At 56.1% G+C, this 113128-nt stretch carries 112 protein-coding genes, 2 tRNA genes and 1 other RNA gene (1 of these 115 cut by a window edge); 73 read left to right on the top strand and 42 right to left on the bottom strand.

What is annotated here, in order from left to right; all coding sequences use genetic code 11:
- Window positions 1-424 carry the 3' portion of a DUF1850 domain-containing protein gene (locus AAC632_RS10740; RefSeq protein WP_340298877.1) on the top strand. It extends 74 nt beyond the left edge of the window, so only the last 424 of its 498 coding nucleotides appear in the window; its start codon lies off the left edge, out of view; the stop codon is at window positions 422-424.
- Between the two features lie 19 nt (window positions 425-443).
- Complete coding sequence (locus AAC632_RS10735; RefSeq protein WP_340298876.1) at window positions 444-2432, top strand: TRAP transporter permease; 1989 nt, start codon at window positions 444-446, stop codon at window positions 2430-2432.
- An 82-nt stretch (window positions 2433-2514) separates the two neighbouring features.
- Here the strand turns inward: AAC632_RS10735 and AAC632_RS10730 are convergent.
- The 4 genes from AAC632_RS10730 to AAC632_RS10715 all read right to left on the bottom strand — a co-directional run bounded on the left by AAC632_RS10730 (window position 2515) and on the right by AAC632_RS10715 (window position 8008).
- Window positions 2515-2589, bottom strand: a tRNA-Gly gene (locus AAC632_RS10730).
- Between the two features lie 192 nt (window positions 2590-2781).
- Window positions 2782-6225, bottom strand: coding sequence for a pyruvate carboxylase (locus AAC632_RS10725; RefSeq protein WP_340298875.1), 3444 nt, complete (start codon window positions 6223-6225; stop codon window positions 2782-2784).
- Window positions 6226-6408: 183 nt separating this feature from the next.
- Complete coding sequence (locus AAC632_RS10720; RefSeq protein WP_340298874.1) at window positions 6409-6801, bottom strand: hypothetical protein; 393 nt, start codon at window positions 6799-6801, stop codon at window positions 6409-6411.
- A 55-nt stretch (window positions 6802-6856) separates the two neighbouring features.
- Window positions 6857-8008 (bottom strand): alpha-hydroxy acid oxidase, encoded by a 1152-nt coding sequence (locus AAC632_RS10715; protein ID WP_340298873.1) that lies wholly within the window; start codon window positions 8006-8008, stop codon window positions 6857-6859.
- A 112-nt stretch (window positions 8009-8120) separates the two neighbouring features.
- Here AAC632_RS10715 and AAC632_RS10710 point away from each other — a divergent pair, with 112 nt between their 5' ends.
- Window positions 8121-10553 carry an ATP-dependent helicase gene (locus AAC632_RS10710; protein WP_340298872.1) on the top strand — a complete coding sequence of 811 codons (2433 nt, stop codon included), beginning with the start codon at window positions 8121-8123 and terminating at the stop codon, window positions 10551-10553.
- Window positions 10554-10856: 303 nt separating this feature from the next.
- On the opposite strand, the gene AAC632_RS10705 is transcribed toward AAC632_RS10710, so the two are convergent.
- Complete coding sequence (locus tag AAC632_RS10705; RefSeq protein ID WP_340298871.1) at window positions 10857-11078, bottom strand: DUF1127 domain-containing protein; 222 nt, start codon at window positions 11076-11078, stop codon at window positions 10857-10859.
- A 294-nt stretch (window positions 11079-11372) separates the two neighbouring features.
- Between AAC632_RS10705 and AAC632_RS10700 the strand changes: the two genes are divergently transcribed.
- The 21 genes from AAC632_RS10700 to recN all read left to right on the top strand — a co-directional run bounded on the left by AAC632_RS10700 (window position 11373) and on the right by recN (window position 36398).
- The gene (locus AAC632_RS10700; protein ID WP_340298870.1) at window positions 11373-12500 is read left to right on the top strand and encodes an Mrp/NBP35 family ATP-binding protein; all 1128 of its coding nucleotides are present in this window, start codon (window positions 11373-11375) and stop codon (window positions 12498-12500) included.
- A gap of 75 nt (window positions 12501-12575) precedes the next feature.
- Complete coding sequence (locus tag AAC632_RS10695) at window positions 12576-12848, top strand: hypothetical protein (RefSeq protein ID WP_340298869.1); 273 nt, start codon at window positions 12576-12578, stop codon at window positions 12846-12848.
- A gap of 217 nt (window positions 12849-13065) precedes the next feature.
- Complete coding sequence (locus AAC632_RS10690) at window positions 13066-13596, top strand: division/cell wall cluster transcriptional repressor MraZ (RefSeq protein ID WP_317655233.1); 531 nt, start codon at window positions 13066-13068, stop codon at window positions 13594-13596.
- 2 nt (window positions 13597-13598) lie between these two features.
- Window positions 13599-14615 carry a 16S rRNA (cytosine(1402)-N(4))-methyltransferase RsmH gene (rsmH, locus tag AAC632_RS10685; RefSeq protein ID WP_340298868.1) on the top strand — a complete coding sequence of 339 codons (1017 nt, stop codon included), beginning with the start codon at window positions 13599-13601 and terminating at the stop codon, window positions 14613-14615.
- Between the two features lie 11 nt (window positions 14616-14626).
- Entirely contained in the window at window positions 14627-14965 is a 339-nt protein-coding gene (ftsL, locus tag AAC632_RS10680) for a cell division protein FtsL (RefSeq protein WP_340298867.1), read from the top strand.
- Window positions 14962-16767 (top strand): peptidoglycan D,D-transpeptidase FtsI family protein, encoded by a 1806-nt coding sequence (locus AAC632_RS10675; protein ID WP_340298866.1) that lies wholly within the window; start codon window positions 14962-14964, stop codon window positions 16765-16767. The genes ftsL and AAC632_RS10675 overlap by 4 nt, the downstream gene beginning before the upstream one ends.
- A gap of 29 nt (window positions 16768-16796) precedes the next feature.
- Entirely contained in the window at window positions 16797-18293 is a 1497-nt protein-coding gene (locus tag AAC632_RS10670; RefSeq protein ID WP_340298865.1) for a UDP-N-acetylmuramoyl-L-alanyl-D-glutamate--2,6-diaminopimelate ligase, read from the top strand.
- Window positions 18290-19702 (top strand): UDP-N-acetylmuramoyl-tripeptide--D-alanyl-D-alanine ligase, encoded by a 1413-nt coding sequence (locus tag AAC632_RS10665; protein WP_340298864.1) that lies wholly within the window; start codon window positions 18290-18292, stop codon window positions 19700-19702. The genes AAC632_RS10670 and AAC632_RS10665 overlap by 4 nt, the downstream gene beginning before the upstream one ends.
- A 15-nt stretch (window positions 19703-19717) precedes the next feature.
- Window positions 19718-20803, top strand: coding sequence for a phospho-N-acetylmuramoyl-pentapeptide-transferase (gene mraY / locus AAC632_RS10660; RefSeq protein ID WP_340298863.1), 1086 nt, complete (start codon window positions 19718-19720; stop codon window positions 20801-20803).
- A 19-nt stretch (window positions 20804-20822) separates the two neighbouring features.
- Complete coding sequence (gene murD / locus AAC632_RS10655) at window positions 20823-22229, top strand: UDP-N-acetylmuramoyl-L-alanine--D-glutamate ligase (RefSeq protein WP_340298862.1); 1407 nt, start codon at window positions 20823-20825, stop codon at window positions 22227-22229.
- Window positions 22230-22330: 101 nt separating this feature from the next.
- Window positions 22331-23497: a peptidoglycan glycosyltransferase FtsW gene (locus tag AAC632_RS10650; RefSeq protein ID WP_340298861.1), complete on the top strand. Its 1167-nt coding sequence runs from the start codon at window positions 22331-22333 to the stop codon at window positions 23495-23497.
- Between the two features lie 4 nt (window positions 23498-23501).
- The gene (locus AAC632_RS10645) at window positions 23502-24608 is read left to right on the top strand and encodes a UDP-N-acetylglucosamine--N-acetylmuramyl-(pentapeptide) pyrophosphoryl-undecaprenol N-acetylglucosamine transferase (RefSeq protein WP_340298860.1); all 1107 of its coding nucleotides are present in this window, start codon (window positions 23502-23504) and stop codon (window positions 24606-24608) included.
- Entirely contained in the window at window positions 24605-26005 is a 1401-nt protein-coding gene (murC, locus tag AAC632_RS10640) for a UDP-N-acetylmuramate--L-alanine ligase (protein ID WP_340298859.1), read from the top strand. Before AAC632_RS10645 ends, murC begins: the two co-directional genes overlap by 4 nt.
- 514 nt (window positions 26006-26519) lie before the next feature.
- Window positions 26520-27440, top strand: a complete 921-nt coding sequence (gene murB, locus AAC632_RS10635; protein ID WP_340298939.1) for a UDP-N-acetylmuramate dehydrogenase — start codon at window positions 26520-26522, stop codon at window positions 27438-27440.
- Between the two features lie 148 nt (window positions 27441-27588).
- A complete protein-coding gene (locus tag AAC632_RS10630; protein ID WP_445322613.1) occupies window positions 27589-28467 on the top strand; it encodes a D-alanine--D-alanine ligase in 879 nt (292 codons plus the stop codon).
- Window positions 28455-29390: a cell division protein FtsQ/DivIB gene (locus tag AAC632_RS10625; RefSeq protein ID WP_340298858.1), complete on the top strand. Its 936-nt coding sequence runs from the start codon at window positions 28455-28457 to the stop codon at window positions 29388-29390. The genes AAC632_RS10630 and AAC632_RS10625 overlap by 13 nt, the downstream gene beginning before the upstream one ends.
- Window positions 29390-30724 carry a cell division protein FtsA gene (gene ftsA, locus AAC632_RS10620; protein WP_340298937.1) on the top strand — a complete coding sequence of 445 codons (1335 nt, stop codon included), beginning with the start codon at window positions 29390-29392 and terminating at the stop codon, window positions 30722-30724. Before AAC632_RS10625 ends, ftsA begins: the two co-directional genes overlap by 1 nt.
- Window positions 30725-30974: 250 nt before the next feature.
- Window positions 30975-32555, top strand: coding sequence for a cell division protein FtsZ (ftsZ, locus tag AAC632_RS10615; protein ID WP_340298857.1), 1581 nt, complete (start codon window positions 30975-30977; stop codon window positions 32553-32555).
- Between the two features lie 249 nt (window positions 32556-32804).
- Entirely contained in the window at window positions 32805-33725 is a 921-nt protein-coding gene (lpxC, locus tag AAC632_RS10610; RefSeq protein WP_340298936.1) for a UDP-3-O-acyl-N-acetylglucosamine deacetylase, read from the top strand.
- 97 nt (window positions 33726-33822) lie between these two features.
- Complete coding sequence (locus AAC632_RS10605) at window positions 33823-34716, top strand: outer membrane protein assembly factor BamD (RefSeq protein ID WP_340298856.1); 894 nt, start codon at window positions 33823-33825, stop codon at window positions 34714-34716.
- A 23-nt stretch (window positions 34717-34739) separates the two neighbouring features.
- Entirely contained in the window at window positions 34740-36398 is a 1659-nt protein-coding gene (gene recN, locus AAC632_RS10600) for a DNA repair protein RecN (protein WP_340298855.1), read from the top strand.
- Here the strand turns inward: recN and AAC632_RS10595 are convergent.
- The 3 genes from AAC632_RS10595 to AAC632_RS10585 are packed head-to-tail and all read right to left on the bottom strand — an operon-like array spanning window position 36395 to window position 38668.
- A complete protein-coding gene (locus AAC632_RS10595) occupies window positions 36395-37606 on the bottom strand; it encodes a UbiH/UbiF family hydroxylase (RefSeq protein ID WP_445322675.1) in 1212 nt (403 codons plus the stop codon). The two genes, recN and AAC632_RS10595, sit on opposite strands and share 4 nt — an antisense overlap.
- A gap of 40 nt (window positions 37607-37646) precedes the next feature.
- Window positions 37647-38456: an alkane 1-monooxygenase gene (locus tag AAC632_RS10590; RefSeq protein ID WP_340298854.1), complete on the bottom strand. Its 810-nt coding sequence runs from the start codon at window positions 38454-38456 to the stop codon at window positions 37647-37649.
- Window positions 38378-38668 (bottom strand): hypothetical protein, encoded by a 291-nt coding sequence (locus AAC632_RS10585; RefSeq protein WP_340298853.1) that lies wholly within the window; start codon window positions 38666-38668, stop codon window positions 38378-38380. Before AAC632_RS10585 ends, AAC632_RS10590 begins: the two co-directional genes overlap by 79 nt.
- Before the next feature lie 141 nt (window positions 38669-38809).
- Between AAC632_RS10585 and ftsY the strand changes: the two genes are divergently transcribed.
- Genes ftsY through AAC632_RS10570 form a run of 3 tightly spaced genes read left to right on the top strand, consistent with a single transcriptional unit; the run spans window position 38810 to window position 41611 of the window.
- A complete protein-coding gene (gene ftsY / locus AAC632_RS10580; RefSeq protein WP_340298852.1) occupies window positions 38810-40069 on the top strand; it encodes a signal recognition particle-docking protein FtsY in 1260 nt (419 codons plus the stop codon).
- Window positions 40070-40087: 18 nt separating this feature from the next.
- Window positions 40088-40990, top strand: coding sequence for an EamA family transporter (locus AAC632_RS10575; protein ID WP_340298851.1), 903 nt, complete (start codon window positions 40088-40090; stop codon window positions 40988-40990).
- Between the two features lie 15 nt (window positions 40991-41005).
- Window positions 41006-41611, top strand: coding sequence for an inner membrane-spanning protein YciB (locus tag AAC632_RS10570; protein ID WP_340298850.1), 606 nt, complete (start codon window positions 41006-41008; stop codon window positions 41609-41611).
- On the opposite strand, the gene AAC632_RS10565 is transcribed toward AAC632_RS10570, so the two are convergent.
- Window positions 41586-42461, bottom strand: coding sequence for a pseudouridine synthase (locus tag AAC632_RS10565; RefSeq protein ID WP_340298849.1), 876 nt, complete (start codon window positions 42459-42461; stop codon window positions 41586-41588). The two genes, AAC632_RS10570 and AAC632_RS10565, sit on opposite strands and share 26 nt — an antisense overlap.
- A 63-nt stretch (window positions 42462-42524) precedes the next feature.
- On the opposite strand from AAC632_RS10565, the gene AAC632_RS10560 reads away from it, so the two are divergent.
- Window positions 42525-42980: a nucleoside deaminase gene (locus AAC632_RS10560; RefSeq protein WP_340298848.1), complete on the top strand. Its 456-nt coding sequence runs from the start codon at window positions 42525-42527 to the stop codon at window positions 42978-42980.
- A gap of 13 nt (window positions 42981-42993) precedes the next feature.
- Here AAC632_RS10560 and rnpB read toward each other — a convergent pair.
- The 5 genes from rnpB to gatC form a co-directional block, all read right to left on the bottom strand.
- Window positions 42994-43375: RNase P RNA component class A (rnpB, locus tag AAC632_RS10555), an RNA gene on the bottom strand.
- Window positions 43376-43387: 12 nt separating this feature from the next.
- On the bottom strand, window positions 43388-44080 hold the full coding sequence (locus tag AAC632_RS10550; RefSeq protein WP_340298847.1) for an N-acetylmuramoyl-L-alanine amidase: 693 nt from the start codon (window positions 44078-44080) through the stop codon (window positions 43388-43390).
- The gene (locus AAC632_RS10545) at window positions 44077-44931 is read right to left on the bottom strand and encodes a hypothetical protein (RefSeq protein ID WP_340299919.1); all 855 of its coding nucleotides are present in this window, start codon (window positions 44929-44931) and stop codon (window positions 44077-44079) included. Before AAC632_RS10545 ends, AAC632_RS10550 begins: the two co-directional genes overlap by 4 nt.
- Window positions 44932-44971: 40 nt before the next feature.
- Complete coding sequence (gene gatA / locus AAC632_RS10540) at window positions 44972-46456, bottom strand: Asp-tRNA(Asn)/Glu-tRNA(Gln) amidotransferase subunit GatA (RefSeq protein WP_340298845.1); 1485 nt, start codon at window positions 46454-46456, stop codon at window positions 44972-44974.
- Complete coding sequence (gene gatC, locus AAC632_RS10535; RefSeq protein WP_317655207.1) at window positions 46456-46743, bottom strand: Asp-tRNA(Asn)/Glu-tRNA(Gln) amidotransferase subunit GatC; 288 nt, start codon at window positions 46741-46743, stop codon at window positions 46456-46458. Before gatC ends, gatA begins: the two co-directional genes overlap by 1 nt.
- Window positions 46744-46910: 167 nt before the next feature.
- Here gatC and chrA point away from each other — a divergent pair, with 167 nt between their 5' ends.
- Together chrA and rpmG are read left to right on the top strand one after the other, a co-directional pair.
- A complete protein-coding gene (gene chrA / locus AAC632_RS10530; protein WP_340298844.1) occupies window positions 46911-48176 on the top strand; it encodes a chromate efflux transporter in 1266 nt (421 codons plus the stop codon).
- Window positions 48177-48266: 90 nt separating this feature from the next.
- Entirely contained in the window at window positions 48267-48434 is a 168-nt protein-coding gene (rpmG, locus tag AAC632_RS10525; RefSeq protein ID WP_111731977.1) for a 50S ribosomal protein L33, read from the top strand.
- Between the two features lie 132 nt (window positions 48435-48566).
- Here rpmG and AAC632_RS10520 read toward each other — a convergent pair whose 3' ends face one another.
- The gene (locus AAC632_RS10520) at window positions 48567-49307 is read right to left on the bottom strand and encodes a Bax inhibitor-1/YccA family protein (RefSeq protein WP_340298843.1); all 741 of its coding nucleotides are present in this window, start codon (window positions 49305-49307) and stop codon (window positions 48567-48569) included.
- Window positions 49308-49501: 194 nt separating this feature from the next.
- Window positions 49502-50473 carry an NADPH:quinone oxidoreductase family protein gene (locus AAC632_RS10515; RefSeq protein ID WP_340298842.1) on the bottom strand — a complete coding sequence of 324 codons (972 nt, stop codon included), beginning with the start codon at window positions 50471-50473 and terminating at the stop codon, window positions 49502-49504.
- A 313-nt stretch (window positions 50474-50786) separates the two neighbouring features.
- Here AAC632_RS10515 and AAC632_RS10510 point away from each other — a divergent pair, with 313 nt between their 5' ends.
- The 3 genes from AAC632_RS10510 (at window position 50787) to AAC632_RS10500 (ending at window position 52526) form a co-directional block, all read left to right on the top strand.
- Entirely contained in the window at window positions 50787-51152 is a 366-nt protein-coding gene (locus tag AAC632_RS10510; RefSeq protein ID WP_340298841.1) for a helix-turn-helix domain-containing protein, read from the top strand.
- A gap of 72 nt (window positions 51153-51224) precedes the next feature.
- Window positions 51225-52049, top strand: coding sequence for a histidinol-phosphatase (hisN, locus tag AAC632_RS10505; RefSeq protein ID WP_340298840.1), 825 nt, complete (start codon window positions 51225-51227; stop codon window positions 52047-52049).
- Between the two features lie 18 nt (window positions 52050-52067).
- Complete coding sequence (locus AAC632_RS10500; RefSeq protein WP_340298839.1) at window positions 52068-52526, top strand: CAP domain-containing protein; 459 nt, start codon at window positions 52068-52070, stop codon at window positions 52524-52526.
- A gap of 5 nt (window positions 52527-52531) precedes the next feature.
- Here AAC632_RS10500 and AAC632_RS10495 read toward each other — a convergent pair whose 3' ends face one another.
- Together AAC632_RS10495 and ilvC are read right to left on the bottom strand one after the other, a co-directional pair.
- Window positions 52532-53446 carry a DMT family transporter gene (locus AAC632_RS10495; protein WP_340298934.1) on the bottom strand — a complete coding sequence of 305 codons (915 nt, stop codon included), beginning with the start codon at window positions 53444-53446 and terminating at the stop codon, window positions 52532-52534.
- Window positions 53447-53579: 133 nt separating this feature from the next.
- Window positions 53580-54602 (bottom strand): ketol-acid reductoisomerase, encoded by a 1023-nt coding sequence (gene ilvC / locus AAC632_RS10490; protein ID WP_340298838.1) that lies wholly within the window; start codon window positions 54600-54602, stop codon window positions 53580-53582.
- Between the two features lie 138 nt (window positions 54603-54740).
- On the opposite strand from ilvC, the gene AAC632_RS10485 reads away from it, so the two are divergent.
- The 8 genes from AAC632_RS10485 (at window position 54741) to AAC632_RS10450 (ending at window position 60303) form a co-directional block, all read left to right on the top strand.
- A complete protein-coding gene (locus tag AAC632_RS10485) occupies window positions 54741-55196 on the top strand; it encodes an Lrp/AsnC family transcriptional regulator (protein ID WP_340298837.1) in 456 nt (151 codons plus the stop codon).
- Window positions 55193-55651: an Lrp/AsnC family transcriptional regulator gene (locus AAC632_RS10480; protein WP_317655199.1), complete on the top strand. Its 459-nt coding sequence runs from the start codon at window positions 55193-55195 to the stop codon at window positions 55649-55651. Before AAC632_RS10485 ends, AAC632_RS10480 begins: the two co-directional genes overlap by 4 nt.
- Window positions 55652-55669: 18 nt before the next feature.
- Window positions 55670-55825: a DUF2256 domain-containing protein gene (locus tag AAC632_RS10475; RefSeq protein WP_340242254.1), complete on the top strand. Its 156-nt coding sequence runs from the start codon at window positions 55670-55672 to the stop codon at window positions 55823-55825.
- A gap of 127 nt (window positions 55826-55952) precedes the next feature.
- The gene (locus AAC632_RS10470; RefSeq protein WP_340298836.1) at window positions 55953-58097 is read left to right on the top strand and encodes a malate synthase G; all 2145 of its coding nucleotides are present in this window, start codon (window positions 55953-55955) and stop codon (window positions 58095-58097) included.
- Window positions 58098-58357: 260 nt separating this feature from the next.
- Complete coding sequence (locus AAC632_RS10465; protein ID WP_340255481.1) at window positions 58358-58519, top strand: hypothetical protein; 162 nt, start codon at window positions 58358-58360, stop codon at window positions 58517-58519.
- A gap of 63 nt (window positions 58520-58582) precedes the next feature.
- Complete coding sequence (locus tag AAC632_RS10460) at window positions 58583-59002, top strand: GlcG/HbpS family heme-binding protein (RefSeq protein WP_340242257.1); 420 nt, start codon at window positions 58583-58585, stop codon at window positions 59000-59002.
- Window positions 59003-59068: 66 nt separating this feature from the next.
- Window positions 59069-59404, top strand: a complete 336-nt coding sequence (locus tag AAC632_RS10455; RefSeq protein ID WP_340298835.1) for a Rid family hydrolase — start codon at window positions 59069-59071, stop codon at window positions 59402-59404.
- A gap of 119 nt (window positions 59405-59523) precedes the next feature.
- Window positions 59524-60303 carry a gamma-glutamyl-gamma-aminobutyrate hydrolase family protein gene (locus tag AAC632_RS10450; RefSeq protein WP_340242259.1) on the top strand — a complete coding sequence of 260 codons (780 nt, stop codon included), beginning with the start codon at window positions 59524-59526 and terminating at the stop codon, window positions 60301-60303.
- Here the strand turns inward: AAC632_RS10450 and AAC632_RS10445 are convergent.
- On the bottom strand, window positions 60300-60965 hold the full coding sequence (locus AAC632_RS10445) for a pyrimidine 5'-nucleotidase (protein ID WP_340260234.1): 666 nt from the start codon (window positions 60963-60965) through the stop codon (window positions 60300-60302). The genes AAC632_RS10450 and AAC632_RS10445 overlap by 4 nt on opposite strands.
- A gap of 92 nt (window positions 60966-61057) precedes the next feature.
- Here AAC632_RS10445 and AAC632_RS10440 point away from each other — a divergent pair, with 92 nt between their 5' ends.
- The gene (locus AAC632_RS10440) at window positions 61058-61699 is read left to right on the top strand and encodes a GntR family transcriptional regulator (protein ID WP_340260235.1); all 642 of its coding nucleotides are present in this window, start codon (window positions 61058-61060) and stop codon (window positions 61697-61699) included.
- 228 nt (window positions 61700-61927) lie between these two features.
- On the opposite strand, the gene carA is transcribed toward AAC632_RS10440, so the two are convergent.
- Window positions 61928-63067 (bottom strand): glutamine-hydrolyzing carbamoyl-phosphate synthase small subunit, encoded by a 1140-nt coding sequence (gene carA, locus AAC632_RS10435; protein ID WP_340298834.1) that lies wholly within the window; start codon window positions 63065-63067, stop codon window positions 61928-61930.
- Between the two features lie 196 nt (window positions 63068-63263).
- Between carA and AAC632_RS10430 the strand changes: the two genes are divergently transcribed.
- The gene (locus AAC632_RS10430; protein ID WP_340298833.1) at window positions 63264-63722 is read left to right on the top strand and encodes a GatB/YqeY domain-containing protein; all 459 of its coding nucleotides are present in this window, start codon (window positions 63264-63266) and stop codon (window positions 63720-63722) included.
- A 14-nt stretch (window positions 63723-63736) separates the two neighbouring features.
- Here AAC632_RS10430 and AAC632_RS10425 read toward each other — a convergent pair whose 3' ends face one another.
- The 3 genes from AAC632_RS10425 to lipB form a co-directional block, all read right to left on the bottom strand.
- Window positions 63737-64282 carry a DUF2244 domain-containing protein gene (locus AAC632_RS10425; RefSeq protein WP_317655187.1) on the bottom strand — a complete coding sequence of 182 codons (546 nt, stop codon included), beginning with the start codon at window positions 64280-64282 and terminating at the stop codon, window positions 63737-63739.
- Window positions 64283-64314: 32 nt separating this feature from the next.
- Window positions 64315-65979, bottom strand: coding sequence for a cytochrome c oxidase subunit I (gene ctaD, locus AAC632_RS10420; protein WP_340255502.1), 1665 nt, complete (start codon window positions 65977-65979; stop codon window positions 64315-64317).
- Between the two features lie 204 nt (window positions 65980-66183).
- Complete coding sequence (lipB, locus tag AAC632_RS10415; RefSeq protein WP_340298832.1) at window positions 66184-66936, bottom strand: lipoyl(octanoyl) transferase LipB; 753 nt, start codon at window positions 66934-66936, stop codon at window positions 66184-66186.
- A gap of 144 nt (window positions 66937-67080) precedes the next feature.
- Here lipB and AAC632_RS10410 point away from each other — a divergent pair.
- Window positions 67081-67167 (top strand) — tRNA-Leu (locus AAC632_RS10410).
- 366 nt (window positions 67168-67533) lie between these two features.
- Here the strand turns inward: AAC632_RS10410 and AAC632_RS10405 are convergent.
- Complete coding sequence (locus tag AAC632_RS10405; protein ID WP_340298831.1) at window positions 67534-68772, bottom strand: aspartate kinase; 1239 nt, start codon at window positions 68770-68772, stop codon at window positions 67534-67536.
- A gap of 241 nt (window positions 68773-69013) precedes the next feature.
- Between AAC632_RS10405 and AAC632_RS10400 the strand changes: the two genes are divergently transcribed.
- Window positions 69014-69466, top strand: a complete 453-nt coding sequence (locus AAC632_RS10400; RefSeq protein WP_340298830.1) for a GNAT family N-acetyltransferase — start codon at window positions 69014-69016, stop codon at window positions 69464-69466.
- A 33-nt stretch (window positions 69467-69499) separates the two neighbouring features.
- Here the strand turns inward: AAC632_RS10400 and AAC632_RS12235 are convergent, their stop codons facing one another.
- From AAC632_RS12235 to glmU, 3 genes are all read right to left on the bottom strand, one after another.
- A complete protein-coding gene (locus AAC632_RS12235) occupies window positions 69500-69706 on the bottom strand; it encodes a recombinase family protein (RefSeq protein ID WP_445322419.1) in 207 nt (68 codons plus the stop codon).
- Window positions 69707-69828: 122 nt separating this feature from the next.
- On the bottom strand, window positions 69829-71637 hold the full coding sequence (gene glmS, locus AAC632_RS10395) for a glutamine--fructose-6-phosphate transaminase (isomerizing) (RefSeq protein WP_340298829.1): 1809 nt from the start codon (window positions 71635-71637) through the stop codon (window positions 69829-69831).
- A gap of 5 nt (window positions 71638-71642) precedes the next feature.
- The gene (gene glmU / locus AAC632_RS10390; protein ID WP_340298828.1) at window positions 71643-72995 is read right to left on the bottom strand and encodes a bifunctional UDP-N-acetylglucosamine diphosphorylase/glucosamine-1-phosphate N-acetyltransferase GlmU; all 1353 of its coding nucleotides are present in this window, start codon (window positions 72993-72995) and stop codon (window positions 71643-71645) included.
- A 174-nt stretch (window positions 72996-73169) separates the two neighbouring features.
- Here glmU and AAC632_RS10385 point away from each other — a divergent pair, with 174 nt between their 5' ends.
- The 5 genes from AAC632_RS10385 (at window position 73170) to AAC632_RS10365 (ending at window position 78071) form a co-directional block, all read left to right on the top strand.
- The gene (locus AAC632_RS10385) at window positions 73170-73898 is read left to right on the top strand and encodes an HAD hydrolase-like protein (RefSeq protein WP_340298827.1); all 729 of its coding nucleotides are present in this window, start codon (window positions 73170-73172) and stop codon (window positions 73896-73898) included.
- A 41-nt stretch (window positions 73899-73939) separates the two neighbouring features.
- Complete coding sequence (locus AAC632_RS10380; RefSeq protein ID WP_340298826.1) at window positions 73940-75139, top strand: DegT/DnrJ/EryC1/StrS family aminotransferase; 1200 nt, start codon at window positions 73940-73942, stop codon at window positions 75137-75139.
- Window positions 75140-75337: 198 nt separating this feature from the next.
- Complete coding sequence (locus AAC632_RS10375) at window positions 75338-75652, top strand: DUF3572 family protein (RefSeq protein WP_340255520.1); 315 nt, start codon at window positions 75338-75340, stop codon at window positions 75650-75652.
- Between the two features lie 31 nt (window positions 75653-75683).
- Window positions 75684-76385 (top strand): HAD family hydrolase, encoded by a 702-nt coding sequence (locus AAC632_RS10370; protein ID WP_340260248.1) that lies wholly within the window; start codon window positions 75684-75686, stop codon window positions 76383-76385.
- A 123-nt stretch (window positions 76386-76508) separates the two neighbouring features.
- Window positions 76509-78071, top strand: coding sequence for a trimethylamine methyltransferase family protein (locus AAC632_RS10365; RefSeq protein ID WP_340298825.1), 1563 nt, complete (start codon window positions 76509-76511; stop codon window positions 78069-78071).
- A 206-nt stretch (window positions 78072-78277) separates the two neighbouring features.
- On the opposite strand, the gene AAC632_RS10360 is transcribed toward AAC632_RS10365, so the two are convergent.
- On the bottom strand, window positions 78278-78640 hold the full coding sequence (locus tag AAC632_RS10360; protein ID WP_340298824.1) for an OB-fold nucleic acid binding domain-containing protein: 363 nt from the start codon (window positions 78638-78640) through the stop codon (window positions 78278-78280).
- 147 nt (window positions 78641-78787) lie between these two features.
- Between AAC632_RS10360 and AAC632_RS10355 the strand changes: the two genes are divergently transcribed.
- The 3 genes from AAC632_RS10355 to AAC632_RS10345 all read left to right on the top strand — a co-directional run bounded on the left by AAC632_RS10355 (window position 78788) and on the right by AAC632_RS10345 (window position 81816).
- Window positions 78788-79111, top strand: coding sequence for a 2Fe-2S iron-sulfur cluster-binding protein (locus AAC632_RS10355; RefSeq protein ID WP_340255532.1), 324 nt, complete (start codon window positions 78788-78790; stop codon window positions 79109-79111).
- A gap of 149 nt (window positions 79112-79260) precedes the next feature.
- A complete protein-coding gene (gene aspS / locus AAC632_RS10350; RefSeq protein WP_340298933.1) occupies window positions 79261-81039 on the top strand; it encodes an aspartate--tRNA ligase in 1779 nt (592 codons plus the stop codon).
- A gap of 78 nt (window positions 81040-81117) precedes the next feature.
- Window positions 81118-81816, top strand: coding sequence for a GNAT family N-acetyltransferase (locus AAC632_RS10345; protein WP_340298823.1), 699 nt, complete (start codon window positions 81118-81120; stop codon window positions 81814-81816).
- Here the strand turns inward: AAC632_RS10345 and AAC632_RS10340 are convergent.
- Window positions 81811-82506, bottom strand: coding sequence for a response regulator (locus AAC632_RS10340; RefSeq protein ID WP_340298822.1), 696 nt, complete (start codon window positions 82504-82506; stop codon window positions 81811-81813). The two genes, AAC632_RS10345 and AAC632_RS10340, sit on opposite strands and share 6 nt — an antisense overlap.
- Window positions 82507-82650: 144 nt before the next feature.
- On the opposite strand from AAC632_RS10340, the gene mce reads away from it, so the two are divergent.
- A complete protein-coding gene (gene mce, locus AAC632_RS10335; RefSeq protein ID WP_340255541.1) occupies window positions 82651-83055 on the top strand; it encodes a methylmalonyl-CoA epimerase in 405 nt (134 codons plus the stop codon).
- Window positions 83055-83342, top strand: coding sequence for a DUF1467 family protein (locus tag AAC632_RS10330; RefSeq protein WP_340260255.1), 288 nt, complete (start codon window positions 83055-83057; stop codon window positions 83340-83342). The genes mce and AAC632_RS10330 overlap by 1 nt, the downstream gene beginning before the upstream one ends.
- On the opposite strand, the gene AAC632_RS10325 is transcribed toward AAC632_RS10330, so the two are convergent.
- From AAC632_RS10325 to tldD, 5 genes are all read right to left on the bottom strand, one after another.
- Complete coding sequence (locus AAC632_RS10325) at window positions 83336-84037, bottom strand: EI24 domain-containing protein (protein WP_340298821.1); 702 nt, start codon at window positions 84035-84037, stop codon at window positions 83336-83338. The two genes, AAC632_RS10330 and AAC632_RS10325, sit on opposite strands and share 7 nt — an antisense overlap.
- Window positions 84038-84115: 78 nt before the next feature.
- Window positions 84116-84709 (bottom strand): nitroreductase family protein, encoded by a 594-nt coding sequence (locus tag AAC632_RS10320; protein ID WP_340298820.1) that lies wholly within the window; start codon window positions 84707-84709, stop codon window positions 84116-84118.
- Window positions 84706-87327: a type I DNA topoisomerase gene (gene topA, locus AAC632_RS10315; protein ID WP_340298819.1), complete on the bottom strand. Its 2622-nt coding sequence runs from the start codon at window positions 87325-87327 to the stop codon at window positions 84706-84708. The genes AAC632_RS10320 and topA overlap by 4 nt, the downstream gene beginning before the upstream one ends.
- Before the next feature lie 114 nt (window positions 87328-87441).
- Complete coding sequence (locus tag AAC632_RS10310; protein WP_340298818.1) at window positions 87442-88506, bottom strand: DNA-processing protein DprA; 1065 nt, start codon at window positions 88504-88506, stop codon at window positions 87442-87444.
- Window positions 88507-88552: 46 nt separating this feature from the next.
- Complete coding sequence (gene tldD, locus AAC632_RS10305; RefSeq protein ID WP_340298817.1) at window positions 88553-89977, bottom strand: metalloprotease TldD; 1425 nt, start codon at window positions 89975-89977, stop codon at window positions 88553-88555.
- A gap of 227 nt (window positions 89978-90204) precedes the next feature.
- Between tldD and coxB the strand changes: the two genes are divergently transcribed.
- The 11 genes from coxB (at window position 90205) to AAC632_RS10250 (ending at window position 100402) form a co-directional block, all read left to right on the top strand.
- Entirely contained in the window at window positions 90205-91089 is an 885-nt protein-coding gene (gene coxB / locus AAC632_RS10300) for a cytochrome c oxidase subunit II (protein WP_340298816.1), read from the top strand.
- 85 nt (window positions 91090-91174) lie between these two features.
- Window positions 91175-92143: a heme o synthase gene (gene cyoE / locus AAC632_RS10295; RefSeq protein ID WP_340298815.1), complete on the top strand. Its 969-nt coding sequence runs from the start codon at window positions 91175-91177 to the stop codon at window positions 92141-92143.
- 3 nt (window positions 92144-92146) lie between these two features.
- Complete coding sequence (locus AAC632_RS10290; RefSeq protein WP_340298814.1) at window positions 92147-92356, top strand: hypothetical protein; 210 nt, start codon at window positions 92147-92149, stop codon at window positions 92354-92356.
- Entirely contained in the window at window positions 92353-92910 is a 558-nt protein-coding gene (locus tag AAC632_RS10285) for a cytochrome c oxidase assembly protein (protein ID WP_340298813.1), read from the top strand. Before AAC632_RS10290 ends, AAC632_RS10285 begins: the two co-directional genes overlap by 4 nt.
- A gap of 23 nt (window positions 92911-92933) precedes the next feature.
- Window positions 92934-93743 (top strand): cytochrome c oxidase subunit 3, encoded by an 810-nt coding sequence (locus tag AAC632_RS10280; RefSeq protein WP_340255574.1) that lies wholly within the window; start codon window positions 92934-92936, stop codon window positions 93741-93743.
- Window positions 93744-93834: 91 nt separating this feature from the next.
- Window positions 93835-94533, top strand: a complete 699-nt coding sequence (locus tag AAC632_RS10275) for an SURF1 family protein (protein WP_340298812.1) — start codon at window positions 93835-93837, stop codon at window positions 94531-94533.
- 13 nt (window positions 94534-94546) lie between these two features.
- On the top strand, window positions 94547-95935 hold the full coding sequence (gene thrC, locus AAC632_RS10270; RefSeq protein WP_340298811.1) for a threonine synthase: 1389 nt from the start codon (window positions 94547-94549) through the stop codon (window positions 95933-95935).
- Window positions 95932-97194 (top strand): M16 family metallopeptidase, encoded by a 1263-nt coding sequence (locus tag AAC632_RS10265; RefSeq protein WP_340298810.1) that lies wholly within the window; start codon window positions 95932-95934, stop codon window positions 97192-97194. The genes thrC and AAC632_RS10265 overlap by 4 nt, the downstream gene beginning before the upstream one ends.
- Window positions 97194-97778, top strand: a complete 585-nt coding sequence (locus tag AAC632_RS10260; RefSeq protein ID WP_340298809.1) for a GNAT family N-acetyltransferase — start codon at window positions 97194-97196, stop codon at window positions 97776-97778. The genes AAC632_RS10265 and AAC632_RS10260 overlap by 1 nt, the downstream gene beginning before the upstream one ends.
- A 27-nt stretch (window positions 97779-97805) precedes the next feature.
- The gene (locus AAC632_RS10255) at window positions 97806-99212 is read left to right on the top strand and encodes an FAD-binding oxidoreductase (protein ID WP_340298808.1); all 1407 of its coding nucleotides are present in this window, start codon (window positions 97806-97808) and stop codon (window positions 99210-99212) included.
- Between the two features lie 89 nt (window positions 99213-99301).
- A complete protein-coding gene (locus tag AAC632_RS10250; protein WP_340298807.1) occupies window positions 99302-100402 on the top strand; it encodes a mandelate racemase/muconate lactonizing enzyme family protein in 1101 nt (366 codons plus the stop codon).
- 10 nt (window positions 100403-100412) lie between these two features.
- Here AAC632_RS10250 and AAC632_RS10245 read toward each other — a convergent pair whose 3' ends face one another.
- The gene (locus AAC632_RS10245) at window positions 100413-101408 is read right to left on the bottom strand and encodes a hypothetical protein (RefSeq protein ID WP_340298806.1); all 996 of its coding nucleotides are present in this window, start codon (window positions 101406-101408) and stop codon (window positions 100413-100415) included.
- 62 nt (window positions 101409-101470) lie between these two features.
- Here AAC632_RS10245 and AAC632_RS10240 point away from each other — a divergent pair, with 62 nt between their 5' ends.
- A complete protein-coding gene (locus AAC632_RS10240) occupies window positions 101471-102268 on the top strand; it encodes an SDR family NAD(P)-dependent oxidoreductase (RefSeq protein ID WP_340298805.1) in 798 nt (265 codons plus the stop codon).
- A gap of 273 nt (window positions 102269-102541) precedes the next feature.
- Here the strand turns inward: AAC632_RS10240 and AAC632_RS10235 are convergent, their stop codons facing one another.
- Together AAC632_RS10235 and AAC632_RS10230 are read right to left on the bottom strand one after the other, a co-directional pair.
- Window positions 102542-103231, bottom strand: a complete 690-nt coding sequence (locus AAC632_RS10235; RefSeq protein ID WP_340255604.1) for an RraA family protein — start codon at window positions 103229-103231, stop codon at window positions 102542-102544.
- A 15-nt stretch (window positions 103232-103246) separates the two neighbouring features.
- Window positions 103247-104275, bottom strand: a complete 1029-nt coding sequence (locus AAC632_RS10230) for a C-terminal binding protein (RefSeq protein WP_340298804.1) — start codon at window positions 104273-104275, stop codon at window positions 103247-103249.
- A 102-nt stretch (window positions 104276-104377) separates the two neighbouring features.
- Here AAC632_RS10230 and AAC632_RS10225 point away from each other — a divergent pair, with 102 nt between their 5' ends.
- Together AAC632_RS10225 and AAC632_RS10220 are read left to right on the top strand one after the other, a co-directional pair.
- Entirely contained in the window at window positions 104378-105049 is a 672-nt protein-coding gene (locus AAC632_RS10225; protein WP_340260276.1) for a GntR family transcriptional regulator, read from the top strand.
- 90 nt (window positions 105050-105139) lie between these two features.
- On the top strand, window positions 105140-105430 hold the full coding sequence (locus AAC632_RS10220; RefSeq protein ID WP_340255613.1) for a DUF1330 domain-containing protein: 291 nt from the start codon (window positions 105140-105142) through the stop codon (window positions 105428-105430).
- Between the two features lie 151 nt (window positions 105431-105581).
- Here the strand turns inward: AAC632_RS10220 and AAC632_RS10215 are convergent, their stop codons facing one another.
- The 3 genes from AAC632_RS10215 to purB all read right to left on the bottom strand — a co-directional run bounded on the left by AAC632_RS10215 (window position 105582) and on the right by purB (window position 109093).
- A complete protein-coding gene (locus AAC632_RS10215; protein WP_340298803.1) occupies window positions 105582-106697 on the bottom strand; it encodes a serine/threonine protein kinase in 1116 nt (371 codons plus the stop codon).
- A 120-nt stretch (window positions 106698-106817) separates the two neighbouring features.
- A complete protein-coding gene (locus tag AAC632_RS10210; RefSeq protein WP_340255619.1) occupies window positions 106818-107591 on the bottom strand; it encodes a short-chain dehydrogenase/reductase in 774 nt (257 codons plus the stop codon).
- A 200-nt stretch (window positions 107592-107791) separates the two neighbouring features.
- On the bottom strand, window positions 107792-109093 hold the full coding sequence (gene purB / locus AAC632_RS10205) for an adenylosuccinate lyase (protein ID WP_340260278.1): 1302 nt from the start codon (window positions 109091-109093) through the stop codon (window positions 107792-107794).
- 108 nt (window positions 109094-109201) lie between these two features.
- Between purB and AAC632_RS10200 the strand changes: the two genes are divergently transcribed.
- Entirely contained in the window at window positions 109202-109633 is a 432-nt protein-coding gene (locus AAC632_RS10200; protein WP_340298802.1) for a DUF6314 family protein, read from the top strand.
- A 170-nt stretch (window positions 109634-109803) separates the two neighbouring features.
- Here AAC632_RS10200 and AAC632_RS10195 read toward each other — a convergent pair whose 3' ends face one another.
- On the bottom strand, window positions 109804-111006 hold the full coding sequence (locus AAC632_RS10195; RefSeq protein ID WP_340298801.1) for a pyridoxal phosphate-dependent aminotransferase: 1203 nt from the start codon (window positions 111004-111006) through the stop codon (window positions 109804-109806).
- Between the two features lie 235 nt (window positions 111007-111241).
- On the opposite strand from AAC632_RS10195, the gene AAC632_RS10190 reads away from it, so the two are divergent.
- From AAC632_RS10190 to AAC632_RS10180, 3 genes are read left to right on the top strand one after another with little or no spacing between them, the layout of a single operon-like run.
- Window positions 111242-111670, top strand: a complete 429-nt coding sequence (locus AAC632_RS10190) for a helix-turn-helix domain-containing protein (RefSeq protein WP_340298800.1) — start codon at window positions 111242-111244, stop codon at window positions 111668-111670.
- A gap of 36 nt (window positions 111671-111706) precedes the next feature.
- Window positions 111707-112000, top strand: coding sequence for an FAD assembly factor SdhE (locus AAC632_RS10185; protein ID WP_340298799.1), 294 nt, complete (start codon window positions 111707-111709; stop codon window positions 111998-112000).
- Window positions 112001-112054: 54 nt separating this feature from the next.
- On the top strand, window positions 112055-112840 hold the full coding sequence (locus tag AAC632_RS10180) for a 2-keto-4-pentenoate hydratase (protein ID WP_340298798.1): 786 nt from the start codon (window positions 112055-112057) through the stop codon (window positions 112838-112840).
- An 85-nt stretch (window positions 112841-112925) separates the two neighbouring features.
- On the opposite strand, the gene AAC632_RS10175 is transcribed toward AAC632_RS10180, so the two are convergent.
- Window positions 112926-113128: alpha-hydroxy-acid oxidizing protein (locus tag AAC632_RS10175; protein WP_340298797.1), on the bottom strand; the 203-nt coding region annotated here is incomplete at its 5' end.

Below are 113128 nucleotides of genomic sequence, written 5' to 3'. Positions count from 1 at the left end.
GTTCCTATTGCCGCAGACCAGTCGCGCTACATCGCTTGAGGTGAGTTTGGCCGACACTGGCACTTTATTGGTCGAAATTGTCCTGCCTGACCCCGCAGAATGGTGCGTGTTGTGGCGGCATTCCGTCAAAGGGTTTGAAGTGCAAGATTGCTACGCGATGCAGAACGGGCAAATGGTGCTTGTTTGGTCGCATCTGCCAGATTTTGCCGCGGGTCTTGACCATATCATTGGCCGGGGTCGACAAATCTCTGACGGGCAGGGCGGTTATATCATTAAAGACATTAACGAGCCTGTAGCAGGCAATGCCTATATCTTGAGGCCGGGTTCGATGACGGTGGATCACCGTATCCACGCGGGCGCGACTGAAATCTCGCTCTCGCGCATGGCAGAACATCAGCGGGTGCGCATTGCGCTGATCCCGTAACGAAAAAAGGATTTGGGGTATGGCAGATCAGATCGACATCACGGATATTGGCCCAAAAGACGCGGATGAACCAAAATTGATCCTGCGCTTAATCGCAGTGGTGGGCATCGCGTTGTCGCTGTTTCAGCTTTACGCCGCGGGTGTTCAACCTTTGGGGCTGTTCTATCAAAGGCCCATCCATTTGGGTTTTATCCTTGTTCTGTGTTTCTTGATCTATCCGCCCCGTGGCCGCGCCAAAGGGCGCAGTCCCTCAGAATATGCGATAGACGGCCTTCTCATTCTCGCCTCCATAGCGGTTGGGGCTTGGGTGCCTGTGAACATTGACACAATCGCAAATCAAATCTTTCCCCGCGACATCGATGTTGCAATGGGGGTTTTGACCGTTCTTTTGGTGCTTGAGGCTGCGCGCCGCGCGGTGGGTTGGGTGATGATGGTGATCGCGGGCGTGTTCTTGCTCTATGCCTTTGCGGGATCGCGCGGAGAATTGCCGTTTTTGGCAGATTTCATGCCCGGTATCCTTAACCATCGTGGCTATTCCTTGGATCGCTTGGCCAGCCAGATGACTTTGGGGGCTGAAGGAATTTATGGCATCCCCTTAGGTGTGGCCGCGACATTTATTTTCGTATTCGTTCTCTTTGGCGCTTTCCTTGAGGTGACGGGCGCAGGCAAATTTTTTATTGATCTGGCCTATGCGACAACAGGCCGTCAGCGCGGCGGGCCTGCCAAGGCGGCGGTTGTCGCCTCTGCGGGGATGGGGTCTATCTCGGGATCGGCCATCGCCAATGTGGTCACAACTGGGGCCTTCACAATCCCCCTCATGAAAAAACTGGGCTATCGCCCTGCCCAAGCAGGCGGGGTAGAGGCCGCTGCCTCAACGGGCGGGCAGATCATGCCGCCCTTGATGGGGGCAGGCGCCTTTTTGATGAGCGAATTTACCCAATTGCCCTATGTTCACATCGTGTTGGTGTCGATTTTCCCGGCCTTTCTCTATTTTGGGGCCGTCTACCTGCTTGTGCATATTGCGGCTGTCAAACAGGGGATGCGAGGCTTGACTGCTGCAGAACTCTCCAGCGTGCGCCAAGTGATGCGCGAAGGGTGGCATTTCATCTTCCCGCTTGTGGCGCTCATCTTTTTATTGGTGGCAGGATATTCACCGATGCGGGTGGGGTTCTACGCGATTGTGGCGGTAATGGCGGCGGCAGCGGCACGCGCGCTTTGGACATTTTCAAGGGACGCGCCCAGTGTCGAAGGCTTTTTCGCCCTGTGCAAACGTGGCGGGGCCTTGACCCTTGAGGCGCTTGAACTTGGGGCGCGCAACGCGGTTGCCGTTTCAGTCGCCTGCGCCGTGGCGGGGGTGATTGTGGGGGTTGTCGGGCTCACAGGGTTGGGTCTGAAATTCTCGGCCATGATGTTGGCCTTCTCAGGCGGTAATCTGTTCTTGGCGTTGATCCTCGTGATCTTGGCCTCCTTGATCCTTGGCATGGGCCTGCCTGTCACCGCGGCCTATATCGTTTTGATTATCTTGGTCGGCCCTGCCTTGACCACGGAATTTGGCGTGCCGCTGTTGATCGCGCATTTAGTTGTGTTTTGGTATAGCCAAGACAGCAACGTCACCCCGCCTGTCGCATTGGCAGGGTTTGCAGGCGCGGCCATTGCAGGATCAAAACCGATGGAGACCAGTTTTCAGGCGTGGAAATACGCAAAGGGCCTCTATTTGATCCCGCTCTTCATGGTCTATAATGATGAGATCATCCTTGGTGGCCCGCTGCATATGGTTGTTTTTGCAGGCATCTTGGCGCTCGCGGGGATCGTGGCCTTTGCCGCCGTCCTTGAAGGGTTCCTCTTCACCACCATGGCGCTTTGGCACCGTGCGGCGCTAATCCCTCCGATTGTTGCGGTCTTTTGGTCATCGGCCATGGTTGAGGCACTGGGTCTTGTTGCGATCCTTGCGCTTTTGGGGCTCAACTGGTGGCAGGCCGAGCAGCACCCATATCAGGCAAAAACCTAAGTGGTTGTGTCTAATCATGACACAAGAAAAAACTCTCTCGAAATCGAGAGAAATTTTTTCTGAAATCTTCGATTTTGAAGATTGGAGCGGGCGATGAGATTCGAACTCACGACCCTTACCTTGGCAAGGTAATGCTCTACCCCTGAGCTACGCCCGCTCTTTGAAGAGGGGTTCTATGACCATGGATCGGGGTTTGCAAGGGGGAAAGTCCACAATGCGCGCGTTTTTTTTTACGTCATTTGACATGCGCATTTTTGACCTGATTTTAGGCTAGGAAAATCCCCGCCACAAGGCTGTGGCCACAGGGCGGGGGATGTTGCGGCACTATCCACAGCGCCGCAACAATCTCTTAGGCCTCGAACTCGATAAGAAGGTCTTTTGCGTCAATTTGTGCGCCGGGGGTGACATGCACAGATTTGATTCGACCATTGCGTTCCGCGTGCAGGCCTGTCTCCATTTTCATCGCCTCGATGGTCAGCAAAAGATCGCCTGCCTTGACCTCGGCCCCGTTTGACACGGCGATTGAGGCCACAACCCCCGGCATAGGCGCGCCGATATGGGCAGGGTTGCCGCCTTCGGCCTTGGCGCGTTTGGTGCTGCTTGCGGCGGCTTTACGATTTGGCACCCGGATGGTGCGGGGTTGGCCATTCAATTCAAAGAAGACTTTGGCCTCACCTTCTTCGTTTGTGTCCCCAACTGCTTGCAATTGCACAACCAGCGTCACACCTGGATCAATTTCGACTTCGATTTGCTCGCCAACATCCATCCCATAGAAAAAGGTTTTTGTAGGCAAGGTGCGCACAGGGCCGTAATCAGCGTGACGCATGGCGTAATCGGTAAAGACCTTGGGATACATCAAATACCCGTTAAGGTCTTCATCATCGACCGCCTCATCAAGTGTAGCTTCCAATTCCTTGCGCTTGGCCTCTAGATCAACGGGGGGCAGATGCTTGCCGGGCCGCTCGAAATTTGGTGCCTCGCCTTTGAGAACCTTCGCCACAATTGCAGGGGGGAAGCCACCATGGGGTTGGCCCAAATTCCCGCGCATCATGTCGATCACGCTATCAGGGAAAGAGACGTCTTTCTGCGGGTCTTCCACATCGGCGCGGCTCAGACCTTGGGACACCATCATCAGGGCCATATCCCCGACCACTTTGGAGGATGGCGTCACTTTGACAATGTCGCCGAACATTTGGTTCACATCCGCATACATCTGCGCAACTTCGTGCCAGCGTTCTTCAAGGCCCATGGAGCGCGCCTGTGCCTTGAGATTGGTGAATTGGCCACCTGGCATTTCGTGCAAATAGACCTCGGATGCAGGGGCCTGTAGCCCTGATTCAAAGGCCAAATAATGAGCGCGCACCGCCTCCCAGTAGTCTGAAATCTCGCGGATTGCCGCGATGTCCAGACCTGTGTCGCGTTCGGTATAGCGCAAGGATTCCACAATCGTGCCAAGGGTCGCTTGGCTGGTATTGCCCGATAGGGCATCCATGGCACAATCGACCGCATCAACACCTGCCGCACTGGCCGCCAGAATGGTGCCAGAGGCAACACCTGCCGTGTCATGGGTGTGGAAGTGGATGGGCAGATCAACCGCATCCTTCAAGGCGGGGATCAGCACCGATGCCGCGGCTGGCGTCAACAATCCCGCCATATCCTTAAGGCCCAAAACATGCGCCCCTGCGGCCTCAAGCGCGCGGGCCATATCGACATAATATGTGACGTCATATTTCGCGCGATTGGGGTCAAGGATGTTGCCCGTGTAGCAAATCGTGCCTTCACAGATTTTGCCTGTTTCACCGACCGCATCCATTGCCACGCGCATATTTTCAACCCAGTTGAGGCTGTCAAAGACGCGAAAGACATCGACACCCGACAGCGCCGCCTGTTTGACGAAACTTTGCACCACATTGTCAGGGTAATTCGTGTAGCCCACACCATTCGAGGCGCGCAAAAGCATCTGCGTCATGATGTTGGGCATTTTCGCACGAATATCGCGCAGGCGCTGCCATGGGCATTCCTGCAAGAAACGATAGGCCACATCGAATGTCGCCCCGCCCCAACATTCTACGCTGAACAGCTGCGGCAGTTTCTCGGCATAGGCAGGGGCCACTTGAATCATATCATGCGAGCGCATCCGTGTCGCAAGCAGCGATTGGTGGCCATCGCGCATGGTTGTGTCGGTGATCAAAAGCCGTGTTTGATCTTTCATCCATTTGGCAACCGCAAGCGGGCCTTCACGCTCAAGCAGCTGCCTTGTGCCATCGGTTACAGGGTCGGTTCCCACACGCGGCGCGCGCGGTGGTTTAAGATCAGCCGCAGGGCGGGGGCGGCCAACCGTTTCAGGATGCCCGTTCACCGTAATATCCGCAATATAGCGCAAGATTTTGGTTGCGCGGTCGCGGCGCGGCGCAAAGTCAAACAGTTCCGGCGTGGTGTCGATGAATTTCGTTGTATATTCGTAATTCAAAAATGTTGGGTGTTTGAGCAGGTTTTCGACAAAGGCGATATTGGTCGAAACCCCGCGAATACGAAATTCGCGTAAGGCCCGATCCATGCGCGCAATCGCGGCCTCGGGAGTGGGGGCCCATGCCGTCACTTTTTCCAAGAGGCTATCATAATAGCGCGTAATGACCGCGCCCGAATAGGCCGTTCCGCCATCAAGGCGGATGCCCATCCCTGTTGCCCCGCGATAGGCGGTGATGCGGCCATAATCGGGAATGAAATTGTTGGTTGGGTCTTCGGTTGTCACGCGGCACTGAATGGCATGGCCCGAAAGCGTGACCTCATCTTGGGCCGCTACGCCTGTGGCCTCAAGCAGGGTTTTGCCTTCGGCAATCAAAATCTGGGCGCGCACGATATCAATGCCTGTGACCTCCTCGGTCACAGTATGCTCCACCTGCACGCGCGGGTTTACTTCGATGAAGTAGAAATTCCCGCTGTCTATATCCATTAGGAATTCAACAGTGCCCGCGCATTCATAGCCCACATGGGCCGCAATCTTGCGACCAAGCTCGCAAATCTCGCTGCGCTGCGCCTCGGTCAGATAGGGGGCAGGGGCACGTTCAACCACCTTTTGGTTGCGCCGCTGCACCGAACAATCGCGTTCAAAGAGGTGATAGATATTGCCATGGCTGTCGCCCAAGATCTGCACCTCAACATGGCGCGCGCGGGTGATCATCTTTTCAAGATAGCCCTCGCCATTGCCAAAGGCGGCTTCTGCCTCGCGGCGGCCTTCGCGGATTTTTGTTTCAAGCTCGTCTTCGCCAAGGATTGGGCGCATACCGCGCCCGCCGCCGCCCCATGAGGCCTTCAGCATCAACGGATATCCAATTTCGCGCGCGGCTTCGCGGGCGCGGGCCATGTCATCGCTTAAAACCTCGGAGGCGGGGATCACGGGCACCCCTGCGGCAATCGCCACCTGCCGCGCGCTGGCCTTGTCACCCAAGGCACGCATCGTGTCGGCCTTGGGGCCAATAAAGGTGATACCCGCCGCGGCGCAAGCCTCGACAAAATCGGGGTTCTCGGACAAAAGCCCGTAGCCGGGGTGGATGGCATCAGCCCCCGCCATTTTGGCCACGCGAATAATTTCAGGGATCGACAGATAGGCCGCAACAGGCCCCAAACCTTCGCCCACCTTATAAGCCTCGTCTGCCTTAAAGCGGTGCAGCGACAGCTTATCTTCTTCAGCATAGATCGCTACGGTGCGTTTTCCCAACTCATTGGCCGCGCGCATGATGCGGATGGCAATCTCACCGCGGTTGGCGATCAGGATTTTCTTGAATTCGGGCATATCATGTCCTTGAGCTGTCAAAACGGAAGGGAGGGGCAAGGAAACTCAGGTCGCGCGGTTCGGCCACCTGTCACAAAACTTTTTATGATCTGTTCTATCGTCATTGCTGCAAAGCAGCATTAACTGTAACGCGGCAAGAGTCAATCAGCCGTGAAAATGTGGTTTTGCCCTTTTGAAATACAATTATTGCGTCAGATCAGTGTTGATGCGGCGGTTGCGAAATGGCGCGGTCATTTGCAGACGGATCAGGAAATCCACATCAATCACGCGGTATGACACGCCCATGGCCCGCGCTGCGGTTTCAACCTGAAATTCGGTTGGGTCTTCCCGCCCGTCCGTGTCGATCAAGATCACCATGGGCGCGCGATCCAAGAGCGCGCCGTAAAACAAGGCCTGTTGCAAACTGTCGAGGGACGAGCGGCGATCATCCAGCCCGATTTCGATGGCATGGGTGTCTGTGACGCAATCCACCCGCACATAATGGGCACTGTCGTTCAAGCTATAGGGCAGGCGCAATTCGGCCTCGCCGCCAAGCAGCATCGCGCAAATAATAGGGATCAGGTCAGCCTCGGTCATGGAGGCCATGTTAACATTTGTTAACAGGCACGGCGAGGGCAATTGCCCGCTTTGGTTAAAGGGTTACCAGCCGCGCGGGCAGGTCGGCAAAGCGGCGCGCGCCAATCTGCGCCATGTTTGAAATCATGTCTTTGCACAAGAGGTCAACCAAATGGTCAGGGCCATCCGCGCCAAGCGCACCTAGCGCGTAATGCCACGCACGGCCCATCATGACGAAATCTGCGCCAAGGGCCAAGGCGCGCAAAATATCCAATCCCCCTTCAATCCCGCTGTCAAAAATGAGGGGTAGGGTGGTGGCGGGGCGAATGGCGCGCAGGGCGTCAAGCGCCGCAGGCGCACCATCAAACTGACGCCCCGCATGGTTCGATACCCAAATCGCGTCAGCCAGATCATCGGTTTGGGCTTGGGCCGCGACCTCAGACTCCATCACGCCTTTCAGGATCAACGCGCCCTGCCATTCCTCGCGCAAAATGCGCAGATAGTCCCAATCTGGGGCGGCGCGTAGAAGGTAACCGATATGCGCGGTTGAGGGCAGGGTGCCGCCCGTCATTTCTTTAGGCGCATAACCATCCATCAGCCGCATTCGTGGCATCCCGTGTTTTAGGGTGCCAAATGCCCAAGACGGGCAGCGCGCCACCTGTACCGCAAGGCGTGGGGTGAGGCGCGGGGGCTGTGTCAGCCCGCCCCGCGTCTGCCTTTCTCGGCGGCTTGCTGCAGGCACATCCACAGTCAACACCAGCGTGTGAAACCCTGCCCCTTTTGCGCGCGCAAGCATATCGCGCCGAATGCCTGCATCGCGCGGCGGATACATCTGAAACCACCCTTGATTGCCAATGTGATCTGCCACCTCTTCGGGGGTGCGGGTGGCCACAGTCGAAAGGCAGTAGGGCATCTGCGCCCGCGCGGCGGATGCTGCCAAAATCCGCTCTGCATCGGGCCAGACAAGGCCTGACATCCCCACGGGCGAGATGCCAAAGGGCTGGGGATAGTCCCGCCCCAAGAGGCGGCAGGACAGGTCAGGTGTAATTTCCCCGCCCAAGGCTGCGGGCTGCATCAAGACGGCATCAAGCGCGGCACGATTGCGCCGCAGCACGGTCTCGCTGCCAGTGGCGCTGTCGAGATATTCCCACACGAAATGCGGGATCCGCGCACGGGCACGCGATTTGAGATCGCTTAGGGCGGGATAGCGGCTGTGAAACTGCGTCATGGCGGCGATCCTGTGCGCAAAATTTAACCCTTGTAAACCCTGACATAAGGTTTTGCGAACAATTACAGAACATATCTTTTCGAGCCGCGCGAATATCGCTATGGTTCCGCTCATGAGCAGTTCTGAAAATAACACCCTTGCCGCCACCGTTCCCCTGTCGCAGAGGGCCGCTGCCCTGCGGCCCATGCCCTATTTGGAGGGGTTGAACCCAGAGCAGTGCAAGGCCGTAGAAACCTTGGACGGCCCCGTGTTGATGTTGGCGGGCGCAGGCACGGGGAAAACCCGCGCCTTGACCGCGCGGATTGCACATTTGATTTCCACCGGCCGCGCCACGCCGCGCAGTATTCTGGCCGTGACCTTCACCAATAAAGCCGCGCGCGAGATGCGCGAACGCGTCAGCGCGGCCCTTGGTCATCCAACCGAAGGCATGGCGTGGCTTGGAACGTTCCATTCGATCTGCGTTAAACTGTTGCGCCGCCATGCCGAATTGGTTGGGCTGAAATCCAATTTCACGATTTTGGACACGGATGATCAAATCCGCCTGCTGAAACAATTGATCGAGGCCGAGGGCATTGACGCGAAGCGCTGGCCGCCACGGATGTTGGCGGGGATCATCGATCATTGGAAAAACCGCGCCTGGCGTCCCGATACGCTGCCCGCCGCCGAAAGTGGGGCCTTCAACGGCAAGGGGCCAAAGCTATATGCGCTTTATCAACAGCGGCTTGCGGCACTGAATGCCTGCGATTTTGGCGATTTGCTGTTGCATGTGGTAACCATCTTTCAGGCGCATGACGATGTGTTGCAGCAATATCAGCGCCAATTCGCCTTTATTTTGGTTGATGAATATCAAGACACCAATGTGGCCCAGTATTTATGGCTGCGTCTTTTGGCGCAGGGGCATTCCAATCTTTGCGTGGTGGGGGATGATGACCAATCCATCTACGGATGGCGTGGGGCCGAGGTGGGTAATATTCTGCGCTTTGAGGCAGATTTCAAAGGGGCCGCCGTGATCCGCCTTGAGCAGAATTACCGCTCGACTGGCCATATCCTAAAAGCCGCCTCTGCGGTGATCGCGGGCAATTCGCAGCGTCTTGGCAAGGAGTTGTGGACAGAAGGCGAGGATGGCGCGCCTGTGCGTCTGATCGGCCACTGGGATGGCGAGGAGGAGGCCCGCTGGATCGGCGAGGAGATTGAGGCGCTTGGCATTGGCACGCGCGGATTGCGTGCAATCGGCCCCGAGGAAATTGCCATTCTCCTGCGCGCTTCGCATCAGATGCGCGCCTTTGAAGATCGTTTCCTCACCATTGGCCTGCCCTATCGCGTCATCGGTGGCCCGCGCTTTTACGAGCGGTTGGAAATTCGTGATGCCATGGCTTATTTCCGCCTCGTGATCAGCCCTGAAGATGATCTGGCCTTTGAGCGGATTGTGAACACCCCCAAACGCGGGCTTGGCGACAAGGCACAGGCCACCATCCATGAGATCGCCCGCCAAAATGGTGTCAGCCTTTTGCAAGGGGCGGCAATGGCGGTGGAAAGTGGCGCGATTGGCGGCAAGGGGGGCAAGAAATTGGCCCGTTTCGTGCTGCAGATCGCCCATTGGCGCAATCTATTGCGCGAGGGTGTGGTTGTAGGCCCCGCCCCCGATGATCTGATCGAGCGCGAAAACCCCGAAGGGCTGAGCCATATCGAATTGGCCGAAACGATTTTGGAGGAGTCGGGCTACACTGCCATGTGGCAAAACGATAAAACCCCCGAGGCCCCAGGGCGGCTTGAGAACCTCAAGGAATTGGTCAAGGCGCTTGAGCAATTCGAAAACCTGCAAGGCTTTCTCGAACATGTCAGCCTGATCATGGATAATGAGCAAGATGATGGTCAGGCCAAGGTCACTTTGATGACTTTGCACGCGGCCAAGGGTCTGGAATATCCCGCAGTCTTTTTGCCAGGTTGGGAAGACGGCCTGTTCCCAAGCCAGCGTGCGATGGATGAAGAAGGGATCAAAGGATTAGAGGAGGAGCGCCGCTTGGCCTATGTGGGTATCACACGGGCCGAGGAGCTATGCACCATTTCCTTTGCTGGCAATCGTCGTGTTTATGGCCAATGGCAAAGCCAGATGCCCTCGCGCTTTATCGATGAATTGCCCGAAGCCCATGTCGAGATTTTGACCCCGCCGGGCCTTTATGGTCATCAAAGCCACGGAATGGAGCAGTCTGCGTCACCTGTTTCTCAAATGCAGATCGCATCGAACCTGCCAGACCGCGCAGCGCAGGCAGATGCCTATAATTCACCTGGGTGGCGGCGCTTACAGGCGCGACAGGGGGAATATGGCCTCAGCCAACCCCGCGAAAGCAAGCGCGCGGGTTTTGACGAGGCGGCAACGGTTCCTTTTGATCTGGGCGAGCGCGTCTTTCACCAAAAATTTGGCTATGGGGCAATTACCGCGATTGAGGGTGACAAGCTTGATGTGGCTTTTGACAAGGCAGGCGTGAAAAAAGTGGTGGCGCGCTTTGTTGTTGCGGCGGACAGCGCGGGCGATCAGCCCTTTTAAACGCAGCTGATCTTAGCATTTCGAAAATAAAAAAGCGGTGATGCCAAAGGAGGAGGAGGCATCACCGCTTCTTTTTTTCAACCACACCCCCAAGGGAGGAGGAAGAGGGCGCAGTTGTGGCGGCGCGGATTCTAAGGGAGGAGCGGATCCTTGCCGTGATACGGCCCCAAGGGAGGGGGAGGGGCGCGTCCTTGCGGGTCTTTTGACCCTTGTTCTTGCGAGAACCACTAAGGGAGGAGGAAGTGGTTCCCGCTAAATCCCGCGCTTCAAGGGAGGAGGAGAAGCGAGAGATGTTCCCGTGTTTCAGGCGTAACGCCCGTAAGCAGCCTCAAGGGCGATGTTGCGCAGGTTGCTGCGCGCGATGCCCAAATCGGCCAGCTCGCGGTCGCTCAGGCTATTCAGCTCATCAAATGTGCGCTGATAGACGCGGCGGGCTTTGATCGCTGCGGTCAGGTGGGATTTTATTTCCCCCAGACGTTCGGCGAAGCTCAAGCTCGGTGCGTGGCGTGTGGCAAGATAGGCCATTTCAGTATTCCTTAGTTCATATTCATAACCGCTCGCGCTTTTGGGTTATCCGAGGCGCTTTGGTTCCAAGCCATGTTGGCCTGACACGGATGAATGTAGGCAATTGCTGCGATTGCACAATAGGCCTTCTTATCAATTCTGCTATGCAGCAAATGCATAGCAAATGCTGACCTATTTCATAATTTTGTCACTTTCGTGATTTTTGTTTATTTTATGAGCAAAAGAGGGGGTTGCAGCCGCGCATGCGCCGCGCGACATAAGGATGAGTGAGCCAAAACGTGGAGTTGCCACCCAATGTCGGACGGAAAGTCGCAGATCACCCGCGCAGAAGTTGATGCATTTTTGGCACAGTTTGCCCTTCCAGACGGCGGAAATCTGATTTCGCGGGATATGGTTCGGGCGTTGCGAGTCCAAGATGGCCGCATCACATTCATCATCGAAGCAGAAACGCCGCAGGCGGCGCGGGCTCTCGAGGGGTTTCGGGCGGCGTTGCAACAGGCCCTTGAAGCGCAGGCGGGGGTGAGCGCCGTTTCAATAGCCCTGACCGCTCCGACACAAGCCCCGCAACAAGCCCCCCAGCAAGCCCCGCACTCTGCGAAACCTGCGCCCGATGGCCCCCCAAGTCTGAAAATCGGGGGCCATGCCAAGCCGCAATCGGAGCCGATGAACCCCAAGGGCGTTGCGCGGATCATCGCGATTGGATCGGGCAAAGGGGGTGTTGGGAAATCGACATTATCTTCTAACCTCGCCGTGGCCCTTGCGCGGCAGGGGCGCAAAGTGGGTCTGTTGGATGCAGATATCTATGGGCCCTCACAGCCGCGCATGATGGGTTTGACCAAGCGCCCCGCTTCGCCTGATGGCAAAACCATCGTGCCTTTGCACAATCATGGCGTCACATTCATGTCGATTGGTCTGATGCTGCCCGAAGAAAAGGCGGTTGTTTGGCGCGGGCCGATGTTGATGGGCGCGTTGCAGCAAATGATGACCCAAGTTGAGTGGGGCGAATTGGATATTCTTTTGGTCGACCTGCCGCCTGGAACGGGGGATGTGGCGATGACGCTGTGCCAGCGTTCAAAGCTGACAGGTGCGATTGTTGTCTCCACCCCGCAGGATGTGGCCCTTCTGGATGCGCGCAAGGCGCTTGATATGTTTGCCACTCTCCAGACCCCCGTTTTGGGTCTGGTGGAGAATATGTCGGGCTTTGTTTGCCCCGAATGTGGGCATGAGGCGCATATCTTCGGGCAGGGCGGCGTGGCGGCTGAGGCCGAAAAGATGGGCGTGCCGTTCTTGGGTGCTTTGCCGATCTCCCTTGAGACACGCTTGGCGGGGGATGCAGGCACGCCGATTGCAGCCAGCGAGGGCGCAGCCGCCGAGGCCTATGCACAATTGGCCGCCCGTCTTGTGGCCGGTGGCATGGCATAATCACCTAAAATCCAAAGGTGATTCGTGTAATTGGGCGCGAAAATGCGCTGATTTTGCGAGATCTGGCGCGGTTGGGTGGAAATTTCCCCCATTTCGCCCCAAATCGAATGCCGCCCCGAAAATCAAGATATTGTGGTTGAGATTTTTCAAACCACCCCATGCAGGGGTGGTTTTTCCATTTTGGCACAAGATGCTGCAATTTTCAGACCTTTAAAGGCACATCTTGGGGAAAATTCCCAAAAAAAGGGATTGATTGGGAAATATTTCCATGAGACAAAGATGACACAGCAAAAGAGACGCGCCCAGAACCTGAAACAGGCGGGCGCATATAACAAAAAAGAACTCTAGGCAGGTGTTCATACAGGCATCTCAATTGCTGAAGCGCCGTTGCGTAAGCGAGCAGACCATCCCCCCAGATGTGCTGCGCAATCGGCCCCCGATGACGGGATGAGGGCGGCGGATCGGGCATAAAACTGTCTCGGTCCGCCGTTGTCGTTTCACGGGTCGGGAAAGTTTGAAGATGTGACGGGGAAACGGCCATTGGGGCCATAACGAGGGCAGGGCAGTGGAGCGCAGGTTTCAGGGCGAGAGCCTGAACAAGGTGGACGGAAAGGGCCGAATTTCGATTCCGGTCAAGTTTCGCCGTGTGCTTGCCAATTCCGATGCCAAGGCCACGGCGGGCGCGTCTCCGCGCCTTTATATTGCCTATGGCGACAAATCGAAGAATTACCTTGAATGTTTGTCTGGCGACGCCTTCGACCAAATTGACGCGATGATCCGCCGCGCGCCCTTGGGCACGCCTGTGCGCCGCGCCTTGGAATTTCTCTATTATCAAAAATGTGATGAAACTACCGTGGATGACACGGGCCGTTTGGTTTTGCCTCAGGCCGCGCGCGACAAGATCGCGCTTGCCGACGAGGCGCTGTTCCAAGGCATGGGGGACAAGTTTCACATCCTCAACCCAAGCGATGCAAAAGACGCTGAGGCGCAAATTGATGCGCTGATTGACAGCCTTGCCCAAGGTGACGAGTTCTTTGATCCGCTGTCCCTCGTGGCTGGTGGTGTTGGAGCGATGGATCATGACGGGGGCGTATGATCATGGCGGCGGCCAAGCTCAACGAACCCGCGAGGGCAGAGGGGCCGCATATCCCTGTTCTATTGGATCGGATCTTGGCCGAGATCGCACCCGTGTCTGGGGACTGGCTCGATGGAACTTTCGGCGCTGGTGGCTACGCCCGTGGCTTGCTTGATCGGGGGGCGGCATCGGTGATTGGTGTCGACCGCGATCCTCTGGCGCTTGAGATGGCCGAAGCGTGGCGCGCTCAATATGGTGACCGTTTGAAATTGGTTGCGGGCGAGTTTGGCGCTCTTGATGATCATGCCCGTTCTGTGGGCTATGATGCGCTTGACGGCGTCGTGCTGGATCTGGGCGTTTCGTCTATGCAGCTTGATTTGGCTGAACGTGGCTTTTCATTCATGCGTGACGGCCCGCTTGATATGCGCATGAGCCAATCAGGGATGTCCGCCCAAGATCTGGTGAACGAGGCGCCCGAGGCGCATTTGGCCGATATTTTGTATCATTACGGCGAAGAACGCGCCGCACGGCGCATTGCCCGCGCGATTGTCGCCGCCCGCAAAGGCGCGCGCATCACCACCACTGTCGCCCTTGCCAAAATCGTTGAGGGCTGCCTACCGCGCCCCAAACCCAATCAAAGCCACCCCGCAACGCGCAGCTTTCAGGCCTTGCGCATCGCGGTGAATGATGAATTGGGCCAATTGGTTAAGGGCCTTTTGGCCGCAGAGCGTATCTTGCGCGAAGGCGGCATTTTGGCGGTGGTCACCTTTCATTCATTGGAGGATCGGGTGGTCAAACGCTTTATGCAATTGCGCAGTGATACGGGCGGCGGCGGGTCGCGCCACGCCCCAGAGCGCGCGCGCCAAACCCCCAGTTTCCTGCAAAATACCCGCAAAGCCATCGCACCAAGCCCCGAGGAAGCCGCGCAGAACCCCCGCGCGCGCTCGGCCAAATTGCGGTTGGCTGTGCGCGGTGGGGAAGCCGCTCCCGCCCCCCTTGATTTTAGTGCTTTGGGCCTGCCCCCGTTAGAGGTGACATAATGCGCGCTTTGATGTCCTTATTCACAGCAATTGCCGTTATTGGCCTTGGATTTTGGGCCTATCAGCAAAATATCCTAACCCAGCAAGCCGAACGCGAAGTGGCGCGCCTAGAGGCCGAGATTGCCGCCCATTATGAACGGCTTGCCATTTTGCGGTCGGAATGGGCCTTTCTCAATCGTCCTGATCGCTTGCGCGCATTGGTCGATATGAATTTTGATCGCTTGGGGCTGTTGCCGATGCAGCCAGATCAGTTTGCCACCATTCATGAAGTGTCTTTCCCTGATCCTCTGGCCGCGCTGACGGAGGCAAGCCTTGTGTCGGATGAGGCCGTGCTGGAGGATCAACCATGAGCGGTCAACGCATCCCCTTGCGCCCGTTGTCACGGGTGATTGAAGCGCGCCAAAAGGGTGAAAACCCCGATTACATCGAGCGCGAAAACCTGCGCCAACGCCACGAAGCCGAGCGGGACAAATTGCGCCTGCGGGCCGAGGGGCGGATTTTGGTCGTGGCTTTGTGCTTTTTGCTTGGCTTTGGCGCGGTTGGCGTGCGCATGGGCGCCTTGGCCGCCTCCGAACCGCAAGAGCCTGGTGTGACCTCTGTTGCAAGCGCAATTCAGACCGCCCGCGCGGATATTGTCGATCGGCAGGGGCGCATTTTGGCCACCAATCTTTTGACCAATGCGCTTTACGCCCACCCCCACGAGATGGTCGACCCGCTTGCTGCGGCTGAAGGTTTGGTCAAAATCTTCCCTGAGATGGATTATGACCGCTTGGTCGCGCAACTGACCTCTGAGCGCCGCTTCCTTTGGTTGCGCCGCTCCATCAGCCCAGAGCAGGAACAAGCTGTGCATGATCTGGGCGAGCCTGGCTTGCTCTTTGGCCCGCGCGAAATTCGGCTTTACCCTAATGGCGCGATTGCGGCGCATGTTTTGGGTGGCGCAGGGTTCGGGCAAGAGGCCGTGAATGCCGCAGAAATCGTAGGTGTTGCGGGGCTTGAGGCGCAGTTTGACGCCGAATTGCGCGATCCTGCCCGCGCACATACTCCGCTGCGCTTGTCGATGGATTTGGCCATCCAATCCGCCACCGAGGAAGTTCTCGCGTCTGGCATGGGATTGATGAATGCGCGCGGCGCTTCGGCGGTGTTGATGGATGCCCATACGGGCGAGGTGATCTCCCTTGCAAACCTACCTGATTTTGACCCCAATGCGCGGCCCCGTCCGCTGACATCGGGCAATGATCCGAGCCAAAGCCCGCTCTTTAACCGCGCGGTGCAGGGCGTGTATGAGCTTGGGTCTGTGTTCAAAATCTTCACCATGGCGCAGGCCTTGGAATTGGACATGGTGACACCTGAGACATCAATCGACACAACAAGCCCGTTGCGGATTGCAGGGTTTAACATCCGCGACTTCCACAATTACGGGCCACGCCAAACCGCGACCGAAGTGATTGTGCATTCGTCAAATATCGGCACGGCGCGTATTGCTGATGAGATCGGGCCAGATCGCCAACGCCTGTTCCTCGAAGATTTGGGTTTGCTTGAACCAACCCCCCTTGAGATTGTCGAGGCCCCAACGGGCCGCCCGATGATCCCCGCGAGATGGGAACGCCTTTCAACTATGACTGTGTCCTACGGCCATGGTCTGTCGACATCGCCTTTGCATTTGGCGGCGGGATTTGCCGCGATGGTCAATGGTGGCACGCGGGTTGCGCCGACTTTGATCGCACAGCGGGGCGCGCCGCAGACGGGGGCGCGCATCATTTCCGAAGATACCTCTGCACAAATCCGTGCCATGATGCGTGCCGTAGTCGATGGTGGCACAGCCAGCCTTGCCGAGGTCGAAGGCTATGAAATGGGCGGGAAAACGGGCACGGCCGATAAGCCCAACCCATCGGGCGGCTATTATGAGGATCGCGTGATTGCGACCTTCGCAGGGGCCTTTCCAATGAGTGACCCGCAATATGTGATTATCGTAACTTTGGACGAACCTGAAATTGTCGCCCTCGGCGAGACGCGCCGCACCGCGGGATGGACGGCTGCGCCAGTGGCCGCAGAAATACTACGCCGCGTAGGCCCTTTGCTGAATCTGCAGCCGCGTGGTGCAGCAGAGATTGCGCAAAGTGGGGTTTCTCAGCTATCGAGCCATATCGAGTGATTTTGCCAAACCGACCAAAGGATTAACCCATGCCTGCGTCCCATCGCGATGAGACAATCCGCCTTTCATCGCTTGGGTTGACCCCAACGCGGGGTGGGGATGTGGCGGTGACGGGTTTGTGTCTTGATAGCCGCAAGATCAAACAGGGCGAGGTCTTCGCGGCCCTTGCAGGCAGCCATGCCCATGGGGCCAATTTTGCGCAAGCGGTGCTTGCCGCGGGGGCTTCGGCGATTTTAACCGACCCTGAGGGCGCAAAGATCATTGGTGATTTCGCCGCTGATCACAATGCCAGCCTGATTGTCGTGGCGGAGCCGCGCGCAGCATTGGCGCAGGCCGCTGCCCTGTGGTTTGGCGCGCAGCCCGATACCATGGTCGCAGTGACAGGCACCAATGGCAAAACTAGTGTCGCAAGCTTTACCCGTCAGATTTGGAACGCCTTGGGTTTTGATGCGGTGAATATCGGCACCACGGGCGTGGAGGGCAGTTTTGCTGCCGCAGGCACCCACACAACGCCCGATCCTTTGACCTTACACGCCTTGTTGCGCGATATGGCCGAGGCGGGCGTCACCCATGCCGCGATGGAGGCCTCGTCACACGGGCTTGATCAATATCGCCTTGACGGTGTGCGCTTGGCTGCGGCGGGTTTTACCAATTTCACCCAAGATCACCTCGACTATCACGGCACGATGGAGGCCTATTTCGAGGCCAAAGCCCGCCTCTTTCGCCAAGTTTTGGATGAAAATGGCACTGTCGTGGTCAATCTCGATGATCCCAAAGGGGCGGCCATTGCCGCCATCGCCGAGGCGCGAGAGATTGAAGTGATCACCGTGGGTGAGGATGCGCCAAATGCACGCCTGCGTATTACGGCGCGGCGCTTGGATGAATGGGGTCAGGATTTACTCTTTACATGGCAAGATGACCCCTATCGCGCGCGGCTGTCCCTCATTGGTGGGTTTCAGGCCATGAATGTCTTGGTCGCGGCGGGTTTGGTGATTGCGGCAGGGGCCGCCCCTGACGCGGTTTTTGCTACGCTGCCGCGCCTACAAGGCGTGCGCGGGCGAATGCAGCTTGCAGCAACCCGTGCCAATGGCGCGCCTGTTTTTGTCGATTATGCGCATACGCCCGATGCGTTGCGCACGGCGCTTTTGGCGCTCAGGCCGCATGTTATGGGGCGGCTTCATCTCGTCTTTGGTGCAGGCGGGGATCGCGACCGCGCCAAGCGCCCTTTGATGGGGGGCGAGGCCGCCGCCAATGCAGATTGCATCACTGTCACCGATGATAACCCCCGCAGCGAAGACCCCGCCGCCATTCGGGCCGCGATTCTTGAGGCCTGCCCGCAAGCCCGCGAGGTCGGCGATCGCGCCGAAGCGATTTTGCGCGCCGTGGCTGATTTGGCGCCAGGCGATGCGCTTTTGATTGCGGGCAAAGGGCATGAAACAGGGCAGATTGTCGATGACGTTACCTATCCGTTCGATGATCTCGAACAGGCAAGCCTTGCCGTGAGCGCATTGGAGGGTCAGCAATGAGCGCGCTTTGGACATCAGCCGAGATTGCCGCGGCCACCCATGGCCGCACGCATGGGCCAGATTTTGAGGTCACAGGCATCTCGATTGACACCCGCAGCCTTATGGCAGGGGATTTCTTTGTGGCCTTGTCTGCCGCGCGCGATGGCCATGATTTTGTGGCGGATGCCTTGGCCAAAGGTGCCGCAGGCGCGTTGGTCAGCCGCATTCCTAACGGCGTTGCACAAGATGCGCCCCTGATCCTTGTGGAGGATGTGCAAACCGCGCTTGAAGATTTGGGGCGCGCAGGGCGCGCGCGTATGACGGGGCAGGTGGTCGCCATTACAGGGTCGGTTGGCAAAACCACCAGTAAAGAAATGATGCGCGCAGCCCTCGCACCCTTGGGGCGGGTGCATGCTTCGGTTGCCTCCTATAACAATCACTGGGGCGTGCCTTTGACCTTGGCGCGGATGCCGCGCGAGACAGATTTCGCGGTGATTGAAATCGGCATGAATGCGCCTGGCGAAATCGCCCCCTTGGCGCGCATGGCGCGGCCCCATTTGGCCATTGTGACCACTGTGGCTGCCGCCCATCTAGAGGCATTTGGCAGTCTTGAGGGGATCGCCCATGAAAAGGCGAGCATCTATGAGGGGCTTGAGACAGGTGGGATCGCCCTTGTTAATGCCGATGTTGAGACGAGCGCCATTTTGCAAGACAAAGCAACTGCCTGTGCCGCCCGCGTCCTTCGTTTTGGCGAGGCCGAAACCGCCGCGGCGTGCTTGGCTTCGGTTGAGATTATCGAGGATCGCACGATTGTCTCGATGGTCTTTGACGGTGACACGCATCTGTTCAAGCTGAACACCGCAGGGCGGCATTTGGCGCTGAATGCGGTGGCCGTTATGGCCAGTGTTGCTGCTTTGGGCGGGGATGTGGCGCTGGCGGCCCTTGGTCTGTCGGATTGGCAAGCCGTAACAGGGCGCGGCACCCGCGAGCGTTTGACCCTGTCAAATCGTCATGCCCATGCAGGCGAGATTGAAATGATAGATGATGCCTATAACGCCAATCCTGCCTCTATCGCAGCCGCGCTTGATGTTCTGGCTTCTGCAGAGGCACGCCGCCGTGTGGCGGTTTTGGGCGATATGTTGGAATTGGGAGCACAAGGCCCCTCGATGCACGCAGAATTGGCTGATCTTGCAAGCATCGCCAAGATCGAGCGCATTCACACAGTGGGCGGCTTGATGGAACATTTGCACGAAGCCCTGCCAAGCGATAAGCGCGGGCTGCATTGCGAAACCGCCGATGAGATGGCGCGCGCCCTGCCCAAAACCCTAGAGGAGGGCGATATAGTCCTTCTGAAAGGTTCAAACAGCGTAAAACTTGCGCGCGTGGTTGACGCATTGCGCAATCTCGGGCAATCCGTTCAGGAACGCTAAGGGGAGAACCGCCATATGTTGTATTGGCTCAGCGAATTGTCAGATGGCGGCGACCTCTTTAATCTGTTCCGCTATATCACCTTCCGTGCAGGTGCCGCGTTTTTTACGGCGCTGATCTTTGGTTTTATCTTTGGCCGCCCTCTGATCAACGCGCTGCGCCGCCGCTATGCCAAGGGACAACCCATTCGTGAAGATGGGCCTGCGCATCACATTGCAACCAAGGCAGGCACGCCCACAATGGGGGGCTTGCTGATCCTTGCGGCGCTGACGCTGTCCACGTTGCTTTGGGCGCGGCTTGATAATGGCTTTGTCTGGATTGTCTTGGGGGTGACTGTGGCCTTTGGCCTGATCGGTCTGGCGGATGATTGGGCCAAGGTCAGCCGCCAAACCACGGCGGGGCTTTCGGGCAAATTGCGCTTGGCGCTTGGCTTTGTGATCGCGGCTGTGGCAAGCATTTCAGCCTCAGCTTTGCACCCTGATGACCTGACGCTGCAACTGGCCGTGCCTGTGTTCAAAGATGTGCTGATCAATCTGGGCTATGTCTTTATCCCCTTTGCCATGATTGTGATTGTGGGCAGCGCCAATGCCGTCAACCTGACCGATGGTTTGGATGGCTTGGCCATCATGCCCGTGATGATCGCCGCAGCCACGCTTGGCGTGATTGCCTATGCGGTGGGGCGGGTCGATTTCACGGAATATCTTGATGTGCATTACGTGCCGGGAACGGGCGAATTGCTGGTGTTTTGCGCGGGTCTGATCGGCGGCGGTCTTGGGTTCCTGTGGTATAATGCCCCGCCCGCAGCCGTGTTTATGGGGGATACAGGCTCGCTCGCCTTGGGCGGGGCTTTGGGCGCCATCGCCGTTGCCACAAAGCACGAAATTGTTTTGGCCATCGTGGGCGGCTTGTTCGTGGCCGAAGCGATGAGCGTGATTATCCAAGTTCTCTATTTCAAACGCACAGGCAAACGCGTGTTCTTGATGGCCCCCATCCATCACCATTTTGAGAAAAAAGGCTGGGCTGAGCCGCAAGTGGTGATCCGCTTCTGGATCATTTCCCTTATCCTTGCGCTGATTGGCCTTGCGACATTGAAACTGCGCTAACAAAGCAAGGAGCGGTCAGATGATCCCCGTCACTGGGTTTTCAGGTCAAAAAATCGCTGTTTTGGGCTTGGGCCGTTCGGGTCTTGCCACAGCGCGGGCGCTGCAAGCAGGTGGGGCCATTGCGCTTGTTTGGGATGATGGGCAAGAGGCGCGCACGCGCGCCGAGGCGGATGGGTTTGTGGTCACTGATCTAACAAAGGCAGGCGCTTTTGAGGGCGTGTCGCGCCTGATCACCTCGCCCGGTATCCCCAATCTCTACCCTGCGCCGCATCCCGCAATTTTGGCCGCCTATCGCGCCAATGTGCCTGTTGATAATGATGTAGGCCTGTTTTTCGCGGCGCTTGGTCAGGCGGATTGGGCGCAATTTGACCGCCCCCCACGCGTGGTTGCGGTGACAGGGTCAAACGGAAAATCGACCACCTCGGCGCTAATCGCCCATATTTTGGATGTTGCGGGCGTATCTGTGCAGCTTGCGGGCAATATTGGACGCGGTGTTTTGGATATTGATCCGCCCGAAGATGGGGGGGTGGTCGTGTTGGAATTATCCTCCTACCAAACCGAGCTTGCCCGCGCCCTGACGCCCGATATTGCGGTCTTTACCAACCTGTCAGCGGATCATTTGGATCGTCATGGTGGGATGGGGGGCTATTATGCGGCCAAGCGCAAGCTCTTTGCCGAAGGTGGCCCAGATCGCGCCGTGATCGGGATTGATGAGGTTGAAGGACTGTCCTTGTCCAATCAACTGACCCAAGGGGCAGGGGATGATCGGGTGATCCGCATCTCCTCTGCGCAGAAATTAGACGGCACGAATTGGGATGTCTTTGCACGTAAAGGCTGGCTGTCGGAATGGCGCAAGGGGCGTCAGGTGGCCTCTATTGATTTGCGCGATATCGCGGGGCTTGCAGGCGCGCATAACCATCAAAACGCCTGTGCGGCCTATGCGGTGGCGCGCGCGCTTGGCCTTGCGCCGCGCGTGATCGAGGACGCGTTGCATTCCTTCAAGGGCCTGCCGCATCGCAGTCAGGTTTTGGGCGAACTGCGCGGTGTGCGTTTCGTCAATGACAGCAAGGCCACCAATGCTGATGCCGCCGCCAAGGCGCTTGCCGCTTATCCTGCCATCCGTTGGATTTGTGGCGGGCTTGAGAAAGAGGGCGGGCTTGATGTGGCACGGCCACATTTCGGCTCGGTCAAAAAGGCCTATGTCATCGGGCGCGAAGCTGCAAAATTTGCCTTGAATTTGGGGGATCTTCCCAAAGAGATTTGCACCGATATGGCCGCCGCCGTGGCCCGCGCTGTCGCCGAGGCCGAGCCGGGCGATGTAGTTCTATTGGCCCCTGCCGCCGCTAGTTTTGATCAATACGACAATTTTGAGAAGCGGGGCGATGATTTTGCCGCCCAAGTTGCGCAAGTTCTTGCGCAATCGTAGGGCTGATGCGGCTTTCTCTGGCTTTCGGGGATAAATTTCGCTAATTTGCCAATGAGACCCGAAAAATCGGGCGGTTGAGGTAGTATCGGGCGGTATACCCCATGACAGAAATGGCGCATGGCACAGTTCTTGTGCAATCAGGCGAAGCGGTTTTGCCCCGTTGGTGGCGCACCGTTGATCGCGGCACAATAGGCTGCATTTTGGCACTTTTTGCGATTGGCCTGTTATTGGGCTTTGCCGCATCGCCACCTTTGGCCGAACGCAATGGTCACCCGCCCTTTCACTATGTAACACGCCAAGCCATCTTTGGCGGTGCGGCGTTGATCGGGATGCTGTTAGTGTCGATGCTGCCGCCGCTCATGCTACGCCGCTTTGCGGTGGTGGGGTTTGGTGGCGCGTTTCTATCCCTTGCGGCGCTGCCGATTTTTGGCACTGATTTTGGGCAAGGCGCTGTGCGGTGGTATTCGCTTGGGTTTGCTTCGGTGCAGCCATCTGAATTTCTAAAACCCCTCTACATTGTCACAGTCGCTTGGATGGTCGCCGCAAGCCAAGAATTGGCAGGCCCGCCAGGCAAGCGCCTGTCCTTTGGATTGACCATTCTCATTGTTGGCATTTTGGTGATGCAGCCTGATTTCGGTCAGGCGGCCCTGATCTTGATGGGGTGGTGCGTGATCTATTTCGTTGCAGGTGCGCCCATTATTCTCATGGTCAGCGTTGTGGCGCTTGCAGGGGTCGGGGGCATCTTTGCCTATCATGCCTCCGAGCATTTTGCGCGCCGTATTGATGGGTTCCTAAGCGCCGAAGTGGCGCCAAACACCCAGCTTGCTTATGCGGCCAATGCAATCCGTGAAGGTGGGTTTTTTGGCGCAGGCTTGGGCGAGGGTGCCGTGAAATGGACATTGCCTGACGCGCATACCGATTTCATTATTGCGGTCGCTGCCGAAGAATATGGTGTGATCCTTGTGTTGATCATCATCGCCCTCTTCGCGGCAATCGCCTTTCGCAGTTTCCTGCGTTTGCTCAAAGAACGCGATCCGTTCATCCGCCTTGCAGGCACGGGTCTTGTGACCATGTTCGCGCTACAGGCCTTTATCAATATGGGCGTGGCGGTGCGGCTTTTGCCTGCAAAGGGCATGACGTTGCCCTTTGTGTCCTATGGCGGCTCTTCTATCCTTGCAACAGGTCTTGCGATGGGGATGATTTTGGCCTTTACCCGTGCGCGGCCACAGGGTGATTTGGCCGATATCTTTAGCAAACGGGGGCGTTGATCCGATGGGGACTGGAGGCGCGCGTCACGCTATCATCGCGGCAGGGGGAACGGGGGGGCATATGTTCCCCGCCCAAGCTTTGGCCGAGGCCTTGGTGCGGCAGGGGTGGCAGGTGACGCTTTCGACAGATGCGCGCGGCGCGCGCTATGCGGGGGGATTTCCCCATGTGGTGTCTATGCAAACAGTGACGGCGGCCACATTCGCCCAAGGGGGGCTGGCCGATAAACTTAAGGCGCCCTTTAAAATCTTGGGGGGTATTCTATCGGCCTTGCTGCTGCAGCGCCGCCTTCAGCCCGATATTGTTATAGGCTTTGGTGGTTATCCGACCATTCCCGCATTGGCCGCGGCGTGGATTGCGCGGCGTCCGCGGGCCTTGCATGAGCAAAATGGCGTCCTTGGTCGCGTCAATCATCTGTTTGCGCGGCGCGTGGATCGGGTGGCCTGTGGCACATGGCCCACGCGCCTGCCTGAGGGCACACAGGCGGATCATATCGGCAACCCTGTGCGGACTGCGGTGATGGCGCGCGCAGGCGCCGTTTATACACCGCCCGGCGATTGGCCCCTGTCACTTGTGATCATCGGTGGCAGCCAAGGCGCGCGTATCCTGTCTGAAATTGTGCCAAATGCGGTGGCGAAACTGCCCAAAGGAATTTTGGCGCGCTTGCGCGTGGCCCAACAGGCCCGCCCCGAGGATATTGATCGCGTCATCCGTGCCTATGATTTTTTGGGTGTCACCGCCGAGGTGCAGCCGTTTTTCGATGATATCCCTCGCCGGATCGCGGAGGCGCAATTGGTAATCAGCCGCGCAGGCGCGTCCTCGGTTGCGGATATTTCGGTCATTGGGCGGCCTGCGATTTTCATCCCCTTTGCTGCCGCCACCGCAGATCATCAAACCGCCAATGCCGGCCCTATGGTCGCCGCAGGGGCAAGCCTTGCGATTGCGGAACATGAGCTGAACGCCGACAGCCTATCAGAAGCCATGCTTGAGGTTTTGGCCGACCCCGCACAGGCCCAAGCCATGGCAAATGCCGCGCTTGCGCAATCCGTGCCAGATGCCACCATTCGTCTTGTTGCGATGGTCGAGGAAATTGCAGCGAAAGGAAGATCATGAACGCCGCCGCCACAAAACTGCCCACACAGCTTGGGCCGATCCATTTCACAGGCATTGGCGGCATTGGCATGTCGGGTATTGCTGAGGTGCTGTTGAACCACGGCTATGCGGTGCAAGGATCTGACCTGAAGGAAAGCAAGATCACCGAACGTCTTGCGGCATTGGGTGCGCGGATCTTTATCGGGCAGGCGGCAGAAAATTTGGACGGGGCCGAGGTGGTTGTGATCTCCTCCGCCATCAAACCGGGCAATCCTGAATTTGACGCAGCGCGCGCGCGGGGCTTGCCGATGGTGCGCCGTGCCGAGATGTTGGCCGAATTGATGCGCCTGCGCTCGAATGTGGCGATTGCAGGCACGCATGGCAAAACCACCACCACCACCCTTGTGGCGACCCTGCTCGATGCGGGCGGCATTGACCCCACTGTGATCAATGGCGGCATCATCCACGCTTATGGCTCAAACGCCCGCGTGGGCCAAGGCGAATGGATGGTGGTCGAGGCCGATGAATCGGATGGCACCTTCAACCGCCTGCCCGCCACCATCGCCATCGTCACCAATATCGACCCCGAACATATGGAACATTGGGGCGCGATCGAAAATCTGCGCAAAGGCTTTTACGATTTCGTCTCGAATATCCCCTTTTACGGGCTCGCGGTCTGCTGCACCGACCATGCCGAGGTGCAGGCACTGGTTGGGCGCGTCACGGATCGCCGCGTGGTGACATATGGGTTCAACGCGCAGGCCGATGTGCGCGCGGTGGGCTTGCATTACGTCAAGGGTGTCGCGCATTTTGACATCGCACTGCGCGGCGAGGATCGGGTGATTGCAGGCTGCACCCTGCCTATGCCCGGCGATCACAATGTGTCAAACGCGCTGGCCGCCGTTGCCGTGGCGCGCCATTTGGGCATGAAATCGGATGAAATCCGCGCGGCCCTTGCGGGCTTCAAGGGGGTTAACCGCCGCTTCACCAAATTGGGCGAGGTGGATGGCATCACCATCATTGATGATTACGGCCACCACCCCGTGGAAATCGCGGCCGTTTTGCGCGCCGCAAGGCAGGCCAGCGAGGGGCGCGTGATCGCGGTGCATCAACCCCATCGCTATACGCGCCTCTCCTCCCTGTTCGAGGATTTTTGCAGCTGCTTTAACGATGCTGATGTGGTGGGCATTGCCGAGGTTTACGCCGCAGGCGAGGCGCCCATTGCGGGCGCATCCCGCGATGATCTGGTCGCGGGCCTCACTCGCCACGGCCACCGCAACGCGCATGTAGTCGACAGCGAAGACGCGCTCGAGGCGCTTGTGCGCGCCGAGGCCAAATCAGGCGATATCGTGGTCTGCCTCGGCGCAGGCACGATCAGCGCATGGGCGCATGGCCTTGTGGGGCGGTTGCAGAAATAGGTTTTCTATTTAGGTCTGAATTAGGCTACTCTTGACTCGGGTAACGGTGCCAGGGGTTTGGCTGCATGAAAGCGAAAGATATTCAATCGGCAGATGATCTGAGGGCTTGGTTGAAGGGCCTGCCTGAGGAGCAGGCATTGCGGGTAGCGCCGCTGATTGCTTGCCGCGCGGCCATGCGAGTTTTGCCTTTTTGGGCGCGGTCAAAACAAGATGATCTGGCTGCTTTACCTGTTTTTTGGTGCAGTCTATCAGGCGTTGCTTCACATGAGAATCGCGCCACGATTATAAAGTTTGGGCGTAGAGCCTCCCAACCCACCGCCGCCGACTCCTCCTCCGTTGCCTTGGTCGCCTACGCCGCTCCCACCCCTCGGGCCGTGCGCCACAAAACCCTTGACGGGGAAACGAGATGGCCCACCCCTCGGGCTGTGCGCAACAAAACCCTAAAGGGCGCGCAAACTCCTACCTCTCTGCCAAAACCCTTGCGCGGGGGAATCGCAACCGCTACTTCCCCTATATGACCCAAAGCCTTCCAATCCCGCGCGGCACTTTGACCCCAGATCGCCCTTTGGCGGATCTGACTTGGCTGCGCGTGGGTGGGCCTGCGGAGTATCTGTTTCAGCCTGCGGATCCTGACGATCTGCAATCCTTCCTTGCCGCGCTTGATCCCGCCATTCCTGTTTTTCCCATCGGTGTCGGCTCCAACCTCATCATCCGCGATGGTGGGATGCGCGGTGTGGTGATCCGTTTGGGGCGCGGGTTTAACGATATTCGCATCGAAGGGGATCAGGTCATTGCAGGGGCGGCGGCGCTTGATGCCCGTGTCGCGCGGCGCGCGGGCGAGGCGGGGTTAGACCTGACCTTTCTGCGCACCATTCCTGGCACCATCGGCGGGGCCTGCCGCATGAATGCGGGCTGCTATGGGGCCTATGTGGCGGATCATTTGACCACGGCCCGCGCGGTGACGCGGGCGGGCAGGGTGGTCACGCTTGCCCCTGATGATTTCCAATTCGCCTATCGCCAGACGGGGCTTGACCCCGATCTGATCTTGATCGAGGCGCGGTTCACCGCGCCGCGCGCCAAACCCGATGAACTGGCCGCCAAGATGGACGACCAACTGGCGCGCCGCGATGCCAGCCAACCGACCAAAGACCGCACGGCAGGCTCGACCTTTCGCAACCCTGCGGGGTTTTCCTCGACTGGGCGCGCCGATGACAGCCACGAGATGAAAGCGTGGAAGCTGATCGAGGATGCAGGTCTGCGCGGGCATCGTCTGGGCGGCGCGGTGATGAATGAGAAACATCCCAACTTCCTGACCAATGCAGGCGGGGCCACCGCCAAGGAATTGGAAGATTTGGGCGAATATGTGCGAAAAAAGGTTTTCCAAAACAGCGGATTGCAGCTAGAGTGGGAAATTATGCGCGTGGGTGGTCCGTAACAGATCGTGAGCGCGCCAATAACAGCCCGCCGCATAGATGCGGGCAACGCGGTGGCCAAGGGGCGCAAAGACCCTGAAGGCCGATTGAGGCAAGAGGCAAGATTTGGGCGGTTCTGCTGCAAAAGCATCCCCCCGTATTGCGTTATTGATGGGTGGCCCCTCGGCAGAGCGCGAGGTGTCTCTTTCATCGGGGCGCGAATGTGCCAAGGCACTGGCGGGCGAAGGCTATGAGGTGATCGAGGTCGATGCAGGCCCCGATTTGGCTATGCGTCTGTCTGAAATTTCCCCTGATGTTGTGTTCAACGCGCTTCATGGCCGCTTTGGCGAAGATGGCGTGGTGCAAGGCATGTTGGAGTGGATGCGTCTGCCCTACACCCATTCGGGCGTTTTGGCCTCTGCGCTTGCCATGGATAAACAGCGCACCAAAGATGTGTTGCGCGCCGCGAACCTGCCCGTCATGGACAGCCAGATCGTGGCGCGGGACGATGTCGCGCGCGCCCATGTGATGCCACCGCCATATGTGGTAAAGCCCAATAACGAGGGCAGTTCGGTCGGGGTGTATCTGGTGATGGACGGGGCCAATAGCCCCCCCGTGCTTGGCCCTGAGATGCCAGATCAGGTGATGGTGGAAACCTATGCGCCCGGTCGTGAATTGACCACCACAGTGATGGGGGATCGCGCCCTTGGCGTGACCGAGATTATCACGACAGGGTGGTATGATTACGATGCGAAATACAAGCCCGGCGGGTCGCGTCATGTGATCCCTGCTGATATTCCCGCTGAGATTACGCAAGCCTGCCTTGATATGGCCATTGCCGCGCATCGCGCGCTGGGTCTGCGGGGGGTCTCGCGCAGCGATTTCCGTTGGGACGATACGCGCGGCTTGGCTGGTTTGGTGATGCTTGAGGTCAATACGCAACCCGGCATGACCCCAACCTCACTGGCACCCGAACAGGCGCAGGCCGCAGGGATCAGTTTCGGCGCTCTGTGTCGTTGGATGGTGGAGGATGCCTCATGCGACCGCTAGGCCCCGCGCAGCGCCCAAGCGCGCCGCAACATAGCGCAAGCGCCTCAAGCCCGCGCCAAAAGCGCGACCCCGCCCCATCGGTGATGGCCTATCGTTTTCAGCGCCTTTGGCTGACGCCCGTCTTTCGCGTTTTTATGCGCTATGGTCTGCCTTTGATCATCATCGTTGGGGGCAGCGCCGCCTATCTGTCGAACCCGCGCAATATGGATCAGCTGACCGCGCAGGTGGAAGATCTGCGCCGCACCATTGAGGCGCGCCCAGAATTTCGAGTGACGCTGTTGTCAGTGAATGGTGCAAGTCCCGCTTTGGCGGATGAAATCCGCGGGCGTTTGTCGCTTGATTTCCCGCTCTCCTCCTTCGATCTCGATTTGCCCCAAATAAAGGCGCAGATCGAAGAAATGCCCGCAGTGCGCAACGCCCAACTGCGCATCGCAGCAGATGGGGTCTTGCAATTGGATATTGAGGAGCGGCTGCCTGAATTGATCTGGCAAACGCGCGAGGCGTTCTTGTTGATTGATGGCGATGGCGTGGTCATTGATGATTTGATCAGCCGACCCATTTCGCAGGCCTTACCGTTGATCGGCGGGGAAGGGGCGGATCTTGCCGCGCGCGAGGCCTTGAACCTTGTGCGTATCGCGGCCCCTTTGGCCGATCAGTTGCGCGGTTTCGTGCGTGTGGGCGAGCGGCGCTGGGATGTCATCCTTTCTGATGGGCGCAAGATTATGCTGCCCGAGGAAAATGCCAGTTTTGTCTTAGATCGGGTGATCGCCTTGGATCAGGCGCAGGATATCCTGAGCCGTGATATCCTCAGTATAGATATGCGCAGGCCAGACCGGCCCACATTACGCCTCAGCGCAGGGGCCAAAGATAATTTCGACATGTTGCGTGGTCATTTGGTGGTGAGTGGAGAACGGCAAGGATGATGAACAATCTGTATCATATGCAGCGCGCAATGCGCGCCAAACGCCAAGAGGCTCTTAAGCGCGGTGTCATGGCGGTTTTGGATGTGGGCAGTTATAAAATCTCCTGCCTCGTGCTGCGGTTTGATGAGACGGGCATGGCCTATTCCACAGATCGCCAAGCGGCCCTTGCGGGGCAGTCTGCCTTTCGGGTGATTGGCATGGGCACAACGCGCTCGCGCGGTGTGCGTTTTGGCGAGATCGACACGGTTCAAGAAACCGAACGCGCCATTCGCACCGCAGTCCAGACCGCGCAAAAAATGGCCCATACCCGCGTGGATCACGTCATGGTGGCTTTTGCAGGGGCGCGTCCACGCTCCTATGGCATGGCGGGCGAGACGATTGTTCAAGACAAGACTGTGCAAGATGATGATGTGGCCCGCGCCTTGGCCAGTTGTGATTTGCCTGATTTGGGCGAAGGACGCGAGGTTTTGCACGCTCAGCCTGTCAATTTCTCATTGGATCATCGCACAGGCCTATCCGACCCCCGTGGTCAGGTTGGCGAACGTTTGGCGGTGGATATGCATCTTCTGTCGGTCGAGGCCAATGCCATTGAGGCGCTGCTCTACTGCGTGAAACGCTGTGATTTGGAACTCGCAGGTCTGGCCTCTTCGCCCTATGTGGCGGGGGTGTCGAGCCTTGTCGAGGATGAACAGGAATTGGGCGCGGCTTGTGTGGATATGGGCGGCGGTGCCACGGGCCTGTCTATTTTCATGAAAAAGCATATGATCTATGCCGATACCGTGCGCATGGGCGGGGATCATGTCACCTCGGATATTTCGCAGGCGTTGCAAATTCCCATGACCCATGCAGAGCGGATCAAGACCCGCTTTGGGGGGCTTGTTGCCACGGGCATGGATGATCGCGAAATGATCGAATTGCAGGGCAATACAGGCGATTGGAATTACGACCGCCGTCATGTCAGCCGTGCGGAATTGATCGGTGTGATGCGCCCGCGCGTTGAGGAAATCCTTGAAGAGGTGCGCGCCCGCCTTGATGCCGCAGGGTTTGATCATCTGCCCAGTCAGCGCATTGTTTTGACAGGTGGGGGAAGTCAGGTGCCGGGTCTTGATGGTTTGGCTTCACGCATTTTGGGCAATCAGGTGCGGCTTGGCCGCCCGATGCGGGTGCAAGGTTTGCCGCAATCGGCCTGTGGCCCCGCGTTTTCAACATCGGTTGGTCTGTCGCTGTTTGCGGCCTTTCCACAAGATGAATGGTGGGATTTCGACATTCCCGCCGAAAGCTATCAAGCCCGCTCGCTGAAGCGCGCGGTGCGTTGGTTCCGCGACAATTGGTGAGAAACCGCCCCGCTTGAAGCGTCAAACCCTAGCGAAATTGCCCCCTCGCACCTCAGAATGCGGGGGGTGTCGGCAAGATCACGCCGAAGGTCACAGATAAGCCACTCTATTTTGTGGTAAATTCGCAATTTTCTGATGACGCGGCGCAGATTTATCGTTACTGTGATCCAAAAGAAACACGAGGCAGTCAAACCCCAAGATATCTGGCGCAAGATCAGATCAGGGACGACAAAACAGGTGGACCGAGCAGATGACCTTGAACCTTTCCATGCCCGACACAGGGACAGAGCTAAAACCACGGATCACCGTTTTCGGTGTGGGTGGCGCAGGCGGCAATGCCGTGAACAACATGATTGAGCAGGCCCTTGATGGCTGCGAATTCGTTGTCGCGAATACCGATGCCCAAGCCTTGCAGCAATCCAAAGCACCGCAGCGCATCCAGATCGGTGCGCGCGTGACCGAGGGTCTTGGGGCAGGGGCGCGCCCTTCTGTTGGGGCAAGCGCGGCAGAAGAATCCATCGAAGAGATCGTGGATCAATTGGCAGGCTCACATATGTGCTTCATCACCGCGGGCATGGGCGGTGGCACAGGCACGGGTGCGGCGCCAATCATCGCGCAAGCGGCGCGTGAACTGGGCGTTTTGACAGTGGGTGTGGTGACAAAGCCCTTCCAATTCGAAGGCGCTAAGCGGATGCGCCAAGCCGAAGAGGGCATTGAGCAGCTGCAAAAGGTTGTTGATACGCTGATCATCATTCCGAACCAAAACCTGTTCCGTTTGGCCAATGAGAAAACTACCTTCACCGAAGCCTTCGCGATGGCGGATGATGTTCTCTATCAGGGCGTCAAAGGTGTGACGGATCTGATGGTGCGTCCGGGCCTGATCAACCTTGACTTCGCGGATGTGCGCGCCGTCATGAACGAGATGGGCAAGGCCATGATGGGCACGGGCGAAGCCGAAGGCGAAACACGCGCCATTCAGGCCGCTGAAAAGGCCATCGCCAACCCACTCTTGGATGAAATCAGCCTCAAAGGTGCAAAAGGCGTCTTGATCAATATCACAGGCGGCTATGATCTGACCCTGTTTGAATTAGACGAGGCCGCAAATCGCATTCGTGAAGAGGTTGACCCTGACGCGAATATCATCGTCGGCTCGACCCTTGATACCTCGATGGAAGGTCGGATGCGTGTGTCTGTTGTGGCAACAGGTATCGATGTTTCTGAAATGCAGATGTATCAGCCAGAGCGCAGCTACACAGCCGCGCCTCAGCCTGTTGCAGAAGTTGTTGAAGAACAGCCTGCACCTGCCGAAGAATTCGCAGCAGATCAATCGCCTGAGCCGTTCTTGTTCGATGATCTTGAGCTTGAAGTTACCTCTAAGCCCGCCCCTATGATGGAGGTGGATCACAACGAGGTTCCCGCGCCTGTGTATGACAGCGCGATGAGCAGCCCCGCCCCTGTCGCGGCTGACCCTGAGCCTGTTGATGAACAAGAAGCGGCCAGCTTTACCGCCCCGATGCGTCCTGCAGCAGGCACGCCAAGCCCGCAGGCCTTGGATCGTCTGAAAAATGCAATCGCAACGCATAATGCAACGACAGCACGCCCAACTGCGCCGCGCCCCGTATTGGCGGAGAAACCCGCCGCGCCCCGCCGTGCCTTTGGGATTAATTCGCTGCTTGAGCGGATGACGGGTCAAAGCAACACAGACGCCCCCGTGAATCGCAGTCGCCCTGACCTCAGCGCGCAGCATCAGCCGATGATGGAGGATGACGCAGTCGACCCAGAGCAGGAGCGCATCGAAGTTCCTGCATTCCTGCGCCGCCAAGCGAATTAAATTTTCGAAAATATGACACCGAAAAGGCCGATCTTGTGTCGGCCTTTTCCGTTTTTAATCAAATGATTAGATGAGTATCCTGTGGTCTTTGGCAAGATTCTGCCGATGCGTTTTTGCATTGTTGCAGAGAGTCACAAAGCTTGAATTGTCTCGCCCCCGCTCAGTTTGTATCACAGACTTGCAGTCAGATGGGGTAGCTGTATTGGGGGCGCCCACGATTGTGGGCACATGACGACAGAAAGGTTTGCTGTGCAAGCAACGCTGAAAAAATCTGCAAGGTTCAAAGGTGTAGGCCTTCATGGGGGAAAGCCTGTTACCTTGACCATCCATCCAAGCGTGGCCGATAGCGGCATTTGGTTCAATCGGGTGGATGTGCGCGATGCTGATCCGCTGATCCCCGCGCGCTATGATGCGGTTCCAGAAAGCCGCCTTTGCACAAAGATTTGCAACGCTGATGGGGTTTCCGTTTCGACCATTGAACATTTGATGGCGGCACTGGCGGGCTGTGGTATCCACAATGCGCGTGTCGATATTGATGCCGAGGAAGTGCCCATTTTGGATGGCTCGGCGGTTGAATTTGTGCGCGGCCTTCTTGCAGCGGGTATCGCGCCGCAAGATCGCCCCATCTATGCGATTGAAATCCTGAAGAAAGTGACTGTGCGTGATGGCGATAGCGAAGCATCGCTTTCGCCTGCCTCGCATCTGACAATGGCGTTTTCGATTGATTTCCCTGACCCCGCGATTGGGGTGCAGCATCGCCACGCGGATTTGGCCAATGGGCGTTTCGTGCGCGAACTCTGTGACAGCCGCACATTCTGTCGCCAATCCGATGTTGAGGCGATGTGGAATGCGGGTCTGGCCCTTGGTGGATCCTATGACAACGCTGTGGTTGTGGATGGTGATGATGTGCTGTCCCCCGGTGGTTTCCGTCATGCGGATGAGGCTGTGCGCCACAAAATGCTTGATGCTCTTGGTGACTTGGCCTTGGCAGGCAATCCGATCCTTGGCCATTACGAAGGCGTGCGTGCAGGCCATATGTTGACCAATCGCCTCCTGCGCGCGCTATTTGCGATGCCTGATGCGATGCGTTCGGTGCAATGTGACGCCAAGACGGCCGCCCATTTGCCCGGCATGGGGGTTGGCCAACATGATTTGGCGCATGTTGCCTGAGGCAATCTGACGTTTTGCCCTTCCGATTAATGTGCTAACACCCTAGGAATAAGATACCCAAGATTTGGGGTTGGGCGGATTTCTACAGGGTATATAGATGAACGACACGTCACGCGCGCATGGATTTTCACGAAAGCTTGGGCTTGGTCTGCTGATCCTGTCGCTTGGGGTGACGGCCTGTGGCCCGCGCGCCGATGGTGAGCCGCGCCGTGGTCTCTTTGAGCCGCGTGTGGTGGAACAGCCCCTTGAGGCCCTGACCGCCGAAGAAATTTACAACCGGGCCGAGTTTGAGCTTGAAAATAACGATGATCCAGAGGCAGCCGCGCCTTTGTTCCTAGAGGTTGAACGCCTGCATCCCTATTCGGAATGGGCCAAGCGCGGGTTGATCATGGCCGCCTTTAGCCATCACGAGGCGCGCCAATACGAAGAGGCGCGGGTTGCCGCACAGCGCTTTATCGAATTTTACCCTTCCGATGATGATGCCGCCTATGCGCAATATCTTTTGGCGTTGAGCTATTATGATCAGATTGAACAGGTAGGCCGTGACCAAGGTTTGACCTTTCAAGCCCTGCAAGCCTTGCGCGCGGTGATCGAACTTTACCCTGATAGCGAATTCGCCAATTCCGCCGCTTTGAAATTCGATTTGGCTTTTGATCATTTGGCAGCAAAAGAAATGGAAATTGGCCGCTACTATCTTGAGCGCCAACATTACATGGCGGCAATCAACCGCTTTCGTGTCGTTGTCGAAGAGTTCCAAACAACATCGCACACGCCTGAGGCGCTAATGCGCTTGGTTGAGACCTATCTTTCTTTGGGTCTGACGGATGAGGCGCAAACCGCGGGCGCGATATTGGGCTATAACTTCCAATCTTCGCCCTTCTACGAAGATGCTTATCGTCAATTGCAGGGGCAGGGCCTCGAGCCTGAACCGCAAGGCGAGGGTTGGTTGCGCGGCATTTGGAACAACACGATCCGTGGGGCGTGGCTCTAGGTCACTGAACGGGGGCATGGCCGATGCTGCGGCATCTCGAAATTCGCGATCTTCTGTTGATTGATCATCTCAGCCTTGAGTTTCAGGCGGGGTTGAATGTTTTGACGGGGGAAACAGGCGCGGGGAAATCCATTCTTCTTGACGCGCTTGGCTTTGTCTTGGGCTGGCGCGGCCGTGCCGATTTGGTGCGCCAAGGTGCAGAACAGGGCGAGGTATTCGCCGTATTTGATCTGCCCATGGATCACCCTGTTCAGGCGATTTTGGTGGAGGCGGGTCTGCCCTCTGGCCCTGAATTGATCTTGCGCCGTATCAACACCCAAGACGGGCGCAAGACCGCATGGGTGAATGATCGCCGCGCAAGCGGTGATGTTCTGCGCGCCCTGTCGGATGTTTTGGTCGAATTGCACGGCCAGCATGATGATCGCGGTCTGCTTGACCCGCGCGGACATCGTGCGCTGCTCGATGAGTTCGGCGGCCATGGCGATGATTTGGCAGCGTTGAGCGCGCTGTGGCGGGCGCGTAGCAAGGCCGCATCCGCCCATAAAGCGGCGCTAGACGATCTCGAAAAAATTCGCGCTGAGGAAGATTTCCTGCGCCACGCTGTGGCCGAGTTCGAATCCCTTGCCCCCGTAGCGGGTGAGGAAGATGCGCTTGATGCCAAGCGCCGCCTTATGCAAGGGGCCGAGCGGTTGCGTGAAGATGTGGCGCGGCTTGTCGCCACTTTGTCGGATCAGGGGGCAGAGGGGCAGATCGGCGATGCGCTGCGCCTTGTGGCTGGGTTGTCGGATCGTAGCGATGGCGCCTTGGACGAGGCACTGGCCGCCCTAGAGCGCGCCAATCTCGAATTGGGCGAAGCGCAACGCGTTGTGGGCGATTTTGCAGATCGTTTGATTTTCAATCCGCAGGATTTGGAAGAAACAGAAGATCGCCTTTTTGCCATGCGGGCTTTGGCCCGCAAACACGGCGTTCTATGTGATGCCTTGCCAGAGATGTGGCAGGATTTGCAAACCCGCCTGAGTGCGATTGAAGGGGGGGATGCGCATTTGGCAGCCCTTGCCGCCGCCGAGGCTACCGCAGATCAGGCCTATCAAACGGCAGCCGCCGCCTTGCGCAGTAAGCGTGAGGCAGTGGCGCGCGCCCTTGATGCGGCGATGGCGGAGGAACTGGCCCCGTTGAAAATGGAACGCGCGGTCTTCACCACCGCGCTTACTGATGCCCCAGCAGGGCCAGAGGGGATTGATGCCGTGACCTTCACTGTGGCCACCAATCCTGGCGCGCCTGCAGGGCCCTTGAACAAGATCGCCTCGGGCGGGGAATTGTCACGGTTCCTCTTAGCGTTAAAGGTGTGCCTCACGCGTCAAGAATCTGATATAACAATGATTTTTGATGAAATAGACCGCGGTGTTGGAGGGGCGACCGCCGATGCCGTAGGGCGCCGTTTGGCCGCGTTGGCGCAAGGGGGGCAGGTCTTGGTTGTGACCCACAGCCCGCAGGTTGCGGCCTTTGGCGCGCATCATTGGCGCGTCTCAAAGGCGGTTGAAAATGAGACCACACTCAGCACCGTGACGCCGCTTGATGCCGATGCCCGTGTCGATGAGATTGCGCGCATGATTTCTGGGGATGTGATTACAGACGCCGCGCGCGAGGCGGCGCGTGCCTTGGTGTTCCAGGCTCAGCGTTAGCGCGCTGCCCGCGTGCCAAGCCCCGCGCGCATCAAGATTTGGCGCACAGGTTTAACCGAGTAGAAACTGTTCAGCGCCTTCATCCGCAAATCGCGCAAGCCTTGATCATCGGCCATCGAGGCGCGATTGAGCGCATCCACCCCTGCCACGCGGGCGGCAATCTCGGCATGGCGTGCGCGTTCATAGTTTTGCAACATGGCAGCCTCACCCAATCGGTCAGGCGCGGCCTTGGCCAGATCAAGCAGGGTCGCCATATCGGCAAGGCTCATATTGAGGCCCTGCGCGCCAATCGGGGGAACCACATGCGCGGCCTCGGCCACCAAGGCCAGACGCTCGCCTGTCAGGCGATGCGCCACTTGTGAAATGATCGGCCAGATTGTGCGCTGTGAAATCAGACGCAACGGCCCATAAAGCTCGGCAGAGCGCGTGCGCATTTCATCCTCAAACGCGGGTTGGGGGAGGGCATAGAGGCGTTCTGCCTCTGGCCCGCGCTCCATCCAAACCACGGCGGAGGAGGGTTTGCCTTCGTAATCTGGCAACGGCACAAGGGTAAATGGCCCGCCCGAGCGATGCACCTCGGTCGAGATATTATCATGCGGGTGGTCATGGCTGACGGCAAAGGCTAAGGCCTTTTGACCATAGCGCAAGGTCGTCACAGGAATGCCCGCCGCCTTACGCATGGGAGAATTGCGCCCGTCTGCCGCAATCACCAAACGGGCCCGCACACGGGTGCCATCGGTGAGGGTGACGCGCGCCTCTGCGCTGCGGGTGAGTAAGGATTTTGTGCCAACGCCCGCCCGAAAGGTGACATGATCCAATTCAGAAATCCGTGCCAAACCTTCACGGCGCAACAGCCAATTGGGCAGGTTCCACCCAAATGGCAAATCCGAGATATCGCTTGCGTTGAAATCATGCGCGCTGCGCGCCACGGCCTCGACCCCGCCCGCGTCCACGATGCGCATGATCTGCAAGGGCATTGCATGCGGTGCAAAATGCCGCCACATCCCCGCCTGATCGAGAAAGTCGCGCGAGGGCTGTAAAAACGCGGTGCTGCGCAGATCGGAACCTTCTGCATCGCGGGTGGTAATCGGCGCGCTTGGGTCTACGCAAAGAACGGAAAAACCTGCCGCACCAAAGGCAGAGGCGGCAATCAGCCCTGCAATGCCACCACCCGAAATCAGAATATCTGTGTCGATCATATCGCTCATGGTCTCTTAAATAGGCCGCACCCTGCCGCGCGTCCAAGCGTCATTTTCGCGCGGCCCATCGTGCCGCCCGCGGATCCATCACCCGCCGCCAAAGCGGCGGCACCGTTGCCAAGGCGGCCATGACAGGAAGGCTGTAGGGCAAGCGCGGGTGATCTGGAGCATAGCTCAGTTCCACATAGCTGCGGGTGGGATTGAGGTGGTGGTCTGAATGCAGCGGCGCGGCCAAGAGCATTTTGGTGCTGAAGGGGCGCGGTGCGTTCCAGCTGTCTTGCGCAGATTGCGGCGCGGGGCGGCCATCTGCGCCAATGGCGCGGCGCAGCCCGTAATGTTGGATGTAATCGGATAACATCACTTGGATATGGAAGAGGGCGGCCACCAACAGATATGCGGTCAAAGCCAAACCACCCCCTGCGGCGAAGGCATAGATCAGGAACAGCGCCGCAAGCGCGATATGCCACGGATAGGGATGCGCCCATGTGACACCGCCACGGCGCACAGTCTCGCGGGCAAGTGCCCCGTGAAAGGAGCCCCACCATGCCCGCGGAAGATAAGCCCAAAACCCAAGCCCAAGCACGGGGCTATTTGGATCGTGCGCAGTTGCAACATGGGGGTGATGGATCAACAAATGGGCCGAGGCGTGATGCCCCATCCCAAGGCTTGCATAAAGACCATGCCCCAAGCGCCGCGCGGCACGGCTGGGGTGGTGGATCAATTCATGCGCATTGGGGTGTGTGATCTGTCCTACAAATGACGCAAGTGCAAGGGTGAAGATCAGGGACGCAAGCCCTCCCCTTGCACCACAAAAGGCAGGGCAAGGATAAGACCAATATGACCGATCCCCAAAATCCATTGCAGGGCCAGTGCACCATGTCGGTTGGGGCGCGCAGATACGCCGCTTGGGCGAGAGAGCTGCGGACTGAGATGGTCAACCAGGCCCGCCACCACAGTCAGCACAATCAGTGCAAACAGCCCAAATGGGCCTCGCGCGAAAACCTCAAGCCACAATAGCCCAAAAGGCAGCAGCGTTGCGCCTGCGAATAGAACAATGGGCGGAAGTTTCATTCCCGCAAAACCCCGTCTGTGATCTGGCCAAATCAAGTGCTGAAAACTTACCCGCACGGGCCAATCAGTGCAAAGCCTTTGCAATGCCCCGCGCGGCGTATTAGGGGAAGAGCAGGAAGGTAAAAGGCGGTTTTTGAGCGAATGTCATTTTTCAAGAAAATGAAAGAGCGGCTCTTTAAGTCTTCGTCCAAGATTGACGAAGGCTTAGAGGCTTTGGTGGCCGAAGGCGCCACTGATGATACGGCCCCTGAGATAGTCGAAGAAACTGCCGAAGCAGCCGAGCGCGTAAGTGAGGGGCAGAAGGCACCAGAGCCAGAACCTGCGCTAGAACCTGAACCACAAGCCGAGCCAGAGCCAGAGCAAAGCCAAGACCCTGAGGGTGCCCCTGAGGATGCTGCAGAACCTGCCGCGGTGGAAGAACCGCACCCTCAACCAGTCGCCCGCCCCGCCATTGAGGGCGCGAAGGCCGAGGCGGCGAAAGCACCTAAATCTGCTCCCGAACCTGTAGCGAAGCCAAGCCTGTTGCTCCGCTTGGTGGGGGGGGGCGCTACGCCCGTTGCTAAGCGCGTGATTGATGATGAGATGATCGAGGAATTGGAAGAAATCCTCATCAGCGCAGATTTGGGGGTGGAAACCGCCCTTGCGCTTTCGTCAAATCTGGCCTCCGAACATTTTGGCCGCCGCATGAGCGTGGCCGAGATCAAAGCGGCGCTTGCCCGCGATGTGGCCCGCGTTATGGAAGCAGTGGCCAAGCCGATGCCGATTTACCCCAAGCGGCCGCAGGTGGTGTTGGTGGTTGGTGTGAACGGGTCTGGCAAGACCACAACCATCGGTAAATTGGCCAGTCAATTCAAAGCTGCGGGGAAATCCGTTGTCATTGCTGCCTGCGATACATTTCGTGCGGCAGCGGTAGAGCAGTTGGAGATTTGGGGCAATCGCGCGGGCGTGCCTGTGCTGCGTGCCGAAACGGGGGGCGATCCCGCGGCCTTGGCCTTTGATGCAATGGCACGGGCCGAAGCCGATGGGGCCGATTTGCTGCTTATTGATACGGCGGGGCGGTTACAGAACCGCGCGGATTTGATGGAAGAATTGGCCAAAATCGTGCGGGTGATCCGCAAAAAAGACCCTGATGCGCCGCATAACACACTGTTGGTTCTTGATGCGACCACGGGCCAAAACGCGCTCAGACAGGTCGAAGAATTCCGTAAGATATCGGATGTCAGCGGGCTTATCATGACCAAGCTTGATGGCACGGCCAAGGGCGGTATCCTTGTGGCATTGGCCGATAAATTTGGCCTGCCCATTCACGCCATTGGTTTGGGCGAGCAGATTGACGACCTCGCCCCTTTTGATCCCGAAGAATTTGCAAACGCGCTTATGGGGTTGGAGAGAAATGCGTAACAGGGTGGAGGGTCGCCCTTGGGGGATCTGATCATCGTCCTTGAGGGCACGGCGGCGGGCGAACAATTGGCCCTGATCTTGGCCTTATGCGCGGCGCTGCTGCATGCGACTTTCGGCGCGTTGCAAAAGGGGCGGCATGACCCCCTGTTGTCACGCGGTGCGATTGATGCGGCGATGGTGGTTTTGGCAGGGCCTGTTGCCCTGTTCATCGTGCCATGGCCCGAGCCGCATATGTGGCCGATTTTTGCGGGCATGTTCATCATCCATGCAGGCTATAAATGGGCGGTGCTGTCGGCCTATCGGCGTGGCGCCTATACGGTGGTTTATCCCGTGATGCGGGGCACAGGCCCGCTCTTTACTGTGATCGGGGCGGGCATCTTGTTTGGCGAGGTCTTTACCCTTGGCCAATGGATCGGGGTGGGCGTTTTGATCACGGGGCTTTATGGGCTTGCTGCCTATAATATCGCCACGGTGACGATTGACCGCGAAACGCTGATCCCCGCCTTGGGATTTGCAGTGCTGACAGGGTTATTTGTGGCGCTTTACACCAATTATGATGCCTATGGCATTCGCGCCACCGCCGACCCTTTTACCTTTCTGGCATGGTTTTTCTTTATTGATGGCTTTGCTATGCCTGGTTTTGCCTATGTCGCGTGGCGGCGTATGGCAAACCCACCTGCGCCCTCAGGGCTGGCTTTGCGCGGGGTCATCGGGGCCTTGGTGGCATTCGGATCTTTCGGGTCGGTCATGTTGGCCACGCGCCTTGATCATGTGGGCGAGGCGGCCGTGCTGCGCGAGACATCCACCGTGTTTGCCGCGCTGATTGGTTGGATTTTCCTCAAGGAAACCGTTGGCCCGCGGCGTTTGGCCCTTATGGGGTTGATTGCAGCGGGCGCGGTGATAGTTGAGGCAGCAGGCTAGAAAAGGAACAGACCTATGCAAAACGGAAAACCCATCGCGCCATGGTTGAAAACCACGCTAGAGCTTGGGCCTGTTCTGGGGTTTTTCGTTCTGTATCTGTGGATCAAAGACCAGACCTTCACCATTGCGGGGGTGGAGTATTCGGGCTTCATCATGGCGACCGCGCTGTTCATCCCTGTGATTGGGGCGGCAATCGCGGCCCTTTGGTATCTGACAGGGCATATCTCACGCATGCAGATATTCACCTTGGTTATGGTCGTGTTCTTTGGGGGGCTGACCATCTGGTTCAATGACGAGCGGTTTTTCAAGATGAAAACCACGCTTGTTTACGCAGTGTTTGCGGCCTTGTTGGGGATTGGCCTTCTGCGCGGGCAAAGCTGGCTGAAGGTGTTGATGGGTGAATTTCTTAAGATGCGGGATGAAGGTTGGATGATCATCACCCGCCGTCTGACAGCCGTTTTCGCCGCAATGGCGGTTGCCAATGAGATCGTCTGGCGCAATTTTTCGGAACAGTTTTGGGTAACCTTTGAAACCTTCGCGCTGCCCGCTTTTTTGTTCGTGGCCTTTATGGCGCAAGCCAAGGTGATTGAGCGCTTCAGCGAGCCTTCGGACGAGGCTTAAACCCGCCCCGTTTGGCCGTCCCACAATCGCGCGTGGGGGGCGCAGATTTTTTGGGCGGCGCTTTGCGCAGCTTTCCCGTTTTGGGGCCAGTTTTGGCCTTCGCGTGCCCCTCAACCCGCACTTCTAGGCCCAGTTGATCCGCCAAGACGCGCGGTTTGATCTCTTCAACCTCGCCCGCTTTGAGTTCGCCCAAGCGAAACGGGCCGTAAGAGATGCGGATCAGCCGGTTTACCTCAAAACCAATCGCCTCCATCGCACGGCGAATTTCGCGGTTCTTTCCCTCGCGCAGGCCAATGGTGAGCCATGCATTGGCCCCTTGTTGGCGATCCAGTGAGACGCTCATGGGTTGAAATGTCTCGCCCTCGATGCTCAGGCCCTTGCGCAGAGGGGCAAAGGCCTCGTCATTGGGTTTTCCCTTAATGCGCACGCGATATTTGCGAAGCCATCCCGTAGAAGGCAATTCAAGTTTGCGCTTTAGGCCGCCATCATTCGTCAATAAAAGCAGACCTTCGGAATTCAGGTCGAGCCGCCCCACGGACATCACCCGTGGTAGTGTATCTGGCAAAGCGTCAAAGACGGTCTTGCGCCCCTTTTCATCCGCGGCGCTTGTGATCAGCCCCGCAGGTTTGTGATAGAGCCACAGGCGCGGGGCGGCGATCTCGGGCAGGGGGGTGTTGTCCACCTCAATGCGATCTTGCGCGGTCACATTTAGGGCAGGGCTGTCGATGAATTTGCCATTCACGCTGACGCGACCCTCGGCAATCATCCGCTCTGCCTCGCGGCGCGAGGCAATCCCTGCGCGGGACAGGCGTTTGGCGATCCGCTCGCCCTGTGGTGTGCTTGTGTTCATGTGCCCTCCCTAAGGGTTTGGCTTCTGCTTGGAAAGAGGCAGAAACTGAGGCATGAAGGGAATATGAACGAATTTCACAGCCATATGCCCCGCGCGCTTGATCTGGCGCGACAGGCCGCCTTGCAGGGTGAGGTGCCTGTTGGTGCCGTGATCATCAAGGATGGCGCGGTAATCGCCGAAGCCCGCAACGAGATGCGCGCGCGTCATGACCCGACCGCCCATGCCGAGATGCTCGCCATTCGTGCCGCTTGTGCCGCATTGGGGCAGGAACGCCTTACAGGATGCGATATTTGGGTCAGTCTTGAGCCTTGCCCTGCCTGCGCAGGGGCCATTGCCGCAGCGCGCCTGTCTCGCCTTTATTATGCGGTTTCTGATCCGAAATCGGGCGGCGTGGCGCAGGGGCCATGTGTCTTTGATCACCCCCAATCGCATTGGAAGCCTGAGATATATTCCGGCATTATGGAGAATGAGGCAGCCGCACTCTTGCGCGCGTTCTTCGTAGCCAAGCGAGACGGGTGATGGCCGACAGAATATGCGCGGAGGGCCTATAAGCCGGATTCTGTCTTGCCCCTTGCGGGGCATGGATGACCATTCCTCTGGGCGATCTGTTGCCAGATCACTCTAGCTGCCAACCCGGATCGCACGGGGCAGAAGCGGCCCTGAAAGGTTGCCCTTTCCAACGATCCCTATTTGGCATTGCTCCCGGTGGGGCTTGCCGTGCCACCCGTGTCACCACGCGCGCGGTGGGCTCTTACCCCACCGTTTCACCTTTTCCCAAAGCCGAAGTCTTGGGTAGTTTCATTTCTGTGGCGCTTTCCGTCAGATTGCTCTGCCTAGGCGTTACCTAGCACCGTTGCCTCTTGGAGTCCGGACTTTCCTCGAACATTGCTGCCCGCAGTCATCCAGCCCTCCGCGCAAGAGGCGCTTTAGGTGACGCGGCCCGCGCGGTCAACGCCAAAGCGCGCCGCCAAATCAGCCGCAATCGCGCAATCCCATCCGTCAAGCGGCGCGGCTTTTGCCAAAGCATGGGGGCGATATCTACGCCGCAGCGTGTCGCGCATGAGGTCGAGATCATCCACATGATACCCAATTTGCGCGCAATCCCTCATAAAGCGCTGCGGGTCTATCGCCAAAGCCCTGCGCGCTTTTGGCATAATGGCGAGGCCTTCATGCGCAAGCCGTGCCCAATCAAATCGTGGGCCTGGGTCAATCTTGCGCCCTGCAGCCAGATCAGAATGGCCGATAACGCCTTCGGGCGGAATATCCCAACGGGCCATGATCCCGCGCAGCAGATCACCGAGGCAGGCCATTTGTGGTTCAGAAAACGGGCTAAATCCGCAATTGTCCAATTCAATTCCGATGGAGTGGGAATTTACGTCCACGATCCCGCGCCAAGCCCCCGCGCCCGCATGCCATGCCCGCATCGCCTCATCCACCAAAGCGTGGCATCCGCCGTCACGCCCAATAAGATAATGCGCCGAAACCTCGCGGGATGGGTCGCAGAGCGCGCGCGCTGCCCCCTCGCAATCCTCCATCGCGGTATAATGGATCACGATCAAAGAGGGGGTTGCCTCCTCGCGCCTTGGCCCGAAATTAGGGCTTTGGCGGGGCAGGCTCATTGGATCGCACGCGCGGCTTGGGCCGCCGCGCGATAGGGTGCAGGGTCCCATCCGCAGGCATAGCCATCCCCATCAGGGTCAAGCACCATTGGGTTGCGATTGGGCCCGCCGCGCACTAAGAAATCTTCTTGCGCGAGATCATCCCCGCGATAGGCCGCACAGTTTTCCGCATATCGCCCCCGACCCAAGGGGGAACGGGCATAAACCCGTTGCCCCATCGGATGGCTTGTTGCCAAGGCGTAATTCAACACCGATGGCCCAACCGTTTGGGGGCGCTCAGGCACAGGTTTAGGTGCCACCACTACCAATTGTTGCTGCATCCGTGCGCGCCGTTCGGCGTCTGATTCAATCGTCTCACGTGCGGACACCGCGTTGAAATCCTGTTCGTCAGAAATCCCACGAGGTGTTGCAGATGTCGGGGGTGCAGATACGGGTGTCGCAGAGGCAATGGGTGTCACAGCTACAGGTGACGTAGATGCCGCAGGCGCGGGGGCGGCGATAGCGCACGCGCCCTGTTGTGAGACCGCCTGTGGCGCGGCGGCCTCAATGGCCGCGCGGGCGCGGGCCGCTAAAATTTGATCTTGCGTCAAAACGGGTGCTGCGGGTGCGGCAGCATTGGCCACGATCGGCGCCGTTTGCGGCGCGGTGATTGCCTGTGGCGGTGTTCGCAAGGTCTCGCGCCGTGCAGCCTCGGCGGCGAGATAGCTTTGATAATCGTTGAACCCAACCCTTTGGGCGACATCATTGGGGGCAGAGACGCATCCACCCCCCCCAATTCCTACGGCCACAAGCAATGCCTCCACGCGCAACTTGTCCCGCAAATTTGCGGAATGCCCGACCTTAAACCCCATCACTGCCTCATAAGCTTTTTTGCATATTTATGCAAAAAGCCTACCACCATTTATTGGGTTTGGCTACAAATCCCGCCGCAGTTTCCAGCGCGTAGGCGGTGTTGAGCAAATCACCCTCTTCAAAGGGGCGGCCGATCAATTGCAGACCCAAGGGCAGGCCCGCACTGCTCAACCCTGTGGGCAGGGCCACACCTGGCAGGCCCGCAAGGTTCACGGTGACTGTGAACACATCGTTGAGATACATCTCAACAGGGTCAGCCACCTCTTTCCCCAACTCAAACGCCGCGGATGGTGTGGCGGGTGTGAGGATTGCATCAACGCCTGCGGCAAATACCTCGTCAAAATCGCGTTTGATCAGGCTGCGCACACGGCGCGCGCGGTTGTAATAGGCATCGTAAAACCCTGCTGATAGCACATAGGTGCCGATCATGATCCGCCGCTTCACCTCGGCACCAAAGCCTTCGGCGCGGGTTTTCTCGTAGAGTTCTGCAATGCCGTCCCGTTGGGACAGTTCCGCGCGATAGCCAAAGCGCACCCCATCATAGCGCGCAAGGTTTGATGAGGCCTCGGCTGGTGCGATCACGTAATAGGCGGGCAGGGCGTATTTTGTATGCGGCAGCGAGATGTCGCGCAGTTCCGCACCTGCATCTTTCAGCATCGCAGCGCCATCGGCCCAAAGTTTCTCAATCTCTTCAGGCATCCCATCGACCCGATATTCGCGCGGGATGCCGATGGTTTTGCCCCGAATGTCGCCCGTCAGAAGTGCCTCGAAATCGGGAACGGGCAGATCGGCGGATGTGCTGTCTTTGGGGTCATGCCCCATCATCGCGGCCCCCATGATTGCGGCGTCCCGCACCGTTTTGGTCATTGGCCCTGCTTGATCAAGGCTAGAGGCAAAGGCGACAATCCCCCAGCGCGAGCAGCGCCCATAGGTGGGTTTCAGACCTACTGTGCCCGTGAAGGCGGCAGGTTGGCGGATTGACCCGCCTGTATCCGTGCCAGTGGCCCCAAGACAGAGGTCAGCCGCAACCGCGGCGGCCGATCCCCCAGAAGACCCACCGGGTGTCAGGTTTTGATCGCTGCCGTTCGCGCGCCACGGGTTGACCGCTGGCCCGTAAACAGAGGTTTCGTTGGACGACCCCATGGCAAACTCATCCATATTGAGTTTGCCCAACATGACCGCGCCTGCATCGCGCAATTGCGCTGAGACAGTCGATTCATATTCAGGCCGAAAGCCTGACAGAATTTTTGACGCGGCTTGGCTCTCGACCCCTTCGGTGCAGAACAGGTCTTTGATCCCAATAGGAATACCGCAAAGGGCGGGCGCATCGCCCGATTTGATCCGCTGATCTGCGGCCTCGGCGCGGGCAAGCGCAAGATCAGGGGTGTTGTGGACGAAGGCGCCAAGCGCGCTGCTGCCCTCAATCGCGCTGAGGCAGGCATTGGTCAGTTTAACTGCTGTGGTCTCGCCACGGCGCAGGGCATCGCGCGCCTCGGCAATGGTCAATTTGTTCAGATCAGACATCACTCAACCACCTTTGGCACGGCAAAAAATCCTTCGCGCGCATCAGGCGCGTTCGACAAAACCTTGGATTGTTGATTGCCATCCGTCACCTCATCTACACGCGCCTTAAGGCGTTGTGGCGTGACCGATGTCATCGGCTCAACATCGCTGACATCCAGTTCTGAGAGTTGCTCAATAAATCCCAAGATCGCGTTGAATTCGGACGCTAGGCTTGGCAATTCGGCAGGGTCAACCTTGATGCGGGCAAGTTTCGCCACGCGGGCTGCGGTGTCGGTGTCAATTGACATCGTAATATCCCTTCTGTTCTGTCAGGCGCGGGTTTAGCGGGGCAGGGGCAGCACTGCAAGCGGCCACGCATAGAAAACCCGTTAGGTAAACCGAACACCTGGCGGGTCGTCATCAGCCTGTCACAGTGTCACGCCATAGCCATGATCCGTAGTACAGGTGCGCCAGCATGAGCGAAAATCAACAGCCCCCCGGTTTGAGCGCGCTTTTCGCGGTTTTTGCGCGCATTGGGGTTTTGTCCTTTGGCGGGCCTGCCGCGCAAATCGCCTTGATGCATCGTGAGTTGGTCGAGCAGCGCAATTGGTTGAGCGAACGACAATTTCTTGTGGCACTGTCCTTCACCATGCTTTTGCCCGGGCCAGAGGCTATGCAACTGGCCACTTATGCAGGGTGGCGCTTGCGCGGCACTTTGGGTGGCTTGATCGGTGGGGGGCTTTTCGTCTTACCGGGTGCTGCGGTGATCATGGCCTTAAGCGCGCTTTATGTGGGCTTTGGTCAGCTGCCGCTTATGGCGGCGCTGTTCTTGGGCATAAAGGCAGCGGTGATTGTGATTGTCATCCAAGCCTTTTTGAACCTGTCAAAGCGCGCCTTAAAGGGGGCCGTTGCCGTGTGGATTGCGGGACTGGCATTTACGGCACTGTTCGTATTTGATCTGCCCTTTCCTTCGTTGATCGCAGGGGCGGCGCTGATTGGCTATTTGGGTTGGATCACGCCAATTGCGGCGGTGGCAGACCTGCCGCAAGGGCGCCCGTCCAACAGCCTTGCGCATCTGGCGATCTGGGGCGGGTTGTGGGCCGCACCCTTGGGGCTTTTATACCTGATAGCGCCTGAGGGGCTCTTGTTGGAGGTTGGGCTTTTCTTCTCGAAACTGGCGCTTGTGACCTTTGGCGGGGCTTACGCGGTCTTGGCCTATATGGTGCAGCAAGTTGTCGGGGATTTTGGGTGGCTCACCACAGGGAAGATGATGGATGCTTTGGGCTTGGCTGAAACCACGCCTGGGCCGCTGATATTGGTGACGCAATTTGTGGGCTTCCTTGCGGGGTTTGGCGCCTATGGGTGGGCAGGTGCGGTCACTGCCGCGGTTTTGACCCTTTGGGTGACGTTCATACCCTGCTTCTTGTGGATATTCCTATTCGCGCCACAAGTGGATCGCTTAGTTGCATGGCCCAAGCTAAAGGCGGCGCTTGACGGGGTTATGGCGGCGGTTGTTGGGGTTATTGCCAATTTGTCTGTGTGGTTCGCGCTGCATGTCTGGTTTGAAACGGTCACGCGCGACAACGGGCTGTGGCTGCCTGATTGGGCGAGCCTTGATTTGGCTGCCGTGATCTTGACCCTTCTCGCGGCAATCTTACTGCTGTGGCAGAAGATGGGCTTGATCCGCGTTCTTGTGATTATGGCAGGGGCGGGCGCGCTTATTTCCCCGTTTTTCGGTTGACACCTGCCGCCCCGTCAGTAAAAGCGCCCAAACAGAATTATCTCGCGCGCGGATTCTCGCGCCGATCAACGCCGTTCAAGGAGCAACGCCATGGCGAAGCCGACCACGATTAAAATCCGCCTGAACTCCACGGCGGGCACGGGCCACTTCTATGTGACCAAGAAAAACGCACGCACAATGACCGAGAAAATGACAGCGCGCAAATACGACCCAGTCGTGCGCAAGCATGTTGAATATAAAGAAGGTAAGATCAAATAAGATCTGCCTCTCTTGGGTATACATCAAAAAGCCGCGCCTGATTGCGCGGCTTTTTTATTGGCGTGATACAGCAATGAAAAAGGGCCGCACTGTTCATGCGGCCCTTCATTTTTGGATAAGTGCCCTGCAGGCTTATTCGCGGTTGCCCAAGAATTGCAGCAGGAACATGAACATATTGATAAAGTCGAGATAGAGGCGCAACGCCCCCATAATTGCGGATTTGTTCAGCCATTCCTGATCGCCATGCGCGGCATGGTCGATATATTCTTGTTTGATGGACTGGGTGTCATAGGCAGTCAGACCTGCGAAGATCAGCACGCCCACGATGGTGATCGCGAAATGGATCGCGGGTGAGCCCAAGAAAATATTGATGATCGAGGCTACAATCAGGCCAATCACACCCATCATCAAGAATGTGCCCCAGCCGCTGAGATCCTTTTTGGTGGTATAGCCGTAAAGGCTAAGCCCCGCAAAGGCGATGGCGGTGGTCAGAAAGGTCTGTGTAATGGACACGCCTGTGAACACAGCAAAGATCCACGAGATGGAGATACCCATCACGGCAGCGAAGGCATAGAAGAACAACTGCGCTGCAGCGGCAGACAAGCGGTTCACCGCCGCGCCAAAGGCAAAGACCATGATCAGCGGCGCGAACATGGCAATCCAGCCAAGGATATTGGGCTGCATCGTGATCGGGTCGCGGAACAGGGCGTTCAGCGCAGGGTTGCTGCCGATTGCCCAAGCAGCGCCTGCGGTCATGACCATGCCTACGGACATGGTGCCGTAGACCTTGTTCATATGGGCGCGCAAGCCCTGATCAATCTGCGCTGCATTGGCCGAGGCCGCCGCCGAGCGCATCGTTTGATATGGTGCCATTGATCCCTCCTACAGAGATGGCTGTGACGATCAAAAAGGGTGGCAAAGCCGACCCTTGGGGTCGCAGGCGGCACTCTGCCGCCCGTCCTTGGCCTTAATATTGGCAAGAACGGCTATTTTTTCAAGTGAAAGCTATACAAAACACACTCAAAGGTTTGATAGTTTTTTCCTATCACGCAAACCTGCGATAGGTATCAAAGGGTCTTTGCAATTTCGATAACCAATTTGCCCGTGGATTTGTGCGATCTAAGCGCGTCAAGGGCTGCTGGCAGGGCGTCAAACGGGTAAGTTGCACCAATATGAGGCTTGAGGCCGCCTTGTGTATAAAGGCCAAAAACCTGCTCAAGGGAGTGTTGCAAGGCCTCTGGATTAAAGCGCAGATACCCGCCCCAATACAGGCCCATAACATCAAGATTTTTGACAAGCAGATGATTGGCGGGGATTTGCGGAACGGTGCCGCTGGCAAAGCCAATGCTTAAAATCCGTCCTTCGGGCCGCATAGCGCGAAATCCGGCCTCAAACCCCGCGCCGCCGACCGCATCATAAAGCACATCAACACCGCCAAGGTCGCGCAATTGGTCGCGCAGATCGGGGGTGTCTGCGTCAATCACATGATCCGCACCAGCGCGTTTGGCAATTTCAAGCTTGGCTTGCCCGCGCGCCACGGCAATGACCTTGGCCCCAAGGCTTGCGCCGATTTCCACCGCGGTCAGGCCGACCCCACCTGCCGCACCTAACACGGCAAGGGTTTCCCCTGCAGCCAGACGCGCACGCCGCGTCAATGCCAGATGTGAGGTGCCATGGGCGATCAAAAATCCTGCGGCCTCGGTCAAGGGCATGTGATCTGGCAGGCGCACGGCGCGCTGTGCGGGAAAACATCCATATTCTGCCAAACCGCCTTGGCCCGCATAGACGGCCACAGGATCCCCCATCGCGTGGGTTGTCACCCCATCCCCAAGCGCATCCACCACGCCTGCCAATTCCAACCCCATTACGAAGGGCGGGGTTGGGGTATCTTGGTATTTTCCCTCAATCATAAGCAGATCGGCAAAGTTCAGACCACAGGCGGCAATGCGCACCCTGATCTCGCCTTTGTTTGGGCGTGGCATCGGAAGATCACGGATTTCTGGCGCGGTGTTAAAGGCGCTTAACTCCCATGCTTGCATGGCAAAATCCTTTCCCAATCATCCAAGCCCTTGATCTTGCACAGTTAAGACATCGCGCCAAGCCGTCAAAGCGCCGCGCGCTTTTTCGTTAGGAAAAATTCGCCTTATGCGGTATCATAGGGCTCCGAACGCAGGTTGTGTGACCGGCTTTGGCGCGTGAATTATCAGGTCTGCCTCTCCCCTTTCTTGACCGATATTAGTTGCGCCCTATCTTGCACTCGGTGCCGCATGGGTTGAGTGATGTCTTGCGAACTCGCTTGGCTTTTGTGGTCGTTTGTTGCCAAACACCAATCGCAGTCGCAGGAGTAACTAAGTGACACATCCCGTAGACATTCATGTCGGCAAGCGCGTTCGTCATCGCCGTTGGATGGTGGGTATGACCCAGCAACAGCTCGCGGCCCATGTTGGGATCAAATTCCAACAGATCCAAAAATACGAAACTGGCATGAACCGCATCAGCGCCTCTCGCCTTTGGGATATTGCGGCAACGCTTGGCGTGCCTGTGCAGTATTTCTTTGAGGGATTGGACGAAGTCAACACCACCGCCGCAAATCAGCCCGATGATCTTTTGGCGGATAAGGAAGCGTTGGATTTGATCCGCTCTTACTACGCGATCCCAGAAAATCAGCGCCGCCGTTTGTTTGATTTGGCGCGGGTTTTGTCGGACGCAGCTGCTTGACCTGGGGCGGTTTTGCGTGGCACTGCGCGGGTGCAGGGCAGAAGGCCCTGCTGCCACCAGTGAGATGCCATCATGACCGCAACCCGCAATTTGCCCAATGTGACCGATGTCGAGGCGGCCGAGCTGATTGCCTTGGCCCATGATCTGGCGGATGCTGCGCGTAAAGCGACCTTGGCCCGTTTTCGTCAAGCGGGGCTTTCAACCGAAAACAAGGCCAGCGCGGGATTTGATCCCGTAACCGAAGCCGACCGCGAGGCCGAGACAGCAATGCGCGCCTTAATCGAGGCACGCCGCCCACAAGATGCGATTTTGGGCGAGGAATTTGGCGCAAAATCGGGGCAATCGGGCCTGACATGGGTGCTAGACCCAATTGACGGGACGCGTGGATTTATGACGGGCACACCCAGTTGGGGGGTGTTGATTGCCCTGTTGAATGAGACGGGCCCAATTTTCGGCGTCATTGACCAACCCTATATCGGCGAGCGTTTTATCGGCGGTTTGGGGCAAAATTCCCTGACTGGCCCGCAAGGCGAAATGATCTTGCGGACAAGCGCGCGCAAAACTTTGGCTGAGGCGCGGCTGTTTTCGACTTTTCCAGAAATCGGCACGATCTCCGAGCGTCTCGCCTTTGAAGCGGTGCGCGATCAGGTACTTTTGACCCGTTATGGGATGGATTGCTACGCCTATGGTTTGGTCGCCTTGGGCCAGGCAGATTTGGTGATTGAGGCGGGTCTGCAATCCTATGACATCGCCGCCCCGATTGCCGTGATTGAGGCGGCGGGGGGCATTGTCACCAATTGGCAAGGCGGCCCTGCCCATCAGGGGGGGCAGGTCTTGGCTGCTGCCAATCGCGATTTACATCAGGCGGCATTGGTGCTTTTGTATGAGCAATCTTGATCCTTTGTGGGGTGCGTCATGCGCAAATTTCTTTCGCTTGGTCTTGTGGTTGCGGCCCTTACGGCCTGCGCGCCGAACGCGCCGCAAAACGCGCCTGATCAAGATGGCCGTCTCTCCCTGCGCCAATCCTCGGAAATCGGGCGTGTGGGCACCTATTTGGCCATCGCGCGCGCAGATGCAGGGCTGACCATTCCGCTGCGCCATTCACCGAAATTGCAAGGTGTCGCCGCCGCGCGTGCGGTTTATCTCGCCTCGGGTGGGCTTGCCCCCTTGTCGGATCGCATTGCGCAAGCGGGCTATTCTGCCTGTTTCAGTGCCGAGGCGGTGGCACGCGATGCAGCCGATTTGCGCACGGGCGTAGATCAAATGTTGGCAGATCCCGCCGCCCGCGCTGCGATCCTATCCGCAAGCCCAAGCGATTTTGGGTTCCTGCGCAATGGGGCAGAGCAAATCTTGATCCTTGCGCGCCCCTGCTAAAAGGGTCAGGCGCGTGGGCCTAGGATACGGATCACGGTTTTCCACTGGCTGATTGCGACCCCGCACAAGATTAATCCAAGCGCCACAAAAAAGCGCAACGGCAGATCTTCTGACAGGATTAGCCAGCCAAAGAACACGGACCAGAGCGGCACTTGATAATTGACCAAGGTCATAAACACTGCGCCCGCGCTGCGGATCACCGATACCCGCAAAAGCGCGGCAAGCGCGGTGGGAAAGAGGCCAAGCACGATAATGGCCCCCCCTGAGCGAAGGCCTTGCCATTGGGGCAAACCTTCAACGATCAGCATCGCGGGCAGGATCAAAACCGCCCCAACAGCAAGGGTCGTTCCCGCAAGGCTGATGGGGTCAACCGCAGGGCAGGTGCGGGTCATCACCGAGGACACGGCGTAGGAAATGGTTGCCGCCAAACAGGCGAGGGGGGCCAATACCTCCCATCCTTGTGAGGTGCCCATCTGAAACGCCGCACCAAGGTTTGGGCCCACCAAAGTCAGCGCGCCAAGAAAGCCCACTGTCACGCCAATCACGCGGCGGCGATCCATTTTTTCATCGCTAAAGACATGTGCCAAAGGCAGCACGAACAGGGGCAGCGCGGCCATGGAAATACCAGCAAAGGCCGAAGGCACATATTGCTGGCCCCACGACAGGAGTGAGAAGGGCAGCGTGGAATTGAGCGCACCAATGATCAGAATATAGGGCCATGCGGCGCGGGTGGGCAGGGGGCGGCCAAGGGCCACCATCAATCCAAGCAAGGCCAACGCCCCCAATGTGGTGCGCGCAGCCGCAACAGTGAGCGGGCCATAGCCGTCAAGCGCGATGGAGACGACCATAAATGTGCCGCCCCAGATCACGCCAAGCGCGGAGATTGAGGCCCAATTAGAGGCACTGGGACTGTCGGATATACGGATTTCGGTCATGATATTCTGTTCCTGCCAAGGCAGGTTCTGCCGCCTTCAGGGGGCATGTGCAATGGGGCGAAAGAAAAAAGGCCCGTCTTTGCGGACGGGCCTTTGATCGGTTGAGCTGCAAAGCGACTTAGTTCTTCGCTTTGTCCACCATCTTGCCTGCGGAAATCCAAGGCATCATGCCGCGCAGTTTTTCGCCCACTTCTTCGATCTGGTGTGCGTCATTGATGCGGCGTGTCCCTTTGAAGAAGGGCTGGCCCACGGTGTTTTCAGTCATGAAGTCACGAACGAATTTACCTGTCTGAATATCGGTCAGAACCTCTTTCATCCGTGCCTTGGTTTCATCGTAAGGCAGGATGCGGGGGCCCGAGACATATTCGCCATATTCGGCTGTGTTCGAGATCGAATAGTTCATGTTTGCGATGCCGCCTTCGTAGATCAGGTCAACGATCAGCTTTACCTCGTGCAAGCACTCGAAATAGGCCATCTCAGGGGCGTAGCCTGCTTCAACCAAAGTCTCAAAGCCCATGCGGATCAACTCAACCAAGCCACCGCACAACACGGCCTGTTCACCGAAGAGGTCGGTTTCGCACTCTTCCTTGAAATTGGTTTCGATGATGCCCGAACGGCCACCGCCAATGGCGGAGCAATAGGACAAGCCGATTTCCAAGGCTTTGCCGCTTGCATCATTGTGAACGGCCACAAGGCAAGGCACGCCGCCGCCTTTGGTGTATTCGCCGCGCACTGTATGGCCTGGGCCTTTGGGGGCCATCATGATCACATCAACGCCGGGCTTAGGCTCGATCAGGCCGAAATGCACGTTTAGGCCATGGGCAAAGGCAATCGCCGCGCCTTCGCGCAGATTGCCATGGACGTATTTCTTGTAGGTTTCAGCCTGCAATTCATCGGGCATGGTGAACATGATCAGGTCGCACCAAGCGGCGGCTTCTGCGATCCCCATAACCTTGAGGCCTTCGCCCTCGGCCTTCTTCGCAGAAGGGGAGCCCTCGCGCAGGGCCACAACAACATTCTTCGCCCCGCTGTCGCGGAGGTTCAGCGCATGTGCATGGCCTTGGCTGCCATAGCCCAAGATGGCAACTTTTTTGTCTTTGATTAGGTTCACATCACAATCGCGATCGTAATAGACGCGCATCGGCTTTCTCCTTGCTGGCTGCAAATTACATCTGCCGTTGGTATAAGCGCGGTTTGCTTCGAAGTGTGGATGAATATTTGATTATTTTGATCATTATATGATAAGATCATTCGCGAATATTAATTTTTGGATTATTTCATGCTCGATGATCTGGATCGCCGCATTTTGCGCCATCTACAGTCTGACCCTGACCAACCTGCGGCGCGGGTGGCCAAAGCGGCGGGTGTTCCTGTGGCGACCTGCTATAAACGGCTTGATCGCATGCAGGCGATGGGCGCGTTGCGCGGGACGCGCGCTGTTATTGATTGGCGGGCACTTGGCTATGCGGTTCAGGTGTCGTTGCGGATCTCATTGGATAAAACAGATCCACGCGCCTTTGATGAATTTATCGCCGCCGCGCGCGCCGTGCCAGAGGTGACCGAAATTCAAACATTCTTGGGCCGTGTTGACGTGCGCCTTGAGGTGATTGCGCGCACCATGCCGCATTACCAAGAAATTTATCGCGACCGCATTCTAAGCCTGCCGCATATCGCGGATATCGAGGCCCTGATGCATGTCGCGGCAATCAAAGACAGCGAAAGCTTGCCCCTATGATTGATCTTGATCCGATTGACCGCCAAATTCTCCGCGCTTTGCAAGAGGACGCCACGCAAAAGGCCGCCGAGATCGGGCGGCGCTTTGGCTTAAGCCAACCCGCAGCATGGCGTCGCATTAAGCGCCTGTCTGATGCAGGTGTGATCACCACCCGTCGTCTTGATCTTGATGCTGAAAAGCTAGGCTTTGGCGTGACAGTGTTTCTGGGCGTGAAATTGGCCACCAAAGGGCGCGTCAGCCTTGAGGATTTCGAGCGCGCGGTGACCGCCATCCCCGAGGTGCAATTGGTGCAGCATGTTCTGGGCCTTTATGATTACAGGCTGCGCATTATTGCCCGTGATCTGCCAGATTTCGAGCGGGTGCTGCGCCGCCGTATCATGACCCTGCCTGGGGTTGGGAATGTCGAGGCGAATGTGCTGTTGTCAGAGGAGCGCCGCCCTGGCCCCTTGGGGTAGGCGTGCTAAATTTCAGCCATGCCCAAAATGAAACGCAAATCAGACCTTCCTCAAAAAACCTGTGCCACCTGTGGCCGCCCCTTCGTATGGCGGCGCAAATGGGCCAAGGATTGGGAGGAGGTGCGCTATTGCTCGGACAAATGCCGCGCGGCGCGCAAGTCTGTCAAAGCGTAATTTACCTTCCCTTGATAATTGGTCTGTTTATTTTACCAGATCGCTTGCCTCTCGTCTGATTTTTGGCTAACGCGAGGGAAGGGACGCGGGCTGCTTTTGTGCAGCATGAAGAGAGGAGACCCCGCAAATGACCAAACGTGTAGAGCGTGCAGGCCTGCAAGTGGCGCAGGTTTTGGCGGATTTCATCGAAACTCGGGCCTTGGATGGCACTGGCGTGACCGCTGATGCGTTTTGGACGGGGTTCTCCGATCTTTTGCATGGCAAGGCTGACAAGAACCGCGCCCTTTTGCAAAGGCGTGAACATTTGCAGCGTCAGATTGATGAATGGCATATTGCACGCCGTGGTCAGCCCCATGATGGCGATGCCTATCAGGCCTTTTTGCGTGAGATCGGGTATCTCTTGCCTGAGGGGGAAGATTTCCAGATCGACACAGATCGCGTTGACCCTGAGATCGCCACAGTGGCAGGCCCGCAATTGGTGGTGCCCATCACCAATGCGCGATTTGCCTTGAACGCGGCCAATGCGCGTTGGGGCAGTTTCTATGACGCGCTTTATGGCACGGATGCTGTGGGCAACCTGCCCCCCAAAGGCGGCTATGATCGCGGCCGTGGATCGCGCGTTGTAGCGCGCGCGCGGGTTTTCCTTGATGACAGCTTCCCCATCGAGGGGGCAAGCCATGCCGATATCCGCCGCTACAGCGTGGATAAGGGGCAGTTGATGATGGATGACAAGCCCCTCGCAGATCCTGCGCAGTTCAAGGGCTATACGGGCAATGCAAAGGCGCCTGATACCATCCTTCTGTGCAACAACGGCCTGCATGTTGAATTGGTCTTTGACCGCGCCCATCCGATTGGCAGCCGTGACCAAGCCTTGCTTGCGGATATCCGTTTGGAATCTGCGGTTTCGGCTATCATGGACTGCGAAGATTCGGTGGCCTGTGTCGATGCCGAGGACAAGGTTTTGGCCTATTCCAATTGGCTTGGTTTGATGCAGGGCGATTTGGTGGAAAGCTTTGAGAAGGGCGGGCTAACCATGACCCGCCGCTTGGCCGCCGATAAAACCTTTACCGCGCCCGATGGCAGCACGTTTGACGTGAAAGGCCGCGCTTTGATGCTGGTGCGCAATGTGGGTCATTTGATGACCAACCCTGCGATTTTGCTCAAAGATGGCAGCGAGGCTTACGAGGGCATGATGGATGCGATGATCACCGCATTGATCGCCATGCATGACCTTAAGAAAGCGGATGGTCTGCGCAACAGCCATGCAGGGTCGGTCTATGTGGTTAAGCCTAAGATGCACGGGCCTGAAGAAGTTGCCTTTGCGGACGAGATTTTCACCCATGTTGAGGGCGTTTTGGGTCTGAAACCAAATACGGTCAAACTGGGTGTCATGGATGAAGAGCGCCGCACCTCGGTTAACCTCAAGGAATGTATCCGCGCGGCCAAACATCGCTTGTGCTTTATCAACACAGGCTTCCTTGATCGCACGGGGGATGAAATTCACACCTCCATGGAGGCAGGGCCATTCAGCCGCAAGGATTTCATCAAGCGCAAATCATGGATCACCGCCTATGAAAACCAGAATGTGGATATTGGTTTGGAATGCGGGTTGCGCGGTCGCGCGCAGATCGGCAAGGGGATGTGGGCCATGCCCGATGCCATGGCCGCGATGCTCGAGCAAAAGATCGAGCATCCGCGGGCGGGTGCAAATTGCGCTTGGGTTCCAAGCCCGACTGCTGCGACCCTGCACGCCACCCATTATCACCGCGTGAATGTGGCTGCGGTGCAGGAGAAACTGGCCGCAGGTGGTCGCCGTGCCTATGTGACGGGTCTGTTGGATATTCCAATGGCCAGCTATCGCCGTTGGTCGCAAGACCAGATCACCCGTGAATTGGACAATAACGCCCAAGGGATTTTGGGCTATGTTGTGCGTTGGGTGGATCAGGGTGTTGGCTGCTCGAAAGTGCCAGACATTAACAATGTGGGCCTGATGGAAGACCGCGCCACCTGCCGCATTAGCGCGCAGCATATCGCGAATTGGCTGCATCATGGTGTCGTCAGCGAGGATCAGGTCATGGCCGCCATGCGCCGTATGGCCGAGGTGGTTGATGGCCAAAATGCAGGCGACCCTGCCTATAGCCCAATGGCGCCCGGGTTTAACGGCATCGCCTTTGCGGCGGCTTGTGATCTGGTATTCAAGGGCCGTGTGCAACCCTCTGGCTACACTGAGCCAGTCTTACACGCCCGCCGCCTTGAATGGAAAGCGGCGTAACGCGACCCGATTTTATCGGTTTATCTCTGCCCCCCGTGCCTGTCTGATCGCTGGCGCGGGGGTTATTTTATCGTGGAACCCGCGCGAAAAAGGGGGGGCTTACCTGCCACAAGACGGGTGTCTTTACTTTCGATAGACCGCCGCGCGTCTTTTGAGGGGTCGTGATACCTCTGCGCGGCAGACCTAACCCTCCGCCCATCTGTACAAAGCCCGAAAATGTCGTTGTCACTGTCAAACACTGTGTTTGAAGAGTGCAAGTCATGGATCGTCTTGCCTTTCAGCTAGAGGGGCTATCGGTGATGGAGGCGTTGAGCCTCTCGTGCGAAGAAACGGATTTGATTTTGAACTACGGCCTAGGCTCGGTCGTTTTATCAGGTCAGGCTGAGGCAGAGCTGACAGAAGACCATTTCCTCTTTGTTTGAACGTGCTATGTGAAGAGGCGGGGGCTATGGCCCCAAGATCAAGACAAGAGGGACAAGACCAAGATGATCACACTCGATCAGGCACGCACAATCATTTCTGCAACCCGCGCCAAAGGCGGCGAGATGGGGCTAAAGCCCCTTTCGGTCGTTGTTCTCGATGCAGGCGGCAATATTCAAGCCTTTGAGCGCGAGGATGGCGCAAGCCCAGGTCGGTTTGAGATTGCGCGCGCCAAGGCCTATGGCGCGGTGATGTTGGGCATGGGCGGCAAGGCGCAAATGGCGCGGGCCGAGGCGCAGGCCTATTTCGTCAATGCGGTCAACGGGGCCTTTGGGGGCCGTGTCGTGCCTGTGCCCGGTGGTGTTCTGGTCAAGCGGGATGGCGTTGTGATCGGCGCAGTTGGGGTCACGGGTGACACATCCGATAATGACAGCGATGCGGCTGTGGCGGGTATTGCCGCAGCAGGGCTTGACGCAGAACCATGAGCGCGGATGCCCCATCAGGGCGGCGCCTGATTTCCTCACGCTCGCCCTTTGAGGCCGAGATCGGATATGGTCGGGCAGTTGTGCAAGGTGATTGAATTTTCGTGTCGGGGAACCACGGGATTTGATTACAGCACCATGCAAATTGATGCCAATATCGCGGCCCAAGCCGAGCAATGCTTTGCCAATATTGACACCGCCCTGCGGGCAGGCGGTGCGTCAATCTCCGATGTGGTGCGGGTGCATTACATTGTGAACGATGCCGCCCTTTGGCCCGCGTGCTGGCCTGTCACGCAAAAATGGCTTGGCGCAGTGCGCCCTGCGGCCACAATGTTTGTGGCAGGCCTGCAAGACCCACGCATGAAGATTGAGATCGAGGTGACAGCCTATCTTGGCTCAAAATGAGGATAAATTTATCGAAAGCAGCCCCGCTAAATTCTTGCGGCGAGTTGGGCGAAGGCCTATAGATTTGAGGAACAGATTTTTCCTAACGGCGTCCCCAAAAGCCTGAAGGGGAGGATATCATGGCCCGCCCGGTCATTGGAATTATTGGAAATTTTCATCTGATCAATGATCAATACCCCGCGCATACAGTGGGGGCTATGGACTGTTGTGCTGTATCGGATGTCGCCAAATGCACGCCCTTGGCCATTCCTGCCAATCCAAATTTCGTCAATTACGAAGACCTGCTTGAGATTTGTGATGGGTTTTTGTTCACGGGCGGTCGCCCGAATGTTCATCCCGAGGAATATGGCGAGGAAGAAACAGAGGCGCATGGCGCCTTTGATCGCAACCGTGATGCTGTGACATTGCCCCTGATCCGCGCGGCGGTCGAGCGGGGCTTGCCTATCCTTGGTGTTTGCCGTGGGTTCCAAGAGGTGAACGTGGCCATGGGGGGCAGTCTTTACCCCGAAATCCGCGATTTACCCGGACGGATGAACCACCGCATGCCGCCCGATGGCACCTTGGAGGAAAAATTCGCACCGCGCCATGTCGTGCGCTTCACGCAAGGAGGGCCGTTTCAGCGGCTCTATAACAGCGCCGAGGTGACCACCAACAGCTTGCATGGTCAGGGGTTAAAGACCTTAGGCCGTGATGTGGTGGTTGATGGATGGGCCCCTGATGACACGCCTGAGGCCATCTACATCAAAGGCGCGCGGGGGTTTACCCTCTCGGTGCAATGGCATCCTGAATATCGCGCCGCAGAAGACCCTGTCTCGCGCCTATTATACGAGGCCTTTGGCCGCGCGGCTCATGCATGGCAGGCCGATGGCAAGCCCATGCCAGTCGCGGATGTGGCTTAATCGAGATCACCCAATATATGGCCTAAAAACCATGATAGATCGTGGGTCTGGTGATGGATGTGGGCACTTGGGCCCTCATGGCTACGCTCTTCGTCAATCAAGATCGTCCGCAGGCCCAATTCATGCGGCACGGCCAGATTGCGCGGGTCATCCTCGAACATCGCGGCGCGCGTTGGGCTGAGCCCGTCTTTGCCAAATATCATTGCAAAGGCATCAGGGTCTGGTTTTGGGCGATAATTGGCGTCTTCGACCCCGTAAATCGCGTCGAATAGGCCCGACAAACCCCGATGGTGCAAAACATTACGGGCATAATCAGCGGTGCCATTGGTGTAGACGATACGCCGCCCCCTCAGGCGCGTGATACGGTCTGCCAAAATCGGATCTGGTTTGAGGATGCTGAAATCTATCTCATGCACCTCGTCCAAATACGGATAGGGCGGGACATTATGCTGTGCCATCAGCCCCGCCAGGGTTGTGCCATGGGCGCGCCAATAGGTGTGGCGGATACGATCCGCCTCCTGCGCATCGACATTCAAGGCGCGCATGACAAACGCGGACATGCGGATATTGATCTGATCAAACAGCGCCATTGAGGCGGGATAAAGCGTGTGATCGAGATCGAACACCCATGTGTCGACATGTTGGAAATCTGCGTGTTTCATGGCCGCTACACTAGCCTTAGGTGCTTTTGCTTGCCAAGGGGGGCGGGGCTGCTTAGCTTTGGCAGCGTTAAGAATTGGAAAGATCCCACGCGATGCACAGCAAGCCACAGCAAAAAGACGCCTATGATATGATTTTGGATGCGATAGATGGCGGCATCTATCGCCCTGGATCGCGTTTGGTGGAATCGGAATTGGCCGAGCGGTTCGGTGTCAGCCGCACACCCGTGCGCGAGGCGTTGCAGCGGTTGGAAACCCAAAGCCTGCTCACCCGCGATGGGCGCAGTCTGATTGTGGCCTCATTGAATCATGCACAGATGGCCGAACTTTATGCCGTGCGCACCGAGTTAGAGGCCTTGGCCGCCCGTTTGGCCGCGCAACATGCCGCAACCGAGGAGGTGCGCGTCTTGCGCGAAATGGCACAGGCGGATCGCAAATTATTGAATGATCCGCAGGCGTTGAGCCGTGCAAACCGCCGCTTTCATAAGCAAATCCATCTTGCCAGCCATAATCGTTATTTGGTGCAGCAATTGGATCTTGTGCATCGCTCAATGGCGTTGATGGCCACCACATCCTTGGCCGCAAAAGGGCGGGGCGAAAAAGCCTTGGACGAGCATGATGATATCGTCAACGCCATTGCCGCGCGTGATGGGGATGCAGCGGCCGATGCATTGCGGCGACATCTTTCCATTGCCTTTGAGGTGCGCCTCAAGGAGGAGGCGGGCGCGGTCAGCTAGGTTTGCGTGTCACCACCGTGCCACCAAAAACCCCATGCTTTGTTTTCGTCCAATGAAGCGGGGGCCCGCACCCCTGATGGCCGACTTGAAATCTTCGCGTTTCAAGCCCCGTTAGGGAAGCGCTGCGATGGTTAACAAAATCCTAATCGCGGATAATTTTTTTACGAAAATTCAAAGATTTCCGCGTTATACAGCCTTGGGTTTAGGGGGCTTTTGCCCCCTTCAACTTTAGCGTGTTGCCATGGCGGCTGCGAAGCGCTCGAACAGGTAATAGCTGTCTTGAGGGCCGGGGCTGGCTTCGGGGTGGTGCTGAACGGAAAAGATCGGGCGATCCTTGACGCGGATGCCGCAATTTGACCCATCAAACAAGCTGACATGAGTTTCCAAAACATCATCAGGCAGGGTTTGGCTGTCGACAGTGAACCCGTGGTTCATCGAGGTGATTTCGACTTTGCCCGTTTCCAAATCTTTGACAGGGTGGTTTGCGCCATGATGCCCGTGATTCATTTTCACGGTTTTCGCCCCAAGCGCCAAAGCCAGCATTTGGTGGCCAAGGCAAATCCCGAAAACGGGCAGGTCTTTTTCCAAAATCGCACGGATCATCGGCACGGCATATTCCCCCGTTGCGGCAGGGTCGCCTGGCCCGTTCGACAGAAATACACCATCGGGGTTTTGCGCAAGGATTTCTTCGGCGGTGGTGCTGGCGGGCATCACGGTGACATCACATCCGGCAATTGCGAGACAGCGCAGGATATTGCGCTTGGCACCGTAATCAATCGCCACCACTTTGGGGCCAGTGCCCGTGCGCTTGCTATAGCCCTCAGGCCATGACCAACCCATCTCGTCCCAACGATAGGATTGCGCGCAAGTCACCTCACGGGCGAGGTCGAGCCCCTCCAGACCCTGCCATGCGCGCGCCTCCTTCAGCATCGCCTCAATGTCGAAATTGCCCTTAGGATCATACGACAAGCAGACATGTGGCGCGCCTTGTTGGCGGATCGCGCGGGTGAGGCGGCGGGTGTCAACACCGCCCATTCCGATGCGGCCCCGTGCGGACAGCCATGTGGTCAGGTTCTGCTCCATCCGCCAATTGGAGGGCTCTGTTGGATCCCATTTCACAATCATCCCTGCCGCGACTGGATCGGCGGTCTCGTCATCCTCGGCGGTGATGCCTGTGTTGCCAATATGCGGGAAGGTGAAGGTTACGACCTGCCCAGCATAGGAGGGGTCGGTCATAATCTCTTGATAGCCCGTCATCGCGGTGTTGAAGCACAGCTCGGCAACGGTCTGGCCTATGGCGCCAAAACCCTTGCCGTAGAACACGGTTCCATCAGCCAAAACAAGACATGCAGTAGGGCGTTCAGTCATGGCGCTGCTCCGATTACGGCGATGTTGAAATTCGCGGCAACCTAAGTGTCCAAGCGTGCAGGGTCAAGCACCTTGCGACACCAAGTTGCAACCACCAATCTGCCCCCTATTTCAAAGGTTGTTGCGCGGCAAAAAATGCCTTAAACGGGCGGTCTGGTGCGGGTCAGATGGCCCGTTGCAATCTGGGGATGAGACCATGAGTTTGCGAGAGCGTATCACCAACGGCCTAAAAGACGCGATGCGGGAAAAGGATGCTGCGCGTTTATCAACCCTGCGTTTGATCAATGCGGCGATCAAGGATCAGGACATTGCCGCGCGCGGCGCAGGCAAGACCGAGGGTGTCGATGAAGGTGAGATTCTCGCCATCCTTGCCAAAATGGTAAAACAACGGATCGACAGCGCCAATGTCTATGAAGAGGGCGGGCGCCTTGAATTGGCCGAAAAAGAGCGTGCAGAGATCAAAGTGATCGAAGGGTTCTTGCCGCGCCAACTGTCCGAGGCGGAAATCGCCGCAGCGATTGATTCCGCAATTGACCAGACAGGGGCTAGCAGCATTCGCGATATGGGCCGTGTGATGGGGGCGCTGAAAGCGGCCTATGCGGGGCAGATGGATTTCGGTGCCGCAGGGGCGCTGATCAAGGAGCGGTTGGCCTAAACCGCCCCTGGCCCTTAGGCCTTTGCCTGTGCCAAGGCCTCTTCCAATGCGAATTTCAGCTTGACTCTTTCGCTGGGCGTCAGAAACGCGCCAAGCTCGATTTCGCGTGTTGCCTTATCGCCGCGCAAGGTCAGGTAATTGGGCACAGGCCCACCCGTTTTATGCAAGGTCAGCCGAACCCAATAGGGGTTTGCTTCCCAGATTTTCGTTTCTTTGCGGGGCTCTTTGCGCTCAACCCTAATGTGATCGGGCCACAATGTCAGGGTTTCTGCGATTTCCTTATCGCGCCATGAGCGTTTCAGCGCGGCCCAAATGGCCCAAATCGCCGCCAATAGAAAGGGCAGCAGCGCCCAGAACACCGCCGTGCCTAGAATTCCGAAAAGCGGCAGGGCAATTAGCGCGGCGGTCGCACCGACAAACCAAACGAACCCTTCAGGTGTCAGCGATTTATGCGGCGTAATCCGCATCAGCATGTGAGGTGCGCCGCGATCAGGATGAGCAAAGGCCCCGAATTTCTCCGGGGCCTTCTCTATTTGCGGCGTCTCGATATGAAACGGCATATATTCTCTCAACTGTTCAAAAAGCGGCCAGATTAGTGGCTTGGCTGTTTGTCCCACATTTCGCGTGTGGGCAGTTCCTCGAACGTGTGCTCGGGCGGTGGGTTTGGCAATGTCCATTCCAAGGTATCGGCATGCTCGCCCCAGTAGGCAGGTTCGCTCAGTTTGCGGCCTGCAAGCAGGGTGTAGGCGACAATGCCAAGGAAGAAGAGGAAGGACGCGAATGCGATGAACGCACCGATCGAGCTGACGTAGTTCCACGTTGCAAATGCATCAGGATAATCGATGTAGCGGCGTGGCATGCCCTGACGACCCAAAAAGTGCTGTGGGAAGAAGGTCAGGTTTGCGCCGATGAAGAACAACCAGAAATGCAGCTTGCCCGCCCATTCAGGGTATTGGCGACCTGACATTTTGCCGATCCAGTAATAGATGCCTGCGAAGATACCGAATACGGCACCCAAGCTCATTACGTAGTGGAAGTGCGCTACTACATAGTAGGTGTCGTGATAGGCACGGTCAACGCCGGCTTGGCTAAGTACTATCCCAGTTACACCGCCAACGGTAAAGAGAAAGATGAAGCCAATCGCAAACAGCATTGGTGCTTCAAAGGTTATCGAACCTTGCCACATCGTTGCAATCCATGAGAAGATTTTGATGCCTGTTGGCACCGCAATTACCATGGTTGCGACCATGAAATAGGCCTGCTGGTTCAGCGTCATGCCCGTTGTATACATGTGGTGTGCCCACACTACAAAGCCCAAGCCGCCAATCGCGATCAACGCCCAAACCATCGGCAGATAGCCAAAGACGGGCTTGCGCGAGAAGGTCGAGATCACATGGCTGACAATACCAAATGCGGGCAGGATCACGATGTAAACTTCGGGGTGGCCGAAGAACCAGAAGATGTGTTGGAACAACAGTGGATCACCGCCGCCTGCCACGTCAAAGAAAGTTGTGCCAAAATTACGGTCAGTGAGAAGCATGGTGATTGCACCCGCCAAAACGGGTAGCGACAAAAGCAACAACCAAGCTGTCACGAAGATCGACCATGCAAACAAAGGCACTTTGAACAGGCTCATGCCAGGTGCGCGCATGTTGAGGAAGGTCGTGATGATATTAATCGAGCCCAAGATGGAGCTTGCACCAGACACATGAACCGCGAAAATCGCGAAGTCTACAGCGCGACTAGTAGGGGCGTCTTGCCATGATATGGGCGGATAAAAGGTCCAACCCGGTCCGGCACCACCATCTACAAATACGGAGCAAAAAGCCAAACATGTGCCTGCAACATACAGCCAGTAGGACAAGTTGTTCAGGCGAGGGAAGGCCATATCAGGCGCGCCGATCATCAGCGGCATGAAGAAGTTACCAAAACCACCGAACAGGGCAGGAATGACGACAAAGAACATCATCAATACGCCATGGCCCGTGATCAACACGTTCCACAAATGCCCATCAGGGGTACATTCGCCCGCAGCAGCTTGGCTCAAGACGCGTGCGCCTTCGGCACACATGTATTGAACGCCAGGCTCCATCAACTCGAGGCGCATGTAAACGGTGAAAGCAACCGATACGAGACCCACCAAACCTGCAGTGATGAGGTAGAGAATCCCGATATCTTTATGGTTTGTGGACATGAACCAGCGGGTAAAGAAGCCCGGCCGTTCGTGATCATGTCCAGAAATGGCTGCATCGGCCATGTCTGTCTCCTGTTCATAATTATGAGGGGCAGGGGTCTGGCCACCTGTCCCTTTGACGTTCCACTGACCCCCGTTCTAGTGCGCCTCGCGCGTGCGATCAATTGCGATCACGCCTTTCAGGTGGGAAAAATTGCCTCATGCCAGATCAGCAAGTTTCGCGCCGAAATCTTACGAAAATGGAAAAGGGGGCGGTTGCAATGATCTTTAGGGGTTAGCTGGGTCAGCCAGATCCGCGTCCTGCGTTGGCCCAAAGCGCCGTTCAAATTCTTGGCGCAAAGCGACATCAAGGTCCTCTAGGCTCACGGGCAGGCCTAAATCCACAAGGCTTGTCACGCCGTGATCACGGATCCCGCAAGGCACGATTCCCTCAAAATGGCTCAGTTCAGGATCGTGATTGATCGAGATGCCATGAAAGGACACCCATTTGCGCAAGCGAATCCCGATGGCTGCAATCTTGTCCTCACGCGGGCTGCCATCGGGCAGGGCGGCTTTGTCGGGCCGCGCAATCCAGACTCCAACGCGCCCCTCTCGAATTTCCCCGCGCAAGTTAAAGCTTGCAAGCGTGTCAATCACCCAATTTTCCAGATCTTCGACAAAACGGCGAACATCACGACCGCGTTTGTTGAGATCTAGCATGACGTATATAACCCGCTGACCTGGGCCGTGGTAGGTATATTGCCCCCCGCGGCGCGCCTCGTAGACAGGAAAGCGATCAGGGTCAGTTAAATCGTCGGGCTTGGCCGAAGTGCCTGCGGTGTAAATCGGTGGATGCTCCAGCAGCCAAATCGCTTCGGCTGCATCCCCTGTAGAAATTTTTGCGATGCGAGCCTCCATAACGCGAAGTGCATCCTCATAATCGGTCAGCTTATCTGATATTATCCAATCAACCAATTTAAGGCTCTTTAACTTAATAATTTCTTTGCAATGATGTATGCGGGAGACGAGAGGCACGGTCATCCCCTTTCAGTCATACCCTTGTGTTAATAGCAAGTAGGCGTTTCATACTAAACAGAAAAATCAGCTTGGCCAAAATCCACAATTTTAACCCTTGAGCACGGCGCCTGCTTGGTCTAGACAGCGCCATATTAAGCGTCAGACAGTGCGGTCGTGGCGGAATTGGTAGACGCGCAGCGTTGAGGTCGCTGTGGGGTAACCCCCGTGGAAGTTCGAGTCTTCTCGACCGCACCATTCCCTTCAGAAGTTACCTAAAGATCGCGCCGCAATCATTTGATAAAATTTATAATTTTAAAAATTCATGCTTAAATTTTGTTGGGATTTTAATTGATACAAAGATTAAACGGCTTCTCCGTATGTATAAGTGTGGGGCCTTTTTTGCTACTTCCGTCGAGTTCAGCAACGCCTGCTTAAACAAAAATCGTGCGGCTGCATTGTTTAGCCTCATTCTATAAAAACTAGTCGTTCGTGCCCAGCGAATTTGCGCGTACGTAATAGCAGTAAGAAACGCCTCTGTGGCGGGGCTGGTACAAAGTCAACAAACCAAGGCCGCCAAAAGAATGGCCCGAGCAAACAGCGTAAAATCAGCCTAAGGTAAAATCAGGCTGCGCGATCTAGATCGAAGGCGTCATGGAGGGCCTGCACAGCCAATTCCAGATATTTGCGATCCACAAGAACCGAAACTTTGATTTCGGATGTGGTGATGACTTTGATATTGATGCCTTCATCGCGCAAAGTTGCAAACATCTTCGCGGCCACGCCTGCATGGCTGCGCATCCCGATCCCTACGATTGACACTTTGCAAACATCGCTGTCGATCAGCAATTCGGAAAAGCCGATTTCATTGCGGGCTTTCGCCTCTTCAAGGGCCTTTTCAGCGCGTTTGACCTGATCAATCGGCAGCGAGAAGGTCATATCAGTTTTGCCTGCTTCCGAGATATTTTGCACGATCATGTCTACATTGACCGCGGCCTCGGCGAGGGGGCCGAAAATAGCGGCTGCAATGCCCGGGCGATCTTCGACCTCGGTCAGGGTCATTTTTGCTTCATCGCGCGAATAGGCCACGCCCGCCACAGCTTTGCTTTCCACGATTTCCTCCTCGTCACAGACCAATGTGCCCGCGCTGTCATCCATTTCTTCAAAACTCGACAAAACCCGTAAGCGCACCTTATAGCGCATCGCCAGTTCAACCGAGCGCGTTTGCAGAACCTTCGCACCGAGGCTTGCAAGCTCAAGCATCTCTTCAAACGAGATTTTCTCAAGTTTGCGAGCCTTGTTGGTGATGCGCGGGTCGGTCGTGTAGACTCCGTCAACATCTGTGTAGATATCGCAGCGCTCGGCATCGAAAGCGGCGGCAAAGGCCACGGCAGTCGTGTCTGACCCGCCACGGCCCAATGTGGTGATACGCCCTTCAGTGCTGATGCCTTGGAACCCCGCAACCACGGCAACCTTCATCCCTTCGCCAAATTTGGCCATGATGTTATCGGTTGGGATTTCTTCAATCCGCGCGCTTGCATGGGCAGAGGTGGTTTTGACGGGCACCTGCCATCCTTGCCATGACCGCGCGGGGATATCCATTTCTTGCAAGGTCAGCGCCATCAGGCCGGCTGTAACATTCTCGCCCGAGGAGACGACCGCATCATATTCGCGCGCGTCATAGAGCGGCGAGGTTTCGCCCACATATCCCACAAGTTTGTTGGTTTCGCCCGACATGGCCGAGACAATCACGATCACATCATACCCATTGGCCACCTCGCGCCCCACACGTTTTGCGGCGCGGCGGATGCGATCAAGGGTGGCCACTGATGTGCCCCCGAATTTCATGACCAAAAGCGGCATAGCACTTCCCACTTATAAAGTTGCGCCGAGGCTTTACGCGCCAACGCAAGCGGGCGCAAGTGGAAGCGCTATTCCACCGTCACAGTTATAGGCAAGTTGCGACGCTGGTCACCCAAACTCATCAGAGGTTGAAATACCAAAACCATATTAACATTAGTTTCAATACTGAAATAATCGTTGTAAATCAGAAAAACATAAACAATATGCTAGATATTCACTGGTGTTTTTGAAGGTTAACAACATGATATTCGTTCGTAAATTAGATAAGTCTGATTTTAATTCTTGGTTAGATGTATATCGTTATTACGCTAATCATTACCAGACTGAACTTACTGATAACGGCATTGCAACGACTTGGGATTGGTTGATGGATACTCAACATCCATTGACGGGTATTGTTGCAGAGAGCAACAACGAGTTGATCGGTCTAGCACACTTCAGAGCAATGCCAAGTCCGTTGAGGGGTGTAAACTTGGGTTTTCTGGATGATTTGGTGGTGAAACCCCAAGAAAGAGGTAGTAACGCCGCCAGACTATTATTGGATGAATTGAAATCTATTGGCAAAAAAGAGAACTGGGCAAAAATCCGCTGGATTACGGAGGATGATAATTATCGTGCCCGCTCTCTCTATGATAAAGTTGCAACAAAAACTAATTGGACAATGTATGAAATGGAAACTGAGGTTTGGCGTTAATCATTTAATTCAACCTAGATGGTAACCGCTTAGTTATTCTGGACTTGTGTCCAACAGAATCATTGATAACTTACCCATCTGTAATTCATAACGCTTATTCTGGCGTTCATCCCTCACCTTCTTCTTTTTCAAAATAGAAAAGACATGAGTATTTTTGAACTCATGTCCTCTTGGTGTGGTGTATCCATGTTCATTCAACCAGTAGGCAATCCTACGATAACCTATGCCTGAATCATGCATTGTCTTGATTAGATGGTGCAGTGATTCTTGGTAATCAGAATAGTGTGAATACCAAAGGTGAGATGCCCTCAAAGTCACTGTAAAACATAAGAAACCCTGTAGAAAATGTCGTCCGTTGGAAACTACTCCACGGTGACCGATTTCGCCAAATTGCGCGGTTGATCCACATCGGTGCCTTTGGCGATTGCGCTGTGATAGGCCAAAAGCTGCGCCGGCAGGGCATAGAGGATGGGCGCGCTCAGCGGCGTGGTTGCGGGCAGGGCCAATGTGGCAGCGGTGCCTTCAGCTGCGTCTTTGCACCCCATCTCATCGGTGATTAGTGTCACTTGGCCGTGGCGCGCCATAACCTCCTGCATGTTTGATATGGTTTTATCAAACAGCGCATCATGCGGTGCGAATACCACCACAGGCAGGCTGCGATCAATTAGGGCGATCGGGCCATGTTTTAGTTCACCTGACGCATAAGCTTCGGCGTGTATATAACTGATTTCTTTTAATTTTAATGCTGCCTCAAGGGCTGTGGCATACATCACGCCACGGCCCAGAAACAGCGCGGATTTTGCATCACTCAAGCCTTCGGCTAGATCGGCAATCTCGCCCTCCATCGTCAGAACTTGGCGCATTTGATCAGGCAGTTTTTCCAAACTTTGGATGTGATCCCGCACCTCATGGGCGGACAGCGCGTCGCGCTGCGCCGCGGCCTGCACCGCCATCAGCGCAAGGATGGTCAATTGGTTTACATAGGCCTTGGTTGAGGCCACCGAGACCTCAACCCCTGCTAGAATGGCCAAGGCCAGATCGCTTTCGCGGGCGATGGAGGATGTGCCAACATTGACAAGGCTTGCCACCATGGCAGCGCGTCCGCGCATATATCGTAGGGCCGCCAATGTGTCAGCCGTCTCGCCAGATTGACTGACGAAAAGCGCAAGGGTGCGGGGCGCCACGGGCGGTTCACGATAACGGAATTCCGATGCCATATCGACATCGCAAGGCATCCCTGCCACCTGTTCGAACCAATATTTGGCGGTCAGGCAGGAATAATAACCTGTCCCGCAGGCCACCATCACAACGCGGTCGAATTGGGTGAAATCCAAGGCTTCGGGGAAGGCGGGCGCACCTTTGGGGGCATAGCGCCCCAAGGCCTCGCTCATGGTTTGGGGCTGTTCATGGATTTCTTTCGCCATGAAATGCTTATAACCCGCCTTGTCGATTACGGCGGCCCCTTGTTCAATGCGGGTTTTGGCGCGGCTGACAGCGTGGCCCGCCTCATCAAAAATCTTGATGCTGCTGCGGGTCAGGATGGCGCAATCGCCCTCCTCAAGATAGGTGATTTCATGGGTGAGGGGGCCAAGCGCGATTGCATCCGAACCGACATAGGTTTCACCATCGCCATGACCAATGGCCAAGGGCGACCCTTTGCGCGCGGCGATCATCAGATCATCTTCGCCCTCAAAGAGGAAACAAAGCGCAAACGCGCCTTCAAGCCGTGACAAGGTTTTTCGTGCGGCCTCAGCAGGGCTTAGACCTTGGGCAAGGTAATGCGCGCAAAGCTGAGAGACGGTTTCCGTATCGGTTTCGCTTTCAAAATTGCGGTCTTTTAATTCAGCGCGTAATTCGCGGAAATTCTCGATAATGCCATTATGCACCACCGCAACCTGCCCCGATTTATGCGGATGCGCATTGGTTACAGTCGGCGCGCCATGCGTGGCCCAACGGGTGTGCCCGATACCAGACTTGCCTGCCAAAGGGTGATGCACCAATTCATCCGACAGGTTCACAAGCTTACCCACCGCGCGGCGGCGATCAAGCGCACCATTTTGCACAGTCGCAATGCCTGCGCTGTCATAGCCGCGATATTCCAGACGTTTAAGCGCCTCAACCAATGTGGGCGCAACCTCGTGGCTGCCCAAAATGCCAACGATCCCGCACATAGCCCTTACCCCTTTTTGGTCTTTTCTTTCAGCGCCAGCAGCCGCGCACGCAGGCGTGTGGCAAGCCCCGCTTTGTTTTCTTGCCGTCCACGCGCCACCGCCAAAGCCCCCTCTGGCACGTTTTCGGTGATCACCGAACCTGATGCGGTCAGTGCATCCGCACCAATGGTAACAGGGGCCACAAGCATCGTGTTTGACCCAATAAAGGCCCGCGCGCCCACTTCGGTGTGATGTTTGAACACGCCATCATAATTGCAGGTGATGGTTCCTGCGCCGATATTGGCCCCTTCGCCGATGGTCGCATCCCCGATATAGGACAGGTGGTTGACCTTAGCCCCTTCTTGGATTTGCGCTGATTTTACCTCAACGAAATTGCCTATCCGCGCGCCATTATCGATTTCAGCACCAGGGCGCAGGCGGGCATAAGGCCCCACAACCGCCCCTTGCGAGACATGCGCGCCCTCAAGATGGCTGAAGGCGCGGATATGCGCGCCCGACTCAACAGTCACATTGGGGCCGAAGACCACATATGGCTCGATCACCGCATCGCGGCCAATATAGGTGTCATGGGCAAAATAGACTGTCTCAGGCGCGTGCATGGTGACGCCCAAGTCTAGCATCTCGGCGCGGCGGGTGGCTTGAAAAATCCCTTCGGCGCGCGCCAGTTCCGCACGGCTATTGATCCCCAAGGTTTCCGCTTCTGCGCACGTCACATAGCCTGCTTTCAGGCCCGCCTTATGCGCCAAAGCAGGCACATCTGTCAGGTAATACTCGCCCGCTGCATTTGCGTTATCGACCTGTTCCAAAAGGTCGAATAATTGCGCTGCGTCTGCGGCCATGAGGCCAGAATTACACAAGGTTATAGCAAGCTCGTCTGGGGTCGCATCCTTGGCCTCGACAATTTTATGCAAGGCCGTGCCCTTGGTCACCAAGCGGCCATAGCGCGCAGGGGTGTCTGCCTCAAATCCCAAAACGACCACATCATGATCAGCGCGGGCCGCGATCAATTTGGTCAGGCTGTCCTCGCTGACAAAAGGCGTATCGCCGAACAACACCACCGCATCGCCCGCGAAATCCGCCAAAGCGGCGCGGGCCTGCGCCACGGCATGACCTGTGCCCAATTGTTCATTTTGGCGAATGCAGATCACAGGGTGGTCGGCCAAGGCCGCCTCAACTTGATCCGCGCCATGACCTGTGATCACCACAACCCGCGCAGGCTCAAGGCTGAGGCCGCTGGCAAGGCTGTGTTCAATCATCGGAACGCCGCCCAAAGGATGCAGCACCTTGGGCAGGTCGGAATTCATCCGCGTCCCTTGGCCTGCGGCCAGAATGATCAGGGCAACGGGGCGTGTGCTCATGAGGGTGCCTTTTGGGATTTATGCCTGTTTGGTGTTCTCTTAACCTTCTTCACTTGATCTGCAAAGCCCGCAGGTGGTCACTTCCTCTTTCGATTTGTTACGATGTGCCATCGGCCCTTGGCGAAAATCCGCCTTTAGGTCATAAGCGGGGCACATCTCAGGCAAGAGGACGGAATGGGAGCGCGTATTATCGTTTTCGATTTGGATGGCACTTTGGCCGATACCAGCGCCGATCTTCTTGCTGCGGCCAATCAAGCGGTGGCAGAGGCGGGATGGCCCCCGATGTTGTCTCATCCAAAAGACGCGCTTTGTGCCTTTCGGGGCGGGCGGGCGATGTTGAAGCTTTCCTATGCGCGGCTTGCGGCGCAGGGTGGGTCTGACCTGCCACAGGAGGAGGCCTTCATCGAGGCGGGCTATCCCCGTCTACTTGCGGCCTATGGGGCCGCGATTGACACGCATACAAGGCTCTATGAGGGCGCAGTTCAGGCGGTGCAGGCGTTGCGTGTCGCAGGCTATGCAACGGCGATTTGCACCAATAAGCCCGAGGCGCTGGCCGTGGATTTGGTCGCGAAATTGGGTGTTTCTGATCTTTTTGATGCTTTGGTCGGGGCCGATACATTGCCCACACGAAAGCCAGATGTGGCCCCTTATCATGAAACGCTGCGCCGTGCGGCCAAGCGGCGCTTTGGCGTGGATTTGGGGGCGGATGTGCGCGATTTTCCGCAATCCTGTTTGATCGGGGATACAGTCACTGACCGCGAAACGGCGCGCGCGGCAGGGGTGCCTTCTATTCTCGTGGGCTTCGGGCCAGAGGGGGGCGATATTGCACGGCTCAGCCCTGAGGCGATTTTGGATCATTACAGCGATCTGCCTGCGCTGATTGAGCGGGTCTTATCGGCGTGAATTCAATTGACCTGCCGCGCGAGAACCCTAACCTGTGCGCTATGAGCGACAAACCCATTTTCACCCGGTCTTTCACCCAACAAGAGCCAATCCCAGAGGCGGCGATTGAGGCTGCCAATCGGGTTTTGCGAACGGGCAGGTTGCACCGCTATAACACCGCCCCTGATGAGATTGCCGAAGCCGCCCTTTTGGAGGAGGAATTCGCGGCGATGACAGGGGCGAAATATGCGCTTGCCGTGGCATCGGGTGGCTATGCAATGGGGGCGGCCTTGCGTGCAATTGGCGTGGGGCAGGGGGATTTGGTTCTCTCAAACGGATTTACGCTTGCGCCTGTGCCGGGTGCCATCGTCTCGGTGGGCGCTGTGCCTGTCTTTGTTGAGGTGACCGAAAACTTAACCATTGATCTTGAAGATTTGAACACCAAAGCCCAAGCTAGCGGTGCGCGAGTGTTGCTGTTGTCGCATATGCGCGGGCATATCTGCGATATGGGCCGCCTCATGGCAATATGCGATGCGGCGAGCATCACCGTGATTGAGGATTGCGCCCATACAATGGGGGCCGCATGGAATGGTCTGGCCTCAGGGCGGCATGGCAAAATCGCCTGCTATTCCACCCAGACCTATAAACATATCAACTCAGGCGAAGGTGGTTTCCTCACCAGTGATGATGCCGATGTGATGGCGCGGGCCATTCTGCTGTCGGGCAGTTACATGCTTTACGCGCGCCACCGCGCCGCCCCCCCGCCTGAGGCTTTTGCCCAAGCGCGTTTTGAGACGCCCAATGTTTCGGGGCGGATGGATAATTTGCGCGCCGCCATCCTGCGCCCGCAATTGGCCGGTTTGCCGCACCAAGTGGCACGTTGGCGCGAGCTTTACGAGCGGATGGAGGCGGGGCTTGCCAATCTGCCCCATCTGCGCTTGACCGAGCGCGATCCGCGCGAGGATTACGTTGGATCCTCGTTTCAATTCCTTTTGCCCGATTGGTCGCCCGATAAAATCACGGCATTCGTCCAAGCGGCCGCGCGGCGGGGTGTTGAACTGAAATGGTTCGGCGCGGCAGAACCTGTTGCCTTTACCTCGCGCTATGACAGTTGGCGCTATGCACCTGCGCAAAAACTGCCCAAAACGGATCACATTTTGGCGGGGTTGATTGACTTAAGGCTGCCTTTGACCTTTGCGCCCGAAGATGTGGATCTTCTCGCCGAGATTCTGCGCGATGAGGTGATCGCGCATGCCCCCTGATGTCTCAGGCGGGTTTGGCAAGGCTTGTGCGATTTCGACCATCGTGTAAGATCACAGCTTCATCGCGCTTTTAACCTCTATCTTTGTGGAGTTTCTGACAGTCTTCGTGCTCATCCCCTAAAATGTGGCATACGGTATTGCCTTAAGCTCTGCATGGCCGAATTGACATCTGAAGTCATACAAGAGGAATGGCTAATAATGTCTCTAGATACGCCCGGAATGCTTGGAATGAAGAAAAAAATCGCACAGGAAAAGGCGATTGCAGCCCTCGTGTGGCTTTCGTCCGATGACGCGCTGACGGGGCAGTTCTTGGGCGCATCTGGCCTGTCGGTCGAAGATATGCGGGCCGCTATCGCCAAAGGTGATCACGGGTTCTTATCCGCCGTGGTTGAATTTATCTCGCAAGACGATGCTTGGGTGGTTGATGCTGCGGGGGCAATTGGCCTTACGCCAGATGAATTTGTTACCTTGCGGCAGGTGATGCTTGGGCGCTCTGCTACCCATTGGACATAAGTTTATCGTCGTCCTTGAGGGCTATAAAAATATGCAACAAAATTACTTTAAATTGCTAATTTTTGACAAAGACGGAACACTCTTTGACTTTTCTAGATCTTGGAACAATTGGGCGAAATCGGCTCTATTGGCGTTAGCGGACGGCGATGAAACATTATTTCGTACCCTCGCTGATCGCTTGTCCTTTGATCCCGATCGGGGCGTTTTTTTGCCCGATAGTATAGCTATTGCGGGCACGCTTGATGAGACTGCTCACCACCTGGCCCCGCTTTTCGGAGCCGATTTTACCCCGCAGCAGATCGCAGCACTGCTGCATCAGCTTGCACAATCTGCTGTCATGGTCGAGGCGGCCCCGTTGGCGCCGCTGCTTACGGGTTTGCAGAAGGCGGGCTATCTTTTGGCAGTGGCGACCAACGGGCAAAAGGACGAGGCCGAGGCCCATTTGGCGGCACATGAGATCCGCCCCTATTTTGCCGAAGTCATCGGGTGCGACAGTGGGCATGGTGCAAAACCTGACCCTGCCATGTGCGCCCATATCGCACAGGCCTGTGGTGTTGCGCCTGCTCGCGCTGTGATGGTGGGCGATAGCCTGCATGATCTACGGGCGGGCCGCGCCGCTGGGATGGCGACAGTGGGCGTTCTCACGGGCCTTGCCGTTCATGGCGCGCTCATGCCGCATGCTGACGCCGTGTTGCCAGACATTGGCCATCTTCCCGCTTGGCTGGGGCATTGAAGCTGCGTTTGTCTATTCGCGTCAAAATGGCGGGGGGTTTGGTCGGAATTTGTCGGGTTTTTCTCGCCCGCGTGCGGGCAGTCTAAAGGGGCTTTGATCTCCCTTTTTGTAAGACCTGATCCTATGACCAAAACCACAGTTGATCCAAAACGCCGCCGTTCCGGGGGCGCGCGCGCCAAGCATCAAGGTGTCAGCCAACATGCGATTGCGCAAATGCCGTGGCGTATTCCGCAAAACATAGATCAACCAACCGAACCCTTGCCGCCTGAGGGTGTCTTTGCCATCCACAACAACGCTCTGCGGATTCTGTCCGAGCTCGGGCTTGAGATGCTGCACCCTGAGGCGCGGCAAATATTGGTGCAAGCGGGCTGTCGCCAAGAGGGCGAGACGATCTTTTTTGATCATGATTTTGTGACCGAGATGGTCGCGCGTGCGCCTCAAAGCTTTACAGTGACGCCGCGAAACCCTGCGCGTCAGCTGACCATTGGCGAGGGGCATATTCTCTTTGGCAATGTGTCCTCCCCCCCCAATGCATGGGATATGGCACGCGGCAAACGGGCGGGCGATTTTGAGACATTTCGCGAATTCATCAAATTGACGCAATATTTTAACTGTATCCACTTTGCAGGCGGCTACCCCGTTGAGCCGATAGATATTCATCCTTCAATCCGCCATTTGGATTGCTTGCATGAAAAGCTCATCGCGACTGACAAGGTCGTGCACACATACTGCCTTGGCAAAGAGCGGGTCGAAGACGCTATGGAGATGGTGCGGATCGCCGCAGGCCTAAGCCATGAGGAATTCGAGGAGACACCGCGGTTTTACACCAATATCAACTCGGTCAGCCCGCTGAAACATGACTATCCAATGTTGGACGGGGCGATGCGTATGGCGCGGCGCGGGCAGCCTGTGGTGGTTACACCCTTCACCTTGGCGGGGGCGATGGCGCCTGTGACCCTTGCGGGGGCTGTGTCCTTGTCCATCGCCGAGGCTTTGGGGGCGATTGCCTTGTTGCAATATATCGCGCCGCACGCGCCTGTGGTGATTGGCACGTTCACCTCAAATGTCGATATGAAATCAGGTGCGCCTGCCTTTGGTACACCTGAATATATTCGTGCCACCCAGATGACAGGGCAGATGGCTCGCTTTTATGGGCTGCCTCTGCGCTCCAGCGGGGTTTGCGCCGCCAATGTGCCCGATGGGCAGGCACAAGCCGAAACTCTACAAAGCCTTTGGGCGGCGGTGCAATCTGGCACAAATATGGTCTATCATGCCGCGGGTTGGCTGGAAGGTGGGCTGATTGCAAGCCCCGAGAAATTCGTGATGGATTGCGAATTGCTGCAACAATTCCAACGCTATTTTGAGCCCGTTTTGACCCAGACCAGTGATGACGAACTTGCCTTTGATGCGATGCGAGATGTTGGGGCTGGTGGCCACTATTTTGGCACTGCACATACCCAAGCCCGCTATAGCACTGCCTTTTATCAGCCGTTTCATTCTGATTGGCGCAATTTTGAGGCTTGGGAAAAAGATGGGGCCGTTTGGAGCGCCGAGCGCGCGCATGGGATTTACAAGGCAATCTTGGCCGAAGCAAAAGATCCGCCGATTGATCCTGCAATTCGCGAGGAATTGGACACGTTTGTCGCCAAGCGCAAGGAGGAGGGCGGCGCGCCAACCGATTTCTAGCGCGGGTATCCGTTTGGCCTGATCTGCGTGTTCCTTTTGCAATATGTGGTGCATTTTGAACACGAGGTGTCGGCTCAATCTGGAAAGGTTTGCTCATGGCACAGCCCGAGAATCCAAATGTCACCCAACCATGCCGCAAGGTCATTCTTATTTCTCCGCAATAATAGGCAAACCGCTTTGAATGGCTTCGCGCAAGCTTAGGCGCTCTAGGTGGCGGTGTGATGCAAAACAATCTCGTCCAGTAGTGGCGATATATCTTCGATCTGCTCGGCGATGATATGGGTGATGCCCGCCTGCCGTTGCAGCCGCCCCGTCACGCGCATTAGCCGCGCTGCGATGACCGCACGGCGAAATCGCTGATATATTTTCTGCCAGATGATCACATTGCAGGCGCCAAACTCATCTTCCAAGGTGATGAAAATCACACCTTTGGCCGTGCCTGGTCTTTGGCGCAGCACCACCAAGCCCGCCACCGCAACCTGCGCCCCCTCAGGGGGCAGATGCAGCAAATGATGGGGCAGGCAATCGGGCGGTTTGGGCCAAAAGCGTGGGGCGAGATCGGGTTCCATGGCAGATATCCTATTTGAGAACAAAAATAGAACACTTGCCTTGAGATGCAAGTGCGCCTGCATGACATAAATTTCGGGGCTAGAAAGTGGCATCAGGGAACGCTACCTAGGCAGGATCCGAGGTTAACAGCAAGAAAGTGCGCGTTTATGGCTAAGATCACCTATATCGAACATAACGGAACCGAGCACGTCGTTGATGTGCCAAACGGGCTGACCGTGATGGAAGGCGCGCGCGACAATGGCATTCCTGGCATTGAGGCTGATTGCGGCGGCGCCTGCGCCTGTTCAACATGCCATGTTTATGTGCATCCTGATTGGGCAGCAAAACTGCCAAGCATGGACGCGATGGAACAGGACATGCTGGAATTCGCCTATAAACCAGACGAGGGGCGTTCGCGCCTGACCTGCCAGTTGAAGGTGACAGATGCGCTTGATGGTCTGGTTGTGCAGATGCCAGAAAAACAAATTTGACCTAACAGGCCTCAAAATGACACCAAAGCCCGCGCTGTGCAGTCGCGGGCTTTTCGCTGCTTGGGGTTGACTTCGCGCCCCGCTCAATGTGTATCGGCGGCACAGAGATGACAGGCCAAAAACAAGGCCAATATATGGGATATTTCGTGATGCACGCTTTCCGCAGCCATACCTGCGCAGACTTGACTAAGGAAAATGTCGGTCAAACGATCCGCCTCTCGGGCTGGATTCATCGGGTGCGCGATCATGGTGGGGTTTTGTTCATTGACCTACGCGACCATTATGGGATGACACAAGTGCTCTGTGATCCCGACAGCCCTGTGTTTGCCGAGGTTGAAAAACTGCGTGCGGAATGGTGTATCCGCATTGATGGCGAGGTGAAGGCCCGTGATGCCAGCCTTGTGAACCCAAAAATTACTACAGGCGAAATCGAAGTTTTTATTCGGGATCTCGAGGTTCTGGGTGCGGCGAATGAATTGCCCCTGACGGTCTTTGGCGATCAGGAATATCCTGAGGAAACCCGCCTGCGCTATCGCTATCTCGATTTGCGCCGCGAGGTGATGCAAAAAAATATGACCTTGCGTTCTGATGTTGTGGCCTCAATTCGCAAGCGGATGTGGGACAAAGGCTTTCGCGAATTCCAGACCCCAATTATCACGGCCTCTAGCCCTGAGGGCGCCCGCGATTTCCTTGTGCCTTCGCGTCTGCATCCTGGCAAGTTTTACGCGCTGCCACAGGCACCGCAGCAGTTTAAGCAGCTGTTGATGGTGTCGGGCTTTGATAAATATTTCCAAATCGCCCCTTGTTTCCGCGATGAAGACCCGCGCGCGGATCGCTCGCCGACTGATTTCTATCAGCTCGATATGGAAATGAGCTTTGTGACACAGCAAGATGTGTTTGATACGATCCAACCCGTGCTCAAAGGCCTGTTCGAGGAATTTGGTGGCGGCAAGAAGGTCGATCAAGACTGGCCGCTGATTTCCTATAAAGATGCCGCGCTGTGGTACGGCACCGATAAGCCAGACCTGCGCAACCCGATCAAAATGGAAGTTGTGAGCGAGCATTTCAAAGACTCGGGCTTTGCAATTTTCGCAAAAATCCTTGAGCAGGACGGCACCGAAGTGCGCGCCATTCCTGCCCCCAAAGGCGGCAGCCGTAAATTCTGTGACCGCATGAATTCATGGGCGCAAGGTCAAGGCCTGCCTGGAATGGGCTATATGTTCTGGCGCGAAGGCGAGGATGGCGCGATGGAGGCCGCAGGCCCCTTGGCCAAAAACATTGGCCCTGAACGGACCGAAGCCATCCGCACGCAATTGGGTCTTAGTGTCGGTGATGCGGTGTTCTTTATGGCAGGCAAGCCCGCGGATTTCGAGGCCGTTGCAGGGCGCGCGCGCACCGAAGTGGGCCGCGAATTGGGGCTGATTGATGAGAACCGCTTCGCCTTTGCATGGATCGTGGATTTCCCGATGTATGAAAAGGACGAGGAAACGGGCAAAATCGATTTCAGCCATAACCCGTTCTCGATGCCCCAAGGCGGGATTGACGCACTTGCGGGTGACCCGCTTGAGGTCTTGGGATATCAATATGACCTGGCCTGTAACGGCTATGAATTGGTGTCGGGTGCGATCCGAAACCACAAGCTTGAGATCATGTTCAAGGCGTTTGAACTTGCAGGTTATGGTGAGGACGAAGTCCGCCGCCGTTTTGGTGGTATGGTCAATGCGTTCCAATTCGGCGCGCCGCCTCATGGCGGCTGTGCGGCGGGGATTGACCGCATCGTGATGCTCTTGGCGGAAACGGCGAATATCCGCGAGGTGATCCTCTTCCCGATGAACCAACGCGCGGAAGATGTTATGATGAATGCACCCTCCGAGCCGATGCCAGATCAGCTGATGGAATTGGGTCTGCGGGTTTTGCCGCGCGACTGATCCCGTTTCACCCTTGCCAATTTTTGCGGCCTCTGCCCTGATGGGCGGGGGCCTTTACGCGTTTTGATGGGGGTTACGATGCAGGATTTGTCAAAATATGTGCCGCCCGCGCGGCCCGAATTCCAACACCGGCAAGGGCGCTATGCGCGGCTTGAACGGCTCAGGGCGCATTTACACGCGGATGAGCTGTTTCGGGCCTATGACGGCGCGGAAGATTTGTGGCAGTTTCTGCCCTATGGCCCTTTCATTTCTGCCGCCGCCTATCATCGCTTTTTGCGCGGCTTTGAGGCGGGCGAAGATCCTGTGTTTTACGCAATCCGCGACATGGCGTGGGGGCAGGTGATGGGCGTGGTCTCTTATTTGCGTATCGCGCCTGAGAAAGGATCGATTGAATTGGGGCATATATGCCTTGGCCCCGCCTTGCAAAAAAGCCCCGCCGCGACCGAAGCATTTTTTATGATGATGTCATGGGCCTTTGAGGCGGGGTATCGGCGTTTTGAGTGGAAATGCGATGCGCGCAACCTGCCCTCGCGCCGCGCGGCGCAGCGTTTGGGGCTGAGTTACGAAGGGGTGTTTCGCCAAGACAATATCGTCAAAGGCAAAAATCGTGACACCGCATGGTTTGCCGCCATTGATGCGGAATATCCCGCGCTAAAAGAGGCCTTTATCGCATGGCTTTTACCGCAGAATTTCGATGCGACAGGGCGCCAGATCGAACGTCTTTCTGACCTGACGGGATTGGTGCGGGTGGCGCGCGACCCCGCGCTTGGCTCATAGTCGTGGGCTGATTTCCGCGATTTTTTGTGTTAGCGCATGGCGCAGCGCCGCGCGGGTGTCACGCATCAGACTGCGCGCGGCTTCGGCCAATTCACGATCGCCAGCCTCCTGTGCGATGCCCATCAAGAAGGGGTGCAGATAGGGCAGGTGTGGGTCTGGCTGATCCAAGAGATCAATCGCATGGGTCAAATCCTCGCGATAGGCAATAGGGTTAGGGATCACGGTGTCGCCTGCCACAGCATGGGGGGTTTTAGGGGCCAAATCGCGGGGCAAATGGCGCAAGATTGTTTTTTGGAAATGCGCTAGGGTTTCGATGGGTTTGGTCAAAAAACCATCGGCACCTGCGGCCTTTGCCTCGGCGGCGCTGTCATGGGGGTCAGCGGCGGAACAAGCCAAGATCACGGGCAAGCGGGGGCTTGCCATGGCCAAATCTTGGATCAAATCCAAGCCAGACCCATCTGGTAGACCGAGGTCGATAATGGCCACGCTGGGGCGATAGACCTGCAGGTGACGCCGCGCGGAGGACAGGCAATCGGCGCGCCTTATCCGCGCGCCCGAACGCAGGCTCAGCAATCGCAGCGATTCCGAGGCGTATCGGCTATCCTCAACGATTAAAATGGTCAGCCCCATCAGCGGATTTAGCGCCTGCATTTTCGCCTGACGGGTTGGCGGCAATTTGAACTCATCCATTTCAGGCACCTCGAATTTGTGATTCCCTTCCCCGATTACAGCCTGTCGCGGTTACCGAAGGGTAAACGGGGCGCGACCACACGCCTCTTGCCCACAGGATTTTGCGCAGGCATATCGTGGGGCGAGTGACCGAAGGAGATGAAAATGATCGGTAGATTGAACCATGTGGCCATTGCTGTGCCTGATCTCGAGGCCGCGTCAGCGCAATATCGTGATACGCTCGGCGCAAAAGTTGGCGCGCCGCAGGACGAACCTGATCACGGGGTGACGGTAGTCTTCATCGAATTGCCCAATACCAAGATCGAGTTGCTCTATCCTTTGGGCGAAAATTCCCCCATCACGGGCTTTCTTGAGAAAAACCCCTCGGGCGGCATTCACCATATTTGCTACGAGGTCGAAGACATTTTGGCGGCGCGCGATAAGCTTCAGGAAAGTGGCGCGCGCGTTTTGGGCACGGGGGAGCCGAAAATTGGGGCACATGGCAAGCCCGTGTTATTCCTCCACCCCAAAGATTTCACAGGCACATTGGTCGAATTGGAGCAGGTCTAATGGGTATTGTCACAGGCCTCGTGGTTTATGCCATTGTATGGTTCATGTCGCTGTTTCTGACATTGCCGTTTTTCGTGCGCACCCAAGGGGATGAGGGTGAGGCTGCGCGCGGCACATCGCAATCTGCCCCCGCCTCAAGCTTTAATCTGCGCCGCAACCTGTTGATCAACACAGCCATTGCCACGCTGATCTGGGCCGTGATCGCGGGGATCATTTTATCGGGTCGTGTCTCTATCGAAGATATTAATCTCTTTGCCCTCTTTGGCATGGGCGACAGCACTTATTGACGTGCCCCCGTCAGACCCACCCGATGGGCCATATGGGTAAAGGTCGCAGCCCCCAAGATGGGCACGATGAGGTTCAAGATTGGTACGCTTAAGGGGAGTGCCATCATGACCCCGCCTGCAAAAAATGTCAGGCGATTTTTGCGCCGAAATTCAATCGCCGATACGCGATCGAGGCGGCGCTGTGCCACCATCTGCGAATATTCACGCCCCAAGAGAAACCCGTTCAACCCCCAGAACACAAAGGGGGCGAAGGGCGTGAAATAAAGAACCAAGGCCAATGTGTTGGCCAATAGGATCACGCCCCAAAATCGTAGGCTGTCACCGATGGCTTCGGCCAATTTCACATGGCGGGCGGGCGGCAACTGGGGATAATGTTCTGCTTCAACCGCGTCTGCGATTTCGTCTAAGAACAACCCCGTAAAAGCCGATGCCACAGGCACCATCATCACCGATGACAGCAAGATCAAAAATGGCACGGCCGCCCATGAGAGTGCCGCCCCAAAGAAACTGATTGTGCCAATCCAAGGTAGGGTGATTGCATCAGGCAATAGCCATCCCAAAAAGATCAGAACCGCCGCTGAGATCGCAACCAGCAAAGCAATGGTCAACGCCACGCCGATCAACAAAACGCGCAAAAAGCGCCTGTCGCGGAATTGCAAAACGGATTTTAGGAAATCAGCAAGTAATGCGGCCATGTTGAGATGGCTCCTTTTGGGGTAGGTCTGTGCTTCGGTGGGGCAGGCCACATCATGGCGCAAGGGCAAGGTCACGCCCTAATCGCGAAATGTGACGATATCGTCCATCTCGGGGCGGGGGCGTTCTGGGGCCTTGGCGCTTGGCGTTCCAAGATGGATGAACCCTGCCACGAATTGCGGCGCTGTAATGCCATAGGCACGGGATAAAAATTCGGGATCAAAGGCCATCCAACCGCTTAGCCAATTTGCGCCAAAGCCGTGGGCCATCGCGGCATGCATCATTTCAAGACAAACCGCACCTGCCGATAGTTGCTGTTCCAACAGGGGGATTGCATCATGCGCATCGGGGTGAGACAGAACCGCGACCACAAGAGGGGACTGGTCAAATGCCGCGGCGGATTTTTCGACCTTTTCGGCCACGCGGCCTGCGCCATGGCCCAATTCGCGGGTGAGCGCGGCTAAGCCCGCGCGGCTTTCTGACCCATGAACAACGATGCGCCACGGGGCCAATTTTCCGTGATCTGGCACCCGCATGGCGGATGTGAGGATATCTTCCAACACCGCCCCCTCAGGGGCGGGGGCATTGAGCAGCTGCGCAGGGGTAGATCTGCGCAGGCGCAAAAATTCCGCCAATTGTGGCCAATGCGGGGGCTGATAGGGTGCGTCCGTCATGATTTTTTCGCCGCAGCCTTGCGCGAGGTTTTTCCGCCTTTGGCGGCCTTGGCCGCGATCAGCGCCAAGGCCTCCTCCATCGTGACGGCTTCGGGTTCGGTGCCCTTGGGCAGGGTCGCATTGATTTTGGCCCATTTCACATAAGGCCCATAGCGGCCATTCATCACCTGAACCGCCCCGCCATCAGGATGCTCGCCCAACTCTTTGAGAGGGGCGACCGTGGCCCCACGGCCTGCACCGCGCGAAGCGGCCTTGGCGGCCAAAACCTCAACCGCGCGGTTCATGCCGATCTCGAACACCTCATCCACCTCGGGCAGGTTGGCGTAAAGGCTGCCATGTTTGACATAAGGCCCGTAACGGCCAATGCCCGCCTCGACCAAAACGCCATCCTCAGGATGCGCACCAATCGCGCGGGGCAATGACAAGAGGCGCAGTCCTTTCTCCAAATCCATGCCCGCAGGCGGCCATGTTTTGGGGAGTGAGGCGCGCGGAGGTTTTGGGTTGTCTTCGGTCGCTTCGCCCAATTGAACATAAGGGCCAAACCGCCCTGCTTTCAGCCAAACGGCCTGTCCGCTTTCGGGTTCAACCCCCAGCATTTTATCGCCCTCGCTTTCCTCGCCATTGGGGGCGAGGGGGCGGGTATAGCGACATTCAGGGTAATTGGAGCAGCCGATGAACGCCCCGCCAGAGCGCGCTGTGCGCAACGAAAGACGCCCTTCACCACAAGCCTGACACTGGCGTGGATCACCACCATCGGGGCGCTGTGGGAAGAGGTGCGGTTCCAACACCTCGTTGATTTTTTCCAAAACATCGGTGATCCGCAGCTCGGCGGTTTCATCGACCGCCCCTTTGAAATCGCGCCAGAAACGGGTCAGCAAATCGCGCCAATCGCGCGCACCTGCACTGACCTCATCCAGTTGGTTTTCCAAATCCGCGGTGAAATCATAGCCCACGTATTTCTGGAAATAATTGCTGAGGAATATTGTGACCAAGCGCCCCTTATCCTCGGGGATCAGGCGCCCCTTATCTTTCAGCACATAGCCGCGATCTTGGATTGTGGTGACGATCGAGGCATAGGTGGACGGGCGGCCAATGCCCAATTCTTCCATGCGCTTGACCAAAGTGGCCTCGGTGTAGCGGGGGGGCGGTTGGGTGAAGTGGCGCTGTCCAAATACTGCGCCTGAATTGTCGATGATGCCCCCTTCCAAGAGGCGCAAGCCGCCGCTTTCGCTGGCTGTGGCCCCGTCCAAGGTCTTGGTGAAATCACCCATCAAACTGCTTTGATCAAAGACAAGCTTGTCGCCAACCGCCATATTGGGCAGGCGATTTGCGTCTTCCTCATCGCTGTCATCGCGCCCTTCTACATAAACCTTGAGGAAACCTTCAAACTGGATCACCTGACCGCTTGCGCGCAGCACGACATTCTCATCGTTTGAGGAAATATCAACCGTGGTGCGTTCAAGGCGGGCGGCCTCCATCTGGCTTGCGATGGTGCGTTTCCAGATCAGTTCATAGAGTTTTTTCTGATCCGCATCCGTGATGCGCAGCTTTTCTGGCCCCATGGACATATCGGTGGGGCGGATACATTCATGCGCCTCTTGGGCGTTTTTGGCCTTGTTCTTATACATCCGCGGCGATTTTGGCAGGAAGTCTTCGCCAAATCGCGCGCGGATTGTGTCGCGGGCGGACATCACCGCCTCGGGGGCCATATCGATCCCGTCTGTTCGCATATAGGTGATATGCCCCGCCTCATAAAGGCGCTGAGCCGCGCTCATAGTTTGGCGCGCGCCCATGCCAAATTTGCGGCTGGCCTCTTGTTGCAGGGTTGAGGTCATAAAGGGCGGGCTTGGATTGCGGGTGGCGGGTTTCGCCTCGACACCGGCCACAGTGAGCGCACGACTTGCCACCGCACTGACCGCCATCTGGGTCGAGGATTGCGTGGCCAAGTCGAATTTATCCAACTTCTTGCCACCAAAATGGGTCAAACGCGCCTCAAAGGATTGTCCACGCGGTGTCACAAGGCCCGCGCGCACTGACCAATATTCTTGGGCGCGGAAGGCTTCGATTTCCATTTCGCGCTCCACGATCAGACGCAGGCAGACGGATTGCACACGGCCTGCTGATTTTGATCCAGGCAATTTGCGCCACAAAACGGGGCTGAGGGTGAACCCCACCAAATAATCCAACGCTCGCCGTGCCAAATAGGCATCGACCAATTCCATATCGACCTCGCGCGGGGCTTCCATCGCTTGGGTCACGGCGGTTTTCGTGATTGCGTTGAACACAACGCGGCGCACGGGCGTGTCTTTCTTAAGTGCCTTTTTCTGCGTCAGCGCCTCAAGCAAGTGCCAAGAAATCGCTTCACCCTCGCGGTCAGGGTCGGTGGCAAGGATCAAATCGGGGTCAGATTTCAGCGCATCCACAATCGCCTTGATGTGCTTTTTGCTGTCTGTAGCGACCTCCCATTTCATCTCAAACCCCGCGTCAGGATCGACTGAGCCATCCTTGGGGGGCAGGTCGCGCACATGGCCGTAGGAGGCCAAAACCGTATAATTCGCGCCCAGATATTTATTGATCGTCTTGGCCTTGGCGGGCGATTCGACAACGACAACGGGCATGAGTGGCAACCTAACTTTTTATGGAAATGTAATCGGTCTTAGGTCGCGCAACATTTGGTCTTGTGCAGGGTTTGTCAATGCACCCCTGTCACAATTACCCTATTTTTGTGGCATCTAGGCTGCGGTTTGGTGTCTCTGTGCGGCAGGGTCTGCGGCGCAATGATCACTGCGCGCCACCATGCCGCCTGCGCTGTGGGTGATCTCACCTGCAAGCTCCAACTCGGTCAAATGGCGAGCGAGATCGGCGCTGGACAGGGCGCTAACGCGCGCTGTTGTAGGGTCGGGCGGCTCTGCGCTGGCAGGGGCGCGGGCAAAAGCCCCCTCCAGATCAAGCGCTACGAGGATATCGCGCGCCTCGCGGATGAGATGCGCCCCTTCGCGCAGCAAAAGATTACACCCCGATGCGCGAGTGTCGAGCGGATGCCCCGGCACGGCCATCACCTCGCGCCCCTGTTCAGCAGCCATGCGCGCGGTGATCATCGACCCTGATCTTAATGCGGCCTCAATCACCACAATACCGCGCGACAGCCCTGAAATGATGCGATTACGCCTTGGGAAATGGCGCGCTTGGGGCGCGCGGCCCATCGGCATCTCAGACAGACGCAAACCGATTTGCGCGGCAAGTTCGGCGTTTTCGGGCGGATAGATCACATCCACCCCGCCTGCCATGACCGCGACCGTGCCTGTGCTGAGGCTTGCCTGATGCACGGCTGTATCAATGCCGCGGGCAAGGCCCAAGTCGCGTGCCACAGCGCGGGCCATCCGCAACCCAAGGGCTGACGCATTGCGCGTGCCGACCATGCCAACAATGGGGCGGGTGAGCAGGTCAAGATCGCCAATGGCCCACAGAAAAGGCGGGGCATCGGACAGTGCGGCAAGGGTTGCAGGATAGGCCGCCTCACCCAAAAACAGGGCGCGGGCCGCACAGCTTTGCGCCGCGCGAATTTCGGCCTGTGCCGCAGATTTGGAATAGACCGCATAGCCTGACACACCCGCCTTGGCCGCAATCTGTGGCAGGGCCGCCAAGGCATCGGCCCCCGATCCACATTCGGCAATCAATCGCCGATAGGTCACAGGCCCAACTTTTGGCGAGCGGATCAACCGCAGCCGCGCCAGGCGTTCGGCCGTGTCATCGGACGAGGCAGGGAGAGGGGCAGAAGGGGCGGCATGATCTGTCATGCCGCAACCCTAGACGCAGCTTGGTTGAGAAGGCGTTAATGCAGGATCAGGCCGAACCGCCGACTGTCAGACCGCCAATCATTAATGTAGGTTGACCGACCCCCACAGGCACCCATTGCCCCGCTTTGCCGCAATTCCCCATGCCCGGATCTAAGGCCATATCATTGCCAATCGCCCGGATTTGCTTCAGCGCAGTGGCCCCATCTCCGATGAGCGTAGCCCCTTTGACAGGCGCCCCGATCTGGCCGTTTTGCACGCGATAGGCCTCGGTGCAGGAAAAAACGAATTTGCCATTGGTGATGTCAACCTGCCCGCCGCCAAAGCCAACCGCATAAATCCCGTCTTTCAAATCCGCCAAAATATCGGCAGGCGCGTTGTCGCCGCCAAGCATATATGTGTTGGTCATCCGCGTCATCGGGGGATGGGCATAAGATTCGCGCCGCCCATTTCCTGTCGCAGCCACACCCATTAAGCGGGCAGATTGGCGGTCTTGCATGTAGCCAACCAAAATTCCGTCCTCAATGAGCGGGGTGGCTTGGCTTTGCGTGCCCTCATCATCAATCGAAATGGATCCACGCCGATCAGGCAGCGTGCCATCGTCCAAAACAATCACGCCTTTGGCCGCCACTTGCTGCCCCATCAGACCTGCGAAGGCGGATTGGCCTTTGCGGTTGAAATCCCCCTCTAGACCATGCCCCACAGCCTCGTGCAGTAGGATACCTGGCCAGCCTGGCCCCAGCACCACATCAATCACGCCCGCAGGGGCAGGGACGCTGTCGAGGTTCACGCAGGCCACGCGCAGGGCCTCACGTGCAACCGATTGCCAATGCGCAGGGGCCATGACGCGGCCAATCGCAAACCGCCCCCCACCGCCTGCCGAGCCACTTTCACGGCGGCCTTTTGCCTCGACAATGACCGATATGTTCAAGCGCACCAAAGGCCGTGCATCGCGCAACACCTGTCCCTCAGGGCGGAGGATTTCGACCTCTTGATGCGAGGCGGCAAGCAATACAGACACTTGCACAACGCGCGGATCAAGGGCGCGGGTGTAGGCGTCAATCTCGCCCAATAGATCAATGCGGGCCTCAAAGCTGCTGCCATCCATTGGGTCATTGGGCATATAGAGGTGGCGGTTGGTGCCTTGTGGAGGGGCGGCCATGATCCCGCCGCTTTGGCGAATGGCCATGCGGGCAGTGTCACTGGCGCGGGACAGGGCCGCTTCGCTTAACTCGGTCGCATGGGCATAGGCTGAAACCTCCCCCAAGACCGCGCGCAGCCCGAATCCCTCGCTTGCGTCATAGGAGGCGGTCTTGATCCGCCCATCATCAAAAACCAAGGCCTCAGATCGTTTTCTTTCGAGAAATAACTCTCCGTCTTCGGCCCCTGTCAGGGTTGCGCGCAACAGTCGCAGGGCGGCCTCTTGGTCGAGGGATGTCTCGAAGGGACGGAAGCTACTGGCACGATCAGACACGCAAATTCCTTTCAAAATTGGGCACTTGGCCCGCATTCCGCCGCCGCGGCGGCAGCATAACTACCCCATGTGAGCCGTTAAAATGATCCAAATCAACATTCCCATGGGTGAGACATTTTTATCCAATGTCTTGTAATGTAACCCTCTATATGGTTGTTGCAGCTTTGAACGCAACGGGATGTCACAGACCTTAAACGGGCATCACGAAAAAACAGGACGACATGACAATGGCACTTCGTACCAAGCTCTCAAGCTTTTGGGCCGCAGCAGCGGCAACATTTGCCCTGACGGGTGGTGCATCTGCGCAGGCGTTGCGCGATGGTTTGGAGATTATCGGCGCACCCCATCTGGGTGGTGTGAATATGCAAACAGGCGTGACCGAATTGGCGCATGACGTTCGCGTGTTGGATAATCTGCTTTTGGTGATTATCACCGCGATTGTTATCTTCGTGACCGCATTGATGGTCTATTCCATCGTGCGCCACAATCGCCGTGCGAACCCAAAACCTGCAACCTTCACCCATAACCGCAAGATCGAGATCATCTGGACAGTCGTGCCAATGATCATCTTGTTTGTGATCGGTGGCTTCTCGCTGCCTGTGTTGTTCAAGCAGCAGACCATTCCTGATGGCGAAGTGGTGATCAAGGCAACAGGCTATCAGTGGTATTGGGGCTACGAATACCCGCAGCATGACATTGTTTTTGACAGCTTTATGTTGGCCGAAGATGAATTGGCCGAATACGGCTACACGCGCGATGAATATTTGCTCGCCACCAACACGGCAATGGTTGTGCCAACCGGTCGCGATGTTGTGGTTCAGGTCACGGGCGCGGATGTAATCCATTCTTGGACAATTCCCGCCTTCGGTGTGAAGCAGGACGGAATCCCGGGTCGCCTTGCGCAGCTGTGGTTCAATGTTGAGCCTGGCCGTGAAGGCATCTATTTCGGGCAGTGTTCTGAGCTGTGCGGCGTGAACCACGCCTACATGCCGATCACCGTCTTCGCAGTGACCCCTGAGGAATATGACGCATGGACACGCGGCGAAATCAGCGACTTCGCCTCTGTAGATGCGCGTGCGCCACAGGTTGTGGAACTGGCCGCGGCGCAATAAGCGCAGCAAAGCTTCTGCCAAGCCACCCGCGCAATCAGGTGGCTTGGCGATTTCGCAAATAACCCCCCTAAGGACGCGCCCGCAGATGAGCGATGCATCCATTGATATCACGACCAAATCGGCGAAACCCGCTGAACTGGAACCCAAAGAAGCAAGCTTTGGGGATTATGTACTGCTGCTTAAGCCGCGTGTGATGTCTTTGGTGGTGTTCACCGCCTTTGTTGGCATTGTCGCGGCCCCTGTGGCGCAGCCTTTGTTCATCTCTTTCTGTGCCATTTTGTTCATCGCCATTGGTGCGGGGGCGTCTGGCGCGCTGAATATGTGGTATGATGCCGATATTGACCGCGTCATGAAACGCACCGCCTCGCGCCCTGTGCCGTCTGGGCGTGTCACCGCGCAAGAGGCGTTTCAGATCGGTCTTGCGCTCTCGGTCATGTCGGTTGTGTTCCTTGGCCTTGCGACCAATTGGGTTGCGGCGGGGCTCTTGGCCTTTACCATCTTTTTCTACGTTGTGATTTACACGATGTGGCTGAAACGCGCGACCCCGCAGAATATCGTCATTGGTGGCGCGGCAGGGGCCTTTCCCCCAATGGTGGGATGGGCAGCTGTAACGGGTGATGTTTCGCTGGCCTCTATGCTGATGTTCGGCTTGATCTTCATGTGGACGCCGCCGCATTTCTGGGCCTTGGCCTTGTTTATGAAATCGGATTACCACAAGGCCGATGTGCCGATGCTGACGGTGACCCATGGGCGCGCGGCGACCCGCCGCCATATCTGGATTTACACTGTGCTCTTGGCGCCTGTGGCGCTTGGCATTGGTGTGACGCAAATCGGCGGCCCGCTCTACATGGCGGCAGCGGTGGTTCTGAACCTGATCTTCTTGAAAGGCGCGTGGGATATCCGTGCCCGCAGCGAAGATGTGGCAGAGGCCGATGGCTATGCGACTGAAAAGAAATTCTTCCGCTTTTCCCTGTATTACCTTTTCCTGCATTTCTGCGCGATCTTGGGCGATATTGCCCTGCGCGCCGCAGGTCTGTCATTGGGGGGGTGGTAAGCTATGGCGATCCGTGAACAAAGCGATATGCACACGCGCCGCCTGAGCCGCAATATCGGCGTGGGGCTGAGCCTTGTTGCCTTTTGCGTGATCGTCTTTGGGATGACGGTGGCAAAAATCCGTGAAGGCTCCAAGATGGAGGCCTTTGATCATCAACCGCGCGTGTCGATGACCCCTGCGCAAGAGGGGCAATCAGGAGGCACGCAGCAATGACACAAAACCGTAAAACTGTTTACAGCCTGCTTGGTGTCATCGTCTTTATGGGGGCGATGGCATGGGCGGCTGTGCCGCTTTACGATCTTTTTTGCCGTGTCACGGGCTATGGCGGCACCACGCAAGTTGCGGATACTGAAAGCGCGGTGGTGTCTGATCGCATCATTACTGTGCGCTTTGATGCAAGCACCGCGCGCGACATGCCGTGGGAATTCCGCCCCATGCAGCGCGAAATTGATGTCCGCCTAGGCGAAACAGCCTTGGTGTTTTACGAGGCCTATAACCCGACCGATCAAGTGGTGGCAGGCACTGCGAGTTATAACGTGCTGCCCTATACGGCGGGCGCGTATTTTGCGAAAATCGCCTGCTTCTGTTTCACCGAGCAGGTGCTGCAACCAGGTGAGCGGGTCGAAATGCCTGTGACCTTTTTCGTAGACCCCGAAATCCTTGAGGATGAAGAGGCCTATGACACACAAGAAATTACCCTGTCCTATACATTTCATGTTATGGATATAACCGAAGAACTTGCCGTCCTGAGCGGCACAACTGAATGACCGAAAGCGAAGGACCAAAACAGATGTCCCATGCAAAGAACCACGATTATCATATCATTTCGCCCTCGCTCTGGCCGTTGATTGGCGCCGTTGGGGCTTTTGTAATGCTCACGGGCGGCGTGCTGTGGATGCATGGCTCTGGCCCGTGGATGTTCCTGATGGGCCTTGTGGCTGTCCTTTACGTGATGTTCGGCTGGTGGTCGGATGTGGTCGCGGAAAGCAACCAAGGCGATCACACCCCCGTTGTGCGGATCGGCCTGCGCTATGGCTTTATAATGTTCATTATGTCCGAAGCCATGTTCTTCGTTGCATGGTTCTGGGCCTTCTTTAAGCACGCGATATACCCGATGAACGAATATCTGGGGTCGCAATATGTGCAGCCAAGTTTCTATCAGATGGATGTCTGGCACCTACCTCTGATTAACACGCTTGTTTTGCTGTTGTCGGGCGCAGCGGTGACTTGGGCGCACCACGCGTTGGTGCACAATGAAAGCCGCAAGGATGTCGAATGGGGCCTTTTGATCGGCGTCGCGCTTGGCTTGTTCTTTACGGGGCTGCAAGCCTTTGAATATTGGGAGTTGCTAGCGCACAAAGACTGGACATTCGGTGGCGATAAGTTTTTCTCTACCTTCTTCCTTGCGACCGGTTTCCACGGGATGCACGTGATCATCGGAACAATCTTCTTGTTCATCTGCTATTTGCGCGTGCGCAGCGGCCATTTCACCGCGGAGAAACATATCGGCTTTGAAGCGGCCGCATGGTACTGGCACTTTGTTGATGTGGTCTGGTTGTTCTTGTTTGCCGCAGTCTATATTTGGGGCATTGGCGGCTGAGCTGATCCCGCGTGATCACCTGATTTCGGAACGGCCCGCCACCACAAAGGCGGGCCGTTTCTCGTTCGACCCGCCATCGATGAGAGGTGCTATGACACATTCGCGTTTTGCGATTTTCTCGGTTCTGTCATTCGGGGTTGCGGGGGCCGCTATCCTGATTGCGCTTGGCGTGTGGCAGACCCAACGTTTGTCTTGGAAACAGGGCGTGTTGGCCGATATCGAGGCGCGGCTTGTTGCCGAAGCGGTGACCTTGCCTGACGCGCCAGATGCGATCCGTGATCGGTATTTGCCTGTGATGCTTGAGGGGCAGTTTATCCGCGAGGCAGAAGACACGCTGCGCGTCTTGGTCAGCCGCAAGGGCGTGGGGGCGGGCTATCGCCTGATCTCAGGGTTTGAGGATGATCTGACGGGGCGCCGTATCCTTGTGGATCGTGGGTTTTTGCCCGTAGCCGCTGAGATGCGTTCTGCGCCAGAAGGCCGCTTTGCCCTCACGGGCAACCTGCATTGGCCAGATGACCGCAACAGCTCGACCCCCGATAATGACCGCGCCGCAAATATCTGGTTCGCGCGCGATTTGGCGGATATGGCCTCGGTGCTTGGCACAGACCCCTATCTTGTGGTGCTGCGTGACGGCACCCCGCCAGAGGCAGACCTGACACAGATGCCCGTGGGCACATCCGCCATCCCCAATGACCATTTGCAATATGCGGTGACATGGTTTTCGCTTGCAGCGGTATGGTTGGGGATGACAGCCTATCTTCTGTGGCGTATCAGGCACAGAACGCTTTGAAGGGACAATAACCATGCGCTACATCTCGACACGCGGCACAGCGCCTGAACTGACATTTGAGGACGCCATGTTGACGGGGCTTGCCCGTGATGGGGGGCTGTATGTGCCTGCAAGCGTCCCGCAGTTGAGCCATGCGGAGATCGCCGCAATGGCGGGTCTGCCTTATGAGGAGGTCGCCTTTCGCGTGATACGCCCCTTTGTGGGCGATACATTCAGCGATAGTGAATTTGGCGATATCATCACCCGCGCCTATCAGGGCTTTCGCCACGCAAGCCGCGCGCCGCTCAAGGAATTGGCACCCAATCATTTCCTGATGGAATTGTTCCACGGCCCCACCTTGGCGTTCAAAGACTTTGCGATGCAGCTGATTGGGCAAATGTTTGAGCATAGCCTGATCAAACGCGGGCAGCATGTGACCATTGTGGGGGCAACGTCAGGCGATACAGGCTCTGCCGCGATGGAGGCATTTCGCGGGCTTGATGCGGTGTCGGTGTTCATCCTGTTCCCCCATGGCCGTGTGTCCGAGGTGCAGCGCCGCCAAATGACCACGGTCACCGAGGCCAACGCCCATGCTTTGGCCATTGACGGCACATTTGACGATGCGCAGGCGCGGCTCAAAGATATGTTCAATGATCTCACCTTTCGCGATGAGGTGCGCTTGGCAGGGGTGAACTCGATCAACTGGGCACGCGTCATGGCGCAGGTTGTTTATTATTTTACCGCCGCAGTCAGCCTTGGCGCCCCACATCGTGCCGTCAGCTTTACCGTGCCGACTGGTAATTTCGGCGATGTTTTTGCGGGCTATATCGCGCGCCAAATGGGTCTGCCGATTGATCGTCTTGTGGTGGCGACCAACAGCAATGACATTTTGGATCGCGCCTTGCGCACGGGCGGCTATCATATGGGCGGTGTGCAGGCCACAATCAGCCCTTCGATGGATATCGAAGTGTCGTCCAACTTTGAGCGGGCATTGTTTGATGCGTATGGTCGTGACGCAGGCGCGGTTGTGCAATCCATGGCCGCGTTGAAATCCGAAGGCGGGTTTGACATCAGCCAAGGCGCGCTTGAGGCTCTGCGGGACATCTTTGCCTCGGGTCGTGCAAGCGAGGATGAGACATCCGCGATGATCACATCTTGCCTGTCAACATCGGGCGAGCTGCTTTGCCCCCATACCGCAGTCGGGGTTCATGTGGCCCAAGATCACCTTGGGGCGACCCCGATGGTTACATTGGCTACAGCGCATCCTGCGAAATTCCCCGATGCGGTCGAGGCGGCAACGGGCATCCGGCCCGCATTGCCGCCCCATATGGCAGATTTGTTCGAGCGTTCCGAACGGGTGCAGCGCGTGCCAAATGACCTTGCCGCCCTTGAGGCGTTGGTCCGCGAAAAGGTGGCCGCATGAGTGTTGAGATGCACCAACTCTCCAACGGGTTGCGGGTGATCACCGAACGGATGGAGGGGCTTCAATCCGCGGCAATCGGGGTTTGGGTGTCCGCAGGGGGCCGCCATGAGCGGGTCGAGCAAAACGGCATCGCGCATTTCCTTGAACATATGGCGTTTAAGGGCACGAAACGGCGCAGCGCGCTGCAAATCGCCGAGGAGATCGAAGATGTAGGCGGCTATATCAACGCCTATACCTCGCGCGAAGTCACCGCCTATTACGCGCGCGTGCTGGAACAAGATGTGCCCCTTGCCCTTGATATGATTGCCGATATCGTGCTGAACCCTGTGTTTGATCCGCGCGAGATCGAGGTTGAACGGGGCGTCATCCTGCAAGAAATCGGTCAGGCGAATGACACGCCTGATGATGTGATTTTCGACTGGCTTCAGGAAACGGCCTATCCCAACCAACCGCTTGGGCGCACCATTCTTGGCCCCAGTGAGCGGGTGCGCGGCTTTGGTCGCGAGGATTTCAGCCAATTCGTGACCGAACATTATGGCCCCGATCAGATGATACTATCGGCCGCAGGGGCGGTGGATCACGCGCAGATCGTGCGACTGGCCGAAGAGAATTTTGGCCATTTGCCCTCACGCCGCGCGGCCCCGGCACCTTTGGCGCAATTTGCAGGCGGAGAATTCCGCAAGGTCAAGAAACTGGAACAGGCCCATATTGCGATGGCCTTTGAAACACCAGGATATCGGTCTGACGACATCTACACCGCGCAGATTTACGCAAGCGCGCTTGGCGGGGGCATGTCCTCGCGCCTTTTCCAAGAACTGCGCGAAAAGCGTGGCCTGTGCTATTCGATTTTTGCCCAAGTGGGGGCCTTTGATGAAACGGGCCTTCTCACCATTTACGCAGGCACGGGCGGCAAGGATGTGGGGGATTTAGCGCTTTTGAGCATGGATGAGATCAAGCGCGCCGCAAGTGATTTGAACCAAGCCGAGCTTGATCGGGCGCGCGCGCAGATGAAAGCGGGGCTTTTGATGGGGCTGGAAAGCCCATCTTCCCGCGCCGAGCGTCTGGCACGGGTTTTGGCTATCTGGGATCGTGTGCCGCTCTTAGAGGAAACTGTGGCGCGGATTGATGCGGTCAGCCTTGCGCATATTCGTGACTTTGGCGCAGGGATTGCCGAAAGCGGTGCGCTTGCCTTGGCGCTTTATGGGCCCGTCAGCAAAGCGCCTGATTACGCGCAATTGACGCAGCGTTTGGCGGCTTGATGCTGAGGCGGCGGCCGAAACTTGCCATTGAAACCGAGCGCATGACCCTGCGCCTGCCTCTGCATGAGGATTATCGCCATTGGGCGGGATTGCGCGAAGCATCAGCCGCCTTTCTGCAGCCATGGGAGCCTGCATGGTCATCGGATCATCTGACCCGCAAAAGCTTTTCTGCGCGGGTCTATTGGACACAGCGTGCCTCATCGGAGGAAAGCGCGCTGCCGCTGTTTTTGATCCGCCGCGAAGACCAACGCCTGCTTGGCGCGGTCACATTGGACAATATTCGCCGTGGCCCCGCGCAGGCGGGAACGATTGGCTATTGGATTGGGCAGCCATATGCGCGCAACGGATATATGCGCGAGGCGGTGGTGGCCTTGATCCACTATGCTTTTACCCGTCTTGATCTGTCCCGTATTGAAAGCGCCTGTTTGCCTGAAAACACCCCCTCCCGTGGTCTTTTGGAGAAATGCGGCTATAAATATGAGGGGGTCGCGCAAAGTTATTTGCAGATCAATGGGCGCTGGCGCAATCATGTGCTTTACGCCAATTTGCGCAGTGACCGCCGTGGCCGCACCGAAGTGGGCTAAGGCTTTGTGGGTGTAAGGGGGACAGGCGTGACAGCTTCATCAAAACTTGAAGCGTTGAAGGGCGATTTGCCTGCGGATATTTGGCGCGAGGCGACCCCGAACTATCTCGAAGAACCGCGCGGACGCTGGCAGGGCAAAGCTGCGGCGGTTTTGGCACCGCGCTCTACCGAAGAGGTTGCTTTGGCTATGCGCGCCTGTGCGGCGCATCGGGTGGCGGTGATCCCCTATGGCGGCGGCACGGGCTTGGTCGGTGGGCAGCTGTCTGAAAATTTTGATCATGGCGTGATTGTATCACTCGAGCGGATGCGCGCGATCCGCGCGATGGACGAAGATGGGCGCAGCCTAACCGTTGAGGCGGGTGTCATCTTGGCCGATATTCACGCGACCGCGCAAAAGGCGGGGCTGCTTTTCCCCTTAAGCCTTGCAAGCCAAGGATCGGCGCGCATAGGCGGCCTTTTGGCGACCAATGCGGGCGGGGTGAATGTTCTGCGTTATGGCAATGCACGGGATTTGGTCTTGGGCATTGAGGCGGTGATGCCCGATGGCAGCATTTTTCACGGGCTATCGCCTCTACGCAAAAACAACACGGGCTATGATCTGCGCCATTTGCTGATCGGCTCAGAGGGCACATTGGGCATCATCACAGCGGCCAGTTTGCGGCTTTTTCCTGAGCCTGCGGCGCAAGGCGCGGCCCTGATGGCTGTGCCTGATCCTAGCGCGGCCCTGTCTCTGTTGCGAATGACGCAGGATGTGGTGGGCGAGGGGCTTTCGGCCTTTGAATTGATGCACCGCCAAGGGTTTGATTTCTTGGCCGAGGTTGGGCCAGATTTGCGCCAACCTTTTGATGAAATCCCCGAGTGGTGCGTGCTGATCGATTTGGGCCTTGGTGTGGGTCAAGATCCCGCCGCGCTATTAGAGGGACTTTTTGCCCGCGCCTTTGAGGCAGATTTGGTCAATGACGGGGTGATTGCCCAATCCATGGCGCAGCGGGATGATTTCTGGGCCCTGCGCGAAAATATCCCTGAAACAAATCGGCGCATCGGCTCAGTGAGTTCGCATGATATTTCCTTGCCCGTGGGGTTGGTACCTCAGTTCATCGCGGATATTCCCGCTCGCATCGCCCAGATCGGGGAATTCCGCCATAACTGCTTTGGCCATATGGGGGATGGGAATTTGCATTACAACATCTTCCCCATGCCAGGCAAAACCCGGGCGGATCATCTGGCAGAGCGGGATGTGATCAAGCGCGCCATGCATGATTTGGTGCATGAGATGGGCGGATCCGTATCTGCCGAACATGGGATCGGGCGGCTTAAGGTGGATGACCTTGAACGCTATGGCGACCCTGCCAAATTGGCCGCGATGCGAGCGATTAAGGCCGCTCTTGATCCGCACGGCATCATGAACCCAGGCGCAATATTGCGCGGCAGATAGTTTTAACTGAAAATTCAAATACTCTGGTAAAACTGTGCGCTTACTATAACGTTTGGCTCATCGATCAGTTTTTTATTGAGGTGTTGTTTATGGCGAAGATTGTAAGTGTCTTACCCCGCCTTTTCCGGTTGCCGTTGGCAGAAGTATTGTCTGATGCGAAGCACGGAGACCACACCCATTTTGAGTTGATTACGGCTACTGTGAAGTTGGATGACGGTAGTGAAGGTACTGGGTATTCTTATACCGGCGGATGGGGTGGTCACGCGATCAAGGCCATGATTGAGCATGATTTGACGCCGTTTTTGATTGGCAAAGATGCTACTCAAATTGAGCAATTACATGACCAAATGCGTTGGCATATTCACTATGTGGGACGAGGGGGTGTTTCTGCCTTTGCAATTGCAGCAGTTGATGTCGCCTTGTGGGATATTCGTGGCAAACGAAGTAATTTATCTCTGTGTGAAATGGCTGGTGGTGTAAGCCGAACCTGTAAGGCCTACGTGGGTGGCATCGATCTAAATTTCCCCCTTGAAAAACTTTTGTACAATATGGACCAGGCCATTCAAAGCGGGTTCAATGGCGTAAAAATTAAGATTGGTCGTGAGAACCTGGAAGAAGACATCGAGAGAATATATGCGGTGCGAGAGCGAATTGGTTCAGACACGACCTTTATGGTTGATGCAAATTATGGCATGTCTGTCGACCAAGCAATTTCTGCCATCCGGCAGTTTGAAAATGCCAATATTACCTGGTTTGAGGAACCGATCGATCCTGATGACTTAAACGGATACAGGATTATAAGTGAACAAACTGGCTTCCCGCTGGCAATTGGCGAGAACTGTCACTCAATTCACGACTTTGAACTTTTAGAGAAAACTAAGGCATTCAAGTTTTTTCAACCAGATGTGGCCACTTGCGGTGGTATCACAACGTGGTTGCGTGCGGCGGCTTTTGCCGAGCGTAACGGAATAAGTGTTTGTACTCATGGAATGCAGGAACTTCACGTTAGTCTGTTGTGCGGACGCGAAAATGCAGGCTGGTTGGAAGTTCATGCCTTTCCCATCGATACGTACACGCATCAGCCGTTAAAGCTTAATCAAGACCACATGGCTGTTGCGCCACAGCTCCCTGGCATCGGCGTGACTTTTGATTGGGACAAACTTGAAGCTGAGAATAGCTTAGTATCCTAGTGGCATGTGGTCAGGAAATCTTGCTTACGCTCGATGACAGCGTAGCCCTTTGGTTGAACATTAATTTTTGGAATACTGGATCTGGCAGAAGAGAGCTCAGACGCATTATTAAGTAGCTAAACCCAAAAGCGAAAATTGCTCTCACCAGCAAAATCGTAGTTAAAGATGGTCCAAGCAGCATCATGAGGCCTACATCCTCGAATACCGAGTGAAATAAATTTATCAAAACCAACGCGCCGACGACGGATCGTATCGGGATTGCCCCTTGTTTAACTTCTTTGATCATGAGCCCGCCTCCGAACCCTAGCCCAAGAGTGAGGCCCACTATGACAATAGTTGCGGCGTTCGTTCCGATGTCTAATATTTTGAGAAAGGGCGATAGTATCAGCTGGATAATTTTTTCAACGCCGACTGATCTTAAAATTTCAATTGCAATCATCAATACGATGATAATGGCTTGGATAAAGAGCAGCCCAAAAATTTGGTCCAAAATCCATTGCTGCAGCGTAGGATCAGACACCATTGTTGGGAGGTGAAGGCTCGCTTGGTTTTGAAATAGTCCAAAATTTAAGAACGAGATGTGTAGGAGGTAACAAAATATGAATCCCCCTCCCACACGGATGAGAACAGTTGGTAAAATGCGCAAGCCTGCGTTTCGCGAGATTAGCGCCTCCACGATTAGCCCATGAGTGAAGAGCATGAATGAGGCAATAATGGTTGTTTGCGCTACAGTCAGGTTCAGTGCTTCAGGACTAGAAGACAAGACCAATAGTCCTGCGTAGGGGTTAGTCAGCAATGTAGTGGTGATCGCCAGTGCAACTTCTGCCGGTAGCCCTATGACTCCAAGCAAAGGAGCAACCTGAATAGTCAACCATGACGTTGCACCAAAACTATCGAGGACTTTAATAACAATTATAGTCGGTATCATGACCTTAAATAGCTCATATGATACAATATATATGTCTTTAATTAAATTATTTATTTTATTTTTAAGTAAATTCGTCATGGGGGCCTAAATATTTCAATAGACAGGGAGCCATTTCTTTATACCTTTAGATAAAGGCATCTTTGTTCAAAGGTAAAACAATGACTTCATTTAATGTGAATTTTTCAGAATTCGAGGGCAAGAAAATCCTGATAACAGGAGCATCGACCGGAATAGGAGCTGAGTTAGCGAAAGCGTTTGCGCAGCAAGGTGCAAAAGTGGGCTTGCACTATTTTTCTTCTGAAGATGCGGCCAATCAGCTGGCCGCAGATATTCGTAAATCTGGTGGCTCAGTTGAATTGGTAAGGGCTAATGCCAGTAATTCTGAAGAACTAGCTGCCGCCGTGAAAGATGTTGCAGAGCGTTTGGGCGGAATAAACGGTTTGATTAACAACGCAGGCGGGATGGTTCGCCGTGTGCCATATGCTGAGGCAAGTGATAAAGACTATGACGAAATAATGGATCTAAATGCACGATCCATAATCGTCGCGTCAAAGGCTGCATTGCCTTATCTTAAAGCGGAGGGAGGGTTCGTAATTAATACGACTTCAATCGCAGCGCGCAATGGAGCAAGTGGAGGTGCCGGTCTGTATGGTTCGTCAAAGGCATTCGTATCTAACGTTACCCGCGGTATGGCCAAGGAGTGGATTGAGTACGGTGTCCGTGTAAATGCCGTCGCTCCAGGTGTGATTACAACGCCCTTCCATGAACGCTATTCAACCCAAGCCCAACTTGACGCGATGCTGAAAACTGTTCCGCAAGGGCGCCTTGGTCAGGCACAAGATTGTGTGGGGGCGTTCCTGTTTTTAGCTTCACAGGCTCTTTCTGGGTACATTATCGGACAAACAATAGAGGTCAATGGCGGACAACTGATGCCATGATTTCAAGTGCTGGCATGGCGCTACGATCAAGGGAAGAGGAACACTGTTCAATGCCATGCCAGCCTGTGAATGCTACCACAAGTTGTGGCGATGTTCAAGTCAGCAACTATATGATGTTTCTAAAGTGCATTCACTCATTTTTGTGAAGCTGTAAAAGTTCAACCAACGAAATGAAGCTGTGAAACTTTTCTAAAAGACTCATCAGCCTGAGAAGCGCATTAGTCACAAAACAGTATCAGGGGTTCGAAATTTTTTGTGCCGTCCAACAATGGTTTAGATGCGGCCAAATTCGTTCAATAAATCCTCAACAGTTTTTCCTTGCGCAACCCATTCTCGTGTTCTGGCTTCACGATCAGCTTGCTCTTGGGCAAGACGCACGGTTTCCTCCGCAATTTCTAGAGGGATGACGACGACACCCATAAGGTCAGCAACGATAAAGTCACCTGGGTTAACTACTACTCCACCGCACGCAATTGAGACGTTAATTGAAAGCTCTTCTTTGCGTTCAGAGAACATCGTGTGTGTTCCGCGTGGGGTGATCGCGCGGGTCCAGATTGGCCAATTAATGTCCTCCAGTTCATCGGTGTCCCGGCCAGCCCCATCAACAATCATGCCGCGGATGCCACGGTTTTGTGCAAGTCCGCCCATCAGCCCGCCACAGACCGAAGTTTGTAAATCGCCTCCAGCATCAACTACAATTACGTCATTCGGTTGAGCGATTTCCAAAGCCCTGAGAGGATCAACAAGATCGCCTTTTGACAATTGGACTGTTACTGCCTGACCGGTGATCTTTGCGCGAAAGGCTGGCTTGATTGCGCTATCCATCACGCCAGTTCGGTATTGCACATCTGCGAAGATGGCGGCTGCGGAATAGGACTCTAGTACCGCATCGAATTTTTTGAGTAGGTTTGGATTGCGCTCAAAGTCGTTGAAGATCCTGAGACTTGTACTTGTATCTGGCATCTTTATCTCCTGTTATCAGGGTGTTTTTGCCAATGCGTCTGCATTGACCGTATATTTTGGTTTTTGGTTGGTTAGCACCAATGCCACCTGGGTAGCCGCCGTAACCCGAGCGGCGATGATGGATTCCTCTGAGTAGTAGGCCGAATGTGGCGTCACTAATACGTTTGGAAGTTTGAAGAGGGGATTGTTGTCTGGCGACCAATTTTTCCGTTTGGCCGGTTCTTCTTCTGGATCATCAAGTCCTGCCGCCGCGAGATGGCCTTCGCTTAATGCGCGAAAAAGCGCGGTATTATCGATTGTTGGACCGCGCCCAGTGTTAACAAGGATGGCCCCAGGCTTCATAGCTGCAAATTCAGCATCCGACAGGAAATGATATGTTTCAGGTGTCATCGGAGCTTGCATCAATAGATAGTCGGAACGGGCTAGCAATTCGGCCTTGTCTACCAACTCAACGCCTAAACTTGTGGCGACGTCGGGCAGCACAAAGGGATCGTAGGCGATTATTGTCACGCCAAAGGCACGCGCCCGTTCCGCGATAGCTTGTCCAATCTTGCCAAGTGATACGATACCAAGCGTGCGTCCACGCAATCGATAAACTGGCTGTCCACTTTGCCATTTCCAGATGCCTGCATGGGTTGCCCGATTGTATTCAGATAATTTTCTGGCGAGTGCCAGCCAAAGAGCAATTGCATGATCAGCGACCTCGTCAGTGCAATAGTCTTGCACATTAGTCACGAGGATTCCTTTTTCGGTCGCAGCGTCTACATCTACAATATCTACGCCAACACCATATCGAGCGATTACTTCACAGCGAGTCATTCGATTTATCGTCTCGCGCCCGATTTTTGCGTACTGATTCATCATAGCTGCGCAACTTGGTGCGACTTCGAAGAGATCGCTTTCCTGTTTTGCCTGTAGAGAAACTACCTTGGCCCCTGCGGCTTCCAGGATGTTTGTTTCGATCTCCACATCCGCAAAGTCATAGTCGGTGATGACGACAAGGGGGCGATCAGCGCGTGGTATAAAACTATTTGTTTTTGCCATTTCGGGCCTCTCCAAATGCATATCTGATATCTGATATTCCAGATTGCAACTGCAGTTTTATCAGATACTCTAGTTTTCGCAACTGTTTTGGAGTGATTTCGCATGGCGTTACAGCGACCAAAATCGCTTAGAGAATTGGCGCTAGAATTCCTTCGCGAGCGGATAATAGATGGCACATTTCAGATGGGTCAGGTTCTTTCGGAGAGAAAGATTTCTGAAGAGCTTGGTGTATCAAAATCTCCAGTCCGAGAGGCGCTTGCGCAGTTGCGTGACGAGGGCTTAGTGCACATTGAACCTCAGAAAGGTGCACGAGTTTTCAACTTAACAGAGAATGAGGTCGTTCAAATATGTGACTTTCGTCAGGCAATTGAATCGGCATCCTTCGAGCTTGCTCTGCAACGAAATCGTGCAGGTCTTGCTGCAGATATGGAAAATGTCGTGGAGATGATGGCTATTAGCAAAGCCAAAAACGACGACGATGCCTACATTGCATTAGACAACCAATTTCACCAACTTATTTTCGAACATGCGGACAATTATTACCTGGCAGCTAGTTACAGTCGCTATGCAGGTAAAATTGCAGCGCTTCGCAAACTTCTTTCGCGGCTCCCGAAACACACAGACTTATCCTTCAATGAACACAAAGCGATTATCAGAGCTGTGCACAGCGGAGACCTTTCCACAATCAAGAAATTACTTGCCGAGCACATTGATCGCACTCGAAAAGCCTACAGTATGGCTTTAAGTTCACTGCACGCTTCTGATGATAAGTAACCGCGGCGGTCTGGCGTACTTGACGGAGTAATCATAAATGCCCAAGCTGATCGCCTTTCTATGTGTAACGATCAGCAGAGGATATTTGATATGTCAAAAGGGTACTTGGTGGCCAATATCAGGGTCAAAGATGCCGAAAAGTTTCAAACATTCTCAGGAATGGCTGCGCCGGCTATTAAGAAGTACGGTGGGAAGGTTTTGGCTAAAGGTCCAGCAGCCGACAGACATGAGGGTCAACTTACCGGCACAGTAATGATGATTGAGTTTGACAGCAAGGAAGTTGCAGAGACATTTTACTTTAGTGCCGAGTATCAAGCCGCGAAGGCAGTACGAGAAGAATGTGCAGATACAGACCTCATGATTATTGAGGGTACTGAGTAGTGTGACCATACCATGTGCTTCATGGATGTAATTTTCGCGATCACTTACTAAAAAATAGCTGTTCAGAATTTCGCATGAAAATTGGATTGCAGCTGTATCAACTCGTTACTGATTTGATACAGCTGCGCCAAGTTACTGCGCTCCAATTAATTCAACTTCCAATATTCGGAAAATAGTCTTCGCAGGAGCCTTCACGATAAACGTCTGCAGTGCAGCAGTGGAGCCCGCCACCAAAGGCATAAGCATCGCGTAGTTCAACTTCCACCACCTCCATGCCCAGACGATCCATTTGTTCAGCTTGGTAAACTTCAGATTTTTCGACACAAACTGTTTTTGGATCCAAAACTAAGACGTTCATCGACAACCAAACTGATGAATAGCAGAGTGGTGGGGGTGTGTTGTGTGCCGGTTGGGCGGCATCTACAATTTCCCAGTCATTATCAAAGAACATTTTTCTCTGTTCTTCTGGAAGTCTGCGCTGGGGGTTGTTCAAAATTAGACCAGGACGTAGAGGCGTAAAAGTCGCATCTATGTGGATTGGATATGGATCACCTGGAAAATTAACAGTGTGCACTCGGTGTTCTGAAAAATGGCGCCTCAGCCATTCAATGCCTTTCAGATTGGTTGTAAATCCGTGTTGTACAACCAAGTCTTTTCCGAACCGCAATACATCTGCAGCGTCAAATAGTGGTTCCTCTTCAGTAGTGACAAAGAATTTCTTTGCGGCCCACTCTAACCTTTTCGTATCACCAATTTTTTCCGACAAATAATCTGGATGATAATCAGCGTCCGTTAGGCGCGGCTTTGGAGCGGCCTCATGCCTGAAATTTGGGTCCTCTTCCCAATATTTTTTTAGTAGTGGGCGATAATTTAAATATTCGAACCATCTACAGCGATAGGACATTGTCGCCTCTAGAATTTCCGACCCGACAGTCAGCAATACATCCCTAGGAGGCATGCAGCCGAACTGACTGTCTGTGTGGAAATCTGGCGTAGTAACTGGAAGAGAGTGATCAATCGGTGACGGCCGATCGACGCGTATGCCTCGAGCTTTTAATTGTCCAGCGAAGTTGTCCAGTAGCTCATTGGCTCTATCGATTGTTTCTTGAGGGCGACGGCCCCATTGGCCGCGCATGTCGCTGTCTTCAGGAACTTTCGCGTCAAGTGCGGGCTCTTCTGGCGGGATGTGACAATCATCGGCTCTTCCGACAATCACATGTTTCAGTGGATCCCATTCATTCCAGCTATTTACGACGGTGTTTTTCATTTTTGTTTCACTTCGTTGATTTATGCTTATGGATTACTGCATAGAAATTTTCAGTCCAGTGTTACCTGCGAAAGCACAGGTAACCAAAGAGCCAACTCTCCGCCGGAGCGGTTTATGTTTTCAAGACCACTGAAAGCCACCTGTTGAGTCAATGACAGTTCCAGAGAGATACTGTACTTTATCTGAACACAACATGACGGCCATGTTTGCTATCTCTTCAGGGTTCTGCAGGCGCCCAAATGGCAATGTCTCCGTGTTTATGAAATTTTTCCAGTTTTCTTCATTGCCAGTTTCACGCTTAGCACGTTGTTTTAGAAGCTCAATTGTTCTGTCTGTAGCAGTTGCAGACGGATTTATTCCGTAGGTACGCACACCGTTCTTCGCAGTTTCTGCCCCCAAAGCTTGTGTGAAAGCTATTAGTGCAGCGTTGCCTCCGGCGCCGCAGATATAGGATGGGGTGGTGTGTCTGCCGCCTATTCCGATGATATTAACTATGACACCACTCTTTCGAGCCATCATCGCTGCAGAAAAGAGCTTGCATAAATGGATATATCCAAAGACTTTCAAATCCCATGCTTTACGCCATTCATCCATGCTGAGATCTTGTATGCCGCCGCTGGGAATAGCGCCTGCATTATTGACCACGATATCGAAGTCGTCGCGCGAGGAGTATAGCGCTTCTCTTTGTTCCTCGCATGAGAGGTCTGCGCTTACAGTGCTAACACCACGTGAAACTGCTTCTAGTTGAGTTCTCGCTTTTTCGAGGTTTGTTTCACTTCGGCCGACTATAGTGACAGTAGCGCCTTCCTCTAAAAAAATTTTTGCTGTAGCCAGCCCAATGCCGCGGGATCCGCCAGTAATGAGTACTTTTTTATTCTTAAGGTTTAAATCCAAGTCGTTTCTCCAGCTGACACAGGCGCTTAATGCATCCTACACTGTTAATCTGCATCATGATTTAGAGCCAAACAACTGATCAGAGATATTTCCGAAATACATTTCGTGTAGACTAAGCATGAACAAAAAGACCCAGCCTATTTCGGCTGGGCCCCATATTTCTAAAAGATGATAGCCATCTTCAGAAGTTGTGCTTTAAATCAACCGAAAACACGCTTAAAAATCGTCTCCACGTGCTTGGTGTGATATCCTAGGTCGAATTTTTCTTCGATTTCAGCGGCGCTGAGTGCATCGGTCACCTCGGTATCTGCAAGAAGTTCGGTTTTGAAATCAGCCCCTTGCTCCCACACCTTCATAGCGTTGCGTTGTACAAGGCGATAGGCGTCTTCGCGACTGACGCCGGCTTGGGTCAATGCCAAAAGCACGCGCTGCGACATCACCAAACCCTTAAACTTGTTCATATTGGCAAGCATAGTTTGAGGATAGATCACGAGTTTTTCGACAACGCCTGCCAAGCGATTTAATGCAAAATCCAAGGTGATGGTGGCATCAGGCGCAATCCCGCGCTCAACCGAACTGTGCGAGATATCCCGCTCATGCCAAAGCGCTACGTTCTCCATCGCGGGGATCACCGCCATACGCACAAGCCTCGCAAGACCAGTCAGATTTTCAGTTAAAACTGGGTTGCGCTTGTGTGGCATTGCGGAGGAACCTTTTTGCCCCGCTGAAAAGAATTCTTCAGCCTCAAGCACTTCGGTCCGTTGCATATGACGAATTTCGATCGCGATATTCTCAATGCTGCTCGCAATAACGCCAAGTGTGGCAAAGAACATCGCGTGACGATCGCGGGGGATCACTTGGGTCGAAATCGGCTCAGGCGAGAGGCCCATCATTTTGCAGACATGCTCTTCAACGGCGGGGTCGATGTTGGCGAACGTTCCAACCGCGCCTGAAATGGCACCGGTGGCGATTTCGGTACGTGCAGCTTGCAGGCGGGCCTTGTTGCGATCCATTTCGGCATAGAACCGGGCGAAGGTTAGGCCCATTGTAGTGGGTTCTGCGTGAATTCCATGGCTGCGGCCAATCCGAACTGTGTCTTTATGCTCAATCGCTCGGGTTTTCAGCGCAGCCAAGACCTTATCGAGATCCGCCAGCAGGATATCCGCCGCGCGTACTAGCTGCACGTTGAGGGTGGTATCCAAAACATCCGATGAGGTCATGCCCTGATGTACAAAACGCGCATCTTCGGCCCCGATATGCTCGGCCAGATGGGTGAGAAAGGCGATCACATCATGCTTGGTGACGGCTTCAATCTCGTCAATGCGCTCCACATCGAACTCTACATCTTTCGCCTTCCAAACGGCTTCGGCGTTTTCGCGGGGGATCACGCCAAGCTCGGCCTGCGCATCGCACGCATGGGCTTCGATCTCATACCAGATACGGAATTTGGTTTCAGGCGACCAGATGGCAACCATTTCGGGGCGGGCATAGCGGGGGATCATTGGCGAACCTTCTGTGATGCGGTTTCAAGGGGTTGCGCGCCTTCTAATCTAAATGTCACAGAAGAGGAAACCGCTTTTCGACTACCTGCGACCATGAGGAATGCCAAATTGGATCATATCTCCTCCATACCAGAGAGCGACGCGCTGGCAGGTGCGTGGCGGGTAGCGCGCGACATCCACGATCACCGCGCAGAGTTGAAAGGTTATTTCGAAGGGCATGCGCGGTTCACGCCGGCTGAGGGTAATGTTCTGCAGTATCAAGAGGAAGGGCGCTTAACCTATGGCGCGGGTCAAATCTTTGATGCAGAGCGGCGTTATATTTGGCGGCGTGTCCCAGAGGGTTGGCAAGTGGATTTTGACGACAACCGTCCCTTTCACCTCATTCGCGCCGCAGACCACCCTGCGCGCCATGACTGCGCCCCTGATCTATATATCTTGCGCTATCAGTTTGACGCGCTTCCGCGGCAGTGGCAGTGCCAATGTCGTATCACGGGGCCGCGCAAAGATTTGGATTTGGTGACCACCTACTATCGAGACTGATCTCGATTGGCGTTCGCCTTTCTGGCGCGCCAACACGCTGTGAAGATTATTCATCACCAAAACCAAGTGATGGGTGAAATCCTCGAGATCCTCATCATGGGCGCGGGATTGCGCCCGAGGTGCCGCCCGCAGCAGGCGCTTGCGGCGCTGCTGCGGGAGGGGGATTAGGATTATTTCAGGCCTGCGCAGAATCGTTGAATGCGGCTGCATGCCTCGCGCAGATTTTCGTCTGACGTTGCATAGGATACGCGGAAATTGGGCGATAGGCCAAAGGCGCCACCAAACACCACAGCTACGCCTTCTTCTTCAAGAAGGGCTGTCGCGAAATCCTCGTCTGAGTCGATTTTTTTGCCATCAGGGCTAGTCTTTCCGATGCAGCCTGCGATGGACGGATAGACGTAAAATGCCCCGTCTGGTGTTGGGCAAGTGATGCCCTCTGCCGCGTTCAGCATTTCAACCACTAGATTGCGGCGGCGCAAGAACAAGGCTACGTTATCCGCCAAGAAATCTTGCGGCCCATTGAGTGCCTCAACGGCGGCCCATTGGCTTACTGATGAGGGGTTCGAGGTCGACTGGCTTTGGATTTTGCGCATCGCACCAATCAGGTTCTCGGGCCCCGCTGCATAGCCGATCCGCCACCCAGTCATCGCATATGCTTTGGAGACGCCATTGCAGGTCAAGGTGCGCTCGTAAAGGGCGGGCTCTACCTCGGCAGGGGTGCAGAATTTAAAGCCATCAAAGACCAGATGCTCATACATATCATCGGACATGATCCAGACATGTGGATGGCGTAGCAAAACATCGGTCAACGCTTTCAACTCGGCGCGGGTATACCCTGCGCCTGTGGGGTTGGAAGGGCTGTTGAAAATGAACCATTTGGTCCTTGGGGTAATGGCCGCTTCAAGTGCCTCCGGCGTTAGTTTGAAATTCGTTTCGATCGTGGCCGTTGCAATCACGGGGGTGCCGCCTGCGAGTAAAACCATATCGGGGTAGCTCACCCAGTATGGGGCAGGGATGATCACCTCGTCGCCAGGGTTTAGGGTGGCCATGAGCGCATTGTAAAGAATTTGCTTGCCGCCCGTGCCAACCGATACTTGGGAGGGTTTATAAGCCAGGCCATTTTCCCGCTCAAATTTTTTGCAAATCGCTTGCTTGAGTTCCGCAATGCCATCAACCGCGGTGTATTTCGTCCGACCCGCATCAAGCGCAGCTTTGGCCGCGTCTTTGATATTTTGTGGGGTATCAAAATCAGGCTCACCCGCACCAAGCCCGATCACATCCTTGCCTTGCGCCTTGAGGTCAGCGGCGAGGTTGGAGACGGCGATTGTGGGGGAGGGTTTGACACGTGAAAGCGTGTCGGACAAAAAGGCCATTGGATTTCTCCAGTTTTGCGGCGCGCACATGAAACGCGGGAGCCTGCGGTTTACTTCACTCTGGTACCGCTTTAGGGTTTGGCGTGAGGCTGTTCAAGCGCGGAATTGTTGGGCGAAGTGCCGCATACATACATCTCCTGCGCTTTTATCCCTTTTAGGTTGAACAGTGGGAGCTGCGCGCGGCGCGCTGTGCAGCATGAAAACAAGTTGGCCGATTTGAAAAGGAGCCTCCGCGATGAGCGATGATGTAATCACCCATGAACAGCAGACAGATGCAAGCTGGTATGACGAAGATACAGCCACATTTGGGGATCGTATGGCAGGCGCGCGCGAGGCCGCTAATATGGGCCAAGCTGAACTTGCACGTCGCATGGGTGTCAAAGCCAAGACCATCCGCTCATGGGAAAATGATCAGGCCGAACCGCGCGCCAACAAGTTACAAATGTTGGCTGGAGTTTTAGGCGTGTCGATTATGTGGTTGTTGACAGGTCGCGGTGATGGAATTGATGGCCCATTTGTTGCATCTGCGATAAGCGAAGACACAAGTGCACTCCTGAAAGACCTACGGCGCATTCGTGCGGAGCAGGCTCAGCTGTCCGATGCTTTGGGCCGGCTCGAAAAAAGATTGCGCCAAACTCTGGTAGAAGAGGCGGGCGGGCACTAGAGAATAGGAAAATCGCCGCAAGCTGAGAGGCTGTCTATGTCCCAATCTGCTCATCAAGAGACACGCGAAATCCGTCTCAAGCGTCTTAGGATGCGGGCATGGCATCGTGGTATCAAAGAAATGGATTTGATTTTGGGCGGATGGGCAGATGCGCATTTGGCCTCCGCCGATGATGCCACGCTCGATAAGTTTGAGGCGGTGCTTGAGGAGGCGGATCAAGACCTTTATCAATGGATATCTGGTCAAAAATCGGCGCCTGATGAAATAGCAGGTTTTCTCCAAATCATTGGCAAACAATTTGGCCAAAAGTTTCACAATGACAACCAGTAACTGGCGTTGTTATATTGGTTGCAGTGGTATTCAGTGTTCATGGGTTTGAAGTAAATGGAAACTGAAGCAATTAGGCGTGCATCTGAATTGCTGGTTGCAACTTGGCAGTCGGGCTCTACGATTTCCGCGCTTCCTCCTCATTTTAAGCCATCAACGCGGGAGGAAGGATACGCGATTCAAGAGATACTGGAAGGTCAGTCTCAGGCTGCACTATTCGGATGGAAGATTGCAGCGACGAGCTCAGCAGGACAAAATCACATTGGTGTAAATGGCCCCATGGCGGGCCGTCTTATTCAGTCTATGGTATCCTATGATGGCGACGTTCTTCCGCTTGTTGGCAACAACATGCGAGTTGCTGAACCAGAATTCGCGTTCAAACTGGGACACAGCTTACCTCCAAGGACATCAGCGTACAGTTTGGAAGAAGTTATGAGTTCGGTATCAGAGCTTTTTTTGGCTCTCGAAATGCCTGCGTCCCGCTTTACAGACTTCGCACGAGCTGGGGAAGAACAGTTGATTGCCGATAATGCGTGTGGTCATCAATTTGTCTTGGGCCCCAATGCGCCCGACCTGTGGCGAGGCTTAGATCTTTCTGAACACCATGTTATTGGCAGAGTTGGAGACCACATAGTCAGAGATGGTGTCGGTAAGAATGTTCTGGGAGATCCTCGGCTAGCCCTAACTTGGATCGCGAATGAGCTTTCAAAAATTGGCGTAGGTTTGCAGTCTGATCAAATTGTAACCACTGGCACCTGCATGCTTCCGCTTGAGATCTCTCATGGAGATACTGTTTTTGCTGATTTCGGAGTTCTGGGCCAAATCAGCTGTTCTTTTAAATAATGTAACCCCAGCCATATGGGTTAATTTCAAACGGACACGAACCGTGTTCTGGATTACAACTTGTGTTTTTTATGTCCAAGGTTGGTCAACTTAAGTTTAAACAAGCTCTTCCCTTTAGTTGATGTAACTTCGTAACACCTAGGAGAGCCATACTGGTATCGAGTTCCTGCCTAAGAATTTCGATAGCTTTTAATATTCCTGTCTGGCCATCTGTTGCTAATCCCCACAAGCATGAGCGGCCGATCATGCAAGCGCTTGCTCCCAAAGACAGAGCAATTGCAATATCGG

This window comes from Roseobacter sp. HKCC-CH-9351 (genome assembly GCF_037830295.1).
Classification (GTDB): Bacteria; Pseudomonadota; Alphaproteobacteria; order Rhodobacterales; family Rhodobacteraceae; genus M30B80.
This window is presented reverse-complemented; position numbering and strand designations above follow the sequence as displayed.

Coding starts and splice junctions, on each gene's coding strand:
- AAC632_RS10275 (WP_340298812.1), top strand. CDS start 93,835: ATGACACATTCGCGTTTTGCGATTTTCTCGGTTCTGTCATTCGGGGTT.
- AAC632_RS10485 (WP_340298837.1), top strand. CDS start 54,741: ATGCTCGATGATCTGGATCGCCGCATTTTGCGCCATCTACAGTCTGAC.
- murB (WP_340298939.1), top strand. CDS start 26,520: ATGACCCAAAGCCTTCCAATCCCGCGCGGCACTTTGACCCCAGATCGC.
- AAC632_RS10225 (WP_340260276.1), top strand. CDS start 104,378: ATGGCGTTACAGCGACCAAAATCGCTTAGAGAATTGGCGCTAGAATTC.
- AAC632_RS10670 (WP_340298865.1), top strand. CDS start 16,797: ATGCCTGCGTCCCATCGCGATGAGACAATCCGCCTTTCATCGCTTGGG.
- topA (WP_340298819.1), bottom strand. CDS start 87,327: ATGCCCGTTGTCGTTGTCGAATCGCCCGCCAAGGCCAAGACGATCAAT.
- AAC632_RS10360 (WP_340298824.1), bottom strand. CDS start 78,640: ATGGAACCCGATCTCGCCCCACGCTTTTGGCCCAAACCGCCCGATTGC.
- rpmG (WP_111731977.1), top strand. CDS start 48,267: ATGGCGAAGCCGACCACGATTAAAATCCGCCTGAACTCCACGGCGGGC.
- AAC632_RS10710 (WP_340298872.1), top strand. CDS start 8,121: ATGAGCAGTTCTGAAAATAACACCCTTGCCGCCACCGTTCCCCTGTCG.
- AAC632_RS10735 (WP_340298876.1), top strand. CDS start 444: ATGGCAGATCAGATCGACATCACGGATATTGGCCCAAAAGACGCGGAT.
- gatC (WP_317655207.1), bottom strand. CDS start 46,743: ATGTCAATTGACACCGACACCGCAGCCCGCGTGGCGAAACTTGCCCGC.
- AAC632_RS10245 (WP_340298806.1), bottom strand. CDS start 101,408: ATGACGAATTTACTTAAAAATAAAATAAATAATTTAATTAAAGACATA.
- AAC632_RS10220 (WP_340255613.1), top strand. CDS start 105,140: ATGTCAAAAGGGTACTTGGTGGCCAATATCAGGGTCAAAGATGCCGAA.
- AAC632_RS10365 (WP_340298825.1), top strand. CDS start 76,509: ATGACCAAAACCACAGTTGATCCAAAACGCCGCCGTTCCGGGGGCGCG.
- AAC632_RS10230 (WP_340298804.1), bottom strand. CDS start 104,275: ATGGCAAAAACAAATAGTTTTATACCACGCGCTGATCGCCCCCTTGTC.
- coxB (WP_340298816.1), top strand. CDS start 90,205: ATGGCACTTCGTACCAAGCTCTCAAGCTTTTGGGCCGCAGCAGCGGCA.
- AAC632_RS10675 (WP_340298866.1), top strand. CDS start 14,962: ATGAGCGGTCAACGCATCCCCTTGCGCCCGTTGTCACGGGTGATTGAA.
- chrA (WP_340298844.1), top strand. CDS start 46,911: ATGAGCGAAAATCAACAGCCCCCCGGTTTGAGCGCGCTTTTCGCGGTT.
- AAC632_RS10260 (WP_340298809.1), top strand. CDS start 97,194: ATGCTGAGGCGGCGGCCGAAACTTGCCATTGAAACCGAGCGCATGACC.
- AAC632_RS10385 (WP_340298827.1), top strand. CDS start 73,170: ATGGGAGCGCGTATTATCGTTTTCGATTTGGATGGCACTTTGGCCGAT.
- AAC632_RS10480 (WP_317655199.1), top strand. CDS start 55,193: ATGATTGATCTTGATCCGATTGACCGCCAAATTCTCCGCGCTTTGCAA.
- AAC632_RS10340 (WP_340298822.1), bottom strand. CDS start 82,506: ATGGATGAGTTCAAATTGCCGCCAACCCGTCAGGCGAAAATGCAGGCG.
- AAC632_RS10430 (WP_340298833.1), top strand. CDS start 63,264: ATGAGTTTGCGAGAGCGTATCACCAACGGCCTAAAAGACGCGATGCGG.
- AAC632_RS10215 (WP_340298803.1), bottom strand. CDS start 106,697: ATGAAAAACACCGTCGTAAATAGCTGGAATGAATGGGATCCACTGAAA.
- AAC632_RS10630 (WP_445322613.1), top strand. CDS start 27,589: ATGGGTGGCCCCTCGGCAGAGCGCGAGGTGTCTCTTTCATCGGGGCGC.
- AAC632_RS10720 (WP_340298874.1), bottom strand. CDS start 6,801: ATGACCGAGGCTGACCTGATCCCTATTATTTGCGCGATGCTGCTTGGC.
- AAC632_RS10380 (WP_340298826.1), top strand. CDS start 73,940: ATGAGCGACAAACCCATTTTCACCCGGTCTTTCACCCAACAAGAGCCA.
- AAC632_RS10370 (WP_340260248.1), top strand. CDS start 75,684: ATGCAACAAAATTACTTTAAATTGCTAATTTTTGACAAAGACGGAACA.
- thrC (WP_340298811.1), top strand. CDS start 94,547: ATGCGCTACATCTCGACACGCGGCACAGCGCCTGAACTGACATTTGAG.
- AAC632_RS10375 (WP_340255520.1), top strand. CDS start 75,338: ATGTCTCTAGATACGCCCGGAATGCTTGGAATGAAGAAAAAAATCGCA.
- AAC632_RS10705 (WP_340298871.1), bottom strand. CDS start 11,078: ATGGCCTATCTTGCCACACGCCACGCACCGAGCTTGAGCTTCGCCGAA.
- AAC632_RS10515 (WP_340298842.1), bottom strand. CDS start 50,473: ATGCAAGCATGGGAGTTAAGCGCCTTTAACACCGCGCCAGAAATCCGT.
- AAC632_RS10325 (WP_340298821.1), bottom strand. CDS start 84,037: ATGGCCGCATTACTTGCTGATTTCCTAAAATCCGTTTTGCAATTCCGC.
- AAC632_RS10585 (WP_340298853.1), bottom strand. CDS start 38,668: ATGAAACTTCCGCCCATTGTTCTATTCGCAGGCGCAACGCTGCTGCCT.
- lipB (WP_340298832.1), bottom strand. CDS start 66,936: ATGACCGTGCCTCTCGTCTCCCGCATACATCATTGCAAAGAAATTATT.
- AAC632_RS10400 (WP_340298830.1), top strand. CDS start 69,014: ATGATATTCGTTCGTAAATTAGATAAGTCTGATTTTAATTCTTGGTTA.
- AAC632_RS10330 (WP_340260255.1), top strand. CDS start 83,055: ATGGGTATTGTCACAGGCCTCGTGGTTTATGCCATTGTATGGTTCATG.
- ctaD (WP_340255502.1), bottom strand. CDS start 65,979: ATGGCCGATGCAGCCATTTCTGGACATGATCACGAACGGCCGGGCTTC.
- AAC632_RS10440 (WP_340260235.1), top strand. CDS start 61,058: ATGCACAGCAAGCCACAGCAAAAAGACGCCTATGATATGATTTTGGAT.
- AAC632_RS10715 (WP_340298873.1), bottom strand. CDS start 8,008: ATGACGCAGTTTCACAGCCGCTATCCCGCCCTAAGCGATCTCAAATCG.
- AAC632_RS10560 (WP_340298848.1), top strand. CDS start 42,525: ATGAACGAATTTCACAGCCATATGCCCCGCGCGCTTGATCTGGCGCGA.
- AAC632_RS10455 (WP_340298835.1), top strand. CDS start 59,069: ATGGTCGGGCAGTTGTGCAAGGTGATTGAATTTTCGTGTCGGGGAACC.
- mraY (WP_340298863.1), top strand. CDS start 19,718: ATGTTGTATTGGCTCAGCGAATTGTCAGATGGCGGCGACCTCTTTAAT.
- AAC632_RS10725 (WP_340298875.1), bottom strand. CDS start 6,225: ATGCCCGAATTCAAGAAAATCCTGATCGCCAACCGCGGTGAGATTGCC.
- AAC632_RS10460 (WP_340242257.1), top strand. CDS start 58,583: ATGATCACACTCGATCAGGCACGCACAATCATTTCTGCAACCCGCGCC.
- ftsZ (WP_340298857.1), top strand. CDS start 30,975: ATGACCTTGAACCTTTCCATGCCCGACACAGGGACAGAGCTAAAACCA.
- AAC632_RS10605 (WP_340298856.1), top strand. CDS start 33,823: ATGAACGACACGTCACGCGCGCATGGATTTTCACGAAAGCTTGGGCTT.
- AAC632_RS12235 (WP_445322419.1), bottom strand. CDS start 69,706: ATGCATGATTCAGGCATAGGTTATCGTAGGATTGCCTACTGGTTGAAT.
- AAC632_RS10550 (WP_340298847.1), bottom strand. CDS start 44,080: ATGAGCCTGCCCCGCCAAAGCCCTAATTTCGGGCCAAGGCGCGAGGAG.
- purB (WP_340260278.1), bottom strand. CDS start 109,093: ATGATCCCCCGCTATGCCCGCCCCGAAATGGTTGCCATCTGGTCGCCT.
- AAC632_RS10465 (WP_340255481.1), top strand. CDS start 58,358: ATGGATCGTCTTGCCTTTCAGCTAGAGGGGCTATCGGTGATGGAGGCG.
- gatA (WP_340298845.1), bottom strand. CDS start 46,456: ATGTCTGATCTGAACAAATTGACCATTGCCGAGGCGCGCGATGCCCTG.
- AAC632_RS10445 (WP_340260234.1), bottom strand. CDS start 60,965: ATGAAACACGCAGATTTCCAACATGTCGACACATGGGTGTTCGATCTC.
- AAC632_RS10195 (WP_340298801.1), bottom strand. CDS start 111,006: ATGGCCTTTTTGTCCGACACGCTTTCACGTGTCAAACCCTCCCCCACA.
- glmU (WP_340298828.1), bottom strand. CDS start 72,995: ATGAGCACACGCCCCGTTGCCCTGATCATTCTGGCCGCAGGCCAAGGG.
- rsmH (WP_340298868.1), top strand. CDS start 13,599: ATGGCGGCGGCCAAGCTCAACGAACCCGCGAGGGCAGAGGGGCCGCAT.
- AAC632_RS10470 (WP_340298836.1), top strand. CDS start 55,953: ATGACCAAACGTGTAGAGCGTGCAGGCCTGCAAGTGGCGCAGGTTTTG.
- ilvC (WP_340298838.1), bottom strand. CDS start 54,602: ATGCGCGTCTATTACGATCGCGATTGTGATGTGAACCTAATCAAAGAC.
- hisN (WP_340298840.1), top strand. CDS start 51,225: ATGACCGCAACCCGCAATTTGCCCAATGTGACCGATGTCGAGGCGGCC.
- AAC632_RS10665 (WP_340298864.1), top strand. CDS start 18,290: ATGAGCGCGCTTTGGACATCAGCCGAGATTGCCGCGGCCACCCATGGC.
- AAC632_RS10700 (WP_340298870.1), top strand. CDS start 11,373: ATGTCGGACGGAAAGTCGCAGATCACCCGCGCAGAAGTTGATGCATTT.
- AAC632_RS10405 (WP_340298831.1), bottom strand. CDS start 68,772: ATGCCGCTTTTGGTCATGAAATTCGGGGGCACATCAGTGGCCACCCTT.
- AAC632_RS10570 (WP_340298850.1), top strand. CDS start 41,006: ATGCAAAACGGAAAACCCATCGCGCCATGGTTGAAAACCACGCTAGAG.
- AAC632_RS10235 (WP_340255604.1), bottom strand. CDS start 103,231: ATGCCAGATACAAGTACAAGTCTCAGGATCTTCAACGACTTTGAGCGC.
- AAC632_RS10450 (WP_340242259.1), top strand. CDS start 59,524: ATGGCCCGCCCGGTCATTGGAATTATTGGAAATTTTCATCTGATCAAT.
- mce (WP_340255541.1), top strand. CDS start 82,651: ATGATCGGTAGATTGAACCATGTGGCCATTGCTGTGCCTGATCTCGAG.
- AAC632_RS10595 (WP_445322675.1), bottom strand. CDS start 37,606: ATGAGCGATATGATCGACACAGATATTCTGATTTCGGGTGGTGGCATT.
- murD (WP_340298862.1), top strand. CDS start 20,823: ATGATCCCCGTCACTGGGTTTTCAGGTCAAAAAATCGCTGTTTTGGGC.
- AAC632_RS10590 (WP_340298854.1), bottom strand. CDS start 38,456: ATGGATTTTGGGGATCGGTCATATTGGTCTTATCCTTGCCCTGCCTTT.
- AAC632_RS10475 (WP_340242254.1), top strand. CDS start 55,670: ATGCCCAAAATGAAACGCAAATCAGACCTTCCTCAAAAAACCTGTGCC.
- AAC632_RS10625 (WP_340298858.1), top strand. CDS start 28,455: ATGCGACCGCTAGGCCCCGCGCAGCGCCCAAGCGCGCCGCAACATAGC.
- AAC632_RS10425 (WP_317655187.1), bottom strand. CDS start 64,282: ATGCCGTTTCATATCGAGACGCCGCAAATAGAGAAGGCCCCGGAGAAA.
- AAC632_RS10520 (WP_340298843.1), bottom strand. CDS start 49,307: ATGGCACCATATCAAACGATGCGCTCGGCGGCGGCCTCGGCCAATGCA.
- AAC632_RS10310 (WP_340298818.1), bottom strand. CDS start 88,506: ATGACAGATCATGCCGCCCCTTCTGCCCCTCTCCCTGCCTCGTCCGAT.
- AAC632_RS10185 (WP_340298799.1), top strand. CDS start 111,707: ATGTCCCAATCTGCTCATCAAGAGACACGCGAAATCCGTCTCAAGCGT.
- AAC632_RS10190 (WP_340298800.1), top strand. CDS start 111,242: ATGAGCGATGATGTAATCACCCATGAACAGCAGACAGATGCAAGCTGG.
- ftsA (WP_340298937.1), top strand. CDS start 29,390: ATGAACAATCTGTATCATATGCAGCGCGCAATGCGCGCCAAACGCCAA.
- murC (WP_340298859.1), top strand. CDS start 24,605: ATGAACGCCGCCGCCACAAAACTGCCCACACAGCTTGGGCCGATCCAT.
- aspS (WP_340298933.1), top strand. CDS start 79,261: ATGCACGCTTTCCGCAGCCATACCTGCGCAGACTTGACTAAGGAAAAT.
- glmS (WP_340298829.1), bottom strand. CDS start 71,637: ATGTGCGGGATCGTTGGCATTTTGGGCAGCCACGAGGTTGCGCCCACA.
- recN (WP_340298855.1), top strand. CDS start 34,740: ATGCTGCGGCATCTCGAAATTCGCGATCTTCTGTTGATTGATCATCTC.
- ftsY (WP_340298852.1), top strand. CDS start 38,810: ATGTCATTTTTCAAGAAAATGAAAGAGCGGCTCTTTAAGTCTTCGTCC.
- AAC632_RS10565 (WP_340298849.1), bottom strand. CDS start 42,461: ATGAACACAAGCACACCACAGGGCGAGCGGATCGCCAAACGCCTGTCC.
- ftsL (WP_340298867.1), top strand. CDS start 14,627: ATGTCCTTATTCACAGCAATTGCCGTTATTGGCCTTGGATTTTGGGCC.
- AAC632_RS10250 (WP_340298807.1), top strand. CDS start 99,302: ATGGCGAAGATTGTAAGTGTCTTACCCCGCCTTTTCCGGTTGCCGTTG.
- AAC632_RS10650 (WP_340298861.1), top strand. CDS start 22,331: ATGACAGAAATGGCGCATGGCACAGTTCTTGTGCAATCAGGCGAAGCG.
- AAC632_RS10265 (WP_340298810.1), top strand. CDS start 95,932: ATGAGTGTTGAGATGCACCAACTCTCCAACGGGTTGCGGGTGATCACC.
- AAC632_RS10345 (WP_340298823.1), top strand. CDS start 81,118: ATGCAGGATTTGTCAAAATATGTGCCGCCCGCGCGGCCCGAATTCCAA.
- AAC632_RS10180 (WP_340298798.1), top strand. CDS start 112,055: ATGGAAACTGAAGCAATTAGGCGTGCATCTGAATTGCTGGTTGCAACT.
- carA (WP_340298834.1), bottom strand. CDS start 63,067: ATGACTGAACGCCCTACTGCATGTCTTGTTTTGGCTGATGGAACCGTG.
- AAC632_RS10285 (WP_340298813.1), top strand. CDS start 92,353: ATGACACAAAACCGTAAAACTGTTTACAGCCTGCTTGGTGTCATCGTC.
- AAC632_RS10320 (WP_340298820.1), bottom strand. CDS start 84,709: ATGACGGACGCACCCTATCAGCCCCCGCATTGGCCACAATTGGCGGAA.
- AAC632_RS10280 (WP_340255574.1), top strand. CDS start 92,934: ATGTCCCATGCAAAGAACCACGATTATCATATCATTTCGCCCTCGCTC.
- AAC632_RS10500 (WP_340298839.1), top strand. CDS start 52,068: ATGCGCAAATTTCTTTCGCTTGGTCTTGTGGTTGCGGCCCTTACGGCC.
- AAC632_RS10290 (WP_340298814.1), top strand. CDS start 92,147: ATGGCGATCCGTGAACAAAGCGATATGCACACGCGCCGCCTGAGCCGC.
- cyoE (WP_340298815.1), top strand. CDS start 91,175: ATGAGCGATGCATCCATTGATATCACGACCAAATCGGCGAAACCCGCT.
- AAC632_RS10645 (WP_340298860.1), top strand. CDS start 23,502: ATGGGGACTGGAGGCGCGCGTCACGCTATCATCGCGGCAGGGGGAACG.
- AAC632_RS10355 (WP_340255532.1), top strand. CDS start 78,788: ATGGCTAAGATCACCTATATCGAACATAACGGAACCGAGCACGTCGTT.
- AAC632_RS10545 (WP_340299919.1), bottom strand. CDS start 44,931: ATGGGGTTTAAGGTCGGGCATTCCGCAAATTTGCGGGACAAGTTGCGC.